112 protein-coding genes and 1 tRNA gene (2 of these 113 cut by a window edge) are annotated in these 115,343 nt (G+C 51.6%); 40 read left to right on the top strand and 73 right to left on the bottom strand.

The features are described 5' to 3' along the window. From AUQ43_RS11610 to AUQ43_RS11625, 4 genes are all read left to right on the top strand, one after another. Positions 1–626 carry the 3' portion of a LysR substrate-binding domain-containing protein gene (locus AUQ43_RS11610; protein WP_084272078.1) on the top strand. The gene continues 259 nt to the left of window position 1, outside the view, so 626 of the gene's 885 nt are visible here — the last part of the coding sequence; the start codon falls outside the window, past its left edge; its stop codon occupies positions 624–626. 94 nt (positions 627–720) lie between these two features. Continuing rightward, positions 721–1,674: an agmatinase gene (gene speB, locus AUQ43_RS11615; RefSeq protein WP_062956435.1), complete on the top strand. Its 954-nt coding sequence runs from the start codon at positions 721–723 to the stop codon at positions 1,672–1,674. A 108-nt stretch (positions 1,675–1,782) separates the two neighbouring features. Continuing rightward, positions 1,783–2,034 (top strand): antitoxin, encoded by a 252-nt coding sequence (locus tag AUQ43_RS11620; RefSeq protein WP_062956436.1) that lies wholly within the window; start codon positions 1,783–1,785, stop codon positions 2,032–2,034. Further along, positions 2,031–2,339: a type II toxin-antitoxin system RelE/ParE family toxin gene (locus AUQ43_RS11625; RefSeq protein WP_062956437.1), complete on the top strand. Its 309-nt coding sequence runs from the start codon at positions 2,031–2,033 to the stop codon at positions 2,337–2,339. Before AUQ43_RS11620 ends, AUQ43_RS11625 begins: the two co-directional genes overlap by 4 nt. Before the next feature lie 58 nt (positions 2,340–2,397). On the opposite strand, the gene hemF is transcribed toward AUQ43_RS11625, so the two are convergent. Then, a complete protein-coding gene (gene hemF, locus AUQ43_RS11630) occupies positions 2,398–3,276 on the bottom strand; it encodes an oxygen-dependent coproporphyrinogen oxidase (protein WP_062957265.1) in 879 nt (292 codons plus the stop codon). Between the two features lie 50 nt (positions 3,277–3,326). Next, the gene (locus AUQ43_RS11635) at positions 3,327–3,800 is read right to left on the bottom strand and encodes a tRNA (cytidine(34)-2'-O)-methyltransferase (RefSeq protein WP_062956438.1); all 474 of its coding nucleotides are present in this window, start codon (positions 3,798–3,800) and stop codon (positions 3,327–3,329) included. A gap of 392 nt (positions 3,801–4,192) precedes the next feature. Here AUQ43_RS11635 and petA point away from each other — a divergent pair, with 392 nt between their 5' ends. Genes petA through AUQ43_RS11650 form a run of 3 tightly spaced genes read left to right on the top strand, consistent with a single transcriptional unit; the run spans position 4,193 to position 6,793 of the window. Continuing rightward, the gene (petA, locus tag AUQ43_RS11640) at positions 4,193–4,744 is read left to right on the top strand and encodes a ubiquinol-cytochrome c reductase iron-sulfur subunit (RefSeq protein ID WP_062956439.1); all 552 of its coding nucleotides are present in this window, start codon (positions 4,193–4,195) and stop codon (positions 4,742–4,744) included. A gap of 11 nt (positions 4,745–4,755) precedes the next feature. Then, entirely contained in the window at positions 4,756–6,024 is a 1,269-nt protein-coding gene (locus AUQ43_RS11645; protein ID WP_062956440.1) for a cytochrome b N-terminal domain-containing protein, read from the top strand. Then, complete coding sequence (locus AUQ43_RS11650) at positions 6,017–6,793, top strand: cytochrome c1 (protein ID WP_062956441.1); 777 nt, start codon at positions 6,017–6,019, stop codon at positions 6,791–6,793. Before AUQ43_RS11645 ends, AUQ43_RS11650 begins: the two co-directional genes overlap by 8 nt. A gap of 83 nt (positions 6,794–6,876) precedes the next feature. Here the strand turns inward: AUQ43_RS11650 and AUQ43_RS11655 are convergent, their stop codons facing one another. Both AUQ43_RS11655 and AUQ43_RS11660 read right to left on the bottom strand, forming a co-directional pair. Then, complete coding sequence (locus AUQ43_RS11655; RefSeq protein WP_062956442.1) at positions 6,877–7,668, bottom strand: ABC transporter substrate-binding protein; 792 nt, start codon at positions 7,666–7,668, stop codon at positions 6,877–6,879. Positions 7,669–7,781: 113 nt separating this feature from the next. Next, positions 7,782–8,612: a class I SAM-dependent methyltransferase gene (locus tag AUQ43_RS11660; protein ID WP_232310663.1), complete on the bottom strand. Its 831-nt coding sequence runs from the start codon at positions 8,610–8,612 to the stop codon at positions 7,782–7,784. Between the two features lie 377 nt (positions 8,613–8,989). Here AUQ43_RS11660 and gloB point away from each other — a divergent pair, with 377 nt between their 5' ends. After that, entirely contained in the window at positions 8,990–9,760 is a 771-nt protein-coding gene (gloB, locus tag AUQ43_RS11665; protein WP_062956443.1) for a hydroxyacylglutathione hydrolase, read from the top strand. A 15-nt stretch (positions 9,761–9,775) separates the two neighbouring features. Here the strand turns inward: gloB and AUQ43_RS11670 are convergent, their stop codons facing one another. After that, a complete protein-coding gene (locus AUQ43_RS11670) occupies positions 9,776–11,023 on the bottom strand; it encodes an ROK family transcriptional regulator (protein ID WP_114129792.1) in 1,248 nt (415 codons plus the stop codon). A 226-nt stretch (positions 11,024–11,249) separates the two neighbouring features. On the opposite strand from AUQ43_RS11670, the gene AUQ43_RS11675 reads away from it, so the two are divergent. The 4 genes from AUQ43_RS11675 to AUQ43_RS11690 all read left to right on the top strand — a co-directional run bounded on the left by AUQ43_RS11675 (position 11,250) and on the right by AUQ43_RS11690 (position 14,991). Further along, positions 11,250–12,278 (top strand): sugar ABC transporter substrate-binding protein, encoded by a 1,029-nt coding sequence (locus tag AUQ43_RS11675; RefSeq protein ID WP_062956444.1) that lies wholly within the window; start codon positions 11,250–11,252, stop codon positions 12,276–12,278. Between the two features lie 176 nt (positions 12,279–12,454). Continuing rightward, positions 12,455–13,537 carry an ABC transporter permease gene (locus AUQ43_RS11680; protein WP_062956445.1) on the top strand — a complete coding sequence of 361 codons (1,083 nt, stop codon included), beginning with the start codon at positions 12,455–12,457 and terminating at the stop codon, positions 13,535–13,537. After that, positions 13,534–14,328: an ATP-binding cassette domain-containing protein gene (locus tag AUQ43_RS11685; RefSeq protein ID WP_062956446.1), complete on the top strand. Its 795-nt coding sequence runs from the start codon at positions 13,534–13,536 to the stop codon at positions 14,326–14,328. The genes AUQ43_RS11680 and AUQ43_RS11685 overlap by 4 nt, the downstream gene beginning before the upstream one ends. Before the next feature lie 33 nt (positions 14,329–14,361). Then, positions 14,362–14,991 carry a nucleoside triphosphate hydrolase gene (locus AUQ43_RS11690; RefSeq protein ID WP_062956447.1) on the top strand — a complete coding sequence of 210 codons (630 nt, stop codon included), beginning with the start codon at positions 14,362–14,364 and terminating at the stop codon, positions 14,989–14,991. Here AUQ43_RS11690 and AUQ43_RS11695 read toward each other — a convergent pair. Then, a complete protein-coding gene (locus AUQ43_RS11695) occupies positions 14,978–15,862 on the bottom strand; it encodes a LysR family transcriptional regulator (RefSeq protein ID WP_062956448.1) in 885 nt (294 codons plus the stop codon). The genes AUQ43_RS11690 and AUQ43_RS11695 overlap by 14 nt on opposite strands. A 114-nt stretch (positions 15,863–15,976) precedes the next feature. On the opposite strand from AUQ43_RS11695, the gene AUQ43_RS11700 reads away from it, so the two are divergent. Then, a complete protein-coding gene (locus AUQ43_RS11700; protein WP_062956449.1) occupies positions 15,977–16,570 on the top strand; it encodes a cysteine hydrolase family protein in 594 nt (197 codons plus the stop codon). 85 nt (positions 16,571–16,655) lie between these two features. Here the strand turns inward: AUQ43_RS11700 and AUQ43_RS11705 are convergent, their stop codons facing one another. From AUQ43_RS11705 to AUQ43_RS11720, 4 genes are all read right to left on the bottom strand, one after another. After that, positions 16,656–17,615: a GDP-L-fucose synthase gene (locus AUQ43_RS11705; RefSeq protein ID WP_084272081.1), complete on the bottom strand. Its 960-nt coding sequence runs from the start codon at positions 17,613–17,615 to the stop codon at positions 16,656–16,658. Positions 17,616–17,618: 3 nt separating this feature from the next. Beyond that, positions 17,619–19,055, bottom strand: coding sequence for a mannose-1-phosphate guanylyltransferase/mannose-6-phosphate isomerase (locus tag AUQ43_RS11710; protein ID WP_181838531.1), 1,437 nt, complete (start codon positions 19,053–19,055; stop codon positions 17,619–17,621). 261 nt (positions 19,056–19,316) lie between these two features. Next, a complete protein-coding gene (gene phbB / locus AUQ43_RS11715; RefSeq protein ID WP_062956451.1) occupies positions 19,317–20,039 on the bottom strand; it encodes an acetoacetyl-CoA reductase in 723 nt (240 codons plus the stop codon). A gap of 247 nt (positions 20,040–20,286) precedes the next feature. After that, a complete protein-coding gene (locus tag AUQ43_RS11720) occupies positions 20,287–21,459 on the bottom strand; it encodes an acetyl-CoA C-acetyltransferase (protein WP_062956452.1) in 1,173 nt (390 codons plus the stop codon). Positions 21,460–22,580: 1,121 nt separating this feature from the next. Between AUQ43_RS11720 and AUQ43_RS11730 the strand changes: the two genes are divergently transcribed. Both AUQ43_RS11730 and pseC read left to right on the top strand, forming a co-directional pair. Beyond that, positions 22,581–22,814 carry a hypothetical protein gene (locus tag AUQ43_RS11730; protein ID WP_062956454.1) on the top strand — a complete coding sequence of 78 codons (234 nt, stop codon included), beginning with the start codon at positions 22,581–22,583 and terminating at the stop codon, positions 22,812–22,814. Beyond that, positions 22,811–24,016 (top strand): UDP-4-amino-4,6-dideoxy-N-acetyl-beta-L-altrosamine transaminase, encoded by a 1,206-nt coding sequence (gene pseC / locus AUQ43_RS11735; protein WP_062956455.1) that lies wholly within the window; start codon positions 22,811–22,813, stop codon positions 24,014–24,016. Before AUQ43_RS11730 ends, pseC begins: the two co-directional genes overlap by 4 nt. Positions 24,017–24,028: 12 nt before the next feature. Here the strand turns inward: pseC and AUQ43_RS11740 are convergent, their stop codons facing one another. Further along, positions 24,029–24,877, bottom strand: coding sequence for a glycosyltransferase family A protein (locus tag AUQ43_RS11740; RefSeq protein ID WP_062956456.1), 849 nt, complete (start codon positions 24,875–24,877; stop codon positions 24,029–24,031). Between the two features lie 3 nt (positions 24,878–24,880). Continuing rightward, on the bottom strand, positions 24,881–25,651 hold the full coding sequence (locus AUQ43_RS11745; protein WP_181838530.1) for a trans-aconitate 2-methyltransferase: 771 nt from the start codon (positions 25,649–25,651) through the stop codon (positions 24,881–24,883). A gap of 327 nt (positions 25,652–25,978) precedes the next feature. Here AUQ43_RS11745 and AUQ43_RS11750 point away from each other — a divergent pair, with 327 nt between their 5' ends. Beyond that, complete coding sequence (locus AUQ43_RS11750) at positions 25,979–27,187, top strand: glycosyltransferase (RefSeq protein WP_147250434.1); 1,209 nt, start codon at positions 25,979–25,981, stop codon at positions 27,185–27,187. Then, positions 27,184–28,302, top strand: coding sequence for a non-hydrolyzing UDP-N-acetylglucosamine 2-epimerase (wecB, locus tag AUQ43_RS11755; protein ID WP_062956459.1), 1,119 nt, complete (start codon positions 27,184–27,186; stop codon positions 28,300–28,302). The genes AUQ43_RS11750 and wecB overlap by 4 nt, the downstream gene beginning before the upstream one ends. Here the strand turns inward: wecB and AUQ43_RS11760 are convergent. The 7 genes from AUQ43_RS11760 to AUQ43_RS11790 all read right to left on the bottom strand — a co-directional run bounded on the left by AUQ43_RS11760 (position 28,295) and on the right by AUQ43_RS11790 (position 36,244). Beyond that, positions 28,295–29,713 (bottom strand): lipopolysaccharide biosynthesis protein, encoded by a 1,419-nt coding sequence (locus AUQ43_RS11760; RefSeq protein ID WP_062956460.1) that lies wholly within the window; start codon positions 29,711–29,713, stop codon positions 28,295–28,297. The genes wecB and AUQ43_RS11760 overlap by 8 nt on opposite strands. A gap of 54 nt (positions 29,714–29,767) precedes the next feature. Beyond that, the gene (locus AUQ43_RS11765; protein WP_062956461.1) at positions 29,768–30,517 is read right to left on the bottom strand and encodes a class I SAM-dependent methyltransferase; all 750 of its coding nucleotides are present in this window, start codon (positions 30,515–30,517) and stop codon (positions 29,768–29,770) included. Next, positions 30,514–31,587, bottom strand: a complete 1,074-nt coding sequence (locus tag AUQ43_RS11770; RefSeq protein WP_062956462.1) for a GNAT family N-acetyltransferase — start codon at positions 31,585–31,587, stop codon at positions 30,514–30,516. The genes AUQ43_RS11765 and AUQ43_RS11770 overlap by 4 nt, the downstream gene beginning before the upstream one ends. After that, positions 31,588–32,910, bottom strand: a complete 1,323-nt coding sequence (locus AUQ43_RS11775) for an O-antigen ligase (protein WP_062956463.1) — start codon at positions 32,908–32,910, stop codon at positions 31,588–31,590. It abuts the gene before it with no gap. Next, the gene (locus AUQ43_RS11780) at positions 32,911–34,056 is read right to left on the bottom strand and encodes a glycosyltransferase (RefSeq protein ID WP_147250433.1); all 1,146 of its coding nucleotides are present in this window, start codon (positions 34,054–34,056) and stop codon (positions 32,911–32,913) included. It lies immediately after the preceding gene. A 74-nt stretch (positions 34,057–34,130) separates the two neighbouring features. Continuing rightward, positions 34,131–35,060, bottom strand: a complete 930-nt coding sequence (locus tag AUQ43_RS11785) for a polysaccharide deacetylase family protein (RefSeq protein WP_147250432.1) — start codon at positions 35,058–35,060, stop codon at positions 34,131–34,133. Between the two features lie 17 nt (positions 35,061–35,077). Then, the gene (locus tag AUQ43_RS11790; protein WP_062956466.1) at positions 35,078–36,244 is read right to left on the bottom strand and encodes a glycosyltransferase; all 1,167 of its coding nucleotides are present in this window, start codon (positions 36,242–36,244) and stop codon (positions 35,078–35,080) included. Positions 36,245–36,532: 288 nt separating this feature from the next. Between AUQ43_RS11790 and AUQ43_RS20625 the strand changes: the two genes are divergently transcribed. Further along, complete coding sequence (locus AUQ43_RS20625) at positions 36,533–37,408, top strand: trans-aconitate 2-methyltransferase (protein WP_062956467.1); 876 nt, start codon at positions 36,533–36,535, stop codon at positions 37,406–37,408. Continuing rightward, positions 37,408–38,187: a class I SAM-dependent methyltransferase gene (locus tag AUQ43_RS11800; RefSeq protein ID WP_062956468.1), complete on the top strand. Its 780-nt coding sequence runs from the start codon at positions 37,408–37,410 to the stop codon at positions 38,185–38,187. The genes AUQ43_RS20625 and AUQ43_RS11800 overlap by 1 nt, the downstream gene beginning before the upstream one ends. A gap of 121 nt (positions 38,188–38,308) precedes the next feature. Here AUQ43_RS11800 and AUQ43_RS11805 read toward each other — a convergent pair whose 3' ends face one another. From AUQ43_RS11805 to AUQ43_RS11820, 4 genes are all read right to left on the bottom strand, one after another. Continuing rightward, complete coding sequence (locus AUQ43_RS11805) at positions 38,309–38,749, bottom strand: DUF411 domain-containing protein (protein ID WP_062956469.1); 441 nt, start codon at positions 38,747–38,749, stop codon at positions 38,309–38,311. Between the two features lie 38 nt (positions 38,750–38,787). After that, on the bottom strand, positions 38,788–40,284 hold the full coding sequence (locus AUQ43_RS11810) for a multicopper oxidase family protein (RefSeq protein WP_062956470.1): 1,497 nt from the start codon (positions 40,282–40,284) through the stop codon (positions 38,788–38,790). Between the two features lie 92 nt (positions 40,285–40,376). Then, positions 40,377–40,718 carry a hypothetical protein gene (locus tag AUQ43_RS11815; RefSeq protein ID WP_114129791.1) on the bottom strand — a complete coding sequence of 114 codons (342 nt, stop codon included), beginning with the start codon at positions 40,716–40,718 and terminating at the stop codon, positions 40,377–40,379. A gap of 112 nt (positions 40,719–40,830) precedes the next feature. Continuing rightward, the gene (locus AUQ43_RS11820; protein ID WP_062956472.1) at positions 40,831–41,292 is read right to left on the bottom strand and encodes an Lrp/AsnC family transcriptional regulator; all 462 of its coding nucleotides are present in this window, start codon (positions 41,290–41,292) and stop codon (positions 40,831–40,833) included. A gap of 201 nt (positions 41,293–41,493) precedes the next feature. Between AUQ43_RS11820 and AUQ43_RS11825 the strand changes: the two genes are divergently transcribed. After that, positions 41,494–42,528: a nucleoside recognition domain-containing protein gene (locus tag AUQ43_RS11825; protein WP_232310665.1), complete on the top strand. Its 1,035-nt coding sequence runs from the start codon at positions 41,494–41,496 to the stop codon at positions 42,526–42,528. A gap of 10 nt (positions 42,529–42,538) precedes the next feature. Here the strand turns inward: AUQ43_RS11825 and AUQ43_RS11830 are convergent, their stop codons facing one another. Both AUQ43_RS11830 and AUQ43_RS11835 read right to left on the bottom strand, forming a co-directional pair. Further along, complete coding sequence (locus tag AUQ43_RS11830) at positions 42,539–43,726, bottom strand: alpha/beta fold hydrolase (RefSeq protein ID WP_232310666.1); 1,188 nt, start codon at positions 43,724–43,726, stop codon at positions 42,539–42,541. After that, complete coding sequence (locus tag AUQ43_RS11835) at positions 43,623–44,435, bottom strand: hypothetical protein (RefSeq protein ID WP_062956474.1); 813 nt, start codon at positions 44,433–44,435, stop codon at positions 43,623–43,625. The genes AUQ43_RS11830 and AUQ43_RS11835 overlap by 104 nt, the downstream gene beginning before the upstream one ends. A gap of 329 nt (positions 44,436–44,764) precedes the next feature. Here AUQ43_RS11835 and phaR point away from each other — a divergent pair, with 329 nt between their 5' ends. The 3 genes from phaR (at position 44,765) to AUQ43_RS11850 (ending at position 46,581) form a co-directional block, all read left to right on the top strand. Further along, on the top strand, positions 44,765–45,382 hold the full coding sequence (gene phaR, locus AUQ43_RS11840) for a polyhydroxyalkanoate synthesis repressor PhaR (protein ID WP_062956475.1): 618 nt from the start codon (positions 44,765–44,767) through the stop codon (positions 45,380–45,382). A 280-nt stretch (positions 45,383–45,662) separates the two neighbouring features. Further along, positions 45,663–46,019 carry a hypothetical protein gene (locus AUQ43_RS11845; protein ID WP_114129790.1) on the top strand — a complete coding sequence of 119 codons (357 nt, stop codon included), beginning with the start codon at positions 45,663–45,665 and terminating at the stop codon, positions 46,017–46,019. A gap of 166 nt (positions 46,020–46,185) precedes the next feature. Then, positions 46,186–46,581 carry a helix-turn-helix domain-containing protein gene (locus AUQ43_RS11850; RefSeq protein ID WP_062956477.1) on the top strand — a complete coding sequence of 132 codons (396 nt, stop codon included), beginning with the start codon at positions 46,186–46,188 and terminating at the stop codon, positions 46,579–46,581. A 145-nt stretch (positions 46,582–46,726) separates the two neighbouring features. Here AUQ43_RS11850 and proB read toward each other — a convergent pair whose 3' ends face one another. The 4 genes from proB to rplU form a co-directional block, all read right to left on the bottom strand. Next, complete coding sequence (proB, locus tag AUQ43_RS11855; RefSeq protein ID WP_062956478.1) at positions 46,727–47,851, bottom strand: glutamate 5-kinase; 1,125 nt, start codon at positions 47,849–47,851, stop codon at positions 46,727–46,729. Then, positions 47,848–48,885, bottom strand: a complete 1,038-nt coding sequence (gene obgE / locus AUQ43_RS11860) for a GTPase ObgE (RefSeq protein ID WP_062957269.1) — start codon at positions 48,883–48,885, stop codon at positions 47,848–47,850. The genes proB and obgE overlap by 4 nt, the downstream gene beginning before the upstream one ends. A gap of 166 nt (positions 48,886–49,051) precedes the next feature. Then, positions 49,052–49,312 (bottom strand): 50S ribosomal protein L27, encoded by a 261-nt coding sequence (rpmA, locus tag AUQ43_RS11865; protein ID WP_008889409.1) that lies wholly within the window; start codon positions 49,310–49,312, stop codon positions 49,052–49,054. A 35-nt stretch (positions 49,313–49,347) separates the two neighbouring features. Then, a complete protein-coding gene (gene rplU / locus AUQ43_RS11870; protein ID WP_062956479.1) occupies positions 49,348–49,659 on the bottom strand; it encodes a 50S ribosomal protein L21 in 312 nt (103 codons plus the stop codon). 328 nt (positions 49,660–49,987) lie between these two features. On the opposite strand from rplU, the gene AUQ43_RS11875 reads away from it, so the two are divergent. Beyond that, positions 49,988–50,077 (top strand) — tRNA-Ser (locus AUQ43_RS11875). A 176-nt stretch (positions 50,078–50,253) separates the two neighbouring features. On the opposite strand, the gene AUQ43_RS11880 is transcribed toward AUQ43_RS11875, so the two are convergent. The 20 genes from AUQ43_RS11880 to AUQ43_RS11975 form a co-directional block, all read right to left on the bottom strand. After that, positions 50,254–51,387, bottom strand: a complete 1,134-nt coding sequence (locus AUQ43_RS11880) for an N-acetyl sugar amidotransferase (protein WP_062956480.1) — start codon at positions 51,385–51,387, stop codon at positions 50,254–50,256. 8 nt (positions 51,388–51,395) lie between these two features. Beyond that, a complete protein-coding gene (locus tag AUQ43_RS11885) occupies positions 51,396–52,742 on the bottom strand; it encodes an N-acetyl sugar amidotransferase (RefSeq protein ID WP_084272084.1) in 1,347 nt (448 codons plus the stop codon). Beyond that, on the bottom strand, positions 52,739–53,584 hold the full coding sequence (locus AUQ43_RS11890) for a HisA/HisF-related TIM barrel protein (protein ID WP_062956481.1): 846 nt from the start codon (positions 53,582–53,584) through the stop codon (positions 52,739–52,741). The genes AUQ43_RS11885 and AUQ43_RS11890 overlap by 4 nt, the downstream gene beginning before the upstream one ends. After that, complete coding sequence (gene hisH, locus AUQ43_RS11895; RefSeq protein WP_062956482.1) at positions 53,584–54,231, bottom strand: imidazole glycerol phosphate synthase subunit HisH; 648 nt, start codon at positions 54,229–54,231, stop codon at positions 53,584–53,586. Before hisH ends, AUQ43_RS11890 begins: the two co-directional genes overlap by 1 nt. Before the next feature lie 26 nt (positions 54,232–54,257). Beyond that, complete coding sequence (gene gmd, locus AUQ43_RS11900) at positions 54,258–55,304, bottom strand: GDP-mannose 4,6-dehydratase (protein WP_062956483.1); 1,047 nt, start codon at positions 55,302–55,304, stop codon at positions 54,258–54,260. 156 nt (positions 55,305–55,460) lie between these two features. Next, the gene (locus AUQ43_RS11905; protein ID WP_062956484.1) at positions 55,461–56,552 is read right to left on the bottom strand and encodes a glycosyltransferase family 4 protein; all 1,092 of its coding nucleotides are present in this window, start codon (positions 56,550–56,552) and stop codon (positions 55,461–55,463) included. Between the two features lies 1 nt (position 56,553). Beyond that, positions 56,554–57,591 carry a glycosyltransferase gene (locus AUQ43_RS11910; protein ID WP_062956485.1) on the bottom strand — a complete coding sequence of 346 codons (1,038 nt, stop codon included), beginning with the start codon at positions 57,589–57,591 and terminating at the stop codon, positions 56,554–56,556. A gap of 107 nt (positions 57,592–57,698) precedes the next feature. Further along, positions 57,699–58,709, bottom strand: coding sequence for a glycosyltransferase family 9 protein (locus tag AUQ43_RS11915; protein ID WP_062956486.1), 1,011 nt, complete (start codon positions 58,707–58,709; stop codon positions 57,699–57,701). Positions 58,710–58,721: 12 nt separating this feature from the next. Continuing rightward, complete coding sequence (locus AUQ43_RS11920) at positions 58,722–59,861, bottom strand: glycosyltransferase family 4 protein (RefSeq protein ID WP_062956487.1); 1,140 nt, start codon at positions 59,859–59,861, stop codon at positions 58,722–58,724. After that, positions 59,858–60,859, bottom strand: a complete 1,002-nt coding sequence (locus AUQ43_RS11925) for an NAD-dependent epimerase/dehydratase family protein (RefSeq protein ID WP_062956488.1) — start codon at positions 60,857–60,859, stop codon at positions 59,858–59,860. The genes AUQ43_RS11920 and AUQ43_RS11925 overlap by 4 nt, the downstream gene beginning before the upstream one ends. Before the next feature lie 98 nt (positions 60,860–60,957). After that, the gene (gene pseB, locus AUQ43_RS11930) at positions 60,958–61,977 is read right to left on the bottom strand and encodes a UDP-N-acetylglucosamine 4,6-dehydratase (inverting) (RefSeq protein WP_062956489.1); all 1,020 of its coding nucleotides are present in this window, start codon (positions 61,975–61,977) and stop codon (positions 60,958–60,960) included. Positions 61,978–62,077: 100 nt separating this feature from the next. After that, on the bottom strand, positions 62,078–63,232 hold the full coding sequence (locus AUQ43_RS11935) for an NAD-dependent epimerase/dehydratase family protein (RefSeq protein ID WP_062956490.1): 1,155 nt from the start codon (positions 63,230–63,232) through the stop codon (positions 62,078–62,080). 42 nt (positions 63,233–63,274) lie between these two features. After that, positions 63,275–63,964 (bottom strand): cytidylyltransferase domain-containing protein, encoded by a 690-nt coding sequence (locus AUQ43_RS11940; RefSeq protein ID WP_198157169.1) that lies wholly within the window; start codon positions 63,962–63,964, stop codon positions 63,275–63,277. 24 nt (positions 63,965–63,988) lie between these two features. Beyond that, the gene (neuC, locus tag AUQ43_RS11945) at positions 63,989–65,137 is read right to left on the bottom strand and encodes a UDP-N-acetylglucosamine 2-epimerase (protein WP_062956492.1); all 1,149 of its coding nucleotides are present in this window, start codon (positions 65,135–65,137) and stop codon (positions 63,989–63,991) included. After that, on the bottom strand, positions 65,134–66,168 hold the full coding sequence (locus AUQ43_RS11950; protein WP_062956493.1) for an N-acetylneuraminate synthase family protein: 1,035 nt from the start codon (positions 66,166–66,168) through the stop codon (positions 65,134–65,136). The genes neuC and AUQ43_RS11950 overlap by 4 nt, the downstream gene beginning before the upstream one ends. Next, complete coding sequence (locus tag AUQ43_RS11955; RefSeq protein ID WP_181838527.1) at positions 66,161–67,921, bottom strand: ABC transporter ATP-binding protein; 1,761 nt, start codon at positions 67,919–67,921, stop codon at positions 66,161–66,163. The genes AUQ43_RS11950 and AUQ43_RS11955 overlap by 8 nt, the downstream gene beginning before the upstream one ends. A gap of 99 nt (positions 67,922–68,020) precedes the next feature. Further along, entirely contained in the window at positions 68,021–69,046 is a 1,026-nt protein-coding gene (locus AUQ43_RS11960) for a hypothetical protein (RefSeq protein WP_062956495.1), read from the bottom strand. Beyond that, on the bottom strand, positions 69,043–70,347 hold the full coding sequence (locus tag AUQ43_RS11965; protein WP_062956496.1) for a DegT/DnrJ/EryC1/StrS aminotransferase family protein: 1,305 nt from the start codon (positions 70,345–70,347) through the stop codon (positions 69,043–69,045). Before AUQ43_RS11965 ends, AUQ43_RS11960 begins: the two co-directional genes overlap by 4 nt. 47 nt (positions 70,348–70,394) lie before the next feature. Then, positions 70,395–71,363: a Gfo/Idh/MocA family protein gene (locus AUQ43_RS11970; RefSeq protein WP_181838526.1), complete on the bottom strand. Its 969-nt coding sequence runs from the start codon at positions 71,361–71,363 to the stop codon at positions 70,395–70,397. Then, positions 71,360–72,100 carry a cytidylyltransferase domain-containing protein gene (locus tag AUQ43_RS11975; RefSeq protein WP_062957270.1) on the bottom strand — a complete coding sequence of 247 codons (741 nt, stop codon included), beginning with the start codon at positions 72,098–72,100 and terminating at the stop codon, positions 71,360–71,362. The genes AUQ43_RS11970 and AUQ43_RS11975 overlap by 4 nt, the downstream gene beginning before the upstream one ends. A 131-nt stretch (positions 72,101–72,231) precedes the next feature. Between AUQ43_RS11975 and AUQ43_RS20685 the strand changes: the two genes are divergently transcribed. Further along, a complete protein-coding gene (locus AUQ43_RS20685; protein WP_062956498.1) occupies positions 72,232–72,690 on the top strand; it encodes a GNAT family N-acetyltransferase in 459 nt (152 codons plus the stop codon). A 23-nt stretch (positions 72,691–72,713) separates the two neighbouring features. Here AUQ43_RS20685 and AUQ43_RS11985 read toward each other — a convergent pair whose 3' ends face one another. The 10 genes from AUQ43_RS11985 to mntR form a co-directional block, all read right to left on the bottom strand. After that, positions 72,714–74,372 carry a hypothetical protein gene (locus tag AUQ43_RS11985; protein ID WP_114129789.1) on the bottom strand — a complete coding sequence of 553 codons (1,659 nt, stop codon included), beginning with the start codon at positions 74,370–74,372 and terminating at the stop codon, positions 72,714–72,716. Positions 74,373–74,382: 10 nt separating this feature from the next. Further along, positions 74,383–75,207 (bottom strand): class I SAM-dependent methyltransferase, encoded by an 825-nt coding sequence (locus AUQ43_RS11990; protein ID WP_062956500.1) that lies wholly within the window; start codon positions 75,205–75,207, stop codon positions 74,383–74,385. Between the two features lie 21 nt (positions 75,208–75,228). Then, positions 75,229–76,191: a hypothetical protein gene (locus AUQ43_RS11995; protein ID WP_062956501.1), complete on the bottom strand. Its 963-nt coding sequence runs from the start codon at positions 76,189–76,191 to the stop codon at positions 75,229–75,231. 46 nt (positions 76,192–76,237) lie between these two features. Beyond that, entirely contained in the window at positions 76,238–78,850 is a 2,613-nt protein-coding gene (locus AUQ43_RS20305) for an N-acetyl sugar amidotransferase (RefSeq protein WP_157088456.1), read from the bottom strand. Between the two features lie 168 nt (positions 78,851–79,018). After that, on the bottom strand, positions 79,019–79,843 hold the full coding sequence (locus AUQ43_RS12010) for a class I SAM-dependent methyltransferase (protein WP_062956502.1): 825 nt from the start codon (positions 79,841–79,843) through the stop codon (positions 79,019–79,021). Next, positions 79,840–80,565: a bifunctional 2-polyprenyl-6-hydroxyphenol methylase/3-demethylubiquinol 3-O-methyltransferase UbiG gene (locus AUQ43_RS12015; protein ID WP_062956503.1), complete on the bottom strand. Its 726-nt coding sequence runs from the start codon at positions 80,563–80,565 to the stop codon at positions 79,840–79,842. The genes AUQ43_RS12010 and AUQ43_RS12015 overlap by 4 nt, the downstream gene beginning before the upstream one ends. Positions 80,566–80,602: 37 nt before the next feature. Beyond that, positions 80,603–81,532, bottom strand: coding sequence for a polysaccharide deacetylase family protein (locus tag AUQ43_RS12020; protein WP_062956504.1), 930 nt, complete (start codon positions 81,530–81,532; stop codon positions 80,603–80,605). A gap of 28 nt (positions 81,533–81,560) precedes the next feature. Next, entirely contained in the window at positions 81,561–82,370 is an 810-nt protein-coding gene (locus AUQ43_RS12025) for a formyl transferase (RefSeq protein WP_062956505.1), read from the bottom strand. After that, entirely contained in the window at positions 82,370–83,815 is a 1,446-nt protein-coding gene (locus AUQ43_RS12030) for a hypothetical protein (RefSeq protein WP_114129788.1), read from the bottom strand. The genes AUQ43_RS12025 and AUQ43_RS12030 overlap by 1 nt, the downstream gene beginning before the upstream one ends. 4 nt (positions 83,816–83,819) lie before the next feature. Next, the gene (gene mntR / locus AUQ43_RS12035; RefSeq protein WP_062956507.1) at positions 83,820–84,251 is read right to left on the bottom strand and encodes a manganese-binding transcriptional regulator MntR; all 432 of its coding nucleotides are present in this window, start codon (positions 84,249–84,251) and stop codon (positions 83,820–83,822) included. Between the two features lie 141 nt (positions 84,252–84,392). Here mntR and AUQ43_RS12040 point away from each other — a divergent pair, with 141 nt between their 5' ends. The 5 genes from AUQ43_RS12040 (at position 84,393) to AUQ43_RS12060 (ending at position 89,362) form a co-directional block, all read left to right on the top strand. After that, positions 84,393–85,367, top strand: a complete 975-nt coding sequence (locus tag AUQ43_RS12040; protein WP_062956508.1) for a metal ABC transporter solute-binding protein, Zn/Mn family — start codon at positions 84,393–84,395, stop codon at positions 85,365–85,367. Positions 85,368–85,422: 55 nt separating this feature from the next. After that, positions 85,423–86,223 carry a metal ABC transporter ATP-binding protein gene (locus tag AUQ43_RS12045; RefSeq protein ID WP_062956509.1) on the top strand — a complete coding sequence of 267 codons (801 nt, stop codon included), beginning with the start codon at positions 85,423–85,425 and terminating at the stop codon, positions 86,221–86,223. Between the two features lie 5 nt (positions 86,224–86,228). Continuing rightward, positions 86,229–87,458: a metal ABC transporter permease gene (locus tag AUQ43_RS12050; protein ID WP_062956510.1), complete on the top strand. Its 1,230-nt coding sequence runs from the start codon at positions 86,229–86,231 to the stop codon at positions 87,456–87,458. Next, the gene (locus AUQ43_RS12055; protein ID WP_062956511.1) at positions 87,455–88,405 is read left to right on the top strand and encodes a metal ABC transporter permease; all 951 of its coding nucleotides are present in this window, start codon (positions 87,455–87,457) and stop codon (positions 88,403–88,405) included. Before AUQ43_RS12050 ends, AUQ43_RS12055 begins: the two co-directional genes overlap by 4 nt. 93 nt (positions 88,406–88,498) lie before the next feature. Next, the gene (locus tag AUQ43_RS12060) at positions 88,499–89,362 is read left to right on the top strand and encodes a hypothetical protein (RefSeq protein WP_062956512.1); all 864 of its coding nucleotides are present in this window, start codon (positions 88,499–88,501) and stop codon (positions 89,360–89,362) included. A gap of 12 nt (positions 89,363–89,374) precedes the next feature. On the opposite strand, the gene AUQ43_RS12065 is transcribed toward AUQ43_RS12060, so the two are convergent. Next, positions 89,375–90,442 (bottom strand): siderophore-interacting protein, encoded by a 1,068-nt coding sequence (locus tag AUQ43_RS12065; RefSeq protein ID WP_062956513.1) that lies wholly within the window; start codon positions 90,440–90,442, stop codon positions 89,375–89,377. 181 nt (positions 90,443–90,623) lie between these two features. Here AUQ43_RS12065 and AUQ43_RS12070 point away from each other — a divergent pair, with 181 nt between their 5' ends. The 4 genes from AUQ43_RS12070 (at position 90,624) to AUQ43_RS12085 (ending at position 95,200) form a co-directional block, all read left to right on the top strand. Further along, positions 90,624–91,475 (top strand): GNAT family N-acetyltransferase, encoded by an 852-nt coding sequence (locus tag AUQ43_RS12070; protein ID WP_062956514.1) that lies wholly within the window; start codon positions 90,624–90,626, stop codon positions 91,473–91,475. 469 nt (positions 91,476–91,944) lie between these two features. Next, on the top strand, positions 91,945–92,715 hold the full coding sequence (locus AUQ43_RS12075) for a motility protein A (RefSeq protein WP_062956515.1): 771 nt from the start codon (positions 91,945–91,947) through the stop codon (positions 92,713–92,715). 44 nt (positions 92,716–92,759) lie between these two features. Continuing rightward, positions 92,760–93,713 carry an OmpA family protein gene (locus AUQ43_RS12080; protein WP_084272089.1) on the top strand — a complete coding sequence of 318 codons (954 nt, stop codon included), beginning with the start codon at positions 92,760–92,762 and terminating at the stop codon, positions 93,711–93,713. A gap of 62 nt (positions 93,714–93,775) precedes the next feature. Then, on the top strand, positions 93,776–95,200 hold the full coding sequence (locus AUQ43_RS12085) for a pentapeptide repeat-containing protein (RefSeq protein WP_062956516.1): 1,425 nt from the start codon (positions 93,776–93,778) through the stop codon (positions 95,198–95,200). Here the strand turns inward: AUQ43_RS12085 and AUQ43_RS12090 are convergent. From AUQ43_RS12090 to AUQ43_RS12130, 9 genes are all read right to left on the bottom strand, one after another. Next, a complete protein-coding gene (locus AUQ43_RS12090) occupies positions 95,197–95,712 on the bottom strand; it encodes a GNAT family N-acetyltransferase (protein WP_062956517.1) in 516 nt (171 codons plus the stop codon). The genes AUQ43_RS12085 and AUQ43_RS12090 overlap by 4 nt on opposite strands. Positions 95,713–95,720: 8 nt before the next feature. After that, entirely contained in the window at positions 95,721–97,679 is a 1,959-nt protein-coding gene (mutL, locus tag AUQ43_RS12095) for a DNA mismatch repair endonuclease MutL (protein ID WP_062956518.1), read from the bottom strand. 119 nt (positions 97,680–97,798) lie between these two features. Beyond that, a complete protein-coding gene (locus AUQ43_RS12100) occupies positions 97,799–99,130 on the bottom strand; it encodes a pitrilysin family protein (protein WP_062956519.1) in 1,332 nt (443 codons plus the stop codon). A gap of 1 nt (position 99,131) precedes the next feature. After that, entirely contained in the window at positions 99,132–100,523 is a 1,392-nt protein-coding gene (locus AUQ43_RS12105) for a pitrilysin family protein (protein ID WP_232310668.1), read from the bottom strand. A 216-nt stretch (positions 100,524–100,739) separates the two neighbouring features. Next, positions 100,740–101,321 carry a DUF3035 domain-containing protein gene (locus AUQ43_RS12110; protein WP_062957273.1) on the bottom strand — a complete coding sequence of 194 codons (582 nt, stop codon included), beginning with the start codon at positions 101,319–101,321 and terminating at the stop codon, positions 100,740–100,742. Positions 101,322–101,374: 53 nt separating this feature from the next. Then, positions 101,375–101,845 (bottom strand): signal peptidase II, encoded by a 471-nt coding sequence (gene lspA, locus AUQ43_RS12115; RefSeq protein WP_062956521.1) that lies wholly within the window; start codon positions 101,843–101,845, stop codon positions 101,375–101,377. 66 nt (positions 101,846–101,911) lie between these two features. Beyond that, the gene (gene ileS, locus AUQ43_RS12120; RefSeq protein ID WP_062956522.1) at positions 101,912–104,749 is read right to left on the bottom strand and encodes an isoleucine--tRNA ligase; all 2,838 of its coding nucleotides are present in this window, start codon (positions 104,747–104,749) and stop codon (positions 101,912–101,914) included. A gap of 109 nt (positions 104,750–104,858) precedes the next feature. Then, positions 104,859–105,815 carry a bifunctional riboflavin kinase/FAD synthetase gene (locus tag AUQ43_RS12125; protein WP_062956523.1) on the bottom strand — a complete coding sequence of 319 codons (957 nt, stop codon included), beginning with the start codon at positions 105,813–105,815 and terminating at the stop codon, positions 104,859–104,861. Positions 105,816–105,943: 128 nt separating this feature from the next. Further along, positions 105,944–106,381, bottom strand: coding sequence for a MaoC family dehydratase (locus tag AUQ43_RS12130; RefSeq protein ID WP_062956524.1), 438 nt, complete (start codon positions 106,379–106,381; stop codon positions 105,944–105,946). A 296-nt stretch (positions 106,382–106,677) separates the two neighbouring features. Between AUQ43_RS12130 and AUQ43_RS12135 the strand changes: the two genes are divergently transcribed. After that, positions 106,678–107,469 carry a class I SAM-dependent methyltransferase gene (locus AUQ43_RS12135; RefSeq protein ID WP_062956525.1) on the top strand — a complete coding sequence of 264 codons (792 nt, stop codon included), beginning with the start codon at positions 106,678–106,680 and terminating at the stop codon, positions 107,467–107,469. Between the two features lie 15 nt (positions 107,470–107,484). Here AUQ43_RS12135 and AUQ43_RS12140 read toward each other — a convergent pair whose 3' ends face one another. Continuing rightward, positions 107,485–108,276 carry a sterol desaturase family protein gene (locus AUQ43_RS12140; RefSeq protein WP_062956526.1) on the bottom strand — a complete coding sequence of 264 codons (792 nt, stop codon included), beginning with the start codon at positions 108,274–108,276 and terminating at the stop codon, positions 107,485–107,487. A 178-nt stretch (positions 108,277–108,454) separates the two neighbouring features. Here AUQ43_RS12140 and AUQ43_RS12145 point away from each other — a divergent pair, with 178 nt between their 5' ends. From AUQ43_RS12145 to AUQ43_RS12160, 5 genes are all read left to right on the top strand, one after another. Next, a complete protein-coding gene (locus AUQ43_RS12145) occupies positions 108,455–109,483 on the top strand; it encodes a M23 family metallopeptidase (RefSeq protein WP_062956527.1) in 1,029 nt (342 codons plus the stop codon). Between the two features lie 195 nt (positions 109,484–109,678). Continuing rightward, the gene (locus AUQ43_RS12150) at positions 109,679–112,108 is read left to right on the top strand and encodes an EAL domain-containing protein (protein ID WP_062956528.1); all 2,430 of its coding nucleotides are present in this window, start codon (positions 109,679–109,681) and stop codon (positions 112,106–112,108) included. A gap of 218 nt (positions 112,109–112,326) precedes the next feature. Next, positions 112,327–112,449, top strand: a complete 123-nt coding sequence (locus AUQ43_RS20630) for a hypothetical protein (protein ID WP_255356118.1) — start codon at positions 112,327–112,329, stop codon at positions 112,447–112,449. 194 nt (positions 112,450–112,643) lie between these two features. Beyond that, on the top strand, positions 112,644–112,970 hold the full coding sequence (locus AUQ43_RS12155) for a hypothetical protein (protein WP_062956529.1): 327 nt from the start codon (positions 112,644–112,646) through the stop codon (positions 112,968–112,970). Positions 112,971–113,029: 59 nt separating this feature from the next. Beyond that, positions 113,030–113,893 (top strand): NUDIX hydrolase family protein, encoded by an 864-nt coding sequence (locus AUQ43_RS12160; protein ID WP_062956530.1) that lies wholly within the window; start codon positions 113,030–113,032, stop codon positions 113,891–113,893. Between the two features lie 92 nt (positions 113,894–113,985). Here the strand turns inward: AUQ43_RS12160 and AUQ43_RS12165 are convergent, their stop codons facing one another. From AUQ43_RS12165 to AUQ43_RS12175, 3 genes are all read right to left on the bottom strand, one after another. Further along, positions 113,986–114,468, bottom strand: coding sequence for a hypothetical protein (locus tag AUQ43_RS12165; RefSeq protein ID WP_062956531.1), 483 nt, complete (start codon positions 114,466–114,468; stop codon positions 113,986–113,988). Between the two features lie 102 nt (positions 114,469–114,570). Further along, positions 114,571–115,032 (bottom strand): hypothetical protein, encoded by a 462-nt coding sequence (locus AUQ43_RS12170; protein WP_062957274.1) that lies wholly within the window; start codon positions 115,030–115,032, stop codon positions 114,571–114,573. A 136-nt stretch (positions 115,033–115,168) separates the two neighbouring features. After that, positions 115,169–115,343, bottom strand: partial view of an NnrU family protein gene (locus AUQ43_RS12175; RefSeq protein ID WP_062956532.1) — the final stretch only. It continues 488 nt past the right edge of the window; only the last 175 of its 663 coding nucleotides appear in the window; its start codon lies off the right edge, out of view; the stop codon is at positions 115,169–115,171.

Consider the following 115,343-nt stretch of genomic DNA (forward strand, 5'->3'; position numbering starts at 1 on the left):
GCCGGTCTTCACAGGACCATGCGGTGCGGATCTTTACCGATTTCGGGTTTGCGGCCTTCTGGTTGATGCCGCGTGTGACCGATTTCCGTCGCCTGCACCCCGAAGCTGAAGTCCATATCATTGCATCGCAAGGCCTTGATGATGAACTTGGCCGCGAAACCGATGCTGCCATGTTATTCGGGGCAGCAGAAGATTTCCCCGAGACGGCACAGCTTCTGATCCCGGAGCGGGTGGTACCGGTCTGCACGCCGGGTTTTCTTGAACGGTTTGGCCCGTTTGATGATCCCGCGCAGTTTGCCCGTGCACCGCTACTGCACCTGGAAGTTACCGGCAAGTCACGCTGGCTGACATGGGAAAGCTGGCTTGCCGATCACGGGATTGACCGCAAACCGGCACAAGGCGATCTTGGTCTGAACACCTATGGCTTTGTCATTCAGGCCGCCCTTGCCGAACAGGGCGTCGCGCTGGGGTGGCGGGGGTTGATTGAGCATCACATCGACCAAGGGTCACTTGTCACGGTTGGCGCGGAAGTCAGCCGCCCGGATCGCGGATACTGGGTGGTACCCAGCCGGTCGGTCAGCGATACGACAATCACGTTGCTGGACTGGTTGACCAACGAGACCTGACACCTCTGAAATCTTGCATTGTTTTGCTGTAACCTTGGCGCAGTGTTCCCTAGAGTGGTGGTTCGCGTACACCACAATCGACAGGGGATTTTTCATGACAGAGCATGGCTATAACAGCGGGCGGTTGAACCTGCCCTTCGTTGGCATTTCGACCTTTTCCAAAAGCCCCTATGTCGAGAACTGGGATGCGATTGATGCCGATGTTGCGATCCTTGGCGCACCGTTTGATTTCGGCACCCAGTGGCGATCCGGTGCCCGGTTCGGGCCGCGCAGCATTCGCGAGGCATCGACACTTTTTGCCTTTGGCCATGCCGGGGCCTATGACCATGAAGATGACGTGACCTATCTTGAAGGGGTCCGGATGATCGATATTGGCGATGCCGATATCATTCATACCGACACGATCAACAGCCACGCCAATATCGAGTTTGGCGTGCGCAAGATTTTGGCCGCCGGTGCCCTGCCCGTGGTTCTGGGCGGCGATCATTCGATCAATATTCCCTGTATCAATGCCTTTTCCGATCAGGAACCGGTGCATGTGGTGCAATTTGACGCCCATCTGGATTTCGTCGATGAACGCCACGGCGTGCGCAACGGCCATGGCAACCCGATGCGCCGTGCGATTGAAAAGCCGTGGGTATCAGGCATGACCCAGCTTGGCATTCGCAATGTGTCGTCCACCGCCAAGGAAGGATACGACTATGCCCGCGAACAGGGATCGGACATCCTTTCCGTGCGCCAAGTTCGCAAGCTTGGTGTCGAAGGTGTTCTGGAACGTATTCCGGCCGGGAAACGATACTACCTGACGATTGATATTGACGGGTTTGATCCGTCCATTGCGCCTGGCACCGGCACGCCCAGCCACGGCGGGTTCCTGTATTATGACGTGCTGGAAATCATCGCCGGCCTTGCCAAGCGCGGTGATATCGTCGGCATTGATCTGGTGGAAGTCGCGCCGGATTACGATCACACCGGCACAACCGCCATTCTGGCCGCGCAAATATTGCTTAATACCATCGGGCGGATTTTTGCTGCGCGGGACAAATAAGGGCAGACACCGCTGGAAAAACGTCCGCTTGATGAACAGGATCAGGTCATAGCAACAACCCCACATATGTGGTAATGTGGGTTTGTACATTTTTTGGGAGATTGCCCTATGAGCCGCTTGACGATCGACATCACCGAGCAGCAGCACCAGAGCCTGAAGGCAACGGCGGCCTTGCAGGGCAAGACCATCAAGCAATACGCGCTTGAACGTTTATTCCCGGACGATGCCAATGCCGACAAGGCATGGATGGAGCTGAAAACCCTACTCGAAAATCGTATCCAGGATGGGGTTGCGGGGAACGTTTCGTCCAAAAATATCGACGAAATCCTTGAGGAAGAATTGAGCGAGAAGCCTGCGTGACGGGTTATGTCCTTAGCGCAGAGGCAGAAGCCGATCTGCGCGGGATCATTCGCTATACCAACAATGAATGGGGCCCAGCACAAGTGCGGCGCTATGTCGCCACGCTGGAAAAGGGTATTGATGATCTCGTCGCCGGACGTGGTTCATTCCATGACATGAGCGAACTTTTTCCGAACCTTCGGATGGCGCGCTGCGCGCAGCATTACGTCTTCTGTCTGCCACGCAAAAATGCGCCCGCATTGATCGTGGCGATTTTCCATGAGCGCATGGACCTTATGACGCGACTGGCTGACAGAATTCGATAGCGCGGTCGGGGCAAGCGGCACGAGATCCCCGCCTTCGCGGGGATGACGGTGTAAGGCGTTACGGCCAGTTGGCTTCGGGCGGAAGCGACATCAGGATGGCTTCGGTGTTGCCACCGGTCATCAGGCCAAAGCGCGTGCCACGGTCATGGAGCAGGTTGAACTCGACATAGCGGCCGCGCTTGATCAGTTGGGCGCGGCGTTCGTCATCGGTCCAGGATTTGTTGTAGTGGCGCTTGACCAGTTCCGGATAGATATCGCGGAAAGCACGCCCGACATCCTGGGTAAAGGCAAAGTCGGCTTCCCAGTCAGCATCCAGATAATCATAGAAAATGCCGCCAACCCCGCGCGGTTCGTTACGGTGGGGCAGCCAGAAATATTCATCGCACCATTTTTTGAACCGGTCGTAATAGTCATCGCCATGGGCATCGCAGGCAGATTTAAGCGCGCCATGGAAATCGGCGGTATCTTTTTCCTGCGGGAAGACCGGGGTCAGATCGGCACCACCGCCAAACCATGCCTTGGTGGTGACGATGTGCCGCGTGTTCATGTGCACGGCCGGAACATGGGGCGAGCATGGATGGGCGACCAGTGAAATGCCCGCGGCCCAGAAATTGGGGTTTTCATCGGCACCGGGGATTTCCTTGCGGAACTTTTCGGAAAATTCGCCATGCACGACCGAGATATTGACCCCGACCTTTTCAAACACCCGGCCCTTCATGACCGACATCTCGCCGCCGCCCTCATTCTCACCGCGTTCCCATACGGTGCGTTCAAAACGCCCCGGTGCACGATCGGAAAGCGGTCCTTCGTAGCTGTCCTCAAGCGCCTCGTAACTGGCGCAAATGTCATCACGCAATTGGCGGAACCAGTCCTGGGCGATCTGTTTGCGTTTGGCAACGACGGCATCGTCGACCTTGTGGTCGGTGCTCGTTTTCATTGCCTGTTTTGCAGCAATCTTTGCGTCCGTCATTGCGTCACTCACTTGGTTCATTCACTGGGCTTGGGAAAGCCATTGGTCTGTCGGAGCGCTTCGCCCAATGTCATTGCGGTTGCCATGGCGACATTCAGCGAGCGCATTTGCGGCTTCATGGGAATGACGACGCGGGCATCGACATAATCATGCACCTGATCGGGCACCCCTTTGCTTTCGGACCCCAGCATAAGGATATCATCGGCGCGAAATTCGAAATCGCAATAGGGTTCGGCCCCCTTGGTCGTCAGCAACACCAAACGTCCCGGCAGGGTTCCGTCTTCGCGGGCCTCGACAAAGGCGCGCCAGTTGGCATGGCGTATATAATCGGCCTTTTCAAGATAATCCATCCCCGCACGTTTGAGTGCCGCCGAGGTCAGCAAAAATCCGCACGGCTCGATGATATCGACCGGCAGGCCAAAGCAGGCGGCCATGCGCAGGATCGTGCCGGTATTTTGCGGAATGTCGGGTTCGAATAAACAAATTCTCATGGCGTCTTTTAGAATCGTTGGTGAACAAATGTCGAATCAGTTCGTCAGGGACATATAATTACCCGTTAACGCCCCTATTAGACTTTTTTGGAATATGAAGAACTAAACCGCCAAGTCCTTGGCGAACAAAAGCCGGGATACCCGCAATTACGCTATGTTTTACCGAATTGTGCAGCGCAAAACCCAATGATCTGGTTGAATGCAAACAATTTGCAACTCCAAGTTCTCCTTAACAAACTGAATTTTTGTTAGTATACGGACCGTCAAACAGGCCTAAGGGCTTTTAGCGGCAAGATTGTTTGATTTTCATCAATGGAAAGCAAACGGGTTTGCCCTAAGTCTTGGTTTGGCATTCCGCATGCCTGTTTTGGGGGCAGAAAGAGGGATTAATTATGTCGCAAACGGTGCATTCCTCCGGCGAACACCAGCCGGACGAGAACCGCAGGGATTTCCTGACCTTGGCGACCACAGCAGTTGGCGCCGTTGGCGTTGGTTGCGCGTTGTTGCCGTTCGTGGACAGCATGAACCCGTCCAAGGACGTTCTCGCACTTGCCTCGGTTGAGGTTAATTTGGCCAACATCCCCGTTGGTCAGGCAATTAAGGTCATGTGGCGAGGCAAACCTGTCTTCATCCGCCATCGTACCGAACGCGAAATCAATGAGGCCGAAGACGTCGCATTGAACGAACTCGTCGATCCACAGAGCGACGATGCACGCGTCGAAAAGAAAGAGTGGCTGATTGTCGTCGGCGTCTGCACCCATCTGGGCTGCATTCCGATGGGCACGGCCACAGGCGAAACCCGTGGGGATTATGATGGCTGGTACTGCCCATGCCATGGCTCGCACTATGATACGTCGGGCCGTATCCGCCGCGGCCCCGCGCCGTTGAACCTTGTCGTTCCGGAATATGAATTCCTGACCGACACGTCGGTCCGGATCGGGTAAGGAGCAGGTAGATGAGCGCACCTCAGTGGAACAACAAAGTGGTCAAGTGGGTTGACGACCGTCTTCCGGTCATCTCCATGCTGCACCACTCTGCATACGAATATCCGACACCGAAAAACCTGTCCTATATGTGGAACTTTGGTTCCCTGGCCGGGTTTGTTCTGGTGACGATGATTCTCTCCGGGATTTTCCTGGTGATGAACTACACCCCCCATACCGATATGGCCTTTGAGTCGGTCGAGCGCATCATGCGTGATGTGAACTACGGCTGGCTGATCCGCTATATCCATATGAACGGCGCTTCGATGTTCTTCATCGTTGTGTTCATTCACATTTTCCGTGGCCTGTATTACGGGTCATACAAAGCACCGCGCGAGATGCTGTGGTGGATCGGTATCCTGATCCTGCTTGCGATGATGGCAACCGCGTTCATGGGCTATGTCCTGCCGTGGGGCCAGATGTCCTTCTGGGGTGCGACGGTTATTACCAACCTGTTCTCTGCCTTCCCGATCATCGGTGATCCGCTGGTAACCTGGCTTTGGGGCGGTTTCTCGGTTGATAACCCGACACTGAACCGGTTCTTCTCGCTGCACTATCTGATGCCGTTCGTCATTCTGGGCCTTGTTGTCCTGCATGTCTGGGCACTGCATACCGTGCGTTCGAACAACCCGACCGGTGTTGAAATCAAAACGCCGCAAGACAGCATTCCGTTCCACCCGTACTACACGATCAAGGATCTGTACGGTCTGGGCGTATTCCTGATCTTCTTCTCGGCGTTTGTGTTCTTTGCACCGGATTATCTGGGTCACCCGGATAACTACATCCCGGCGAACCCGCTGGTCACCCCGCCGTACATCGTGCCGGAATGGTACTTCCTGCCGTTCTATGCGATCCTGCGGTCGATCGACTTCACCATCTTTGGCATCCCGGCGAAACTGCTTGGCGTGCTGGCGATGTTTGCCTCGATCGTGATCCTGTTCGTTATTCCGTGGCTTGATACCTCGAAGGTTCGCAGCTCGAAATTTCGTCCGGTCTACAAATGGTTCTTCTGGCTGTTTGTGATCGACACCTTCATCCTCGGCTATTGCGGGGCGAAGGCACCGGATGACTACTTCCTCGGTATTCCGGGTCTGAAAGTCATCGTGATGGGTCAGCTTTCGACGCTGTATTACTTCGCGCACTTCCTTGTGGTCATGCCATTGGTTGGAAAAATGGAACGAACCAAACCGCTTCCTGCAAGCATCAGCGAATCTGTTTTGAAGGAGGGTGCAAATGCGTAAGTTCGCACTGACCGCAATTGCTGCCGCCTTCGCGGTAACCGCATTCACTGGTGGTGCAGCCAAGGCTGCCGGCGACGCGCCGGTGCCCGAGGCACAGGATTGGAGCTGGCAGGGTCTGTTTGGCACCTATGACCGTGCACAGCTGCAGCGTGGCTTCCAGGTCTACAAGAACGTTTGTGCCGGCTGTCACAGCCTGCGTTTCATTGCCTTCCGTAACCTTGAAGGCATTGGATTCAACGAAGAGCAGATCAAGGCGATTGCGGCCGAGTATGACATCGAAGATGGTCCGAACGACGATGGTGACATGTTCACCCGTCCGGGCATCCCGGCTGATTACTTCCCGTCTCCGTTCCCGAACGAAAAGGCTGCGGCTGCTTCGAATGGCGGCGCCGTTCCGCCGGATCTTTCGTTGATGAACAAGGCACGTGTCAATGGCCCGGACTATGTGTTCGGCCTTCTGACCGGCTATGAGGAAGAAGCACCCGAGGGCTTCGACCTTGCAGACGGAAAGTACTACAACCACTACTTCCCGGGCCATCAGATCGCCATGGCTCCGCCGCTTTATGACGAAGCGGTCGAGTACACGGACGGCACGCCGATGACCCTGGAACAGCATGCACGTGATGTGACCGCGTTCCTGAACTGGACAGCACAGCCAGAGCTTGAAGCCCGCAAGGCGCTTGGCATGAAAGTGATCCTGTTCCTGATCGTGTTCACCGCAATGCTTTATGCGGTCAAACGCAAAATCTGGCGCGACGTCGAACACTAAGACGTCGCTTCAGACACAACGTTTAGACAGGCCACCTTCGGGTGGCCTGTTTTTTTGTGCCCGCAGATTAAATCGTCGGGCAATCAATAGGCAAAATAGGAAACGACCAGCCGGTCAATCTCGCCGCTATCGCGCATCTCACGCAGGACCTGATCAAGCGCGTCGGCAAACTGATCGCGATAGGGCCAGTTGCCATCCGGGTCCGGCCCGAATGCGACATAGCCGAATTCCTGACCAATGATCGCGACTTCGTTAAACAGGCGGGACGTTGCATTATCCACACCCAGTTCGCGCATCCCCGCCAGAATGGCCATCCGCTCATTGACATAACAATCAACGCGGCCTGCCATCAGGAAACGCAGATTACTGGCCGTGGTGTTGGCTTCTTCAAGCGTAATCCGGCCAGCCTCGACCATGTCAAAGAATGCCGGACCAGCCAGGCGGTAGCCGGCATTATTGGCAAAGCGTGCGCCTCTGAAATCTTCCGGGAAAAGGTGCAGCTCGTTGCTTTGGGCGTAATCCTTGCTGCAAATCACCACCACGGTTTCGCGCAGAATCGGGATGGAATAACGTTCGATCCAGTCCCGGTCCGCACGTTCATAGGGTGGGAAAAACCCCATGATCTTGCCGCTCTCGAGCAGATCCATCCCGCGGCGAAACGGCACGCTAACGATATCAAGCTGATAGGCTGGCAGATGTTCAAACGCCTCTTGCAGGATGCGGACATAAATGCCGTCAGCCACCGCACCATCCAGAAAGGCATAGGGTCTGTTGCTGTCTTCGGCATAGAGCGTGATGGTCCGCGGGACGTTGCTGTCCTGCACTGTTTGGGCCGTCGCCATATATGCCCCGGCCAGCGCATGGCCGACAAGCATGCTACCTGCAAATCTGACTGTATTTCGCAATGCGTTCCTGAAATTCATGGTTCTATTATTCAGACAAACCTGTGCTGCCTGTCAATTGCGATGGCGTAACACCATGTTTCAGATCAGTCGGTTTTCTTGACCGTCTGATGATCTGACGCCGTTTTGGACTTGGCCGCCTGCCCGTCATCAGCATCTTCGCAACACTCCCTGTGCTGCCGGTTGCCATCGGCCGGACGCAGTGGCGGGACCGTAACGGGGATATGGACAAGACGGCGTTTGCGTTGCGGCGTGCCGGAACTGGCGTAAAGCTGCTTTCCGGCCTCGACAATCGAGACACCGGCAAAGGCCTTGAACAGGCGCGAGCCGATATTTTCAAACATTTGCGACCACCGCAGCAGAAGCCGGATGTTGGTTGGCGGCATGAAAAGCGCACGGCTGTGCTGGACCGGCAGGAACATGTTTTCGCGCAGCAGGTTTTGCAGCTGCGACACGCTATGGGGATGGCCATAGCCAAAGGGCGTTTTTTCCGACCACGACCAGAGCGAGCTTCGGTTGGGTGTCACCACAACAATCCGGCCATTGGGCGTCAGTACGCGCCAGCATTCGCGCATCAGGCGACGCATCGAGTCCGTATGTTCGACCAGATGCACAACCAAAATGCGATCCACCGAACTATCAGACAGCGGCAACATGGTTTCTTCGGTCAGTGCCACACGGTTGTCTTCACCGGCAGGCCAATGAACGCAGCCCTGCTGGGCTGGCATGAAGGCCATGACGCGCTCCGCCTCGCCAATAAATGGGCGCAAGTACGGCGTGGCATAGCCAAAGCCCAGCACCCGCATACCGCGGACATCCGACCACATGACGCGCAAACGCCTGCGGATCAGGCGCCGTGCGGCCTGCCCGATGCTGCTGGCATAAAAACGGTGAAGATCAACGACATCCTGACGCATGCGATCAGCCTATCATCCCCGGTCCAGCACGGGAATGTTTTTGCGTGATTGTTTCAAGACACTAGGCTCAGGACCTATTAATTTGATTGGAATGGCAGACGTTGTATTTGTGAAATCCAAGGAAAGGCCCGCCGGGCGGGCTGGTATCCCGGCCTAGGGGTTTGACGCAGGAGTTTGCAAATATAACGTCTGTCCTTTGGAGTCACCGGGTTTGCACGGGCAACTTTGTTGCAAAGCCTTGAAAGATACATATCTTCCTGCGGTTTTGCTTCGCGTATCCGCACAAACCCGGTGAACCATTCAAACCAAATTAATAGGTCCTGAGCCTACATCCTGATAGTCTTGCCCAACAGATAAATTACATTTTGAGGTACGCCATGGCTGCGGGTGAAGTCATCGTCATTCCCTGTCTTTCAGACAATTACACCTATCTTGTGCGCTGCCACCGCAGCGAAGTCACCGCCATCATCGACCCGGGCGAAGCAGCCCCGGTGATTGCCGCACTTGAAGAGCGTGACTGGAACCTTGATCTGGTGATCAACACTCACCACCACCATGACCATATCGGCGGCAATGCCGAATTGATCGAGAAATACGGTGCCAAATTGCTCGGTCCGGCGGCGGAAACCGCACGTATTCCCGACATGGATGAAACCTGTGCCGAGGGTGATCAGGTTCTGATTGGCGACCTTGAGGGCAAGGTTTTCGATGTCCCGGGCCATACCAGCGGGCATATTGCGTTTTACTTCCCGGCAATCACAGCGCTGTTTTCAGGTGACAGCCTGTTTGCACTTGGCTGCGGGCGCCTGTTTGAAGGCACGCCGGAACAGATGTGGCATTCCTTGCAGAAATTCCGGGGCCTTCCGGCGAGCACGCAAGTCTATTGCGGTCATGAATATACCCAGGCCAACGCGAACTTCGCCAAAACGATTGAACCCAACAACCCGATTTTGACGGCACGCTGTCAGGATATTGACGGACTTCGTGTCCGCAACTTGCCGACCATTCCATCGCGCCTGGATGTGGAGCTTGCCACCAACCCGTTCCTGCGCGCCGATGACCCGTCCGTTGCCGAGGCAATTGGAATGAACGGCGAAAGCCCGGTTGCGATCTTTACCGAGATTCGCAAACGCAAAGATAATTTCTAGGAAGCTGATCGCAGATCAGGCCATCTGTTTGAACAACACGTTCTGATCAAGCAGATAGCGCGAAAACAGCGGCAGACTTGCCGCGCCTATGGCGCGTGCGGCACTGCCTACCTGTCCCTGTTCGATGCGCGGGCTTTCAATTCCCTGTAAATCAAGTTCTGAAATGGCAGCGCGCGTGGCCGCAACCACCCGATCACAGACATCGGCCGGGAAACCGCCATCAACGATAACCGCTTCGAAATCAATCACCGAACAAACCGATGTAATGGCAATCGCCAGACTGCGTGCGGTATGGGAAATCCAGATATCAAGGGTATCCCCCAGCCCGTGCCAGTAGTCCGGATCGCGCCACAGCATTGCCGGGTCACGACCTTCGCGGGTCAGCATTTCTTCAAGCACGAAGATAGATGCCTGATCGATCAGCTGGCTGGGGTGACCGCTGCGCGACGATACCGGCATGGAACCAAACGCGCCGGCATTGCCCGTACGTCCGGCGTAAAGCGCCTGATTAAGCACCACCCCACCGCCAATAAATGACCCGATAAAGAAATAGGCGAAGTCGGAATAGTTGGGACCAAGACCAAAGACCAGTTCCGCCCCGCAGGCCGCTGTCGCGTCATTTTGCTGAAAGACCGGGAATGGCACGATGGCGCCGATGGTTTCGACCAGATCAACCTCACGCCAGGCATTCATGTCTTCGACGGGCGCGCCGACTTCATCGACCCAGTTCCAAAGCTCAAACGGGGCGGCTATTCCGACCCCGGCGATGCGATCAATCTGATTGCGGGACAGACCGGAAATGATGTCATCGACCGATTCCCGGACAAACCGGCGAATACCATCAGGTGTCGGATACTTATAGGCTTCGCGTTTGGTTGCCCGTACTGACCCAACAAAATCCATCAGGATCAATTCAGCACTGCGTCGGCCGATTTTAAGACCAAAGGAATAGACCCCGTCGGGATTGAGCGCCATGGGTACTTTGGGCTTGCCAACCTTGCCACGCACCGGGGTGCCGCGCATCAAGAGGCCGTCTTTTTCAAGAGCACGCATGATCACGGAAACGGTCTGGGCAGAAAGGCCCGAAAGCCTTGCGATATCGGCCTTTGACAAACCGGCATTTCGACGCACAAGCGACAGCACAAGCCGTTCGTTATAGGCACGCACGCGAAGCTGATTTGCGCCCCCGCCAGGATGCAACGGACGCGTATTGCGATCATCCGCCCCGGTATCATCCGGGTTTGCAGAGATGCTGTCTGTCATTTGGTCCTCCCACTCAGACATTAGATAGCCTGATTACCGTTCACAGTGACAGGAATAATTAATAAATCAATCGGATTTATTAATTGACAGCCTCGCCCATTTGGTGTGTCGTAAGCGCCATGCAGGTTGAAGGCCCAACCCAAAAAACTGCGCCACGACCTGTTGGAAAACAATCAAATCAGGCCCAAATGGCCACATATTCAGGTTCAATCCTGGGAGGAAACAAATGAAGAAAGCACTTCTTGGCGCGGCCCTTGGTGCGCTTGCACTTGGTATTTCCGCTGAACCAAACACCGCAAAAGCCGATGAAATCGGCGCCTGCCTGATCACCAAAACCGACATCAACCCGTTCTTTGTCAAAATGAAGGAAGGGGCATCTGCCAAGGCCGAAGAACTTGGCATCGATCTTTCGACCTATGCCGGCAAGATTGACGGGGACCATGAAACGCAGGTTCAGGCCATCGAATCGTGCATTGCATCAGGTGCAAAGGGCATCCTTCTGACCGCGTCGGACACCAAGGCAATTGTACCGGTCGTGAAAAAGGCACGCGACGCTGGCTTGATCGTGATCGCACTCGACACGCCGCTTGAGCCGATTGATGCGGCCGATGCGACCTTTGCCACGGACAACTTCAAGGCCGGTGAGCTGATTGGTCAGTGGGCGGCCGCCAAGCTTGGCGACAAGGCATCCGACGCCAAAATCGCCATGCTTGACCTGGCACCGAGCGCGCCATCGGTTGATGTGCTGCGCGATCAGGGCTTCATGAAAGGATTCGGGATCGACATCAAGGACCCCAACAAGATCGGGGACGAGGATGACGACCGGATCGTTGGCCACGATGTGACCAACGGCAACGAGGAAGGCGGCCGCACCGCGATGGAAAACCTGATGCAGCGCGATCCTGACATCAATGTGGTTTACACCATCAACGAACCGGCAGCAGCTGGCGCCTATGAAGCACTTAAGTCGTTTGGCATGGAAGACGGCGTTCTGATCGTCTCGGTCGATGGCGGTTGCCCGGGTGTCGCCAACGTCAAGGACGGCGTGATTGGTGCGACCTCGCAGCAATATCCGTTGCTGATGGCATCCAAGGGCATCGAAGCGATCAAGGCATGGGCTGACAGCGGTGAAAAGCCGCAGAACAGCCAGGGCCTTAACTTCTATAACACGGGTGTGAACCTTGTGACCGATCAGCCGGTAGACGGTGTTCCGTCGATTGACGTTGCCGAAGGCATGGATCGCTGCTGGGGTTAATCCGGGGCTTATCCTGACCTGCTTCGAAGGAGGGCAGTATTATCCCCTGCCCTCCTTGTCCCACATTGCTTTACACTTGGTCTGTCACCCCGAACCAACCAGCCATCAGAGCCGGGCGGTGACAACAACCGGATCAGGAATACCTGATCCCGTTTTGACCAGGTCCGGAGGAAACGATGAGCGAGACATCAAAATCGTCGCGCCAGAAACAGGAATTCGAGCACGCGCTTGACTCCAGCGACAGCAATGTCGCCCAATTCGAACATAAACACCGCAGTCTGTTTGACAGTGTGCAGCACTTCCTGCACGGCAACCCGACGATGGTGCCGGTGATTGTTCTGATATTTTCGATCATCATTTTCGGCTTTGTCGCCGGCAGTAAATTCTTTTCACCGTTTAACCTGTCGCTGATCATGCAGCAGGTGTCGATCATCGGCATTCTGGCAGCGGCGCAAAGCCTTGTGATCCTGACCGCCGGGATTGACCTTTCGGTCGGGGCGATCATGGTTCTGATGTCGGTCATTATGGGGCAGCTTGCCGTGACCATCGGCATCCCGGCCCCGATTGCCATTGTGATCGGCTGCATTGGCGGGATCTGTGCCGGGGCGCTGAACGGGTTTTTGGTAACCCGGATCAAGTTACCGCCGTTTATCGTGACGCTGGGCACATGGAATATTTTCTTTGCGCTTAATCTTTGGCTTTCGGGCGCACAATCAATCCGCAGCCAGACGTTGGATGAAATCGCCCCGCTTTTGAAATTCTTTGGCGAAAGCATCGCGCTTGGCGGGGCCCGGATCACCTATGGGTCGATCCTGATGCTGGTGATCTTTGGGGTGCTTTGGTACATCCTTAATCATACCAGTTGGGGTCGGCATGTTTATGCCATTGGCGATGACAAGGAAGCTGCCGAGCTTTCGGGCATTCGCACCAACCGCACCCTGATCATGGTTTATTGCCTGGCCGGGCTGGTTTGCGCGATTGGCGCGTGGGCATCCATCGGACGTGTGGGTTCTGTTTCGCCACAGAGTTTCCAGGAAGCCAACCTGCAATCGATTACCGCTGTTGTCATCGGGGGCATTTCGCTGTTTGGCGGACGTGGATCGATCATTGGTCCGCTGATCGGGGCATTGATCGTTGGCGTGTTTAATTCCGGCCTCAGACTGGCAGGCGTGGATGTTCTCTGGCAGGTCTTTGCCATCGGCTGGCTGACCATTATTGCTGTCGCCATCGACCAGTGGATCAGAAAGGTGTCGTCATGAGCAACACTTCCCAATCTGTGCAACCTGTTCTTAAGGCACGCGGCATCGTCAAACGATATGGACGCGTCACCGCCCTGAACTATGCCGATTTTGATCTTTATCCTGGCGAGGTTCTTGCCGTGATCGGCGATAACGGTGCGGGCAAATCATCGCTGATCAAGGCGCTTTCGGGCGCTGTGACCATTGATGAAGGCAGTATCGAACTGGATGGCAAACCGATCCAGTTCACATCGCCAATGGAAGCTCGCGAAGCCGGAATTGAAACGGTGTATCAGAACCTTGCACTTTCGCCCGCACTGTCGATTGCCGATAACATGTTCATGGGTCGCGAGCTTCGCAAAAAGGGCGTCATGGGCAAGTATTTCGGGGCGCTGGACCATAAGGAAATGCAGCGTCTGGCGCGTGAGAAGCTTTCTGAGCTTGGCCTGATGACCATTCAGAACATCAATCAGGCGGTTGAAACCCTTTCGGGGGGGCAGCGTCAGGGCGTTGCGGTTGCCCGTGCGGCAGCATTCGGATCGCGCGTTGTGATCATGGATGAACCGACCGCCGCCCTTGGCGTCAAGGAAAGCCGTCGCGTGCTAGATCTGATTGCCGATGTGAAGGCGCGCGGCATGCCGATTGTGCTGATTTCGCACAACATGCCGCATGTCTTCGAAGTTGCCGATCGCATTCATGTGCATCGGCTGGGCAAACGTCTTTGCACCATCAAACCCGATGATTACAGCATGTCAGACGCGGTTGCCTTCATGACGGGGGCCAAAGAGCCCCCGGCAGAAGAAGCCGCATAAAATAACGTACCCGGATATGAGAAGCCCAGTTTCATGACACCTGATCTCGACGCGTTGGCAGACGCCATTCGCGCCAAGCACGCCGACAAGGGCCGCATTCTTGTTGCCATCGTCGGTGCACCAGCCTCGGGCAAGTCAACCTTGTCCGACCGGCTTTATCACCATCTGGGGGGTGATAAAGCCGGGGCTGCTGTGGTGCCGATGGACGGGTTTCATTTTGACAATGCCGTTCTGGAAGAACGCGATCTTCTGGAGCGCAAGGGTGCGCCAGAGACATTCGATGTCGGCGGGCTCAAACGCACACTTATCGCGCTTCGCGACACGCCAAACGAAGACGTTTACGTCCCGCTGTTTGACCGCACACTTGAAATATCGCGCGGCTCCGCCCGTGTGATCACACCAAACCACAAAATCATTCTTGTCGAAGGCAATTACCTGCTTCTTGATCAGACACCCTGGAACCAGCTGCATACGCTGTTTGATCTGTCGATCTATCTTGATGTACCCCAAGAAAAGCTTCGTGTGCGCCTGATGGAACGATGGCGCTCTTTTGGCTTTGATGATGAGGGCGCACGCACCAAGGCGGAACGAAACGACCTGCCCAATGCCGTAACCGTTGCACGGCTCAGCAAACTGGCCGACATCGTGGTTACAGGCGGCTGATAAATTCCCCATCCAGAAGAATATCCACCAGCCAGTCGGCAACGGCACGGACCGGCGGCAGGTGGCGTTTGTCCTGATGGGTCAGAAGCCAGACTTCGCGACCAACCGGATGATAGCCTTCAAGCAAGGTAAGGCCATCAATCCGCGCGCCCACGCACATCGGCAGGAGCGCACAACACGCATGGCCCGCCATCATTGATGCCATGATCGACCCACGATTGGCGTATCCGATTGTCTTGCGATCCGGGAAATGATCCGACAGCCATTTCTGTTCGGGCTTATCGGCAAAAAATTCATCAAGGTCGATCCATGGCAGTTTTGCCGGATCAAGGGCATCCGGCGGCAACCCGTCGGGGTTACAAAAGACGCCAAATTGCAGACACCCCAGACGTCGAATATGAAACGCACCGGTTTCGGGACGGGCAAGGCGGATGGCAATATCGGTTTCGCGTTGCGCAAGGCTAAGATTGCGGTTGGCGCCGATCAATTCCAGTGCAATGCCCGGATAGCGCCGATGCAAGGACGCCACATGCGGGGCAACACAATCTTGCAAGATTGCATCAACACCGGTCAGCCGGACAATGCCACTGATTTGCCTGGTATCGTTTTCCGCCTGCGGTTCCTGCGCCAAAAGCCCTGAGACGTTTTCCTGCATTTGCAAGGCAGTTTGCAGAAGGGCCTGTGCGCGGGCTGTCGGGCTAACAGCCCGGCCATCGCGATGAAGGACGCTATAGCCGACCCATTCCTCAAGGCGGGCAATGCGCCGTGCCACCGTGGTCTGATTGACACCCAGTTCACGGGCGGCGGCACTCATATTCCCGGCCTGGCAGACCAGTGCAAAGGTCCGCAATCCTTCCCAATCAAGGGGCATTTGACGCTCCAGATTTCTGCATAATTGCAGATATTAGCCGAATTAATGCCGATGGATAATGCAAATTCGCAGATCAATAATGAGGCATCAAAACGATAACCCAAGGATCCCGATATGACTGCGCAAACCATTTTTGATATCGCCGGTGCTGTTCTTCCGACCGGAACGCCCAAGAACGCCGCATTGATCGTGATTGATGCACAGGAAGAATACCGTGATGGCAAACTGAAGTTGTCCGGGCTCTCGCCGGCCCTTGCAAATATCCAGACGCTGCTTGCCCATTGGCGCGATCAGGGCGGCACGGTGATCCATGTACAGCACCATGCAGAGGGCCTGTTTGATCCAAGTGGTCCCTATGCTGCAATCATGCCTGAAGTTACCCCGCATCAGGGTGAGGCGATCCTGACCAAGTCCGTACCAAGTTCTTTTGGCGGCACCAAACTTGAAGAGTTGCTGAAACAAGGCGGTTTTGACCATGTCGTACTGACGGGTTTCATGACCCATCTGTGCGTATCGACCACCGCACGTGTCGCCAACGAAAAGGACTATCAGGTCACCGTCGTGGCAGACGCCACCGCAACCCGCGATTTGCCCGACACCCTCACCGGCAAAACCATTCTGGCAGCGGACCTGCATAACAACGAACTGGCGATGCTGGCCGACGCCTTTGCCAAGATTGTCACGATGAAAGAGATTCTCGCGGCATAACTAGCGCTGACCGATCACTAAAACAAGAAAGCGTCCTGCGATAGTCGAGGGACGCTTTCTTGGGTTTCTAGTATTATCAGCTTTGCTAAGCTTCACGGGTCTCGCCACTGAGAAAATCATCATAAGCTATCGCCAAGCCAGTTTGCAGATCAACTGATGGCCTCCAACCGGTTGCAAACAGACGCTCACTATCCATCAATTTACGCATGGTACCGTCCGGCTTGGAAGCATCAAACGCGATCTTTCCAGTAAAGCCAACAGTTTTTGCTATTTCTTTCGCCAATTCTTGGATAGTCACATCCGAGCCATATCCAACGTTGATGTGGCTGCACATTTCCTCGGTATTTGCCTTGTAAGTTGCATGATCCAAGTTCATGACGTGAATACTCGCTGCCGCCATATCATCGACAAACAGGAATTCGCGATAAGGCTTGCCACTTCCCCAGACTATGACTTCGCTGGCGCCCGAAACCTTTGCCTCGTGGAATCGGCGCAAGAGAGCCGGAATAACGTGACTGTTTTCCGGATGGTAGTTGTCACCTGGACCATAAAGGTTGGTCGGCATCACACTGCGATAGTCCCGACCATATTGCCTGTTAAAGGATTCACAGAGCTTGATGCCTGCGATCTTGGCTATCGCGTAGGGTTCATTGGTGCTTTCGAGCACACCGGTCAAAAGCGCGTCTTCTCGCATTGGCTGCGCCACAGCCCGCGGGTAAATGCAGCTTGACCCAAGGAAGAGAAGTTTTTGAACGTCGTTCTTATGTGCCGCTCCGATCACATTGGCTTCAATCAAGATATTCTTGTATATGAAGTCGGCGGGGAAAGTATTATTGGCATAAATGCCACCCACCTTGGCCGCTGCCAGATAAACCTCATCAACTTTGTTCTCAGAAAGAAAAAGGTCTACGGCAGCCTGCTTCTCAAGATCTAAGTCTTTACGCTCAGCGGTTACAACCTCGACGTCAACGTCTGATACCAACAGTCGTTCAATTGCGCTTCCGACCATGCCTTTATGGCCGGCGACAAAAATCCTTCTTTTCACCCCCTAATTCCCTTCTTTCTTCTCAGTTTCCCGTCCATACTGATCGTCAAAACGTACGATATCGTCTTCACCCAAGTATGTGCCCGACTGAACCTCTATAAGCTCAAGCGGGGTTTTTCCGGGATTCTCCATTCGGTGAACCGCACCTAGGGGAATATAGGTTGATTCGTTCTCGTGTAGCAGGAAGTTTTCATCTTCGCGCGTTACCAGTGCTGTTCCTTTAACAACGATCCAGTGCTCAGCGCGATGGTTATGTCTTTGTAAAGAGAGTCTTGCACCTGGCTTGACAGTAATGCGTTTGACCTGGAATCGGTCGCTATGATCAATGCTATCGTACGCGCCCCAAGGGCGTGCGACACGGCGATGCTCTTGTACTTCCGCGCGACCGGCTGCATCTAGCTCTGACACGACACCCTTTACTTTTTCTACTTGATCAAGCGCACTTACCATCAGGGCATCCGGAGTATCAATAATCGCCAAATCTTGCGTGCCGATTGTCACGACGAGACGACGGTCGGAGGCATGTACAAGGGTGTTCTTTGAATCAATCGAATGAATGTTTTCGGTGACACCGAGCTTGCCACAATTCTCTTGGTCAACTTCGCTCAGTGCAAACATCGCATCCCAACTGCCGACATCACTCCACACGCCCTTAAACGGAACTACAGCGATATTGTTCGCACGTTCCATCACCGCATAGTCGATGCTCTTATTCGTTGCATCGACGAATTCTGCTCCGGGCCGCCAGAATGCACCGTCCTGTTCAGCACTTGCAATTGAAGCAATACATTTGTCATAGATCGTCGGCTCAAAGGCCTGTATTGATTCAAGCAGCACAGACCGCTTGATCAGAAAAATACCCGAGTTCCAGAGGAACTTGCCTGAGGACAGGAATTTCAGAGCTGTATCGCAATCGGGTTTTTCGTGAAAGCGCACCGACTTTGCAGCATCACCACGAATTCCCTCACCTGTTTCAATATAGCCGTAAGCGGTACTTGGTCCACTTGGCTGAACGCCGAAGGTCACAATCCATCCGCCACTCGCGAGATCCAAAGCACCAATGACCATTGCGCGAAATTCGTTTGCGTTTGGAATAAAGTGATCGGCGGGGCAAAACAGAAGCAAGTCATCAGGACCTCCTTCAAAAGCTGCAGCCAAACCCATTGCAGGCGCGGTATCCCGCCCACAAGGTTCAAGGATTTGGATAAGGTCCTGCCCGGTCTTATCGGCAATCTCTTGAACAAAAAAACGGTAATCATTCCCGCTAACAGCCAGAACATCGCCAAGAGGGGACACTCTATCAAGAGTGAGTTCAAATAGGGACTTTCCGTCATACAGAGGAATGAACTGTTTGGGAAACGCCTTGCGTGAAAGCGGCCACAGCCTTGTCCCAGACCCGCCGCACATGATGACGGGCTTGATGGTTTTTTCTTCTCGCATGTCTAAGTTGCGCTTTCAGCTGACGCGTCTTTCAGAACCGACCCCGCTTATAGAACAGTTTGTATCACCCTTCCAAGATCTCAGTCACTTGTAAGGCAAACAAATCCCCTAAAACCTTCAGGCAACCTTACTCACCATTTACAGTATCAAAGAATAAAAGCATTTTTCGCTCTGTGGCGCGGCTTGGTCACCAACCTTATACTCGCGAAAAAACACCCCGCAAATTTTGCGGGGTGTTTTGGTTCGTGCGATCAGGCCGCATCACGACATATGCTGACCGCCATTAATCGACAGGCAGGAACCGGTGATGAAGCCGGAATTCGGGCCGCAGAGATAGAGGATCGCCTGCGCGATCTCGGCTGCTTCGCCCAAACGGCCGACCGGAATTTTGGAAATAATGCCTTCGAGTACCTTTTCCGGAACAGCCGCCACCATGTCGGTATTGATATAGCCCGGCGCGATGGTGTTGACCGTAATCCCCTTGCGCGCGACTTCCTGGGCGAGTGCCTTGGTAAAGCCGTGCACGCCTGCCTTGGCAGCAGAATAGTTGGTCTGGCCGAACTGACCTGCCTGCCCGTTAATCGAGGAAATATTCACAACCCGGCCAAATCCACGCGCGCGCATGCCTTCAAGAACCGGTTTGGTCATGTAAAACAGCGAGCTCAGATTGGTATCAATCACCGCGTTCCATTGCTCGGTCTCCATCTTGTGCATGAAGCCGTCGCGGGTAATGCCGGCATTGTTGATCAGAATATCGATTGGCCCGACTTCAACCTCGACCTTGGCGATGCCCGCAGCGCACGCATCAGCGTCGGCGACACTCCATTTATAGGTCGCAATACCGGTTTCATCGGTAAAGGCTTTCGCGGCCTCGTCATTGCCAGCATAGTTCGCAACCACGGTATAGCCCGCGTCCTTGAGTGACAGGCTGATGGCCTTGCCAATGCCGCGCGTTCCACCGGTTACCAGTGCTGTTTTTGTCATGGTCGCCTCCCTAAACTTCGTTCATCAAACGTGTCATTATCGCGATTTCCGTAGCTTGCCCTTCTACGACTAGCGTAATATTAGTCCATAAAAAGCGTTATATATGTAATTTTATTTCATCTCCATCATCGATTTTTGCAATGCCGCTTAGTCTTTCGTCGCACTGCAGCACAAGTTGCATCAATGCAAACGGGGCATCCCCGCCAAGAGGACGCCCCGCATGTTTTATTTTCCGGCAAAGGATCGCTTAGCGTTCAACGCAAAGCGCAACCCCCATGCCGCCGCCAATGCAGAGCGTCGCCAGACCTTTTTTGGCATCGCGTTTCTGCATTTCGTGCAGCAATGTGGTGAACACACGGGCGCCGGATGCGCCGATGGGATGGCCAAGTGCAATCGCACCGCCATTAACGTTGACCTTGTCGGTATCCCAGCCCATGTCGCGGTTGACTGCAATCGCCTGCGCGGCAAAGGCTTCGTTGGCTTCGATCAGGTCAAGGTCGGCTGCCGACCAGCCCGCCTTCTCAAGCGCCTTTTTCGACGCCGGGATCGGACCAGACCCCATGATCGCCGGATCGACACCGGCCGTTGCCCAGCTTTTGATGGTGGCAAGCGGGGTCAGGCCGCGCTTGGACGCCTCAGCCGCTGACATGACAATCAGGGCTGCAGCGCCATCATTGATGCCCGATGCGTTACCAGCGGTAACCGTACCTTCCTTATCGAACGCCGGGCGAAGCTTCGCCATGCCTTCGGGTGAGGCACCGTGACGCGGATATTCATCCGTATCAAAGACAATGTCGCCTTTGCGGTTGGGAATGGTCACCGCGGCAATTTCGTCATCGAAGCGGCCAGCCTTCTGGGCGGCTTCGGCCTTGTTCTGGGAGCTTGCGGCAAATGCGTCCTGCTCTTCGCGCGAGATGCCCCACTTGTTGGCAATGTTTTCTGCGGTATTGCCCATGTGATAGCCGTTAAACGCGCACCACAGACCATCCTTGATCATGCTGTCGATGAATTTGACATCGCCCATTTTGTGGCCCGCGCGCAAATGCGCCACATGGCCCGAAAGCGACATGTTTTCCTGACCGCCAGCAACAACGATATTGGCATCACCGGTCATGATCTGCTGGGCGGCAAGGGCGACTGTACGCAGACCCGAGCCACAAACCTGGTTGATGAGAAACGCGGTCGCGCGGTCAGAAATACCTGCGCCAATCGCGGCCTGGCGCGCCGGGTTCTGCCCCTGACCGCCTGTCAGGACCTGACCAAGGATCACTTCGTCAACAGCATCGCCTTCGACGCCTGCGCGTTCAAGTGCGGCCTTGATGGCAACAGCACCCAGATCGTGCGCCGGGGTATTGGCCAGCGTGCCACTGAATGCGCCGATTGGTGTCCGTGCGGCACCCACAATTACGACGTCGGTCATGAGATCCTCCGATTAATCCTGATTACGTTTCCAAAGATCGGGCAAAGATCGTTGCGGGCCTTGCTCAGATCCAGACATGATCTTATCGCACCGCAGCAGAATTCCAAGCACTGATCCCTACCACTTTCGGTCAGTCCACAACGATGATTTGCAAGCAATACCCAACTGAACTTTTCTTATCGACCAATATATAAAGAGTTTGCTTGAACAGCTTCAATCGCAAGCCTCGGTTAGAAATTTTTGGTATTTTCTCGAATTCTGGCCTACTGAAATGGTTCGACACCAAAGATAAGCTGGCATGGATTAACTACATAACTGTATCGCGGTTTCCTGATCATTTTTCAATCGGTCTACGGGTATTAGGAAACTCTTGTTAGAGATCTGATTCCGTCTCATAGCCATTGTTGAGCGGCTCAATTGTAGAGGGCGAGTTACTCTATGAAAAAATCCTTGCCTCTATCGACTCTAAGAACTCGACAATGGGGCATGTGAATCAGGACTGAATTAGGTGTTTCTTCTTGAGAGCTGGGCTCACTAGTCAGCAACAATGATTGAGGGATTTGCAGCAGACAATTCTACAGCAGCTATGTATATTGCCAGCCTGATCTAATCGGTGCAGCTAATGAGAGCCATCGGTAATCTGTATGCCTACAATTTCAATGGTTCACAATCACCATTCACCTTAATCCTTTTAATTGAGTCCAATCGAATTGTGTTTTCTTCGAAATTCGCTCTGTATGCAGTGTCGAACAAGAAACTGATTACCGAAAAACATTCTCAGTGCGCCTTCCACTTACATAGGCGCTCGAAAGCCATAACCGAGATCATTCTTAGCGATTTTTGCCAAACCGCTGAATTCAGGCGCTTGCATATCAAAACTTCAACGCGTCTCACTCAGGTCTGGAGAAAAATCTGGCGATAGTCGCGATCTGGAGACGTACTCACTCTGTTAGCTCATATGGTAGCGAAGAGTGGTGCTGTACTGAACGTCTTTGGAACCGATTATCCTAGATACAGTGGAACATCTGCTTGCAGATTATGTCTAGGTCGATGACCACGCAATTACACTTATTCTCCCTGATTATTATTTACCTAGTCTGGACCGAGGGAACTTTTAAGATATGAAAACAGGAGTCGAGAGAGGGTGTTCTGTCCTTGATGTTCTCAAACTGTCCCAGAATGTGACCAAGATCAATTTTCAGACTGAATGCGTTGCCCGTCGAATGGGAGATCTGGAAAAACCAGTCGCAAGCGCCTTTAAAACAAAACAGGCCTTGAACTGGACACCACAGTTTGATGATCTTAAATACACGATCATACGTGCGTGGGCTTTTATTGAAAGACAGTTTCAGTGACAGATAAATTCCTTCCTTACGGTCGCCAGTCAATCGATCAGACAGACATTGATGCTGTGATCGAAGTCCTCAAGTCAGATTTTCTTACGACTGGCCCAGCAGTTGACCTATTTGAGGACCTCCTTGCTGAAAAAACTCAATCTCAATTTGCTATCGCTTGCAACTCTGGCACTGCTGCACTTCACATGGCCGCTCATGCTGCTGGGCTACAGAAAGGCGACGCGGCAATCGTACCATCCGTTACCTTCCTTGCGTCTGCAAATGCGATGACTTTCACCGGCGCAGAGGTTGTTTTTGCAGATTGCAATCCTGAGACAGGCCTAATGAGCCCTGAACACTTAGAAGACGCGATTTCGCGTGCAAAAGAAACAAACCTGTCTCCTAAAGTGGTGGTACCGGTGCATCTCGCTGGTCAAATGTGTGACATTGAAGCAATCGCAAAAATAGCCCGACGCGAGGGGATGTTCGTCATTGAGGACGCCTGTCATGCAATTGGAACAACCTACGGTCCTGATTTTAGGTACACTGCAGGGGACTGCACATGGTCTGATATGACAGCCTTCTCTTTCCACCCGGTAAAAACAATTGCCATGGGCGAAGGTGGTGCGGTCACGACAAACAACCCACGTCTGGACGAGAAACTAAAACTCTTCCGAAACCATGGCATGAGCAGGAACACAGATACTTTTATTGCGTCAGAGCTCGGCAGGGATCGTTCTGGTGACTGGGGGCAATGGTACTACGAAATGGCAGAGCCAGGCTACAACTACCGCGCTTCAGACATTCAATGCGCCCTCGGCTACAGTCAGTTGAAAAGGCTGGATCAGTTTCGCGAACGCAGGCGGGATTTGCGGCAGGCTTATTATGCGATGGAGGATAACCTTCCAAGAGGTGTCAAGCTATCTCCAAAGATTTCAACTTGCCGGCCATGTCCGCATTTGATGATAGCCCTTTTCGAGAATGATTTTCTCGGAAAAGGGCGAAACCATATCATGACCCACTTAAAGGACATGGGTATTGGCACTCAAGTCCACTATATACCAGTGCACTTGCAGCCCTATTACCGCAAACTGCAACCTGAACTTGACCTTCCTGGCGCCGTTCATTTCTACAAAACGTGCCTATCTCTGCCACTTTATCAAGCCATGACCGAGGCAGACGTAAAAAAGGTTATTCAATGCTTGAAGGAAATTGGCAAATAAAGGCGAAAGAAGTTATTTCTTGAAGCGCGCTGAATGTGAGTGCGAAAACAATGCGGCTACAAGCACACGGAACAATGATTTCGGCAAAATTCTGTATAGAATCTCCCAACCGAAATAGAGATTAAGTGACCGGGTGGACTTGTAGGGCTTCCACTGCTTCCATGTGGATACAAGGTTGCTCCAAGAATAGAGTTCGGCGTGTTTCGCTCGGATAAACATCCAAAGGTCGACGTGCTTGCGCCTCGAAATACTTGCAAGCATGGCAGTCGACTGAACGCGATAATGGAACAGCGGCTTATTGATCACCGCCCCCTTGTATCCCATCTTGCCTAGACGAATGTTCCATTCCCAGTCTTCGTAACCTTGGCGCATGGCTTCATCATAACCACCAAGCTCCTGCCAAGTTTTTCTAGGTTGCAGCAAGCAATACGGTAACTGGTTCAGGAAAAGCTGCTCAAAGAAATTGTAGTTTTTCTTGAGAATTCCTGATGACTCTGCTTCTAGCGAAAGCCACGAAAACACGAAATCAACATCTTCTTCCGCCAATATCAGTTTCATACCAGTTTCAATGAAATCTGGCTCAAGCCAGTCGTCGCAGTCGAGGGGCAAAACATACTCCCCTTTGGCTTCTTGAAAACCACGGTTACGTGCACTTGGCAAACCCCTGTTTTCCTGCCTGATCAGGCGGATATCATCAGAAATTTCGTCAAGGAAACTTATAGTTTTCGAATTGTCCGAACCGTCGTCAATCACGATAATCTCTAACGGAGAGACCGTCTGCTTACGCGCAGAGTCAATTGCCTGAGCCAGAAACTCATGACCGTTATAGCATGGGATAATTACGGACACGGACGGCAACATAAATTAGTGCTCCTTGCGTACCATAGGGAGGCAAACAGCCCATATCTCACCCCAAGTGGTCCCTAAGCTTGCAATTTCAATATCTGCGTCAGACATCTCTTTTTCGAATTCATGAACCGTGTGTTCAATGAAATGAGTTCTGTCGTTGAAGTAAGTAATGCCGAGTTCCTTCCTCATAGGAACATGCCATTCACGTTCGAAAGCGGGTACCCGGATGAGAATCTGCGAAGGTGACAACACCTCAACTATACGACGAAGAAAGCCCTGCCTGTCTTCTATGTGTTCAAGAACATTGGAAAGAATGACAGTATCCGCAGTTTCTTCAGGCAAAACCTCAAATGCATCACCAAAAACGAAGTGGAGATTATCCGGATTTCGAGAAGCAACAGCTTGTTCGTAACGAGCTTCGTCCATCTCTACACCGATTACACGGCAGCCCGGCACATTCGCAGCAACCGATCGTGCGACGGCCCCGTATCCACAACCGATATCCACAACAACGCTGTTCGGGGAGATATTCTTAATAAAAAAGTCGTGATACATCATAAGGCGGTGTTTCGGGTGCTCACCCCCTTCATACGCCATAGCACGCTCCGAGAGCAGTCGCTCAAGATTGTCTTTAATTGCGTACAAACGTGGCAATGACTGCGCTGGAGCGCCAATTCTGGATTCCATCATCAACAGCCCGAAAACAATTCCGCCTCTAACTTTTCCGGGAATAATTCGATACAGCCACGAGAGCAGGCGAACAACCCAAAGCACAACTAAACGCATTATAAATATCCAAATATATCGCTGCTTCCAACACTGCGTAAACCCAGATTTCATCAGCAGAACTGATCAGCTTTACAGCAAAAGCGCTATCGCCTCGTCCGCCAGAAGCACGTGTAAATTTGTTGCGTGCCACATTGCAAACTTGCACGTCAAATCTACGCAAACAAGTCACTGTCGAGAAACAACAACCTCGCGCAGAGATAATATAGACCTCATGCAGGTCAGCTGCGCAAGGAACTTTTCCGGTCAATACGCTTGCTCAACGCCAACAAGTCGAGATACATAAACGAACTTATCTTTTGCTTGGAATGAAGTTGGCGGTATCCGTTGCCAAATACCTTAGTCGTCATTGTCGCAGGACGCGTTTCCGAATGGACGGTCAAAGGAGAAACGCCGCCAGGTTACTTTAACCCGGCGCGGGGCTTTTCACGGATTGTTGTTGTATCACTGGCTCCTGACTCGCCATCCGAGGAGGACCTGCAAAAGCTATGCGGTCTGGTCGAGTACGAATTTCGGTCTGTTGATCTGCTCTGCTTAAAGGGCTTTGCAAGAACTATGATGCTTCCTCCGCTTGTCCGGGCATTTGTTATCCGTAGGTTGAATGTTGCTTTTGCTGAGGACGAAAAAGTCTCGGTACGCGGTTACGGTGATACATTCGCAGGAATGGTGGCTTCGATCTTAGGCAAACACTATCAGTGCAAAAGCGTCGCCAGCATTCACACAACGCATACATATCAGCCGTCAGGTTCATCAAAAAGGGGCAAAGAGCTGTTGCTTAGTATACTTGAAAGCATGGCGAGACGATACACGCACTCGAAGATCGATTTCCTAGCACCTGTTTACAGTCCTGCTCTTGAGACAGTCCCTCTTAGATACCATTCCAAGACACACTTGATCCCGAATGCTGTTGCTGTCGCTAGCGAGGACGTAAAAGCCAATTATCAACAAGCAGAAAAGCTCTTTAGTCTTGTAACTGTTGGCAGACTGATCACAGGAAAATCGGTCTTACCTATCCTTGAAGCTGTTCAACAGACTCCATTTACCACGCTAACCATCATCGGAGATGGCCCAAATAGACGATTGATCGAGAACTGGATTAGATCTCAGAGGATGTCGCACCGCGTAAAACTCGTCCCTCGCATGGAAAACAAAGAGCTTGTTACAAAACTCAAAAACTTCGACGCGTTTGTCGGGTACACAGAGTTTGCCGAGATACCCAAGACTGTCATCGAAGCAGGTCTCGTAGGCCTACCCATTGTCCTCAACACTCCAAAATATCGCTTACCAAAAGAGTACGATGGTATCGCGATACATTGGGTAGACGGACAGCCACAGAGCTACGCCAAAGCTATAGGGAGTCTTATTGACACCCCATCTGATCGAGAACTGTCTGGAAGAGATACCCGGGAAAAATTCGAGATCCTGTTCGACCCGGACACCAGCAACAAGAGAATGTTTCAGTTATTGACAGCTGCAGAACTGGACATGCTCCCGAACCATCAAACGCACAATGACGGGAGCAATGGAGCTGCATGACGAAGATCGCTGTTATTCTAGGCACTCGCCCCGAAGTCATAAAACTCGCGCCGGTCGTACGTGCTTTGCGCGAACAGATTGGGGATGAGGAAGTCAAAGTCTATTCGACAGGTCAACATCGCGAACTATTTGTGCAAGCCTTGGATTGCCTGAGGATCAGAATAGATCATGACTTCAACTTAATGGCGAATGCCAAAACCTTTGACAACATGCAGGACAAGATTATTACGCTCCTGAAACAGGAGTTTGCAAAAGATCGCCCCGATATTGTTATAGTCCAAGGTGACACCATATCTGCGTTTTCCGGTGCCATGGCAGGCTTTCTCTGCAATGTGCATGTCGCGCATGTCGAAGCCGGCTTAAGAACCGGGGATCTTCAAAATCCCTGGCCGGAAGAGGGGCTCAGACAAATGATTGCACGCATTACATCCCTGCATCTGGCGCCGACGCCAAGGGCCTTTCAAAACCTGATCCAAGAAGGGTTACCTGAAGAGAACATTCATATTGTTGGCAATCCGGGCATCGATACACTTGTTTCCGTTCAAAAACTGCTGGACGGAAGTACTTCTGACGGGACAACAAAAAAGCGCCGTGAAAGCAAACTGGCTATTGTAACAATGCATCGACGGGAAGCGCTTGATGGGACACTTGATCTGTTTTGCCACCAGCTAAAAGCTGCAATCCAACAGAACAAGAATTGCACGTTCCTCTGGCCTGTACATCCTAATCCAGCTATCAGAGACGTAATCAGGAAAAATTTCGACGACAACTCACTCTTTGACAACCTGAAGATCATAGAACCGCTACCTTACAAAGCGATGATTGCCATGCTGGGCAATGCAGACCTTGTCATTAGTGACTCCGGCGGCATGCAGGAAGAAGCACCGTATTGTGGTGTACCCATTATCGTTGTTCGCGATACAACTGAACGCCCAGAAATCATGGAGCTTGAACTCGGATGCCTTGTCGGGTCCAGAGCAGAAAGTCTGTCCGTCAAAGTTGCAACGTATTTAAATACAGAGCTGAACGCAGACGCAATCTGCGAGTGGCAAAAAATTCAGGGACAAGGACAGGCTGCAGGAAGAATAGCCCAGATTATTGCAAGCTTCATTTAAAACGGAAACCCCGGATCATTGCCAGATACCCCACTCCATAGAAGACCGGGAACAAGACAATAGCCGAAACAATCTCCATCGCCATATTTTCCAGATAGAGAACACTCACAACCCACTCAACCGAAAAATAGGCAAGAACCGAAAAAGAGATAATAATTGCGATTCTGCAAGGTTTGAGAATCAGGCCTGACAACCCTTTACGTGCAGCAATTGCGACGAATACAGTCGCCAAAAACAACTTACCAAACAGAATACCAAGTGCAATTCCCAACATTCCGAACTCTGACGCAAGAATGACGGCAAGAGAAAAGCCAAGCAAAGCAGAGCTAACCGTTGCGACTAACAAGCTTTTCCCAGACGAAACGGATATAACAAAGTATTCCCAGCCGGTTGCCGCTTGATTGATTAACACCGCCAGACCGAGCACGAATACAATGGCTGACATTCCAGACGCGTGAGTATTGACAAGTAAGGAAATAGCAGGGTCCGCGATCAAGCATAGGCAGCCAAATACCGGTAGTGACAATTCAAGGAAAGTCATCGTCCGGCTTTGAACTGCTTCGCTGCAAAGTTCAATATTTCCACTCGATTTGTGGCGGATGATTTCTGGAAATAATAGCCACCAGAAAGGTGCTCCGAGCGCCACAATTGCTGAAAGAACCATCACGGCAGCGGTGTATTGCGCTACCATTTCAGCCCCCAGATATTGGCCAACAATTAGCCTACTGCCAAGGTTACCAGCCCATTCAGCCAGCCCAGCCAACATGAAAGGAATGCCTGAAAACAACACCATAAACTGTGGACGATCCCAGATTGCCCCAACTCTACGCCGCCCTCGTTGTAATTCATTCAGCAGGACAAAGATCACTACTGACAGTTTGACAAGGATTAGTGCTAAAAACGCCGACCAGATGGACAACCCTCCAGCAACCAGCAACGAAAAAAGCGCCGCCAAATGCAGGCATATTGCAGTCAACTGGATGGCAATTGAGTATCGCACCCATTTCTGCGCTCTGAAATACTCCTGAACTAGCGCCTCAACCGCGGTAGCCCAAGCCAGACCAGTCAAAAGCAGAACAAGTGAAACGGGTTCGGGGTCCCAGCTTAGGGATAGGAGTTTGCCAACATTTTCAGAGAACCCCCACAGAATTCCAGCAAGAAGCAGACAGAGGGCCGTCAACAAGCCAACAGCAAAGAGCAACAGACCCGGCGAGTTCGAAGGCTCCTTGCCAGCCGCCACCTTACGGATGACAGTAAAACCCAGCCCCGCCGAGACAATAGGTACGAAAGCGAAAGACAGGCTCTGTATCTGGGCGTAACTGCCGAAAACTGCAGCTCCCAACACCCACGAAAGAAGCGGGGTCACAATGAAGCTGTTGCCGCGTGCCGCCGCCTCTGCCAGAAATCTCATTCCTAGATCGCTGGTGCAGAAACGCCAAGTCTTTGTGACCAAATGTCCGCCCAACTAGTCGCCCTTTTTCCTCAAAACCAGATAATACCGGTTGGCCAGAAAGGGAACCTTCGAACTCCAACGTCCATCAAGGTCTGGATACCTTCCATGCGCATGAATTTTCTCCCGCAGATTTGTTCGTTTATCTACAAGGGGCAAATACAGTAGTTGACTCAATAGGCCGGTGGGAGTGTTTTCGATTATCTCACAACCAAGTGCACTCGCTAGCTTACGGCTACGACGGAGCGAGAGAGGGAAGATACCGGGAAAGCCGAGCTTTTTGTAAAAGCGCCTCCAGTATACCCAACCCAAGTTCCAGATGTTCCCGATATCCAGAATAATGATGCCCCCAGGCCGTACAATTCTGACAATTTCAGAAATTGCTGTTTTCTGGTCGGGCATCAGCAACAAGGTTGCGTAGCACCAGGCTGCATCAACACTACTATCGCTGATAGGAATTTCTTGTGCCTTCGCCACAACGGGAAAGGGTGACTTCGTATTGCGATCTTCCGAGAAACCGGCGCGTGTCTTCAGTTGCTGAAGCATACCTTCGCTGAGGTCAACACAGATGACCTCGCAAGAGAGTTTCCTTGCAGCATCTATCGCGTGGCGACCGTTCGCACCACCGATATCTGCCACCCGGCGCCCGGCTGGCACATGTTTTTCAATCAAATGCCATTTCAACCATTGCGGATACTCTTCCCCGATCTCGGTTTCATAGTTCGCCGCACAAGAGTTAAAATGCCTTTTCTCATTGGTGTTCAAGTCGCTGCTCCACTTTTGCGGCAATGGCGTAACATGCCAAGAGCCCCCTCCAAAAGAGGTCTGTGGGACACTGAACCTCGGTAATACGGAAACAGCTGGCCCCCGAACGATTTTTTGAAATCATTTAGTCCGCGTTGTTTGCCTGCAATGACGGCAGGAAATGCTTCGCCACACTCAAGATGTTCCATTCCCATGGCGCGAAGATGTTTAATCGCCGCCCACATCCCATAATCGTTTGCGCACAACCTCAAAGCATCATCACTACTGGCAACGGTCCAATAGAGCGCGCCCCCTTTATAAATCAAAAAGTTCTGTATTGTCAGCACCTTACCTTCTACGCGGACGACGCAGGTTTTACACAATCCCTGCTGAGCGACACTCTGGAAAATCGCGCTGAAATACTCTTTTCGGTGCGGCGAAATTCCATTTCTGCGGCATGTTTGAAGATGCAGTTCATAGTAGCTCTCAAGTATCTGCAAGTCCGGCGTGAAGATTTCCGCTACCAAGCCAGCACGTTCAGCCTTGTTGATCTGTTTTCGGCTTCTGTGTTCGAGCCCTCGCCATAATTCCCCGTCCCCTCCCTTGACATCAAGTTTGAGCATCCAACTCTGCGTGGACGCATCTTTCGCGCCCAAGAAACAAAGCGGGTTCGGAAAAGGCCGAGCTATTGTCCGTATTTCGGGGCTAAGTGGTGCGATTGAAAAATCTGTCCTTCGTAACCTGTTGGCCACCGCATATCCTTCAATTGTGTTTAAGATACACTCCTGAACTTTTTTTACTGACCGGCGAGGCAACTCAGGATCAAGAGCAGGAGCCCCTGTGCTCTCGAAGTGCCCTCCTACAAGGAAATGCATGAAGCTTGAGCGCACCAGAAATAGCGGAACAATGGCGACAATTTTTCCCCCGTTTGCAGGATCACAGACACAAAAACTGTAGTCTTCTGTTCGTGCCCAAGAAGTTCTTGCCGCCAAGAGAGTAGATCGATGCCAAGCCCAAGCAGCCGGAAAGCGATCGGCCGCCGCGTCCCAATTAGCCCTATCGCAGTCTTTACGGTGAACGATCTGAAACATTCAAACCTTCTTTTCCAATTCAACTCTTTGAAAAGAAGAGACAAGCCCGAGCAAGAAGAAAAACATTAAATGAATATAATGAAAACGAGAAATACTCAAATCAACTGACTGAGCAACGAAAAGAGCCATCAAAGCAGCAGAAACACATACCATAAGCTTATGAGTCTCGACATTAACATGGTCCATCCGACTCCCCGCAAAAACAAAATTTATCCACATAACCAAGAGCAGCGCTAACCCTACGACGCCAGTTTCAATAATTGCGTTCAAGAATACCGAATGCACAGCCATGTCTTCGGCATAATCGCCAAACGACAGTTCGGCGCCTACACCGAAGCCACCTCCGAAAATCCAATGTGTTAAGGCTGCTCTTGATGCCTCGAGAAGATACGTCCCTCTTGTGGTAGCAGTGAGCGCCTCTTGCTGAAAAACCCAAACCGGAAGAGGCGAGAACTGAAACATGCCGCTTTCCGTCAGCACGATCATACCTGGAATGGACAAAGCCCCAATCACCATAACTATAGCAACGAAACGGTAATCGACTGCTCGGCACAAAAACGAGTACAGGAAGCCCGATGTCAAAAAAAGCACCGCAGATCTCGAGCCAGAGAGTATTACCCCAGCAAACATGATTGCCAACAGAACTCCACTTCTGGGTTGAGCGTATTGCCTAATCCCCAGCAGCAACAAAACGCATGTCGCGGCCACCAGTCCCAATCCGTTCGGGTTCGGGAAAAAACCGGAGAACCTTTGCAGTTGAATAAGTTCTCCGTTAATATGAAAAAGTCTTTGACCAAGAGCTTGAGAGAACTCCATCCCAAACAAATAGACCGTCGCGTGTCTGCCACCCGAGGGTGTATTCCATAGATCCGCGATTAAGCCAACGAGAGCGTAAACAACACAAACTGCGGTAACCACGGCAAGCCCAATAACAAATCCTTTGGCTACCTTTTCCGGCTGAAGAACAAGAGCTGCAGCAAGATAAACCATGACTGCAGGGAAAATCGCCAAAATTGCTCTTTTGAGGGACAGTAAAGGATATTCCCCCCAGAACACTGAAGCAAAAGAGTAAATACACCAAAGTCCCAAAAGGACGGTCGCTCTATCTCGCAAAAGAGTTTTTATAGAAGAGACCTTCACCCTTGCCGCAAGGGTCAGGCCGAAAAATCCGACAACAAATACAATGAACTGTGACGCGCCCGAAAGCTCAACATACTGATAATCAATGCGAATGCGCATGAATGGTAGGAGAACAAGCGTCGCGGCCAGAACCCCGTACCAAAAATCAGGCACAGCGTACCTTTTCTCAAGAAAACCTCTCATTCACAGTAACTCATCAATCATTGCGCGAAACTTCGCTCCCACATTTTCAGACCGATATTCCTCAATCAGTCCAATAGCGCTCAAAGGGCGACCTCTCCTAAGTCCGATACTCCGTTTCAGGGCGGCAGTGACTGCATTTACGTCGTTGGGCTCAGCAACCAGCCCTCCAAGCTTATGCACAACATTGCTCACAACGCCTTCCCTGCAAAGCGCCAGAATAGGCTGACCACTACCGATGTAATCAACAAGTTTAGAAGGCAGATACATGCTCTTACCTCCCCCGGGGGCATCTACGAGCACCAACAGATCAGCTTCCTGCATCTTTGCCAAGGCTTCAATGTGGGGGACTTGTCCTTGATGTTTAACATGTTTCACAGATGTGCTCGGGAAGCGATGCGATAAACTCTCGTAAGCCTCATACCAAGGCCCATAAATCTCAAACGTTAGGCTTTGTCCTTGCTCTATCTTCAATTGGTCAATGGCCGAGAAAAGCACATCAGGTCTCCTGGTTCCGTAGAACGAGCCAAAGAGCCGCAGCGTAAAGCTTTCACGATCATTACTTTTCCCGGTTGCGACAGTTTCATAAAGTTCAGGATCGAAGGCATGCGGCAGAACCATAGCTTTTCTGTCCAAAGAAGATTGATGCCCGGTAAAATGGTTCTGCATTCTATCGGTAGGAAAAACCAAGCGATCAGCAACATCTAGAACTCTTTTTTCCCGCTGCTTGCTCCAGCTGGAGAAAAATGGAACAACTGCCTGATGGTCCGCGTTCGACCAAGGATCAGAGAAGCATGCAATCCAAGGGAGATCCGGATACAATTTTTTTAGCGAGAGGCCGACAAGATGGGAAGAGTGATACTGCGAGCGCGTCACAAGGCAGTCATAATTCCCTTGCGAGATCAGTTTGCATGCTTTCCGATAAATCGCAGGGTTGAATAGCATCCACCTATCTGGACGAAAGGGCAAACGAGGGAATTGACATATCTTTTTCAGGGTTTTCATTCCAGAAACCCGATAAACACTGCCGTTGATCCCCTCAGCGTAACTCCCCATACCACTATCAATTACTGTTGAAACTAATCCGTTCTCCAATGTGAGAACATCTACACGACAGTCTGGCAGACTACGCAGCAGCTTTGCGGTCACAAACCCTTCCGGGCTCGCAGTCGGAGGATAGCAGTAGCCAATAACAAGAATTCTAGGCGAACCACTCATTGCTATCACATTACATTCTTGGCTAAAGAGGAGACTTCCCTGTCATCCAACCCCAAAGAATGCCCAACTGACAATTTTGACAGTGCCTCAAGCACTTCTACTTCGTTCGCAATATCTGCGGGATCGAAATACAAGTTTAAAAGCACAGGCACGTTTTTCTCAAATAGTTGGACATATTGCCCAAGTTCGTCGACGAGTTTCTCCCTGCCAAGAGCATCTGGGGCAGACAGAAATCCCCAACTATCGATTAATTGAGTCGGTTTGCTCAAACAGCCATTCAAGGGAAGCTCGACCAAACCAGGAGCGACGGAATAAGCTCCACCATTAATCACTCCAAAAACCGGAGTCGTCGAACTAGACACACGGTAGCCCAAAGTACTCAAGTATCGATACAAGTTTTCTAACTGCTTCAGGCTGTTAAATTCGCCGAAATGCGGCGTTCTAAATACTTGCGGCTCTTCCCCTGTTAATTTAGTCAACAGCCTGTGGCCAAGCAAGATATCCTCTTTCCACACTTCGTCTGTCGCATCGCGATAGGTAAAGGTTGAAAATGGTTTTCCTGTCTTATCATCAACTTCAGCATGGCAACGATAGCCGTGATTGACGAATTTCGCGCCAAGATCAAGCAACTCACTGTAGTCGCCCCAGTTAGCGTCTAAAAGTTCGCCTGGCACAGCAAAAGCAGCAGTTATCCCATATTTATGCAAATATCTTTGCACATGAAGTGAGGCTTTGGCGTCCCTGCTCGTATCGCAATCAAATGAAAGCAACAGAGTTGGCGTTTTCAAACCAACTTGTTGCGCCCATTTGATGAGTGCTCTCTTGTAAGCACCGGGACACACCCGACACCTTATCTTGGTGAGTAGAACCTTATATTTGTTTATCATATAAATAGCGTGAACCGGTCCTGATACGCATAAAGCTTGATTTGCCACCTAGATTCCAAATTAACTCACTTATCAAGAGATTGATAAACCTGACAATAACCGCTTACTGACTGCATGATTGAAAACTCTTCTCTAGCTCGAACTTGAGCTGCACGTCCCATTTTGTCGGCATCATCACGATTATCTATCAGATAGGACATGGCAGTTGCGAGTTCATTGGCATTGTGGGGCGGAACAACCATACCGGTTACCCCATTTACAACTGCTTCGGGATTGCCTCCGACATCAGAAACGATCATTGGAATTCCGGCTGACATTCCCTCTAAAACGAAGTTTGAAAACCCTTCTTCATGAGACACCAACACCCCGATATCTGCGATAGCAAGATATCTGTCGATATTCGGCTGCTTCCCAACAAAATGCAATCGCGACCTGATAGAGTTCTCTTCCGCAAGTTGCTCCATTTCATGTTGTTTTCCTGCCCTGTTGTCACCAACAATTATCAGGCACCACTCAGAACTAAGTGAACTATTTTCTCCAAGAAGGCAGCAAGCCTTGATGAGGTCTACCCCGCCCTTGTAGGGTAACAAATTTGCCACAAAGAGGAACACAACCGTTTCTTTTCGTATTCCCAGTTCCTCTCTGACAGTTTGAACATCTGGACATATTGTTTTTGTGAGGTCAGGGACGCCGTTATAGACCAAACTCAGCTTTTCGCGCGGCACGAATTCGGTTTGGGTGAGTTCCCTGATAACGGCGTTAGAATTCGCTAGTATCAAAGACATCTTACCATGCAGAAATTGTTCAGTCTGACGAACCCATTTCGGATATTTGGCGAGGTAACGATTCAAACTCCTCCTACTCATTACTTTCTTTGAAGAATGCAGTAGGGAAATTGGCCCCAGAAGCAGGTATGCGGCAGGTAAGAAAAAATGAACAATGTTCGGATTTCGTGAAAATAAATAGTAAAGGAAAAACAGGCAGGTCCAAACCGTCGTAATCGGCTTAAACACTAGAGGAATGTGCCTCACCCATCCGCTGAACGGGGGAGTAACGACTCTGATTTTCTGTTCTCGCATTTTTGCAGCGAGTTCCCCTGGACGCTCGAAACAAAAAACCTCAATGTCGAAACCACATTCTGCAATAGCAGGTAAAGTTCGCAGCAAGTGCGTTTCGGTACCGCCACGCTCAAGTGACCGAATAATAATCGAAATTCTTGCAACACTAGCCATTCGGGCCAATCCGAAACACAATACCCATAGTTACATTTCCCGAGCAGCTAGGCCTATCTGGCAAATTTTGCTGCTTTCGCTCCTAAAACAAATGTCCTAAACCGGTTACAGCAACAGCCCAACCAAAACAGATGGACCGGTTTCGAGAAAACCGAACCAAGCTTACACATGAGGAAAAACTGATTTTACCGCAAGCTGGATTGCGCCAAGAAACTAACCGTCTGAACATCAATTGTCATCAGTGTATTAGTCTGGCAAATTCCACTAACTTTCTTTGACTCATACAGGATGACCGAGGTGGATTACCGAACTGAAATTAATGGAGATGGGATCCGAGGTTTCAAATCACGCCTTTTGTACCTCATTCAAAACTTCTGGCTAAATCTGCGGCCAGCAAAAAAATTGAAAGCAAATAGTTTTTCGACATCTTCACTGTTCAGATCACGGACTAACATACATACGTGGTCACCGGGGCGAGGCTTATCGGAACAGTTCATTACCCAGTGTCTATCAAAGCTCATTATCGATAAGGCATCTATAGAACCAAGCAACATTTCCATTCTTGATATCGGGTGCGGATCGGGAAGGTCAGTCCAGTTGTTCGAAAAAGCTGGCCTGACCGGGAAATGGCACGGAACCGATATTCATAACCGCTTTGCTGACCCCACTAGCGGCAAATTTGTTACATCATTCTCGCAAGGCGACATTCTCGCGTCGGAGTTTGAGCCCAAATTTGATCTAGTTTATACAAACTCGGCACTTGAGCACATCCCTTTCGATCCAGAATTCCCAAACAAAATACGTAAATGGCTCAAACCCGGAGGCAAACAAGTTCATATTGTCCCTGGTCCAACTTCTCTTTTCTTGTACTTATGGCACGGATGGCGCCAGTATAGCCTACGGCGAATTGAGGAAGCTTTCTGGAATAGCAAGGTTGAAGTGCTTCCGATTGGAGGTCTTTTCACCTCTCTCCTACATTTTTTCTTCATTACTTTTTGGGAAAACATCTTCAGGATTTCTATAAGAAAAAAATTCAGCAAGACATATAAATGGCTGTTATTTAAAGCAATAAAAGCTGATCGGTATGCACCGATTTTTCCAGTCTTTTATGTCGTGATTGCCTTAAACGACCCAGCACCGACAAAAAACAATAGAGTTTCATGATGAGAGCCGACTATTCAACCAAGTCTGATCCAAGCCTCACCGAAGAAGACCGCCTGGACAATCATTGGACAGAGAACTGGAAGAAAATTGACAATCAGCGACGCGCACAGTGGCGAATAAAGGTTCGACCCGAGTACAAGGTTGTGCGGAAGTATGCGCCAACCGCAAGCAAAGGTGTCCGGGTACTTGACGGTGGCTGTGGACTTGGTGAATGGTGTATTTTACTGAGAGATCTTGGTTATGAGCCATACGGCCTTGACCTCAGCACCCCTACTGTCCAAGCACTTCGTTCCGAATTCCCCGATATGCACTTTGTGCGCGAAGATATTCGAAAAACCTCGTTCGAAGACAATTTCTTCGATTTTTATATTTCGTGGGGAACATTTGAGCATTTTGAAAATGGTATGCAGGACTGTTTCCAGGAAGCTTATCGTGTCCTGAAACCCGGCGGGACACTTATTATTAGCGTTCCGTTTTACAATCACCGGCTGAAGGCGATTGACGCTAAGAACGGCGCACCGGCAAAGGACGAAGCTGTCAACGAGTTCTATCAGTGGCGCTTGGAGCCAGATGAACTGGCAAACGAGTTTAAAATCAACAACTTTGAAACCAAACACATCGAGCCAATCTACACCCGCGAGGGGCTGAACCGGCACATGCACCACGCATACGGGGTTCCTTACGGCAAGCTCAGCCGCCTCTCGGCGCTTGCATTGTCGCCGTTTGTAGACCCGCACAAATACGCACACATGCTGATAGGTGTCGCCACCAAGAAGTAACTCGCGCTTCGATAAGCCTTAAGACGTATTCTGAGCTACACTTGCAATGGCGACTTACACGTTTGCGCTAAGTCTGTTTAAGCCCGGCCCTACCATCAAGGAGCCGGGCTGTTTAATAGGCTTAGCGAACGTCGTAGATTTCGGCCGTTCGATCATGGATCTGATAGGTCTGGAACGGGGCATTCTTGACCCCGCCCATACCCGGCGATCCCATCGGCATGCCTGGCAGGGTATAGGCCTTGGCTTCGGGACGTTCGGCCAGAATGCGCTCAATGGTTTCAAAGGGAACATGACCGGAAATGGCATAGCCGTCGATCATGGTCAGATGGCAGCCCTGCATGTCTTCGGGGATTCCCGTCATGCGTGACATCTGAACGACCTGATCGCTTTCAACCACCTCGACCTCAACATCACGTCTGATCAGGTAATCCGCATAAACCGCACAGCAACCGCAATTCGGGTCCTTATAGACTGTTGCCTGCAAGGGGCCCGCGTGACTTTGGGTGTTCAGGCCAATTGTTATCAGCCCGACTGCGAACATAAATGCAAAGAAGCGTTTCATGGTTTTGATCCTGTTTCTTGTAATTTCAATTTTGCGCGTCAGGCGGTTCGGATGAAGCCTGACATGCCGCCGAATTTGTGTTCGAGAATGTGACAATGGAGCATCCAGTCACCGGGGTTATCGGCAACAAAGGCGATTTCGGCCTGCTCGGCCGGAGCGAGAAGAACCGTATCCTGCCATTCCTGATAGCGGGTCGGCTGCCCATCGCGTGACAGCACGCGGAAGGCATGACCATGCAGATGGATCGGGTGATACCAGGCCGTTGCGTTGGTCACAGTCACCACGCAACTCTCGCCGTTTCCGAGTGAGAAAAGCGGCCCCAACTCATCACGTTCCGGATCGCGGCCATTGACCATCCAGACACCGCCGCCGGTCATCATGCCCATCATGGACTGTGCCATGCTGCGCACTTCACCAAGGAAGCCGGCCTCGATCTTGCCGGTTTCAACCAGATGACGCAAAACACCACCGCCCATCATGCCACCGGTATAAAGCAACTGTTCACGGCGGGCATTTTGCAGATCGGGTTCCGGCAAGGGGTTGTCTGGCAAGGCCATGCTAGTCTGTGCGATATCACCGCGTACCGGATTCCCCTGCACGCGCAGGCGTGCCAACGGATTTTCCAACCCATCAAAAAAGCGGTCGATCACGGCAAAATCACCGCTGGCATCTGGCGGCACATCCAGAATGAAATCAGCCCGCATGCCCGGCGCAAACAAAAAGACCGGCGTGTCGGGCACGTGCGGTGTGACCGGATGCCCATCAAGTGCCACCAGATGCGGTGCCAAGCCAGCAAAGTCGATGGCAAACACCCGGGCATTGGCGGTGTTGATCAGACGCAACCGAATACGTTCGCCCGGACGCACCGCAATAGCGGGATTTGCCACACCATTGATGGTGACCAGTTCGCCCAGCCGCCCGGCGTGACCAACATCGTGCCCGCCATTAAAGGTCGGATCGATTTCGCCAGTTCCCCCCAGACGCCAGTCGTCAATCAACCAGACAAATTCCCGATCAACAGCAACAGGTTCGGCTTCCTCGACAATCAGGGCGCCATAAAGCCCGCGGGCGAGTTGGGTCGGTGAATTGATATGCGGGTGATACCAATAGGTCCCGGCATCGCGGGCATTAAAGCGATAATCAAATGTCTCGCCCGGGGCGACCGGCTTTTGGGTCAGGCCCGGCACACCATCCATGGCATTGGGAACACGCACCCCGTGCCAGTGAATGCTGCTGGCCTCAGACAGCTGATTGTCAAACCGAACATTAACGTCTTCGCCCTGTTTCACACGCAGCAAACCGCCGGGCACCGTGCCGTTATACGCCCAGACGGGGGTTTGCATCCCCCCACCGGGAAGAAGATTGACGCTGGTGGGGGCGGCGGTCACATGGTGGATCGCGTTGCTATTGGTTGCATGGGCCAAGCCCCGTCCGAAACCGGGGATAACACCAAGGGCCGCGGCAGCTGCACTGCCTGCCCCCAATGTTTGCAGAAATCCGCGCCGCGACGGACGCAAAATGGATTGGGTCTTCATAAGAATGACTTTCCTGACATATGGAGAATTCCCGGCATCAAAGCCGGGCGCATGGCGACGCGCGGGATGAAAAATCCCGCAGCCGCGTCTGGTCAGGAAAGAAGTCGGGGCGGGGCGATTTCGGGGCGCCGGGTGATGCCATTGGCAAGATGAGCCACCGGCAGGATATAAATCCCTGCGACCAAAAGGACCTTTGCAAGCGGTTCCTTGCGGGCAATCACGGCCGGGACAGCGCAGATGATGTCGCACGTATCGCTTACAGCGGGTGTGGCCGTGCAATCATCGCAGTCGGCCATCATCTGTTCCATGGCACCATCAGACATGCCCACAGCCGCCATCGGCATTGCCGAAGCCGGGCCGGACATATGCGCCATGCCCACAACCGAGGTCGCAAGCAAACACAACGTCATGAGGATATGAAACAGCTTCTTCATAGGCGGAAGGTATCCCGGTCCGATTGGCGCGTCCATGATCTTGATCATATCAAACTGTGGCAATCACATGACCATTGCCAAAACCCACGCGCACCAGGCCAGACCCGGAACCCTAAAATGAAGGACCATATTCGTCCTTGAGCGTTTCGGTGATGATGTAGGTGCGGTACCAGACGATATTGTCATCAGCATCAAAAAGCGTTTCGCAAAGGGCTGTGTATTCCACCATATCGCGCATTTGCAGGATCATGACACCGGTGACCTCGCCAGTGACAACATGGCACTGGCGCACGGCATCAAGTTCACGAACCTTGCGAATGAAATCCTGCCGGAACTGATTGCCATGGCGATGAAATTCGAGATTGATCACCGCCCCAAGCGGGCGTTCGACCATCGCCGGATCAATCACCGCGACGGTTTTGCGGATGACGCCCGACTGGCGCAATTTTGCCACGCGGCGCAAACAGGCAGATGGCGAAAGGCCAATCCGGTCAGCCAGCTCGGCATTGGGGATATCGGCGTTTTCCTGCAACTGGCGCAGGATTTTGGTATCGATCTGATCCAGCTCAGGCACTTTGCACAACTCCACAGCGTCAATAGGTCAATCAACGCTGCCATATTGCACGAAGACACACAAATACGCTGCACTAAATTTGAAAGGCCGTGGCATGATCGCGTTCCTCGACAGACTTGGGCCGCAACGATAAAGGTTGTGGTACGGGAATATTGGCACCTGCGCCCCACGCGATGTTGCCGACGAGAACGTGAAGCCTTTATGAAAAACCGCGACCGGCAACAGACCGGACGTGCCCGAACACCGAAGATGGATTGCCGCCCCATGCACCGCTATGCCTTTGATCTGATCAACCGTAGCCAGAAACTGTTCATCACCCTGATCAAGGTAATGTTGCCGGTGATGGTGATCGTCCGGATTGCCGAGGAATTCGGCGCGGTTGATCTGGTATCCGCGTGGCTGACACCCGTCATGGCATTGATCGGCCTGCCGCCAGAGGCCGGGTTGATCTGGGCGACCTGTATGCTGGTCAGCATGTATGGCGCGGTCGGGGCCTTTGTCGGGCTGGCGGCCCATCTTGATATGACAGCCGCACAACTCAGCGCGCTTTGTGCGATGATGCTGTTTGCCCACGGCCTGCCGGTTGAACAGGCGATTGTCAAACGGGCCGGGGCCAGTTTTTGGGCCACCACCGCCCTTCGCGTTGGCGCAGCGGTTGCCTATGGCGCGCTAGTAACATGGGTCAGTGACATGACCGGATGGTTGTCAGAGCCGGTTGATTTTTCCTGGATGGTCGGCAGCGACACGACAGCCGCCGCCAGCGGTCTGGCCGGATGGATCGACTGGTCAATCCAGATGGTCAAATCGCTTCTGGTGACCTTTGGCGTGATTGTCGGGTTGCTCGTGCTGCTTGATATCCTGGAAAAAACCGGGATCACGGCGCGCATCACACAGGCGATGATGCCAATGCTGCGCATTTCGGGCATCTCGCGCGATGTGGCACCGGTAACCACCATTGGCGTATTGCTTGGCATTACCTATGGCGGGGCGCTGATCATTGATGAGGCGCGCAAGAACAATTACCCCAAACGCACGCTTTTCCTGTCGCTGAGTTGGCTGTCGCTTTCGCATTCCCTGATCGAGGACACCGCGATCATGCTGGCGCTCGGTGCCGATATCTGGGTCGTGCTTGTCGGGCGGGTGATCCTGACTTTGATCATCATCGCCCTTCTGGCCCGACTGACGCTCCGCTGGGCGCCGGAGCGCGCGCAACTTGCAACCGAGAATGCGGAGTAAGGAAATCGGCTTAGCCTGACAACCAATCGACGACGGGCTTCCATGTAGATTTTTCTGCCCTTGATCCGACCATCATCCCAATATGACCGGCAGACGGGTGAAGTTCGGTACGGATATCTTCGGGGCAAGTTTCAAACAGGGCCTGTGCACTTTCGGGCGGGACGATGCGGTCATTTTCCGGGATCACGGCCAGCACCGGGCAGGACAAGTCCGCCGGGGTGATATCAATACCGTCAATCTGCCACTGGCCCTTGGCCGGGCGGTTTTCGACATACCAGCCGATCAGACAATCCACCGCGACCCGGCGCGGCAATGGCACGCCATCATTCAGCCAGTCTTCAAGGGCCACAAAATCGCGGGCCTTGGGGGAATCCATTGCCATGGCCTGAAAACGCCGGAACTTCTCGCCCATCATGAAGGGATCAAGGCTGGCAAACAGGCTTTGCAGCACATCGACCGGAAGCGTGTCATGGATCGCCAGCATCTGTGGCAATGACGGCGCAAAGGCAGCAGCAATGCGCGACTGGGTCGGACCGGCGGCCATGAAGTCCCACGGGGTTGCCAGCAGGACGAGCTTTGACACCTGTGCCGGATCGAGAAGCGTTGCGGCAAGGGCAAGAACCCCGCCCATACAATAACCGACCACCGGCACCGGCCCGCCATTTATGTCGGCCACGTCCTGAAGGATCGTTACCAACCGGCCCGCCACGTAATCATCGAGACCAAAATTGGCCTCTTCCATGCCGGGATAGCCCCACTCGACCAGAAGCGGGCGATAACCGCATTTGGCAAGATAACGCGCAAAGCTGCGCTTTTCATTGAGATCAAGGATATAGCCGCGATTGACAAGCGATGGCACCAGCAGGACCACCTCGCCACTTTCGGCCGACTTGTTCCCGGCGGTCGGAGCATAGTCATAAACCCGCGTCGAGCCTTCTTCCCATATGACCGGCAGGTCCTTGCGGTCCTGGTCGCGCGGGCGGCGATAGGGATGACGTTGATAGGCCCGCACGCCATCGTGGAACCCGGCATGGCGATCAAAGGCGACCCGGTCCAGTGCCTGCGCAACATCATCAGGGTGATAGGCTTCAAGCTCAGCCAGAAGACTTTCCGCCTGATCCTTCAGTTCCGGCTTCCAGGGCAGCAATTGTTTCAGAAAGATCGGCAATGCGGCGCGCGAGCTGAGCCAGCTCGTCATCTCGACTGCCATGTGCATCGGAAGCGGTCTTGGTCCCGCCCGCCTCTGGGTTTCGCGTTTTGGCGGAAGCGGCTTTTGTTTTGGCGGACTGATCATTCTTCCCCTGCCCCTTTGCAGCATTTTTTGCAGCATGTTTGGTTTTGGAAGTCTTTTTCGGCTTGGCGGTCGCGGATGTTTCCGCGCTGTCTTTGTCGGCGGCATTCCCGGCAGCACTGGCGGCACCCGCGCTCTCGGGTTCGGTTTTGGTGGGCTTTGGTTTTGGCGTCATGCCCGCCATTGCCGACATATCAGGCGCGAACGGCATACCGGCAAACGGAGATGCCGGCAGCTCGGCCGCGGCCTTGGCCATCTGATCCATCATCGCCTGCAGCGGGTTGGCAGCCGTCATGGCATCGCCCATCGGATTGCCAATCCCGGCGGCCGGGTGTTGACCCATCGCCATCTGACCGATCAGTTTGCCCCAGGCTTCAAACCCTTCGCCCATGCGGGTGGTGTCCGCACCAAGAGATGCATAAAGACGCCCGATGGCACTGGCGGCATGCGCGCCGTCTGCGGTTGCCGCGACCTGTTCACGCCACAGTTCAAGGAACTGGCGGGCAAGCTGGTCGAGCCGTTCGTCATCCGGGTCGGATGAAGCAGCGTCTGCTGTTTGTGATGGATCCGGTGCTTTCGTCGCACCGCTCTTTTCGCCGTTCTTCCTTTGGGCCATCGGCGACACCTTTATCGTTCCCTGATGCAAAGCATTTGTGTTGAGTATCACTATAGAATGTTGGCGCGCGCTGGAAAACGAATTCCCTTGCTGCACGGCAACAAACCGTATCCGGAGTTGTTTTTCGCACTGCACTTCGCGTTGAATACTGGACACATTGGAAAATTCGCGGCACTCTCACAGTCTTCTGAGCGAATGCAAAATCGAAAATGCTGCGCAACATCGTAAACGCAACAATGTGAATTGCCGGGGCGCAAAGCAGGTGGAACGACACCACCAGAAGGTTCGCCAGACAAACGTCCGGGAAACAGGGAAGCAGGAAAGACGCCATGACCACCAAGAAATCAGATGATCAGGACCGCATCGTTATCAAGAAATATGCGAACCGCCGCCTCTATAACACGGCGACCAGTTCCTATGTGACGCTTGATCACCTTTCGCAGATGGTCAAAGACAATACCGACTTTGTTGTCTATGACGCGAAATCGGGTGAAGACATCACCCGTCCGGTCCTTACCCAGATCATTGTCGAGGAAGAAAACAAGGGGCAGAACCTTCTGCCGATCAGCTTCCTGCGACAGTTAATCGGCTTCTATGGCGACAGCCTTCAGGGGCTGGTGCCGAGTTACCTTGAACAGGCCATGCGCGCCTTTGGCCATAATCAGGAACAGATGCGCGAATATATGCAGGGCACCATGCAGGGCATGTTCCCGTTCGGCCAGTTCGAGGAAATGAACAAACAGAATATCGCACTGTTTGAACAGACAATGAAAATGTTCTCGCCTTTCGCGCAGGATGAAAACGGCGAGCAGACTGGCGATGGCCCGAAAAAGCCGACAGCCCCGGCGGGTGCAAAATCAGATGCCTCGCTGGATGAGCTCAAAAGCCAGCTTGAAGCCATGCAGGCACAGCTCAACAATCTTGCCGGCGGCAAGTCCGACAAATAAGACATCCTGCCCGCATCCCGCGGCCATAAGACCCAAAAGGCGAAGCTGCACACCAGCGCTTCGCCTTTTTTCGTGCCTGCATCAAGGATGCGCAGATCCAGGCAAATGATGCCCCACCCTGTCGGCACCAATCCTGCATAAACTTTTCATTAACTTTTTCAGAACGCCCGGCACCGCCGCAAGGCGGCAATTTTTGCCGGGTGCATGTCGTGACCACAAACACAAATCCACGGAGTCCCGAAATACGCAGGCAACAATGACCCAATAGACCGATAAACATATGACCGCGATCACACCGATTTCCATGCTCCCGGCCCGCAGGACCGAAACTGCGAGCAGTGGAACCGATGGTCCTGCCGGGATCGGGATCGAGCAACTTGCGCGAATTTCGCCAGTGGAGAAAATTGCGCAGAATGGTGGCGCGTGGCTGCAACCCCATGATCTTGTGGGCAGTGCAGCATTCTGGACCCAGCTTTTGGGACAGGTCTTACCTCAGGAAAACCTTTTGCAACCGCCGGTCATTCAAGCAGCGCATGCCAGCTATGCACATCATCACAAACCAGACAGCGTAGAAACGAACGTCTTTTTTTCGCCTTCTGCACTAGACAAAGACAGCTCGATTGACCTATATAGCTAGCTTCTGGCGGAAAGCTGCAACGATTATCTGACCAATGTTCAGGTACATGTCACGAACTCGCAACGCTTTATCGGTGTCGCGACAACTGACAATTCGGGAAAAATTAACAAGCCCGACAGCATCCGAAGTGGGGATTAATAACTGGCGGTTGATAACGGATTATAAAATGACTGAGAACGCTCAAAACGAAGAACCGAAGCGCGCAAACCGCGCCACAGACACTGACCGTTATGTTGGTCAGCGCATCCGCGAACGTCGCATCATGCTGGGCCTTTCCCAGCAGCAGATGGCCGATCTGATTGGCGTCACCTACCAGCAGGCTCACAAATATGAGCGCGGCATTAACCGCATCTCTGCAGGTCGCCTTTACGAGATCTCCCAGGTTCTGGGCGTTCCGGTGAGCTATTTCTATGAAGGTCTGGAAGGCAATCAGGAAACCGAGCTTAATGCGCGTCAGCGCATGTGCCTTGAACTTGCGCGTAACTTCGCAAGCATCAAGCACGAGAAGCATCAGGAAGCACTGAGCCAGATGGCACGTGCCCTTGCCGACCAGGCTGCTTAAGTCCGTTTAACGGACCCTGGTGCCACCTCAAAAAAGGCTGCCTTTTGCATTGCGAAGGCGGCCTTTTTTATGACTGGTTCGCAGATGCAAAAAAAGGGACGCGAACGTCCCCTTTGTGCCAATTGAAATGATGCAAGATACGCCCCTAGGCGTCGACCAACACCAGATCATCGGAATGAATGATCGCGTTGCCCCGGGTAAAGCCAAGGGTGGCTTCGATGTCGGCCGATGCATGGCCCATCAGAAGCCGGGTTTCTTCCGCGCCATAGGATGTGATGCCACGCGCGATTTGTGCGCCATCGGGACCAAGCACCCGTACAGCATCGCCATGCTTGAAGCGCCCATCCACACCGGTTATGCCCGCCGCCAGAAGGTTCTTGCCTGCATGCATGGCCTTGGCCGCGCCAGCATCGACAACAATCGCGCCTGATGCCTTGAGCGAGGTCGCAATCCAGTGACGACGCGCAGCAAGGGGGCTCTCGCTGGGCAGGAAGACGGTATTGGGTGCGCCTTCAAGCTGCGCCTTGAGCGGATGATAAATAGTACCGCGCGCGATGATCATGCGACAGCCCGCCTTCATGGCGATTTCAGCCGCCTGAAGTTTCGTTACCATGCCGCCGGAGCTATACATGGTCGGCGCAACACCGGCCATATTGAAAATCTCTGGCGTCAGTTCGCGGACTTCTGGAACCAGATCTGCATCCGGGTTCTTGCGCGGATCGGCGGTATATAGCCCATCGATGTCGGATAGCAACACAAGCGTGTCGGCCGAAATCATATGCGCGACTTTTGCGCCAAGGCGGTCATTGTCGCCAAACCGGATTTCCTCGGTCGCGACGGTATCGTTTTCATTGATCAGCGGAATGGCACCGCGAGCGAGAAGCGCATTAAGCGTCCCGCGGGCATTCAGATACCGCCTGCGGCCTTCCATGTCCTCAAGCGTGACAAGCACCTGTGCCATGGTCAGGCCATTGCGCCCAAGCGCCTCCTGCCAGACTTGTGACAGGCTGATTTGCCCGGTCGCGGCGGCGGCCTGCTTATCAGCCAGACTGATCGTGCGGTGATCTAAGCCGAGCAAACGACGGCCAAGGGCTATGGCGCCACTTGAGACCACAATCACCTCGACCCCGCGTTCACGCAGAAGCGCGATATCATCGGCAAGCGCTTCGAGCCAGGCACGACGCAGCTTGCCGGTATTTTCATCAACCAGCAGGGCCGAGCCCACCTTGATGATCAGGCGCTTTGCATCCGCCAGGGCGTGGTTTGTCACGGCTGGAAGCCCTCTTCTTCGCGGCCTTCCATGGCGCGGCGTTCACGTTCGCCCTCAATATGGGCGCGGATTTCGCGATGGATTTCCTTCAAGCCATCATGGGTCGCACCCGAGACGATATAGACCTTTTTGCCGATACCCTTTTCAAGGATCTCGCGCTGTTCCTCGACCATTTCAGGCAGGAGTTGATCGGCCTTCGACAGCGCAACGATCTCTGGCTTTTCGACCAGCACCTCGGCATAGCCTTCGAGTTCCTCGCGCACGGTATTATAGGTCGCGACCGGATCTTCTTCGGCGCAATCGATCAGATGGACCAGAACTTCGCAGCGTTCGATATGGCCAAGGAAACGGGTGCCAATACCCTTGCCCTCGGACGCGCCTTCGATCAGGCCGGGGATGTCGGCCAGAACGAATTCATGATCATCGACATTCACCACGCCGAGCTGCGGATGCAGGGTCGTGAAAGGATAATCGGCGATTTTCGGACGCGCATGCGATGATGCGGCCAGGAAGGTCGACTTTCCGGCATTCGGCAGGCCAACAAGACCGGCATCAGCGATCAGCTTCAGGCGCAGCCAGACCCACATTTCCTCTGCCGGCCAGCCTTCTTCCGCACGACGCGGTGCCTGGTTGGTGGAGGACTTGAAATGGGTGTTGCCACGTCCGCCATCGCCGCCGCGACAGATCATATAAGTCTGGCCCGGTTCGATCATGTCAACGATCAGGGTTTCGCGATCTTCGGCCAATACCTGTGTTCCGACCGGGACCTTAATGGTGATGGATTTACCACCCCGACCGGTGCGGTTGCGGCCCATGCCATGCATGCCGACTTCGGCCTTGAAGTGCTGCTGATAACGGAAATCGATCAGGGTGTTGAGGTTTTCGACCGCCTCAAGAATGATGTCGCCGCCGCGACCGCCATCGCCACCGTCCGGTCCGCCATACTCGATATATTTTTCACGGCGGAAGCTGACCGAACCGGCACCGCCGCGGCCACTGCGCACATAAATCTTGGCTTCATCGAGAAACTTCATAACCGGTCCTTCGGGCGCACCCGCTTTTGCTTTGTATTGGTACCCCGGCGCGCGATCACCGCGCATCAACAGGGACTAAAATTCTATATCACATAAAACAAGGGAGGAATGATTGCTCATTCCTCCCTTAGAAATCTTGCTACGTATCGCGCAGCCGACGGGAGGCTTACGCCTCTGCCGGAACGACGGTAACGTAGGTACGACCCTTGAAGCCCGACTTGAACTGGACAGAACCGTTCACAGTCGCAAACAGGGTGTGGTCTTTGGCGAGGCCAACATTGTCACCGGCATGGAACTTGGTGCCACGCTGACGAACGAGGATGTTGCCTGCAACAACTGCCTGACCACCGAATTTTTTAACGCCGAGACGGCGACCTTCGGAGTCACGACCGTTGCGCGAACTACCACCAGCTTTCTTATGAGCCATGAAACTCTCCTAAAACTGCATCTTCACCTGATAAATCAGGCTTTGATGTCCTTGATGCGCAGAACAGTCAGGTTCTGGCGATGACCATTTTTGCGACGGTAGTTATGCCGGCGCTTTTTCTTGAAAACGATCACCTTGTCGCCCTTGGCCTGCTCGAGAACTTCTGCGGTAACAGAAGCACCTTTGACCAACGGAGCACCAACCTTCGGCGCACCGTCGCCAGCAACCATGAGAACTTCTTCAAGTTTCACGGTTTCACCAGCCTGGGCAGCGATCTTTTCGACTTTGATTACGTCGTTGGCGGCAACTTTATACTGTTTGCCACCAGTTTTGATGATTGCGTACATCTAAAAGTTCCTGAAAAACATTCTGGAAACACAAACGCGCGCTTCGGTGCCGCTGCTAACAGATACCGAACCGCTGCGAAGAACGGGTGAATTACCGCTTTTGGCCCGCAGAGTCAACTACAGAGTGACCTTTTACGCGCCCCCATCCCGCATGCCAAAGCCGCAGAATTGCAGACACAAACGCCCGTTTCAAAATTGGCCAATCCCCGCACCGGGAAAGCGCACACAAAAACACAGACATAAAGAGTCCAACAAATTTGAGATTTCCCTCTTGCAATCTGCCGCTCATCCCGGTAAACACCGGCTCGAACGCCAAGACCACACATGCGGAGAGGTGCCGGAGTGGTCGAACGGGGCGGTCTCGAAAACCGTTGTACTAGCAATAGTACCGTGGGTTCGAATCCCACCCTCTCCGCCATTACCCAGAAGTATCTCACCTACAAAAAAATCAAGTTTTTGGGGCTGCCTGCCACATCAGATTCGGAAGTTTAGTTCACTTCGCTTGCGAGAGAACTATGCTATCTTTCCGAGATTGTAGTGGATTTCTGCGAATGACTTACGCCCTGTTTTCAAAGGGAAATTGGGAACAAGTAACTAAAGAGCGTCTCTAAGTTTGGTTTTTAGCTCCCATTTGTTTCCCTGCAGTTTCCATATCTCGGGATTCCGCCAGCTCTCCGCGACCTCCCAAAACCGCGTGAGCGGAATATCAAGGAAATCACAAAAACGCTCAATATATTCTTCATGACACTGGCCATCAAACTTCTCGCAGAGCTCAATAGCCTCGGAACGAGTTAGCCTGCCAGCGCGAATATCGAGCGACGCTTGTTGCGCCGTCATACCAAAACCAAGTTTAAGGTACTTCAAATATTGGTTGACGATGACAAAATCCTCATCGAGCATAGAATGATTGTGAATAAAGCCAGTCCTTGCAGGGTCCGCATGACGTCCCTCACGAAGCTTCATGCCATGCTGCACAGCAAATTCTGCGTTATTGTGCTGGTCATAATCCTCAATGTAGTAACCAAGGTAGATTAGCTTTAGGTCGTTTTTGAGAATTCTGTCTTTTTCCGGAAAACGGAAAAAGTACATTTTATCTTCAGTATTGTACTCATCTAGAAACGGGGTAATGTCTCCACCACGCAGCGTGTTCATGGAAACAACGTTGATTGCGTTACCGTCTTTTGAGCCGCCTGCCCCGCTACCAAGAGTAATAAATGGGTTCTCACCTGCACACGCCAGAGGAATGTTTGTTTGTAAAGCTGTGCGCGGCAGACTGGCATACAAGGCAATCTCTGAAGGATTGGTCCAATTACCTAGCTTCAAAAATGAGTGTCGTATTGCCCTTCGATATACTTCTGGCGCAGGATTTACTGTCATCACATCAAACCCTTGCTCTACAAGGTTTGATAAATTTGCGGCCCCCAAATCTGTCTGCTGAATCGGCGGGTACACAAAACTGACGAGGAGTGGATTGAGGCCAATCTCTCGCGCAAAAAACGCAAGTCGGGTCGAGTCCTTGCCCCCACTCACACCTATGATTGAGTCGTAACCCAAAGGGGATCGCCGCTCATTTGCCCAAGCAACGATCTCATCCAACTCTTTCCTGCGCCTGTCCCATTCTGCCGCATCATATGACAATGCAAGGGAACAAGGTGTGCACAACCCTTCTTCATTGAACACCTGTCCTGGACGGGTATCAGGCTCTACACAACTCCTACAATATTTCATGAGAACAATTACTTGGTTCCGGTTAGGGTCAAATCTACGGGTTCGTGCTGCCCAAAGCTTGAGTCCGGCATTTGAGTGGATGCAACCGGCCGACTTGGACCTTTCCCGTCGACAAAACCTTTGCCGATTAAAACATAATTACAACGGCCTGAATCAGGCTTTTTGGGTTTAGTGATTCTGTAATCAGCCCATGGTTGGTCCGTCTCAAGACGATCAATATGCAAACCAGTATCACGGCGTCGTTTCAACATCCATTTGCCTTCAGTGTCTTTTTGCCAAACTCTTGGATCCCTGAACCGGTCGACATTGGTCCAGAGTTCCCTCTCTGTCATCCCGACCCACTCCGTAAAAGTTGAGATTTCCTTGTCAATCGCTGACGTTATCACATTCTGGTGCCTGTCGACGAATGCCTCCCCCTGTTCTCGCGTTAAACGGTGGAGTCTTATTTCTCGACAAGCATGATCCGTAACCTTCCCGTATCCCCATTTTCTAAACTTGATCAGGTCATGTAAGCCGGAATAATGAACACTATTGGGATCACTGTATGTATCAAACGTTCTATCTTGTCTGACCGTTTCGTATTGATATAGATCGATCATCAATTCGTTTTGTCGACGGCTATCCCAGCGCAGATAATTGTTCAGATAAATCCCACGAACACCAACGGCCTCCAATTCTTCATCTTCGGGATATCGGAATATGCCGGTGTTATACGCCTCAAACGATGGGGCCCCCTTGATCAAGTCTTCTATTTCCATTCCCATCAGGTCATGTTCTTTTCTATATTTGCGTGTCATCTCGACTTTCTGCAAATGAGAGAACATACCCACCTGATCAACGCCTTGGTGAGCCCCCCAAACAATCAATGGTATCTTGAACTGGATAGCCAACCGAACTGGCCATACAGTCTGTCCCGCCAAGACATGCCAATAGATGCTCCCGAGTTGTTTGATTGATTGCCGTGTTAGCGCCTGCACGGTCTTAGACGATACATTCATCCCCATCATGTCGCAGTCGAACGCCTGGCGCAGATAAGCCAGGTTCCGGATACCAGTCTCGGTATTGTAGTGACCATTATAAAACGCAAGGAGAGGCTTCAAACCCAGCACATTTTTGACAACATGCACCATAAAGTATGCATCTCGACCACCGTCTACTGGCACGATGCAATCATAACTCCGTCCAGATTTGGATTTGTAGCTTGATGTCAACGCCTTCAATTCATCAAAACGCGCATGCCAATCAATCAAATCCTTCTCTTCATGCACGCGACATCCGCTACAAATCCCCTCATCATCAATAACAATGTTGAGAGGATGCACTTCTGTATAGAGGCACCGGCGGCACTGTTTCATATTTTTTCTCGCTCCACATGAACAAACCCCAGATCGTCCAGCCAGCTCTCATCTCTTTTCATCAACCGGTCATCCTGCCCTATCTTCGACAGATCGTGATTGAACGGAAGGTCTTGCCGCATTCTGAAACCCTGACGATGTATCGCTTCCTTCAAGATTGCGACACTGTGTTCTGTGTGGTTGAGAATGTTGCCCGCTGCGATAGCTGCAACACTTGTGTCTTTTAAGCACTTCACGGCATGAGCACTGTGCCCAATTCCTCCCATCGCTATTACAGGCACAGTAACCGCACGGCTAACTTCTGCGAGCAAACCAATATCGTAGCCTGATTGGCTTCCGTCTTTCTTCATATTGTGTAACAGAAGTTCGCCTGCGCCGTTCTCACTCAAGAAAACAGCCCGTTCGACCGGGTCAATCGGCAAATCACCACACACTGTCGCAGTTCTGTCGTGATAATCGACACCCGCTACTACCGCTTGACGCCCATAATGCTCCGTGATGTTCTGCAGGAAGAGGATATCCCCTGAAGCTTCGGTTACAACCACCTTATCCACGCCAACCGCGAACACCCTGTGTACGTCAGAGATTTCTTGTAACCCGCCACCGTACGACATAGGAACAAATGCCTTGCTGGCAATGCTCTTGATCATCTCAATATCCGGGCCTCTCTTGCCGCGGTTCGGCGAGATATCCAAGAGACATATCTCGTCAATGCCCCACCGATTTAGGAATTCAGCACAAATCGCCGGATCACCAATTGGCAGGTATCTTCGAAAACCAAAGCTCTGAACAGCGACGCCGTTCAAGACCAAGATGCTTCCGATCAATCGCCGAATAGCCATTACTCAAGGCCTAACTGTTTCCGGCACAGGTTGCTGAAGTTTCTCAGCATAATCAGTCCGGTTCTCTGGCTTTTTTCTGGATGGGATTGCACACCAAAAATGTGCCCTTGCTGCACCACCGATGAAAACTCACCATGGTAGTTTGACGAAGCCGCTGTCACGCCAGGAAGAACCTCCATCTGGAATTCATGGTCAAAATAGGTCATATCCCCAGTTTCAATACGCTGAAATAATGGACACTTCGCATCCTTGATCTCTACTTCATTCCAACCCACATGAGGGCGTATGATACTTTTGTCCTCTCTACGGTCGGGCGCGACAAGTGTTATGTCTGCATCGATCCAGCCCAGCCCAGCTACACCACCGCTTTCCTCAGAACTGCGCCCCATCAGTTGCATACCAAGACAAATACCCATGAATGGAATTTTTCTTTCAAAAACAGCTTCTTCCATTGGATGGATCAAATCTTTACTTCGTAAGTTCTGCATTGCTTTGCCAAAACTTCCGACACCTGGAAGGAATACCCCAGAAAGACCAGTAAATTCTCTCTGTACACTCACAATTCGGCACTCCACATCAAGAAACCGAAAGGCGGAGATCACCGATCCAAGATTGCCCATACCGTAGTCTATTACACCAATGGTCATCTTTCTAAATCCACCACTTTAGCGGACTACTCCAACTCCAAGCCAACTGCCTTCAAGTCACTCTCCATCATTTCCTGAACAAGGTCTGGAAAGTTTGTCTCAGGCTGCCATCCCAACTGTTCGTTGGCTTTGGAGGGATCTCCTAACAGATAATCGACTTCTGTAGGTCGGAAATAGCGGGGATCGATCTCTATCAAAACTCTACCCGTTGAAATATCTCTTCCGACTTCTTGGAGTCCAGCGCCACTCCATTCTATTTCCACGTCAACAGTAGAAAAGGCGCGCTCCACAAACTCTCTAACTGTATGTGCTTCACCAGTGGCCAGCACGAAATCATCAGGAGTATGGTGATTCATGATCTTCCACATACCCTGAACATAATCTCTGGCGTGACCCCAGTCCCTTTTCGCTTCCAAGTTACCGAGAAAAAGCTTCTCCTGAAAGCCAGCCTTGATTGCAGCTACTGCACGAGTAATCTTTCGCGTGACGAATGTTTCACCACGCGTTGGCCCCTCATGATTAAACAATATGCCGTTGCTTGCGAAAATCCCGTAAGCTTCTCTGTAGTTCCTTGTAATCCAGTAAGCATATAGCTTTGCTGCAGCATAGGGACTTCTAGGTTGAAAAGGCGTTTGCTCATTCTGGGGCGCAGGGGCATCACCGTAGAGTTCGGATGTTGATGCCTGATAAAATCTGGTAGACTTTTCTAGTCCCAGTATCCTGATAGCCTCTAGAATACGAAGTGTGCCGATCGCATCGGCATTGGCAGTATACTCTGGGGTCTCAAAGCTCACCTGCACATGACTTTGGGCCGCAAGATTGTAAATTTCGTCCGGCTTAACGTCTTGGATGATACGTATCAAATTCGTTGAATCCACCATATCTCCATAGTGCATCTGGAACTTGATCTCTTTCTCGTGAAGGTCTTGATAGAGATGCTCAACGCGTTCAGCGTTAAAAGATGATGAACGACGGCGAACACCATGCACCAGATAACCTTTTCCCAGCAGAAACTCGGCTAAGTAGGCGCCATCTTGTCCAGTAATCCCAGTTATCAGTGCTGTGCGAGTCATACTTAAATTTTACTCCGGGTGTCGCCAATTCATTCAGGCAGTCTTAGACCGCTAAAGATACTTCTCACAAGAATTTTCTCCCGAAACATTGATCCAAATAAATCCCTTTCTGGAAACCAGCGAAGCATATGCTGAGCGAAACTGAATCATTTGTAGTCAATTTCTTGCAAGTTCTTCGAACACTTCGCGATGCCTGTTAATCCAATTATTAAGGTTAAAAGCCTCCACCGCACGAGCTCTGGCAGCCCGCCCACGGGCTTCGAGATCTTCGCAGATATCTAACATACCCCTCGCAATGTCTTCGACTTCCGGAATACAAACTTCTTCGAAAGACTGACGAACATCCACACCAATACCCGCAGTTGGGGTGACAAGTTCAGGAACCCCACCTGATTTGCTGTACAGAACGGGCAAACCGCAGGCCATCGCTTCGAGTACGGTGTTTGGGCAAGGATCATTGTGCTTGAGCATAACATAGACATCTGCAGACTGGTAAATTACAGGTGCGTCCTCCTGCGAATAGGCTCCAGTACAAATCACATAATCTTCAACGCCTAGTTCCTTGATTAAATCCGCCATCTGACGACGTGCATCTTCTGCAATCCACCCAGATATTTTCAGGATGCCATTCAACCCTTGCGACCGCGCCAATGCAAAACTTCTCAAGGTAATATCAAGTCGATAATAGAGATGGTTATCAATTTTTCCGGTTAGAAGAAAAACAATACTATTACAATTTTCTTTGAAATCTCTCGGGCGAAACCGGTTTATATCTACGGCATTGAACAGTATTTCTGTTCTACCATTTCTTTGTCCAAGATATTTTTCTGCACACAAAAAACAAAACTCGCTCTGGCAGAACACATAGTCAGCCGAATGCCAAGCATTTGCCATTTCGCGATTTTTTGCTTCCCAGTTCCCATCATACCACGCCCCATAGTACACACCATTCTGGTTAAGGATGATCGGAATTTTCTTGTACTTCAGAAATCTTAGGGCAATTTTTGACAGATACGGAGTATTTGAAAGTAAATACACGTGAGAAAAGCCCAGATATTCCTGCGGAAAGAATTGGATTAACCTCTTCACCTTGACAAGAGGTCCACCAATATTTCCCGGACGAGCTCCTCCATACCAAATAGCAAATTTTTTGGCTGGCCAGAGCATTCGGAGCAAAACCCCACAAGTTTGCACGGCCTTCCAAGAGGCTCGAAGAATTTTCTTCCTTACCGGATCAACCTTCGACATCTCACTTACCCCATAAGCCGAACAATCGCTTTATACCAGTTTGCCCTCTCGACAACCTCATTTGCATAAACTCGGCTTTCCGGGTTAGCAATTCCTCAAACAGCCCCAGCCATTCTTCACATGTTCTTTCCAGACTATTTGGATACCCCTGCGCTTGCTCTTTCCAGTAGTTATAGTCAGAAATAAAGGCGTCCAAACTTGCCTCAAATTCCTTCGGATGATTGTAGCCAAAACCGTAACCTGCCAAGTACTCTGGCATACAACCGCTCTCCAGATACATTATCGGAAGCCCACACTGTATGCCCTCGTTCTGATGGTTCCCGCCAGGTTCATTTACTGAACCTGTTACATATGCATGGTTGTTCTTAAGAGCTGAAGCAAGTTTTTCGCCGGATAGGGGCGGGATGTGTTTTGCATTCTGAAACTTGTAACCTTTTGGCAAATTGCCGATGTAAGAAAATTCAATCCTATCCGACCAGCGCTCTGTGCCCAGCATCTTGTCAATCTGGTCATAAACATCGAAGCCCTTCATCCAGTTCCCACCCCAGTGGTGAGTAACAAGCCTCAAAGGGCCTTTCCCATTCCAAGGCTGAAAACCGGATGAATTAAATATGTTTGAATCTGAGCCGTTCAAGATAACCCTTGAAGGCATTTTCTCAGAACCACCCCAAAGGTCGAGCATCTTAAGCCAAGAGCCAACAAAAACCGTGAAATCTGCGACCTCGTTACAGCTCTTTAGTTTGTTATTCATATCTCTGGTATTTTTGCGTTCATCACACTCATTGATGCGATGCACAATCAGGCATTCGGAGTTTACGCGATTTACGTATTTTTTTGCCTGTTTGTAACTGAACGGGATCGCCCGGTTTTTACGCCCATATCTAGGGTCGGTAATTAGAATGATGTCTATATCTCGATCCGTCAGATTATTTACAACGGAGTGACCACGCGTCTGTAATGCAGCTATCAGGCCCGCAAAAAAACCGTTCCCGCCTCCCCACGGACCAGAAACTACCTGATACCCAATACATACTTTCATTTACCGCTCACATTATGAATTTAGTGGGCCTTAAAATACGTCTATTTTCAGCTCACTGATGCTCGTCAAGTCGGTATCCTTTGCGCAAAGACATATCTTGGCCAGAATTAGCCCGCCTTAAGTTCTTCTAGCACCGAGAGATAGACCTCTTTGACTGTGATGGAGCGCATGCACAGATGTTCGTTATCGCACCACCCCGCATTACCACAGGGGGCACAACTCACCCTGTGACAAATTATTCTCTGTTGGTGAGGGTAACCAATGAACTCCGGCAGGGTTAAGCCCCCCCACAAGACTACTGATCTGCAGTTTACGGCAGCTGATAAATGCATCAAACCACCCTCGGTTCCAATAAACAACGTGGAACGATCCAATAAGCTCGCCGCTTCCCGGAAACTTGTTTTGTTCGTGAAGTCCCTGACACCGTCTAGGACTCCCCCCCGCCCCAATCCAGTCTGAATGAGTTCGAACTGCGGCAAATTATCGTTCAACGAGTAAACCAATTCTTGCCAGCGCTCAAAAGGCCAAGCCCTAAGCTCTCCAAACCAATCGCGGTTCGTATCTGGCTCAATGACAATAAATGGTTTGGTTATACCTTCGCTTGCCAGCAGACCATCGACGTAAGCTTCTTCCTCACTAGTAGGAAAAAATCGACATTTTGGTTCAGGAACATCAAACCCGAAATTCGCGGCAATGATAGATGAAGCTGTTCCGCCAGTTTTCCAGAAGGTACGTTGTTTCGTTTGCTTCTCAGCATAAGAATGGAGCCTCATATCAATATGAACATAAAGAGGTTGCTTCCCGTTCTTCCAGTCAGCAAGCGATTTACGGTAGACGTAATGCTCCCAACAACTCCTCAGTCGAGGCAATGAAATCATTTTCTCAAAAAGGCAGTCGATCAAGCGCTCAGGCCTGGACTTTGAGGAAATTTTCGGATGCGCGATTTCGCTATTCCCTAAGAACACTTGGTCCGTGCGATAATCATCCCCCCTTTTAAAGAGGGCGCCCGCAAGAAAATCTGTAAGCAAGGGAGTTTTGGCAATTACGGGTTTTTCACCGGATTGCTCAGCAATGGAATGAAGAACAGCTGTCCAAATTAAATTCCCCCCCAATCCCATAGCCTTCTCACCTCAAATCGTACTGTCATTTAAGATTTCGGCCGCGAGGTTGCATATATTCTGATCCATCCGCACCAAGCCAAAATGCTTCTCAGCTGTATCTCTGGCTGCCCGCCCCATAGATCGACGCAGCTCCGGATCGTCGAGCAGCGACAGAATAGCAGCGCGCAGCGCTTTGTGATCTTCAGGGGGAACAATCAGACAATTTTTACCCGAAACCAGATATTGTTTATCCCACAGGCCTTGAATACCTGAGATGACGGTTGCTTTTCCACAAGCCATCGCTTGCAGGGAAACACTGTACCCCGAAGGTTGAGCTACATCTCGAACTGGAACAACAACGACTTCTGCTTTCTGATAAAGCTCCCGGAGGACTTCATCAGAAATAGCTGAACCATGCAGCGATCCAGACAAGTGCTCAACGTTTGTTTGGGATGCTTTAATCGTTGGCTTCAGACGCGTCAGAAGCCTCAGCGGAATATCTGTTTGTACTGCCTCAAGCAGAGTTTCGTAATCACGCTTTGGATCCGACCCAACAGCAAATACTTCACCATCGCCTTCAGCTCCTCCTTCTTCGAACGAGGGTCGCCAGAAATCAAGATCAACACCAAACGGATACAAACTACACCTAGCAGGATCAAGACTATAGCGTTTTATTGCTTGCTTCTTGTCTTCCTCTCCAAAGAAGAAATAGTGATCGAGTCCCAACAGACCCTTTTGAATTTCGCGTTCCGCCCACCACTTAACGGATGGAGAAGCTTCATTCACAATGTCACTTAAACCGTGAAACCCACCGACCAGCGTAACTGATTTTGGAAGATATTTTCGGTACCGCCCAATTGATAGGCTCCCAGAGTCAGTGAGCGAAAACACAATATCCCCTGTCTGAAAGTCGTTTGAAAAGGCTCTGACCCGCTCCCGACTGAGACCAAAGTTTGTAAAGCGATTCCGCACCCTCTCGAACAAAAGAAACGCATTGGCAGCCAAGCCTAGAGGTTGCTTACGGAGGTCTACGTAATGCACCCCCCCAAATTTCTTCTCAAGAGCAAGGGCACCATAAAAGAAATCTGCTGGTGCCTTTTTCTGCTTGATATCAAGAAGTCTCTTTGTGCGGCCAGCTAACGGAAAGAGAAAACAAAGACGTCGTTTCATGATTTCCCTGCCACGTCTGAGGACTGGTCCTCTTTTGACATGGGGAATGTATCCTTATACCACCCAATCATTCGCCCAACTCCCTCTTCAAGAGGTATCTTCTGTTCGAAACCGGGCAGCAATGATAGCAAACGGCAGGGATCGGAACTTTTGATGAATCGACCTTCTGGCTTGGTTTCATCATACTCCAGCTCAGGTGTCACATTAGCTGCACGACAAATCATTTCAACGAGTTCGGTAACACTAACAGTTTCCGAAAATCCGATATTGACAGGTCCATCGCAGACATTCCCAGTCACCAGCTGCTTCATAATTCGCGCGCAATCCAAAGCATGCATATAATTCCGTCGCTGCTTTCCAGAGCCCCAAATCTCCACTTTTCCTGTGTTATCGAGTACTTTTTTAACAAGCATTGGAATTGCCTGGCTGTCAGTTCCCATCCAACGATAACGTTCACCATATATATTGAAAGGGCGCACAACCGTCATTTGCATCCCGGTTTCCCGGGCGTAAATTGCTGCTTTCTGCTCCAAGAACCGCTTTGCCCAACCATATCCCCAGTTGACAACTTCCGGTTCACCATCAAATAGGGCCAACTCTCCAACCGTATCAGGACCGTCATCCCTGTGCACACATGACGAGGACGTTATCAGCATGCGTTTGACACCGCGCACCCGCGCTGCTCGAAGAACATTGTTCGTGAGACGCTCATTATGCTCGAGCATATCCAAATGATGGCGAGATGAGTAGCCCACGCCATAGGCACGGCTTGCTAGGTGGTATACTGTATCAACGCCGGTAAAAACATCATCTGCAACATCAGGTTCCTCAAGATCGGCCTGAACTAGCTTGATACCTGACCTGACATTGTCGAGGTTTTCCTTTTTACCTTTGCTAAAATCGTCAATCACCACGACTTCATCTTCATCGTCAATCAAGAGTTCCGTTAAGTAAGAGCCAATCAAGCCAGCTCCCCCCGTAACGACTACTTTTTTCATTTATTACCCCTGATTTCTGATGGAGAAATCTTTATTTAAATGCGCTTTATGGAATTTATCCAGAAACAACCGAGACGAGAGGCCTAGATTATATGACCTTACTTCATCATCTCGTTCAAACCGTCTGCATCCAACCATTGGTCATTGTTATCGCTGGAATAAGAGAACTCTTCAGCCACAACCTTGAACTTTCCGGCATAGAACTCGCGTAATCCAGGGCTATCCTGGAACACTGGCAAGATCACATAACGATCTGCTGTCTCGAACGTATTTCTTGCATCATGAGAAGTAATCATCTCTTCATGCAATTTTTCGCCCGGACGGATCCCAATAACCTTAGTAGCTATACTTGGAGCCATTGCTTGCGCCAAGTCGACGATTTTCATACTTGGGATTTTTGGAATAAAAATCTCACCACCGCACATGTGCTCAAGTGAGGACAGCACGAAGTTCACTCCTTGCTCCAAAGTAATCCAGAAGCGCGTCATCTCTGGGTGAGTGATAGGAAGATGGTCGGCCTTCTCAGCAACAAGTTTTCTGAAGAAGGGAACAACGCTGCCACGCGAACCAACAACATTCCCATACCGGACTACTGCAAATTTGGTATCCAAAGCACCAGCCAAATTATTGGCAGCGACAAAAATCTTGTCCGAAGCGAGCTTGCTCGCACCATATAAGTTTGCGGGACTTGCAGCCTTGTCCGTCGACAACGCTATCACTTTCTGGACACCACAATCCATCGCAGCTTTAACAACGTTTTCTGCTCCGATTACATTGGTGTGGATACACTCGAACGGATTGTATTCAGCAACAGTAACGTGTTTCAACGCTGCGGCATGAATCACAATATCGACGTTGCGCATAGCCATACGCAGTCGTTCGACGTCACGAACATCTCCAATGAAATATCTTAAGCAGGGATGATCCGCCGGATCAAACACCTGCTGCATTTCATATTGCTTTAGTTCGTCTCTAGAAAAGATGATCAAGCGCTTGGGCTTATGAAGCCGGAGTATATTTTCCGTAAACTTCTGCCCAAAAGAACCAGTTCCACCAGTGATCAGAATCGTTTTCCCACTTAGATCAAGATCTTGGGGTGCGAAGTCATAATATTGCATATACGGATCACTTTTCTAGGCTTCTGCTCGCCACGGCAAGCACTACTGAAAATATAGCTTTAGCAGTGCTTGCCGTGCACACGACTTTATACTCTGGCTTTTAATTCTGCTTCCATTTTACACGGGGCTTGAAGACGTCATGGTCTACGTTTTCACGACGCTCAATCACTCTCGAAAGCATCGAGTCAACAACGTCGTCTTCAAGCAAATTCGGCTGCAATCCCAACTCGATCAAACCAGTATGAACCGCATTGTAATGATGGTTCTCTTGCTCAACGCGCGGGTTTTCCAGATGATCAACCTCACACGACAAGCCAGCTCGTTTAGCCGCAGCCTGCACCTTCTTGGCAAGGTCCGACACAGAGAACTGCTCGGTGAACTGATTGAAAATCCGGAACTCACCTGAGTCGGCAGGTGCATCGGCCGCAAGCGCGACACATGCGATGGTGTCCTTGATGTTCAAGAAACCACGGGTCTGGGTGCCATTTCCATAAACGGTTAGATTGTGGCCAACTGCTGCTTGCACCAGAAAACGGTTAAGTACAGTTCCAAAAATATCGTCATAGTGGAATGACGTGCACAGTGCAGGGTTCAATTCCGTTTCAGCAGTTTCGACGCCGTAAACAACGCCTTGGTTCAAGTCAGTCGCACGCATCCCCCAAATACGACATGCAAATTCCAAGTTGGCAGAGTCGTGTACTTTCGACAGGTGGTAAAAACTACCCGGCTTTTTCGGGTACAAAACACGGTCCTTACGACCTTTGTGCTCAATCTCGATCCAGCCTTCTTCGATATCGATGTTCGGTGTTCCGTACTCGCCCATAGTTCCAAGTTTTATAAGGTGCGCATCCGGAACATATTTCTGCATGGCGAACATCACATTTAGCGTCCCCACCACGTTGTTGTGCTGAGAATAGACAGCTGTTTCTCTGCTCTGCATAGAATAAGGCGCAGAGGGCTGTTCACCGTAATGAATAATGGCATCCGGTTTAAACTGTTCAAACACAGCATAAACAAAGCGATGATTGCAAAGGTCACCAATTTTTACTTCGATGCTTTTCCCTGAGACCTCTTTCCAGACTTTCACGCGACGATGAAGAGTCGAAACATCCCAGAGAGGCTCAATACCTTCTTCTAACTCCCACTGTCGTTTCGCGAAATTGTCGACGACACACACATCGTCGCCCCGCTGGGAAAAGTGCATGGCAGTAGGCCACCCAAGATAACCGTCACCACCAAGAATTAGAACACGCATATTAGAGACCTCTTAACAGCAGGAGAATCAAACAGAAAAAGCTCACACCCCATAGCGAAGACTAATTTGTTCCGCAAGGAAATAATCCAGTTCTTCGTCAATGGTAAACGCCTCAATGGCGTTGATATCAACGTAACCTATTGGCCTTGATATTAATGTCCTATTTTTGCGCCATGCCTCTGGAGATGTCACATAGACAGCATTCCCCAAGCGGCAAAGCTTCTCCATATCCTGACGACGAGTATGTCTGACCTTCGGATCATCCAACAAACGCTCCAAATCATTTCTGTCAGTCTTGATAAAAATATTTTCGGGCTTTCGCTCCAAGGGACAAACAGAAATCACGCTCTCATAGCCACCCTGCCGGTAATGCGAGTAGGCATCACGTATTATTTTCCCGGTACGAAAGGGAGTTGTGGGATCGGTAAACACCAAGGTGGAAAACGTTTTCCCGAAATAACGCTCAGCCCCATTCAAGGCATGATCAATTACTGGAACAATGTCAGCGTGATCATCAGACAAGATGTCAGGCCGTAATCCCGGAACAACAACATTTTCATTTTCGCTGATCTCCTTGATTTCTGGATCATCAGTGGAAACATAAATGTTGTCGACTACATTGCTGTCTTTACACGCATTGATCGCCCTGACAATCAATGGAACACCACCTATTGGTAGCTTGTTTTTGCTTGGCACCCCTTTTGAGCCACCACGTGCTGGAATGATCGCCAAAGTGTGCAATACGAAAACCTCGAATCAATAAGTGATAGTCTTATGTAGTGCCGGACTAAGGGCACAAAGGACTTCAGCGATTTTCTCGCCAGAATGCCCGTCGCCATATAGGTCATTTGGTTCGAAGAACCCATGTTTGATCTGGCTTTGAGCAGCTTCAATGATTGCGCCCTTTTCCATCGGAACGTCACAGACGTTTTGCCCTTTCAAACGACTATGCTGCCGCGAACCGATATTTACTGCCGGAACCCCCAGCCATGCTGCCTCGCGCACACCGCTTGATGAGTTACCGATGAGACATGCTGAATTTCGCAACAGAGATGCATAAAGCTTGAGAGGAAGTCCCCCTACTGCAACGGCATCGGCAATATTTTCTAGCAACAATCTTGACCAAGCCTGCTCAAAGTGCTGGGCTCCCGCATCATCATTCGGACGCACCCACACAGAAGGCAGCTTCAACTCTAAAACAGCATCTATCAAGATGTCGTATTGAGAGGAAGCAGATTCATACTCGGTGACAACAGGGTGATGGGACACAACGACATAGGGCTCGCTAAGGCTCGGACAAGCACCAAGCCCTCTCCCCTCTAAATAAGCTCTAACCGCATCCAAATCAGCAAAACCGTTTAAGCGTAAAAGATCCAAGCTGGGCGTACCGCAAATATGTATTGAATTTTCTGGCTCGCCCATCTTGATCAACCGTGCCGCAGCATCACGGTTCGCCGGGAAATGATAATGCGCAAGCTTGGAAACAGCATGACGAATGCGTTCATCAATCGAGCCTGAAATCTCTCCACCTTCGAGATGTGCAATGAGAACATTCTGACAAACGGCAGCCTGCGCAAACGCTAAAACTTCATACCGATCAGCAATCAAGAAAACTACATCAGGACGATGCACTTCAAGCACTTCGGCAGTTAACTCCGTAGCGCGCGCGGCAGAACGCGAAATATCCAAGGGCGTTTTACTGCCAGTAATGTAATCCAGTTCGGCGATGATTTCAAAACCTGTAGCACGAATTTCCTCAATTGTTTGACCATACTCAGGATCAAGTAACGCGCCGCCGACAGCGAGCTGCACTTTGACATCTTTGCGATGTTCCAATGCAGTAAGGATTGAACTGACCTTTCCGAAATTTCCTCGTGTCGTCAGGAAGAAACATAACTTTTTCATGAGTTGATGCTCTCCGTCAACATATCGTCTGCCAATTGGGTATCTGCTTGAACTTCACGGCGCAAAGTTCTACCAATTAAAGACTCTAACTTGGCCGCCGGTATCCCATTTCCTGGGCGTTTGGCAGTAAGGTCGCCATCGGAGAGCACATGCCCTGCGGACAAATCTCGCGCTACAACAACTGACTTCAACGCCCAGTCCATACCAGCGACCTCACAAGAAGCAGGTTTCTTTTCGCGGAGACCAATCATCTTTTCCATACGCCTGACATCGCTTACTAGCTGGGCAAGATCCTCTGGGCCTGCTGAAACTCTCCAATCCTGAGCATTTGGGACATCACGCAAAATAGTAATGTGCTTCTCTATAACTTTTGCGCCTCGCGCTACGGCGCCCAGCACGGCTAAACCATCAACGGTATGGTCGGAATAGCCGACTGGACCCGCGAAAATATCCTTCATGCTTTCCATCGCCGCCAAATTTACATCATCGGCTGGTGTTGGATAACTCGTAACACAATGGAGAAGCGCAAGCTGGTCAACATCTGCTTGCGCCATCAATTTCACAAGCTGTAGAACTTCTTCATTGGAATACATACCCGTCGACACAATCATCGGCTTTCCAAATTCGGCAAGCTTGCGCAGAAACCAAGGATTCCCCTTTTCACCGGATCCCACCTTGATTGCAGGCAAATCCAGCTCGGCGATCCAGCTTAATCTGGATGTGTCATGCGCTGTTGCCATGAATGACATGCCGCGACTTTCAGCTCGCTCTTTTAGTTCAAGCGCCTGATCAAGTGTCAAATTTCTGGGCCGCAGCCTGTCTTTCCAATCAGCCGCATCATTGGAAATAAGTTCGTCAACGTCAAAAATCTGGGTTTTGAAGACGTCTGCTTTGCTTTCCGCAGCCAAATCAACCAGATCTCTTGCTAAACTCATGTCGCCGAAATGAGCAACTCCAGCCTCGGCTATGAATAAACATGGATTATCTTCACCGACCTGACGTTCGCCTATACGAAAACTTTTTCTAAACATTAACTTCTCGTTTCGGGCGCTGATCTCTCAAGAGTTCAACAAACGCCCCTTCTTTATTTACAAGCTGCTTCCAAGTTCCGCGTTCACAAACAGAACCGTCACGCATCACAAATATTTCAGACGCGTTCTCAAGCAGAGCGCACTGATGTGTAATGAACAAAACGATTATGTCGCTGGACAGTTCTTCAAAGAGCTGCCCCATCTTTTGCGCCATATCATTATCGAGGCCGCTCGTTGCTTCATCCAAAACCAACAACTTTGGCTTCTTATAAAGGGCCCTGGCAATCGCAATTCTTTGTTTTTGCCCACCAGAAAACCTCCCGCCGAGGTCCCCAGACAGGGTATCAATGCCCTGTGGCAGAGTCTGTAAAAACTCAGCCAAACCGGCCCTTTGCAGACACTCTTCAACCCAAGCCCGATCCAAGTCGGTTTCTCCAAAACCCACGTTCTCCGCCAAAGTACCGTCGATAAGAAACGGTTGTTGCGGCACATAAGAAATCCCTGATCGGTACTCAATAAGTCCAAACTCGCAAACCGGAACACCGTCAAGCGAGACAGACTTCAAACTGTCAATCCGCATTCCCATAATTAGATCGACTAACGACGTTTTCCCCGAACCCGATACACCGACCAAGCCATAGAATGCACCCTGCCTTAATTTGATCGATATTCCGGTCAATTTGCTACCGCTATCACTACCAATATACATTTCATTCAGTTCTACTGCCAATTCGTTCCAATTAGTATTTTCGCTTGGCACGATCTTTGTGGAAGATAATTTCGATGTTATCTGGTGTTCCTGCAAGTCCCTTTCGAGCTTTTCCAACCCTTGCAGGAACGGAAAAACTTGCCAAAACTTGCCAAAATTAACAGAAAGCCTGTTTGCGACAGGCAATACTCGTGAAGCGACAACCCCTAAAACTGCAATATTACTTGCTATATCCGGGAGGGTAAAATTGTTCATAAACATTATAAGAACAATGCATAGAAGACTAAATTGACTTAGAAAGGTAATAAATTGAGGCGGAATTTTACCCCACATATTCTGATACAAATGAATATTGCTTGCTCGCTGAACTGAAAAGTCAATTCTTTGCTCAAACCACTTCGGGTTCAACGCGAACCGAATATCCTTGTAACCTCTTAACAGTTCTCCGTATCCAATCTGGATCTCGTTGGCTGCCAGCCTTGCTTGCTCCGCATATCGCGCCAAACGTGGACGTGAAATCAGCGTCAGCACAAGGACCATAAGCGCAATGGCAAAGAAGTAAATCAGCCCTTCCAACGGCAACGAATAGACTAGAATACCTGTCATAACCAAGATCAGAGAGATGTCCGCAAACACCGTAAGACTGAACATGACAAAGTCCCGCGCCCACATCGAGATGTCTTGCTGACAAATACGAACAACTTCCCCCGAATTGTTACTTGAATTCCAGGACGAGTCAGCGTTTTGCATCATCGCAACGAGATGGCGAGACATACGTTGCCAACGCCCTATTCCAAACTTAAGAATGAGCCAAGCTTGCGTCGCATTGAGGATAAAGGCGCACGCGATTAAAGCAATTGGCACACAAACAAATATCAAGACGCGTTCTTGCGGATTGAAATGGGCGAGCAAATCTTGCGCAAAGGCTGGCAAGAAGTCTATCTCTCCACCGGACATTACGAACTTAAAAAATGGTGCTATCGAGGAAATTGCGAGCATATCTACAAAACTAACACCGCACAAAAATACGATCAGAACAGACATCAGGTGTCTCTCACGTTCTGTCATAAGTGAACGGCCCAATTTCCAGCAGCTGGCTATAGAGTTCTTCATTTAATTGAAATACTTAAATTGAAAATAGCTTTAGATGCTAATGACATGACACCCTCTAAGCCTTGCTTCTGCAATGAAACCGCCAGGCAAACCGATGATATAGTCAGCAGAGAGCATTGCATCTTTTGCACTACCAAAATCACTAACAGAAATTAACACTCCAAACTCTTTCTCTAACATATAGCTGTATTTACCAGCATTTTCGCGCGGATGCGGTCGTATTATCAGATGAGGATTCTTTATCTGATCTGTCACACCCAATTCATCCATCTTCCCTTCGCCTATTAGTCGAGCCAACCTTTCGGCAGTCAAAACTTCGTCAAACTCGACATTCCGACCTTTCCCCCGAAGTTCCCTGCCTACAAGAGAAGGATATAAAATTACAGTCGCATCTTTGCCTACTGCCCAAGCCTCCCGACAATCCATACTACGACTGTCATCTGTATCCAAAGTTGCTTCATGCAACTGGTCAAAAAACACGACCCGTTGTGTTTTAAAAACCTCGTGTGCTGACGCACTACGCGATTCCGTGCTAGTTGGTACGATCAATAGATGCGGTATGAAATCCTCACCTTTGATATCTTTGAGCCGGATATTGATGTTGAAATTCACATCTGCCAAACAAATGATTGGGACGTTGTTCGCTCGCGCTTGCGCCCACAAAGCACGAACCCGAACTGCGTCAACGTCATCAAGCCCGGTTATCAAAAGCTCCGGACGAATTCTGTCGACAACGTTCTTTGCGAATTCGATTTCTGCTTCAAGAGACTTTTCATTACCAACTTGATCAATTTCGATCCGACTTTTCTCAAAGCATTTAGAACTTCCTTCGTTAAATGCCCAAACAGAACTCTGCCAAATCAACACATGGAACTTGGCAAGCTGCATAGGTGGCAGAGAATGATTTTTCAATACCCCGTCCAATCTTCCACGCAAGTCGGGAAAATTGTTGCTGGTATATATCTTTAGGAAAGCAACAAGCGTATTTGCGGCACCAGGGTCCCGACTTGCAAGCAAAACTGGGAGCTGATCGTCCGGGCGCTCATAGACCGTCATTTGACCAGATCTTTGATATTTTCGGCAACTTTCAAAAATGCACTCGCCACGTCATCCAAGTCGTTCTCAGACATACCGGGGCGCATGAGCTCATGTGTAATGACTGTCGAGTAATGCGCCTCCTCACAATTTGGACAACTTTGATCCAGATAAGTAGTCTCTGCCTGTTCTGAGGCGCCCTGAATAACAGGATGCATTTTGGATCTATAAAATGATTGTTTGTATAAGGGCCTCACATAACCAGCCCCGATTAGAACACCTTCATGCATCCTTAGCTCAGAAGGTGTCAATTCCGCCTTTACCGCAGCGACATATTGCTCCCTATCAACTCCTGCGACTTTCTGATCAAACTTCAACGGATGTAGGTAGTAGCAATGTGTATCCCCTTCTCGGACTTCTGGCATCGTTAGGAAAGGAATGTCGCGCAATTTTTTTTCAAGAAAGTGTACGTTCTCTATTCTCTCTTCAATCAGCGCCGGCAACCGATCAAGTAGAGACAAAGTGATGGCCGCTTCAATTTCTCCCAACCGAAAGTTATAGCCAACAATGCCACTTAACTTTTCATCGATATGAGTTGGCATTCGATCTACCACAGCCTCACTGTGGTTCCTAACCAGCCGCAAACGTTGTGCCAATTCGTCTGAGTTAGTAACCACAACACCACCTTCTCCACAGTGGATATGCTTGTGATAGTTAAGACTAAAGACCCCCATGTGCCCGATCGAACCAACTTTTCGACCGTTGCATTCTCCCAACGGAGCCTGCGCACAATCTTCAATGACCGTTAACTTATGTTTTTGGGCCAACGACATAATGGCATCCATGTCAGCTGAACCGCCAAATATGTGTACAACGATGATGCCCTTGGTCTTAGCATTAATCAGACGCTCCAACGCAGTTGGACACAAACACCAGCTATCGGGGTCAATATCGCAAAACACGGGTGTAGCACCATTGACGACAGGGGCTACAGCAGATGCCGACATTGTATAGGGGGAAACGATAACTTCATCATCTGGACCAAAACCAGCTGCGGCGCAAGCAGCATACAAACCACTGGTGGCAGAGTTCATTGATACGCTGTGCGCGACGTCAAACATCTGCGCCCATTTTTCCTCAAGCAGTCGAACTTTAGGCCCACCAAGAAAATCCTCATGCCAGGTTCCCAGGTATCTGGATAAAACGCCGGATTCCATGACAGCCGTTGCCGCATCAATTTCCTTTTGCCCGATTACATTATAACCAGGGAAAGGTTCTGTTCTGACGGGCTCACCACCGAAAATCGCAAGCTCTTTTGCCATCTGTGCCTCACGTCTGTACTGCGTTGCATTCTAAAACGATCATAAGTCTATTCTTTGAATGAAGAGAAAGTTTTATCTAGTTCAAATGCGACTTTTTCCTGTTCAACGCACCATGTCCCATCTCGAACCAAGAAGGCTCCTTTCTCGAAGACATCCCTCCAGTTCTGCCAAGCTGCTGGCAATGCCCGAAATGGATCCAAATTCTCAGATTGGATATCTTCTGGGTAAGCAAAGCCCGTATAAACGGTATGGCTTGATGCAAATCTACGACGAATACGACGCCCACCATCTTCCAGACGTACGATGGCATTCTCAAAAAATAGTTCGAGTTCGAAGAAGTTATAATCGACCTTATCAAGTTCTTTTAAACTTACATTTGCTTGGGGCTCACTGAGCAATCTGACAGAAAAATCACCCCGGCTGTTCATCTGATTCGGAGTAGCTTGTACTTCTCCAAAAAAGTCTGCAAGCAGAACTATCATGTGCGGACCATTATGACTAATTCCCTTAACAAACCAGCCATTTGCTGACGTCAAACGCCCATATACGCCATCTGCAATCTCTTTTTTTAGAGCCAACAGGCCTTGGTCCCAAAGGCGGAAATAGTTAACCCCAACTTGAACTTTATTTCTGTTAGCCAACTTAAGAAGTCTAGAACTAATCTCATAATTGGAGGTAAAGGGCTTCTCACAGAAGATACCACTGACACCATTTTTTAAGCAAAAATCGACATGTTCCTCGTGCAGTTCTGTAGGAGAGGAAATAACTGCCAAATCGAGCTTTGGTATTTCTACATTTAAGTCATGAACGCTACGAACCTCGACAGCTTCAGGGAAATTCTCTTTTACCCGTCTTGTTTTGCTCTCATCAGGATCAACGCAAAGGACCACTTGGAAACCACCAATATTTAACAATGCGCCCAAGTGAGTCAAAGCGCCGTCAACCTCTCGCGCATTTGTTTTTGCGTCATAGCCCGCAGCTATTGCCCCGCATCCTATCAGCGCTACCCGGATCAATATTGAACCCACTTGTGCTGGATTTTATCATTCAACGCCCTCAGATCCGGCCGCGAGGCAACAAGTTGAAGAATGTCTTTCAACTCGAAATTTGGGTTGTTCGGGTAGAGATCTTCGTAAACTGCGGTCACCAACTTATAGTCATCCTCGGTATCAACGGTGAGCCGGAGATTTGGATCGAATAGTTCTGCAGATGCTTCAATCCATTCCAAACTGTATAGTTCTGGATGCCTGTAGATGAATAGGCTAACGTGCTCCCGTTCTTCCAAATCGTTGGTCCTAGCGAAAGCATCTGCCAGAACGCGCGTAGAAAAAACCTGTACATCCATCCCAATCGGGAAACAACGCTTATAGATGTTCGAACAATAGTCAGCCCCAGAAATACGATATTTTTCAAATACTTTGTCGCATATTCCGGGATCAATCAAAGGGCAATCACCTGTGGTTTCTATGATATGCTCAACATCGTAATACTTTGCGGCACCGAGAACACGGGACATTACGTCTTCTTCACTTCCGCGAAAGCATAGTATGCCAAGTCGACTGGCTTCTGCAGCAAGAACGTCATCCGTTGCATTTTCGGTAGTACAGAGGATGATTTCATTAGCGCATTGAATTCTTCGTAAGCGTTCTACCATCAACTCAAGCAGTGTTCGTCCCATGACAGGTTTTAAGACCTTGCCGGGCAGACGGGTCGATGTCATCCTTGCCTGGATCGTAATTGCTGTATGAACCATTATGTTTCTCTTTATCTGTCCAGTCATAAAAACTTTAGCTTCAAACGCCTAAGACAAACAGGTCTTCGATTAGAATGTCCCAGCATTATGCGCCTCCCGCCACGCCATCGGTTACTATTCGTCCAGCAGAGATGTCTGATGTCTCAGAGACATGGGTCCGTTGGCTAAATGACCCCAAGGTCACCCAGTATTCCAAACAAAGGCTTAAGACGCACACATTAGACAGCCAGAGCGCTTTCCTTTCGCAGCGCCTTTTAGACGAATCCCGCGTTGTCTATCTCGCCTTTCTGTACGGAACGCATATTGGTACCGGAGAAATTCTTTATATCCGGAACTCCGATGAGGGCGCATGTGCGGAAGTCAGCTACATGATCGGAGAGAGGTGTTGCTGGGGCAAAGGCATAGGGCGCCAACTCGTAAACCTTCTGTGTAAGGAAGCTTTCAAGAATAAAAATATCAGGAAAGTCCAGGCTGGCGCTCATCGCGAAAATATCGGCTCGCACAAAGTCCTTCTATCTAACGGATTCAAAATATCAAAAGAGAGAAATTCCGACACATACTTCATTTTGGACAGGGAAGACTTTATTTAATCAAGCACCACTTGTTTAGCCGCCTACGATGTATACTGGGTCGCATTTAGCATTTTCCAAGCATGGTAGTGCGGGTATTTACTATGAACCCATTGACGGATCTCTCTTGCTTCGGCTTCTAGAGCCTCCACTTGCGTCTCTAGTATTACAGCCAATTTTTCGTAGTTTTCCAACCCGTGAGCATCGTCTGGGAGCAAAAATTCTTTTTGCCACAGCGGCCGTCCCCAAAAGACCCCCCCAAATATTTTTGCACGCTTTGTAGCAGAAGCTATATCGAATTCTCTCCACCAATCAGTACCTAGTTTGGCGAGAAAATCTTCGCGACTTTGGCTGGAAACAACAAACTGCCAATCGTGATACCACCCTCGATCAGCAACTAAAACTGGCACACCAAGCATTGATGCTTCAACACCAATCGTTCCATGGTACGTAACAATCCCATCGACTGATTCGATCATGGATTTACCACTCCACGTCTCATGCGCAATGCCCGTGTTCTCCAGGTCAATTTCCCCTAGAATATCCGAAAGTGTTACCCCTCCATACCACGCGTCGCACGGATGTGCTTTGAATATCCAGTTAAACTCGGGATGTGCTTTTGCTTGCTTCACAACCTCCATTATCCAATCATGGAAGTCCCTGAAATGGCTCATACCATAGGTATGCGGGTAATCGAACCAGTTTGATGCATATATTCCTACAATCGGCTTTTGACCATCCCAACCAAAAGTCTGACAAATCTCCCGACGATCAACTTTCTTGGTACGCTCAGAATACGCGAACGCAGCGCCAATATCATCGGTTTCACCGGAAAAGCGTTTTTCCAAATAGGCTTCCCCGATTTTTGATAAGTACTGTTGTCGCTGTTCATCAACGCTGTCCATATCTTCCCGGCTGGGACGATCACCATAATCAAAGACATCTACCGAATTACTTACGTCCCAAAGGCGCATGGTGTTAAAATCACTATCCGCCACGATAACGCGGACTCCCCTTTGTAGGGCTTGCCAAACAAAACTAATGCAAATAGTGTCCGGATGACTAGACAAGACAAACTCGGGTTCGTAAACATCAAAAGCCTTCTTCGCCCCAACCAGGTACCCAACATAATCGTGAATGTGGGCACCAATGTTCGGGTGCGAGATATCAACAAACGCTGCTGTCTGTTTCTTCAGAAGGTAATCGTAAAACATTCTTGCCGGGATATCGTAAGGGAGATCGACGTTTAAAACTGGAACACCACTTTTCAGTTGCTGAAGAATTGATTGGGTCCAGTAGCTCACTTCGCGAATATCGGCATTTTTCAACAAATCATACGAACACTGCAGTCCCAAGTTAGCGGCAGAATCCTTTTGTACTTCCTGTTGATAGTCAGCTAAAAGGAGTACTTCGTTTGATCCATCCCAGCCCATTGCTTTTCTCACAAGAGCATAACGAACCCAAAAAAGAGGGTTGGCAAAACTGCCGTCGACAAACACAATAGATTCCCTCCCGGGCATCCTACCTGCCACGGTGTCGCTGGAAATCGGGGCGCTCAAAAAGCCCCGTATCCCCTCGAAAAACCGACGCCTTAACTCAGCATATTCTCGAAGGTGTCGTCGTTCATTTCTAAATGTCGAAAAACGGCTAATTTTGCGCTTTAGATATGCGACAAATTCGCCGCATGCAGAGCCTGCACTCATTTTATACTCATCACAAATAAAACGGGTCGGCTTTTGTGGCTCCTTTTGGAGGCTTTACGCACCCGATCAAATGATCTGTCTCTACATTACCAAGGGAGTTGGCAATATCTCGGCTATGCCAGAAGTATATCTCGGCGCCAAGATCATGGAGCATTTTATGCAAGTCTTTGCCGGAATGATAACTCTCTGGCCATAAGTCCGTCGCCTGCGGGTCATATGTTCCATTAAAGACGAATCTTCCACCTGGTTTAAGAACACGCAATGCTTCGGACAACGCCTGTTTGGTGTCCGAAGCATATGAGAGTACATTCGCCATAACCACACAGTCGTATTGTTCGTCTTCAATGGAGAGGTTTTCCATATTCATCGGCAATATTTTCTGATGTGTTGAATACAGATCTACTCCTGTAATGTTTTTCCACGAGAAACCCTGTGTCCAAGCTATAAGAAGTTCATGAACCGTGCGGCTGCCAATCGACAACAATTTCTCGTCGCGCAACTCTCGGACTGGGAGTGCAATTACTGCGTATGCCCTCTCACTCAATCGGTTTGTTAGAACCTGCTTTGTACTGGTTGTGGTAGCGTTGTGGTCAAAAACTTTTTTGAAATGTTCCGTTTTGCCTAGATCATCTGCTGGTTTCTCTGCTGCAATCTCCTTTACTCTCGCCAATTGGCGCATTTGCATAACGAAACTGACGCGATCGAAAATAAACGGTAACCGAACAAACTCTCTAACGACGTTGGCCGGCCTGTGCATCAAGCCCTTAGCGACGAAAAAGCGATACACATAGTACACCCAAGTGCCTCGCAGGAACCCTTTAACAGTGTTGATCAAAATCGCATTCCCATAAAATTCCTAAAAAACCAAAGCAGGATCATGCGGATACCCGGTATCTCTTACTACACCCTCCTTGGCATATCGCTCCCAATCGATAGGACGGTCAGCGGGATAGAACTGAAAAACGATTGCTGTTCTGGTAAAGCCGGGAGCCGGGTATCCTCCGGCATGCTGAAGATTGTTCAAAAATGGCACAACAAGACCAGGCTTTGGTGAGCGGGGTTGAACCACATATTTTTTCAGGGAACTCTCAGCTTTGGACTTTACGGTCCGGGAAATATATTCTCGTCCAAGCTGACCTTCTGGACGCGCTCCCAAATGTCCGATAGCGTTGCGCAAACCTCTTCGAGCATCTTTCCAGACTTCGACGGATTTTTCCCAAGGCAAAAGTTCAATACCGCCGCTCTCAGGGCCCATCTCGTGCAAATAAAACAGCATGTTGACACAGCTCCCCGGACCAGAGTCACTGTGCCACCCTTGCGATCCTTGGCGTTGTCCAAGGTTAGTCGATTGGTACAATACAGCTTGCCAGACCTTGAAATCACAGCCGAAGTAACAAGTCAGAAAGTCTGTCATAACATTTGAAAACAATTCTTCTATTTCAGGAAACTCAACCCAGAAGTTTCCCGAAAAGTTCTTATTGCCAGAACCTCCACTTTTTTCGACCCAGATATCTGACGCACCTTGAATCTTGCCCCATATCTTATTTGCAAGATTTTGAGTTTGTTCAGTTTGTAAAGAGGTAAAGCCGTTGACTTTGAAGTCATCAACCTTGTCTCTAATGTGGTTGGAGACCTCAATATCTTGCCCATACGCCCGCTGGCACTGCTCCCAATAGGCGCTGTATTGAGATGCGTTGCGCCATCCAATTGTCGTCCGGTGTTTATCCACAGAACGAAAATCGAGGAAGTCATTTATCCCTGCACGCCACCATGCGGGCTTCCCAAGGTGGGATAGGCTAAAACTATCGTTCAATTCCATAACACAACTATCCCTTATGGAGCCAAGAGCAAAACTACTTGTCCCCCTATCTTAGAGCTTCAACAACGTTTGCCTCTGCCGGCACCATATTCAACGACCGCAAACTTTGCAAAAACCTGATCAAACCGATGTCTCGATATTTTCTTGCGACAATTTGAGCACCGAACGGCATTCCACGACTATCAGCAAAAACCGGTAAGTTCACTGCCGGCATATGGGTCAATGTCCACATCAACCCTGGATCTCTATTTTCCACTTCTCCGCGTTGTGGAGCTGCTCCCGCCGTCGATAAACAGATCAGAGCGTCATAATTGGCCATAAAGCCATCCATCTCATCAATCATTCTGGTCTGCTCTGCCAAGGCCCCTTTATATTGAGCAGGTGTAACTTCCAGACCTTTCTCAATCAAACGGTACATGGTCTCTGACATTTGATCTTTAGAGTCGAACTCAGATTGGAAGTAATAGGCTAGACATTTGTTATATAGAGTTTCATGAACTTCATGACTCTTGTTCATCATCACCGGCAATGAAACGTCCTCTACCACTAGATCGTTGCTCGTCGATTTCAGCTCCTCGACCCAATCAGTGATCGCAGCCTTGGCATAAGGCTCCGCAAAATCCCATGTATGGGTTTTAACAAAACCAATCTTCCACGGACCATCTGGATTGATTTTTTGCTTTGCGGGATTTTCAAGAATGCTGTTAATAAAAGGATAGTCTTCGCCATGCACTCGTAATGCGTTGAAAGTGCGCTCCATATCTTCCATATGCCTCACAAAGAAGCCAATGGTGTCAAGGGTGTCGGTTGTCTTTAAAACACCAGTTCGCGGCATGACACCGTAAGATGGCTTCATTCCGTACACGCCACAAAAGCTGGCAGGCCTGATAATCGAAGCAGCCGTTTGCGATCCCAAAGCAATCGGGACCATGCCCGTCGCTACCGCAGCAGCAGACCCACTTGAAGAAGTCCCTGGGGTCAACTTTGAGTCATGCGGGTTTAGGGTTTCGTTAAGCTCGTGAACAGCGAACTCGGCCGTTACCGTTTTCCCTGCCACACATGCTCCACTTCTCTTAAGGTTGAATACCATTCGAGAATCGTTGCCGGGGGTGAAGTCTTTCCATTGCGGGCTTCCCATTTCTGTTGGGAAATCAATCGTGTTAAAAATATCCTTTACACCAACCGGTATCCCTTCAAGCAGCCGCATCGGTTGCCCAGAAACCAAATGAACCTCGCTCGCTCGAGCTGCAGAGTACATCTTGGCTTCGTCAAACCCTACCCACGCCTGTACAGCATGGTTTACGTTCCCAATTCTTTCAGCAAAGGCCTTTGCTACATCCGTGGGCGTCACAAGACCTTCTCGGAACGCTTCATGGATATGCCTGACACTCCAGTCCCAGATGGGTTTCCGTTCATCTCCCCCACTTGAGCCTTCTGTAAAAGATCCCGCGAAAACTTCATCTTCAAAAATTGGTGGAGCTTTGGGAGATAACTTCTCGAGAATCTGCTGCGGGAAAGGCTTCAGTACCTCTTTGTTCGGAGAAGTCTTTTCGGTGATTGGTATATTCTGTTCTTTCAACTGAGGCAGGCGGTGTTTTTCCATGATCTCATAGAATTCCTCCTCAGAGTACCCTGTTATCTGGAGGTAATAATCGAGAGCTTCTGGACGTTGCGTATCGTGTTTTCGAACCAGATCAAAACCTTCTTCCCGTGTGAGCAACCCATTTCGGACGTCAACGCTTGAATGGAATGAAGATCGCCCCCAACCACGCTTCAAATAACAGGTGAAATCGTGAACGCCAGGCATGATGCACTCTGCACTCTTATAACCCTTATATGCGTTTTCCACTTCGGTTTCGCGCCAACCATAGGTGTCGCGAAGGAACTCAGTCTGTCGCTCATCATCCCAAAAAATGTAATCGCCCAAATGCATAATTTTGATTTTTGCGTTATCGAAATCTTCATCATTGGGCAATTGGTACATGTGCAGGTCTTTAGGCGTAATGTACTCACAGACCATCTCATCCGGAGTTTTCTTTGCCGAAAACTCCGTAAAATAGTCTTTGCTGTAGCACGGCTTAACCGAAGTGAAGTAATCCCCTCGCTGCGTAACTTCGGCAACAGACTCACCATAAATTATCAGGGGAATATTGAAGTTCATGGCAATATGTATTGGAAACGCCCCAACGCCAGAATGGCACTGCCAACATGCATCACCAATCATCGGAAGCGACCGTTTGGCCAAACGACCAAGCAAATCTCTGTTTGGGGTGAACTGGATATGATCGACATTAAATGCCTCAAGACAGTTCATTAGGTTGTAGTAGCCGGTCTCGCTTAACCAATTATGATTATAGGTTACAGTCAAGGGCTTAACGCCCAATACGTTAACCAAAACGTGGAGCTGAAACATACTGTCTTTGCCACCACTAATTGGAACGATACAATCATAGTTTGTACCAGAAGCTTGCTTTACTTCCTTCATCAAACCTTCGAGGGCCCTCCAGCGTTCAGCCCAATCAATATGCATTTTTTGTTCGGATGACCGGCAGATCCGGCACATACCCATACCATCATCCTGATACCCTTCCTCTGTCTCAGGCATGCAGCAACGCGTGCAGTATTTCATATCGAAGAGAGGTTTGCCGCTAGCATTCATCGCATTGCTCCAGTAAAGGCAGGAAGTTTGATAATCGATGGGTGTTAAGTTAGAAAATCAACAGTGTCAAGCACACCCCAAAAGCGTTGAATCGTTCAATTGCCTTACTCACAATGAGCTTAAATAAGATCAATTCAAATCTGACGGGAGAATAGAAGAAATGGCTGATTAAAGCCGCATCTCATCGAACAAACTATTCCCATTTTCGGGCTTCATTGTTCCGATCAAATGGTCAGCTTCATTATGTCCCGCCCTATTGCGATAGTTGCGGGTAGTCCAATAGTAGATTCTCATATCAAGTTCTTCAAGGAGAGCTCGGGCATCAGAACCACTGAAGGATGCCCCCGGCCAATCCTGAGCAGCGTCGGGTTCGTACATGACGTTGAATACCAATCGCCCACCTGGGCGCAAAACTCTCACTGCCTCTCTGATCGCACTCGGCACATCCCAAGTATCAGAAATTGCGTTTGCTATCACAACACAATCGAAAGAATTGTCCGCAAACGCCAACTCTTCCATATTCATGACCCGTATTTTGGGATGGGTTGAAAAAAGATCAACTGCTTGGATATTCTTCCAAGAGAAACCAAATGACCATGCAAGCAAAAGTTCGTGAGCAGATCGAACGCCAATTGACAACAGCTTCTCGCTCTTCGTTTCTCTGAAGGGCAGAATTGCAACGGCGTAATGGCGCTCAGCCTTTCTGTTCGCAAGGACTCGCGTACCTTTGACTTTGGCTACATTTATATCGAGCAACTTCTGGAAGTGAGCCTCTTGACCTCGTGGATCAAAATTGACAACACCCTCAAGCGCCCGAATACGAGAATAATATCGCATCTGAATCAAGAAACTCAAACGATCATAGATCGCAGGAATTCTAATAAATTCCCTGACTGGCATTACGGGTTTATGCAGAATTCCTTTTATCCGCATAAAGCGGTAAGCGTGAATTACAAAAGTGTCCTCAATGATTTTTTTTATCCAAGTCTTCATTCCACCCCCGAAAGATTGACTAATCCTTCAACAACACCCGTCACCAAGCATTGAGAATGTTCTCCTGGAGCACATTTTTCAATAAATACGCCTGATGAGTAAATACTATCGATATTGTTTGGAATTTTCGTATTTTTATTCTTTTTTGTCTCATATCCAAAGAATTCAATAGTTTTGATATTTTCAAAACTACACAAATCCGAAATGAATCTCTCGATTGAAAATATACAGAAAAACAGGGGGTTTTCTTTACTCCCCGCTCGTGACTTCTCAATATCAATTACATGCTCGCTGATATCTGCAAATTTCACGTCAAACAAAACGTACTTCCTACTTGCAGAGAGCATCATATTCAACAGGCCCTCAAAGTTCGGGTCATGCTGAAACACGCCAGTAGCGTTTACGATATCGAACTCCTCATTAAAGTCAAAATCCGACGCGTTCCCGAAGAAGAATTCGTTCTCCGGGTAGTTTTCTCGCGCAAGATGGATATTTTTTTCACTAATATCTATTCCGGAATAGTCACCTGAAAACCCTAAAGATTTAAGCAGTTCAAGAAAGCGGCCAGTTGCACAGCCTACATCCAAAACTCTTTCCAATCTCGACGCTATGGGCCTAAGAAACTTCTTCTCCGTCTCAAAAAAATCCGCTGGCGACTTTTGCGCAAAGATATTTACACATTCGTCTTCATTCCAGCGCGCATAAATGTCACGCGTGCTCATTTCGCCCCCCCCTGAACAGAAAGCATCAAATCTATAATCAATACGGTAAGCAATTTGTATCGATTCTCGGTAGCCTCATTGAAGAAACAGATGTCGATCCGATGTCCCCATGATCAACGGTGAGCCCCAAGACCGCCCCTTCCTGTTGTGCAATATCGCAAATCTGATCACTGTGACCGCCAAATGGGTAGCACATTACCCAGTTCTGTACGCTTTGCCCAAGTTTGCTAAGCCATTCGACCCCAGATCGGATCTCTTCTCGCACTTCTGAATGTGATAACTCGGTCAACCAAGGATGACTGTTGGTATGGTTTCCTATAACCATCCCGTGGCCAACCATTTCCTCAATCTGCGTTTCTGACATGTAGAGCTGTTCGGCGAAACCACGTTCGTCGTCAGTAACAAATCTTTTAAAGAAGTCTTTCGCTAGCTCGTATGCAAATGGTCGCGGTAGTCCTCGCTGCAGCATTCGCTTTATGTAAAACGTTTCAGCAGAGTCCCAACGCCCACCCTTAGACCAGATCTCCCAGTACTCCTCCGGCGATTTCAAACCTACTTCGCTTTGGGATTCCAGGATAGCCATATCCATTTTTTCCCGAAGAACCCCATGATCTTTAACAGCCGCCAACAAGAACTGTATTCTGTTAACGGAGAGCAAAGAAAAATCACGAGACGAACATACAACTGGGAAAAATATTCCTGAAAGGTCATTTTCTACAAGAACAGGCAATACGTTGATATAATGGTCCAAATAACCATCATCAAAGCTAAGGATCACACTATTATTCATGTCCTTTGGTTCACCATTGACGATCGCATCAATCGCTTCATGAATTGATATTATATTGAATCTTTTCTTTAAATATAAAACTTGATTATTAAATTCATTTAAAGTCCGCACTGGTAAATTTGGGAACATTACGTCGCTGCGATCTCGAACATAATGATACATTACGATCTGCAACATCCACTCCTACAATAGAAAAATTCACTCCTTATGGAATGTATCGAACTTTTTCTTTACGACTATTTTGAACGTTCAGGTATTCTGAGATCTTTTTATCGTCCCATCTAGACAAGCAGTCTAACAACTTCTCTGCAGTGAAGTCTTTATTGTAGTAAGTACGCCCGACATTCAGGTCCTGCTCAAAGACTTTCTCAGTTCCAGCTTCGATTTCCGACAATGCCTGCACCTGAAGCTTTACACCCGTTATGATTGACTTAACACTACCATCATGAATCTGATCCCCCTCGACGAAATCGACCAACCCTTGATGCAATATCGGACCGGAATCAATACCCTCGTCTAGATGGAAAACCGTAACACCCACATATTCCGGCTCATTGTTGAAAAATGGCCAAAATGATGTTGCCACACCTCTGTAGTAGGGGGATAAGCCCAAATGGATATTAACGAAGTGAGGCGTCATATCCAGCAAGTCACGCTTCACCAGACTGGTCCCGAACACAGCAAAAGCATCGGGCCTCAGACCTGCGATTAAATCTATCACCTCCGGTCGATTCAATCTATCCGGGTCAATCTGAAAGAATGGAACACCTTCGGGTATAGAAAAATCACCACCCCCCATAGGGAGCAGATACTCCTGCTCTTTTTGCTCGAACTCCCGCAAATAACTTGCAATAACATCAGCTCCAGAAAGAGTACCTAGTTTTGCCCTCTCTGCGAGATTGCGCTTTGGCTGCTTCCCCTCTGAAAAGATACCAACAACTTCATGTTTTTTGCATATTTGGTTCACCATATATTTGTGACGAACCTTGTTACTTGTCAGAATAATTACTCGCATCAAGCCCTCTTTCCGGAAGTAAGTTCATCAGCCAACGACAATAATCGCTCTCCGTAGGTCGCCCCATCTTGGCAAACGAAATATTCGCCGAGTGCGCCAAGCGATTTCTTTACATTGTCGTCTTTTGAATCTTCAAGAACCTGGCAACAGGCATCCACCAGCTTCGTTGTTGTAGTGCATCGCCCGACACCAGGCCCTGAAAACTCTGAAAAATGTCGTTGCCGCGCCGTGGCCTCGTAAACTCTGCGGATCTCTTCATCAACGTTTTCAGAGGTCATCAAGACCTGAACTGGTTTTTTGCAAAGAACCGCTTCCAGAAGGATTGTTGACAATGGCGACACGACACCGGAAACCAATTCCAAGAGCTTTCTTGTTGGCTCATAAGGGGCCATATCAAAGCTATCATCAGGTTCTTTACTAATACGCCTGTAATAAGCCTCCATATGGGGGTCCATTGTGACATTTTCGAACCCGCACTCAAAGAAGTCTGGCTCATTTTCCATCAAACCACTTCGCCAAGGATGCGGTCTGTAGACAACATGACAACGCGGGATATCCCCACGAGTTATAGCGTCATCAATAATCTTAAGATGCCTAGTTTCCTCAACGCTTTTGCTTGTTCCGCCGTAAAGCAAAATTGGGAGACCTGCCGGAACCCCAAACAGCTGACGGAGCTCGCAATCATTTTCGACGACTGGCTTTCTGTATATTTGAAACTGGGCAGCACCAAAAACAAGCACACGCCCCTCTGGAACTCGCATATACTCCATGGCATGCCGTTTCGTTTGTTCTCCCCACACAACCAATCGGTCTGCTGGGCCGGTTGCTGAAGATTTCTGAGAAGGATTATCCCAAGAATTCATTAAACACACATAAGGTATTTTTAGCCTCTTGCAGATAGGCCCTAGCTCATTGATAAAATATCCAGTCAATATTGAAGGATGAATTACAATATCTGCCTTCTCTTCCTCCACAAAACTTAGAAGATCTTTGTGCACCCCCATATATCTTTTGTAAAGGAATGCAAAAACTCCAAAAATAATAGGCAGGGAAAGAAAAGCGTGTTTTCTGACCAATGATGCCGGTCGCATGCTCTTGAAAAGCTCAAGCCTATCCACGTAGTAATCCGTACCACGCAAATTGTGTAAAACCGTCGGACAAAACAGATGATCCCACATACCCATGCGGTATCGGCTTACCTGAAATCTACACCAACTCTTTAAGCCCAACTTTTCAAGATCGAAATTAATGCCGAGCTTCTTCGAACTATCATCGGTGTGGAATACGTATTTTACGTCATATTTTTCTTCCAACTCATTAAATGCACCAGACAAAATAAAGTGCCGAATAAGCATATCAAAATCGAGAAAAACCAAAGCCTTCTTTTTCATATCAACCACAAACCAAGAGAAACACAAAATATTTGAACCAAAAAATTGGTTCACACAACTATTCCCATAATAAAAGACAAGAAAAAACTGCCAACGTCTCCTCACTCACATGATGCTCAATCCCCTCGGCATCGAACTCCGCTATTTCGGGGTCCACCCCGATAGAGACCAAGAAGTTATAGACGATCTGGTGGCGTTCGCGACATTTTTTGGCAAGCGTTTCGCCTTTTTCTGTCAGGAAGATCGAGCGATATGGGCGGGAGGTGACATAGCCGTCGCGTTCCAGGCGCTTGATGGTGTTATTGACTGTTGCCGCTGTCACGCCAAAACGTTCTGCCAGCGCGACGGAGCGCGCCTCACCTTCTTCGGCAATCAGGTCGCCGATCATTTCGACATAATCTTCGGTCACTTCGCGGGCATGCGCATCACGCAGGCGCGCGAAAACTTCGGCCTTGTTATGACGCGGATTAAGCGGCGTGTCTTCGCCCATTGATCTCTCCACTGCAGACTTCCGGAACCTTCATAACAAGTAAGCTCGCAAATAGCAATTTAGCCTTGACTAACTTTGAAAGTCCGCACATAAATAGGGGACATTCACCAGAGTAATTCCAATTTGCTGTCGGAAGCCCTGATGCAGATCTTTTCCCCACTTCGTCCAGTCATCAGCTACCTTGCCCTGCTTGCGGCAATTGTATTTGCGAGCACGGCGACATCACATGCTAAACCGCTTAATGTGGTTGCAACGACATCCATGATTGCCGATGCCGCCCGCCAGATTGCTGGTGATCGCGCCGAGGTCAAGGCGCTGATGGGGCCGGGTGTCGATCCGCATTCCTATCGTCAAACCCGAAGCGATATCGCCGCCATGGCGCGCGCCGACCTTGTTCTTTGGCATGGCCTGTATCTGGAAGCACAGCTTGAAGAATTCTTCTTTGATCTTGGCAAACGCCGCAATGTCGTTGCGGTTGGCGAAGCTGTGGCGCGCGACAAGCTTTTGAGCCATGCTGATTATGATGGCCGGTTTGACCCGCATGTCTGGATGGACCCGAAACTTTGGGAAACCGTTGTCTATGCCGTGCGTGATGCGCTGATTGCGACTGATCCCGATGGTGCGGCGACCTACACCGCCAATGCCAAAGCACACGTTGCCGAGATCAAAAAACTGACCGCCTACATGGCGTCCGTCACCGCCACCGTGCCGGAGAAAAGCCGGGTTCTGTTGACCGCGCACGATGCATTTAGCTATTTCGGACGCGGATATGATTTCGAGGTGCTGGGCATTCAGGGCATATCAACCGAGTCTGAAGCCGGTCTGCGCCGGGTCGAGGAGCTGGTTGATACCATTGTCGAGCGCGAGATTTCAGCAGTGTTTGTTGAAAGCTCTGTCCCGGAGCGCAATGTCCGTGCCCTGATTGAAGGGGCTGCGGCCCGTGGCCAGGACGTGGCGATTGGTGGTACGCTGTATTCCGATGCCATGGGTGAGCCGGGAACCTATGAAGGCACCTATATCGGCATGATCGATCACAATGCCACATTGATCACGCGTGCCCTTGGCGGGGATGCACCCGAAGGCGGTTTTCAGGGCAAACTTGCCGCCGGGTCCTGATCCCCGACAAGCATAACGTAGAGCCGACAACGCAAAGCGAAACAGGACACGAACCATGAGCAACGCCAAACTGGTTGCAGAATCGGGCAAGATACTGGACGTCGCGGCAAAGGATGCGCCGCTGACCGTGCGTGGCCTGACGGTGTCCTATGGCAACAAGCCAGCCGTATTTTCCGTTGATGCATCAATCCCGGCGGGCTCCATGACAGCCATCATCGGCCCGAATGGTGCCGGCAAATCGACCTTCCTGAAAGGCGCGCTTGGTGTTGTGCCGCGTCTTTCAGGCGAAGTGCGTATTTTTGGCAAACTGTTTGAAGATGCGCGTGACCGGGTTGCCTATGTTCCGCAGCGCGCCAGTGTCGATTGGGATTTCCCGGCGCGCGTCATCGATGTTGTCCTTATGGGGCTTTACGGATCGGTCGGGCTGTTTCGTCTGTGGCGGGCCCGCCATCGTGAACAGGCGATGGACTGCCTGAAGCGCGTTGGCATGGTCGATTTCGCGGACCGCCAGATCGGGCAGCTTTCCGGCGGCCAGCAGCAACGTGTTTTCCTGGCCCGCGCCCTGGCCCAGAATGCAGAGTTCTATTTGCTGGACGAACCATTTGCCGGTGTCGATGCCGCGACCGAACGCGCCATTGTTTCGGTCTTAAAAGAGCTTAAGGCCGAAGGCCGTACGGTGGTCTGCGTACATCATGATCTATCGACCGTTGCAGAGTATTTTGATCGGGTTCTTCTGATCAATGTGCGGCGCATTGCCGAAGGCCCGGTCAAAACGACCTTTACGGCCGAGAACCTTCAGGAAACCTATGGCGGGCGTCTTGCCACGACCCACATTGATGAATTGCATCTGGCCTGAGCGACATGGGGTTTTTTGATTATTTCATAAGCGCCCTTTTCCTGCAGGCTGGCTATAACAGCGCGCTTGTTGCAATCGGTGCGGGCTTGCTTGGCCTTTCGGCCGGCAGTGCGGGCGCGTTCATTTTTCTGCGCAAGCGCGCCCTTGTTTCCGATGCGATCAGCCACGCCACCCTGCCCGGCGTCGGGCTTGCCTTTATCATCATGGTGGCCTTTGGCAGTGATGGGCGCTGGTTGCCGGGACTTATTCTGGGATCGGCGGTTTCATCGGCCATCGGGCTTTTGATGGTCGAATGGATCACACGCAAAACCCGCCTGACAGAGGACGCGGCCATTGGCGCGGTTCTGTCGGTGTTTTTCGGGTTTGGCATCGTGCTTTTGACTGTCATCCAGACCATGTCATCAGGCCGTCAGGCGGGGCTTGAGAACTTCCTGCTGGGCTCAACAGCTGGCATGCTGATTTCAGAAGCCACCACCATTGCCGTTGCCGGGGCGCTGGCCGCCGCGTTTGTTTTCCTGCTTAGGCGCCCGATGACCCTAGTGGCGTTTGATCCGGAATATGCCGCAACGACTGGTGTCAATGTGCGTAATATCGATCTTGCCATGATGGGCCTTGCCCTGATTGTCACGGTCATTGGCCTAAAGATCGTCGGTCTGATCCTGATTGTTGCCCTTTTGATCATTCCGCCGGTTGCCGCACGCTTCTGGACCAATCAGGTCGGCAAAATGATTGGCATTGCGGCGGTCATCGGTGGTCTTTCTGGCTATATCGGTGCGGTATTGTCCGCCGCCGAAGCATCGCTTCCGACCGGTCCGATCATTGTTCTGGTTGCCTTTGGTTTCTTTTTGATTTCCGCCCTGTTTTCGCCATTGCGCGGCGGGTTGGCATCAGCCCTGCGGCATCAGCGTTTTCAGCGCCGTGTCCATCGTCGGCAGGGATTGCTTTCGCTTGCACGGCGTGAACCGATTTATGATGGTCTGACCATTCGTATCCTGCGCCGTGCCGGGATGATCCGCGCAGACGGGGTTGCCACCGCACGCGGACGGATTGCCGCAGAAAAGGCCGCCCGTGATGAAGCGCGCTGGGCAATGGCGCGCCGGATGTTGTCCGACGATTCAGCTATTGAACGCTATGACGGACTGACCCCGATTGAACGGATGATGACCCCGGACCAGATTGCCGAAATTGACCGCATGATCCAGAACGCACAAGCCGCGAAAGGAGCCAAAGCATGATCAATGACCTGATCACAGCCCTTGGCGCGGAGTTTGTGCAGCTGAGCCTGACGCCGATTGTGATTGGCACACTGGCTGCCATTGCCTGTGCATTGCCCGGTAATTTCCTGTTGCTGCGCCGTCAGGCCCTGATTGGTGATGCGATCAGCCACGTCGTGCTGCCCGGTATTGTTGCCGCCTTTCTGGTGACGGGCACAATTACCGCCGTACCGATGATGATCGGTGCCGGCGCGGCCGCCATTATCGCGGTAATCATGATCGAAATCGTCAAACGGCTGGGCCGGGTGGAGCCGGGCGCGGCCATGGGCCTGGTTTTCACCACCCTGTTTGCCGCCGGCGTTCTGTTTCTTGAAATCACAGATACCAGTTCGGTCCATATTGATGTGCAGCACGCGCTTTTGGGCAATCTTGAAAGTCTGATCTGGTTTGACGCAAACGGTTGGGGATCGCTTCTTGATCCCGCAGCACTGGCCACACTGCCCCCCCAATTGCCGCGTCTGGCCGTTGTTCTTGTTGCGATTACACTGTTCATTTTCCTGTTCTGGAAAGAATTGAAAATATCGACCTTTGATGCGGCCTTTGCCGGTGCGGTTGGCATTCGCACCCGTACACTTGGTTTTGCGCTGGTGGTGGCAACAGCCGTTGCAGCCGTCGCAGCCTTCGATGCGGTCGGATCGATTATTGTGATTGCGATGTTTGTCTGCCCACCAGCCAGTGCGCGACTGATGACCAACCAACTGGCTCGACAGGTTGGCTGGTCAGTTATCTTTGCAACCATTTCGGCCGTTCTGGGTTACGTATTTGCAGGCTATGGTCCGGGCTGGTTTGGGTCACCCTATGCGGTCAGTGCCGCGGGCATGATTGCCACGGTATCAGGTGTGATCCTGCTCCTTGCTTGCCTGTTTGGTCCGCAACGCAAACGCACCGGCCAACAGGCCGAAACCTGATTGTTTCATCTGGCAGGCCTGACCAAGCACATGCATAGTGATGCGATGAATGGTCTCGTGCGAAATAGCCTTCAAGGGATATGTCTAATCGGCATGCTGGTTCTGGCCAGTGCGACGACAAGCCATGCCCAAACAGAACAACTGGAAGCAGAACTCCATCAATTCGGTGACATCGAACTCATAACGTTTGAAGGACGCGAGGACTTCCTGAGGAAGATCGACACGGCACTCGGACTTGGCAATATCAAGGACCCGAATCAGACATTTGCCAGGCTGCCGCGATCCCCGTTCACCGTGACCGGGCGTCAAAATGGTCAAGCGTTGACGACCTGCCGGATTTTTGTCCCAGCCAGGCTTACCCCCGAAAACAACAGCGAAATTTTTGCCGAACTGATGCGCAACTGGTTTGGCACAAGCCTTAACTATGCCAGCGACACCGGCCTTACCTATCGCTGGCTGATCTTTCATGAAGCACGTCATTGCCAGCCCGATCATTTCGGCGGTGACGCGCTTAAGGATAATCGCGACGAACACGAAGCCGACCTGTTTGCATTCAACAAACTGGCAAATGCGCAAAACCGCGATCAGCTTGCCATCGATATCACGGCGTTTCGCATGATCACATCTGCCCTGATTGCCCGGCCAAGCCATATGACAGGCTTGTCGCTCAAGCGTGCCATTGAAGCAAGGACACCACTTGATGCCAGCGTGGAAATGGCCGCCTTTCAAACGGTACGCGCGATGATAAACCGGCGGGCAAAATCAATTGCCACAGCCATCAATCCCACCAACCGGGAACTGATTCGTGCCATTACCGAGTTGCGGAAAGAAGCCGGGCAGGAAACGGGCAGATCAAGTGATCCGCTAACTGTCGAAATCCTGATCGCGCTCGATGACGCCATTGCGCATTTTGCGCCAGCCCTGCATCGGTCCGTCGCCAATGTCAGGGCAAATTGACCGAAACCAGACTTAGCGCCCCGCCTTGCGCCAGAATGTCATGGCAAGACACTTGTCGCGATCAAGACCCAGCTCCTTGCGCCAATAATTATGGATGGGCTTGTAATCGGACTGCTCCACTCCGGCCCAGCAATACACACTCTGACCCGCGTCGGGCAGATCGACAGATCGAATGGCATCTTGCAGCAGGCTACGTTCCACCACCTTCGCGTCATCGCGAAAAAGCCATGTAACCTGTATCTGACTTTCTGTTTTTACCGAAATGACGTCGGATTGGCTGCCGACCTCGATGAAGGCGTGGCCCGATACATGATCCGGCATTTCGGCCAGATAGCGCCCGATGGCCGGCAAAGCGGTTTCGTCCCCCGCCAACAGCATCCAGTCGGCGTCGGGCAAGGCGGTTCCAAGTGGCCCTGTCATGGCAACCACATCACCGGGACTGGCATGCATGGCAAAAGCCGAACCCGGGCCGTTATCGCCATGCATGACGAAATCGACATCAACCCAGCCGGCCCCGGCGTCGATTGCGCGGATCGTATAAACGCGCTGTTCGACGGTGTTTTCATCACTGGGCCAGACGGGCATGCCATTGTCCGCCAGGGTCGGCCATTGCGGATTTTCCTGCCCACGTGGCGGGATCAGCAACCGCACATGGATGGCTTCGCTGTCATATGCCTCAAGCTCACTGCCATGAAGGCGCAAGCGCCGCATATGCGGCGAAAGGTCGGTGATCTCGCCCACGGTCAGTTCGCAGAAATTGGGCAACTTTCCATTGCCTTTGCCCGCCCCCTGCCAGCGGCAATCAAGATCGGCGTCTGGCATGGCCTGTTGCAGGATGGAAATAATCGCAGACTTCATCTGCATCACATCCACTTCACTCTTGGCTGCAATTTCAACCTCAAGCGCAGTTTCTGTACAGCTCAGTTGGATCTGGCCGACAGAAACTGAAATCCGTGTCCGATCACCCTGACAGGAAACCTCGAAATCATGTTCCCGATAGAATGCGGCAGCCTGATTGATCAGGGCCGCAGAGTTTGGCAACGCAATGCGCGTTTTGGCGGTCAGTAGCGATGTGGACATGATTTCCCGGATAAATGGGCGAACAGGATTGGCCCATTGTTAATAGTAACAATGATAGGCATTCTCAATAAAAATTATCATTGATTTTGCCGGCCCGTGATAGATGTTTGTCACCTATGCTTGCCCCGCCCCCGCGCGGTAAGCCCGACATTTATTGATTACCGGAAGTCTGAAAAAAGCGATGCCTGACAAGATCCGCCGTCTTAAATCATTCGAGTTTCCCGTTGCCGTTGACTGGGCTGCCAAAGAAGGCTGGAACCCCGGCATTCATGATGCAGAGGTGTTTTTCAACACCGATACCGAAGGGTTCTGGGGCGCGTTTGACAAGCAGGGACTGGCGGCTGTTATATCAGCGGTTCAGTACAGTTCGGACTTCGGGTTTGTCGGCTTTTACATCTGCCGCCCGGACCGTCGCGGATCGGGTCTTGGCTATCGGTTGTGGCAAACGGTGCTTGAAGACAGCGTTCTGAAGACCGTTGGCCTTGATGGTGTGGTCGATCAGCAGGACAATTATCGCAAATCCGGTTTTGAGTTTGCCCATCGCAACATCCGGTTCGGCGGCGTGGTAGAGACCGATGTCGACATCCCTGATGATCTGATCACGCTTGAAATTAATGACATCGCCATTGTCGATGCATTCGAACAGACCTGTAACCTGTTTCCGGAAAGCCGCCTGAACTTCCTGCGCGGCTGGATCGGGAACGCCAAGCACACTGCCCTCGCCCTCAAGGGCCCGATGGGTATTCGTGGTTATGGCGTTATTCGACCATGTCTTGAGGGCCACAAGATCGGCCCGCTATTCGCACAGGATACCAAAGATGCCAAAATTCTGTTTGGTGCCCTTTTGCAAAGTCGTTCTGATCAAGGCAGCAAGGTCTATCTTGATGTACCCGAACCCAATCAGGCTGCCGTCGACCTGGCCAAGATGCACGGCATGGTGCAGGAATTTGAAACTGCACGGATGTATAAGGGCCCGGCACCCGAACTGGATCTCGATAATATCTTCGGGATTTCATCGTTTGAGCTGGGTTAATTTGCCGCACAAGCCACTCAAATATCAGAATATGTCAGGATTCCAGTCCTGTTCTTGAGCGTAGCCAACGTGTAAAAGCAAACAGTGCAAACCTAGGAAAGACAACCTGTTATTCTTAGGGTGGGGTTGAGAACCATACGAAAGTCTGGCAACAAACATTTAACCCTAAATGCATGGCAAAGGGGGAACCAACGCCATAATTTTGCAATTCGGGGCGCTGCGTGCGTGACACTTTTTATGTTTGCGCACAGGAAGTTGCCCCAAGCGTATGGAAAACCGGTAACGCAAACCCAATTTCAGGAGTGTAGTCCGCGTTTGATTTCCATCTGGTAGCATTCCATGCAGTCCGTTTTTTGTCCGCATGGCTGTCAGACAACCGATTAGTTATGACCCGCCACGTGTCGCCCGCCGTCATGCGTTAAGGACACGTTTGAGGAATTTGTTTTAAGGCCGGATACCAAAAACCGATATGGATATAGCGACACTTATTGGAATTATCGCCGGGATGGGCGTTATTTTTGGCGCCATCTTGATGGGCGGCAGCCTTGATTCGTTTGTCGATGCTCCATCAGTCATGGTGGTTTTTGGCGGAACAGCCGCGGCAACCCTGATCAAATTCCCGATGCGCGATGTCATCAAGTCGCTCAAGATCGGTGTTGGTATTGCATTCAAGAACCCCAAGGAAGATCCGCTTTCCATCTATGAGAAGGCGATTGAGCTTGCAGGACTGGTCCGTAAGAACGGCCTTCTTGGTCTTGAGAATGTCGAGATCGACAATGAAATCATGGCCCGTGGCATCCGCATGTGTGTGGACGGTCACAGTGGCGAAGTGATCCGAAGCTCTATTTCAAGCGAGGTGGAAAAATCCATCCAGAATGACGAGCTTGGCGAATTGATGTTTCGCGGCATTGGCGACACCGCGCCAGCCTTTGGCATGATCGGCACCCTGGTTGGCCTTGTACAGATGCTGGCCAACCTTTCAGACCCGGACGCCATTGGCCCGGCGATGGCGATCGCCATGCTGACAACGTTTTATGGTGCGGTTCTGGCAAACCTCATCGCACTGCCGATTGCCGACAAGCTTGCGCTTAAGGTTGACCGGCTCAAAAACACCAAACAGCTGATCATTGAATCGGTCGTGCAGATTCAAGCCAGCCAGAGCCCGATGGTCATGAAGGAAATCCTTGGCCCCTACCTTCCGGGCGGCGTTCCGGCCGACGAAGACGGCGGCGGAGAATGATCTTGATGGTCGCGAGCAAACAGGCAACAGGCTGGGCATAAGCCATGGCAAAGAAACCCGCAGCAGGCGCACCGGCTTGGATGGCGACATTCGCCGATCTGATGTCGTTGCTGCTTGTCCTGTTTGTGCTTTTGCTGACCTTCGCCGAGATGGATGTCATCCGCTATAAACAGATTGCCGGGTCGGTTAAAGCTGCGTTCGGGTTCTCGCAACAGGACCAGCTGGCAGGCGTGATCGAACTTGATGGTTCGATTGTTGGCAAATCGCTTAAGGCACCGACGCCAGATACGCCGCGCGTGGTGTCGGAAATTCCCCCCGTCGATCCGCCAAAGGTTGAGAACCAGAACAAGGACAGCAAGGAAGAAAAGGCCGAGGCGCTTGAGGAAACCCTGAGCTCCGTTCTGGACAATATGGGCCTTCAGGATCAAGTCGGACTTGAACGCATTGATGGCGAAGTTGTAATGCGGTTCCCCAACGAACTGGCCTTTCCGTCCGGCTCTTCAGGCATGACGCAGGAATTCGCCGCCATTCTTAATCGCGTCGCCCCCGTGATCAACCAGACCGAGGGCGAAATTCAGGTCGCCGGGCATACCGACAATGTTCCGGTATCGGCTTCGTCACCCTATATATCAAACTGGGACTTGTCGGCAGCACGTGCGACGTCTGTTCTGCATTTCCTGATTGATCAGAACGGCACCGATCCGGGCCGCATGGTAATCCAGGGATACGGCGACAGCCGCCCGCTTGATACCAACGACACCCCGGAAGGCCGCGCAACGAACCGTCGGGTCGAAATCACCATTGAAATGGTCGACACCAACTACGAGGCGGGTGCGAACGGCGCGGCAAATGACGGACAAGGCCCGGCACCGACAGAAGGCGAAGTTGGCACAGGAAATGGTAATGGCAGCGGTGATGGCGCAGTTAGTGGTGATAGTCAAAGCACCAATCCGGCACCGGAAAGACGCCGTACATTTAGCATTCCTGATGGTCTCTGAGGGCGATCCGTCCATAGAACTGTTTGGCAAAAACCTGCCGCGAGAAGGGGGCATCGCGCATCATGGTCAGCCATGACAACAAGAAAAAGACGATCCTGTATGCGGACTACAGCGAACGCAATATCAGTGCTGCGCGTGCTGCTGTGGAACCGCTTGGCTTTGGCAAGTTTGTTGATTGTGACGACCGTGAACGCACGGTCGAGCTGGTCCTGGAACTCAAACCTGACATCGTGTTGATCGGTCTTTATCTTGATGGCATTCGGGGTATCTCAACCATTCGTGCCATTCGCGATGCCGCAACCAGTGACAATCCATACGGACGCACTGTGCCGATTTTGTTGGGGGCACCGAAACTTGACCGGCGCGGCATGCGTGATGCCGTCGATGCCGGGATAGAAGGCGTTTTCCGCCAGCCTGTCGATCCCCAGCGTCTGACAAAGATCATTGAAGCCGTTCTGAAAAAGCCCAGACGCTTTGTGTTTGAAGAAAACTATTTCGGTCCGGCCCGCCCGCAGGACATTGCAAAAACCAACGAACCGGCGCCAACGGCAAAAGAACCCGATAAACCCGCTAAACCCGATACTACCAAAAAACCAGCAGCCCCCGCCGCCGAGCTATCCAACAGCAAGGACGTACCGGAAAAGTCAGAAAAGGGCACTGCTGGCCCGGCAACACGCACAAGATTGCCAAAGTCATCTCCTTCATCCCCGTCATCCCCTGCGGTTGGAACGACGACAAACCTTGATATCGCCGCATCGCGGCCACGCCTAAATGGCGCGGGACAGACGTTTGATGACGGCGAGCTTGTCGGTGTGCCAACGGCGCGCGACAAACGCACAGGCGCGCAGAATTTGGAAGCCCTGCAATCAGCGAAAGAGGCCCTGCCCACCGCGACCCCGCAGAGCGAAAACAAACCTTCAGAAGCGCCCACACAGGAAGTTGACGCCGAAGACACGATTGCCGAGCAAGATGAAGAGCTTGTCGAAATTGATCTGCATGCGGCCCTGATCAGTCACAAGCTGTGGGTCGATACCGGTGGGCGTGAAGGAACGGTCATGTCAATCGAACATGCCGATCTGCGCGAGGCGGAGCTTGAAGGCATTGATCTTAGTCGCTGTGGCTTGCCCTATGCCAGTTTTCAGCGCGCCAACTGCAAAGATGCAGTTCTGCGCCGTTGCAACCTGATTGCCGCCGACTTCGTTGAAAGCAATCTTGATAACGCCAATCTGGCTGCAAGCCGCCTTTCCGGGGCACGCTTTAACAAGGCGATGATGCACAACACTGTGTTTCTGGGGTCTGATCTGTCAAACGCCAACTTTCGCGGGTTAAGACTGCCCAACTGCGATCTGAGCGGTACCAATCTTGCGGGCGCCGATTTCCGTGATGCGGACCTGAGCGGTACACGGGGCCTGTTTGCCGAACAGATCCAGCGCGCCCGTGTGAATGCCAATACCCGCCTGCCCCGTGGCCTTAAACTGCGTGATTAATCAAGGTCGCAAACCATATGCAGGCTCGGAAAGGTGAAATCCGGTGCAAAGGGTGCTGCGAAATCGCCAATGGCCCGAAAACCCCGCGATTCATAGAACCGTCTGGCCGAAAGTGTGGAATAGCATTCAAACCGTGTGACATTCTCGGACGCCTTGGCATCGCGCACGCACCGATCAAACAGCATACTGGCGATACCCCCGCGGGCATATGCCGGATCGACCGCGAAATGCCGAACATGGGCCAGCCCCGATTGAACATCACCGTCCTTGCTGCCCGGTCGCACTGCCGTCCAGCCCCCGGCTCCAACGACGTAGCCGGTTTCGGCCCTCGCCAGATAATAGGTCCCTGACGCCAGAAGATCCGGGTTGGCCTTTGCCAGAAAGGTCATCCCGCGCTCAAGGATTTCGGGCGCATAGTCATCGACCAGAAGCACCGAATAGGAGCGCGCAAACAAGGCGCTTACTGCGGGTGCATCGTCGGGGGTGGCAATATGAAGCGTGATACCAGCCATCTGCTTTCCTACCTGCGCCCGAACATCTTTTCGATGTCATTTAGTTTCAGTTCGACATAGGTCGGCCGGCCATGGTTGCACTGCCCGGAATGCGGGGTGGCTTCCATCTGGCGCAACAGCGCATTCATTTCATCGGCATTAAGCTTGCGGCCAGATCGCACCGATCCATGGCATGCCATGGTGGCGCAGACATACATCAACCGATCTTTCAGTGCCATGCCCTGCCCCAGTTCGGCAATTTCATCGGCCATGTCACGCACAAGTGCGCTGACATCAACCTTGCCCAGCATGGCGGGCACTTCACGGACCACAATCGCGCCGGGGCCAAACGGCTCGATCACCAGACCAAGCTCGGAGAATTCCTCGGCCCGCTCCGCAATGCGATCTGCGGATGCCTCGTCAAGTTCGACGACTTCGGGCAGCAAGAGCCCTTGTCGCTTTACACCGCTTTCGGCCAGATCGGCCTTCATGCGCTCATAGACAATGCGTTCATGTGCGGCATGCTGATCAACAATCACCAGCCCGTCACGTGTCTGGGCGATGATGTAATTGGCATGCACCTGTCCGCGCGCCGCCCCCAGGGGATGATCCACAAACTTGCCTTCATCGGCGATGTTATCAATGCGCGCCGACGGTGCGGCGGCGTCATATCCGCCAGACAGGGCTGCTGCCGCGGCCGCAGCAAAGCCGCCCTCGCCACCTGCGATGTTAGCGCTACCATTCCCGCCGAACTCGCGCCCGCGATCAAACAGGCCGCCATAGTTTCCGGGGGTTTCCACCGGGGCCTGGGCGGCATAGTCACGTTCAATGGCTGCGTGGCCCGGCACGCTGGGCTGATACTGGCCGATGTTAAACCCGCCACCACTTCCGGTGCGCGCACCACCGCCATAAGGAAGTGAGGGTCCCTCACCTTCGCGGCGCACAGCGCCCAGGGCCATGTCGGCCACCGTGGTTGAGGCGCGATGCCCGGCCCCGGCCAGCGCATGTTTCAGCGCACCGACAATCAATCCGCGCACCAGTCCGGGATCGCGGAAGCGGACCTCGGTCTTGCCGGGATGGACGTTGACGTCGACATCGCGCGGGGTCAGTTCAAAGAACAGGGCCAGCAACGGATGACGATCACGTGCCAGAAAATCCTGATAGGCCCCGCGCACCGCCCCTTGCAGCAGCCGGTCCTTGACCGGGCGGCCATTGACGAACATGAACTGCATCTGGGCATTGCCACGGTTGAGTGTTGGCACCCCGGCATAGCCGGTCAAGCGGATGCCTTCACGCTCTGCCTCGATCTGAAGGGCATTGTCCTGAAACTCGCGCCCCATGACAGCACCCAGCCGTTTAAGACGCGCATCAAACAAATCACCTTCGCAGGCCGGGTAATTCAGGATTGTCTTGTTGTTATCACCACTGAGCGTAAAGCCAACATCCGGACGCGCCATGGCCAGGCGGTCCATGATCTCGCGCGCATACATCTGTTCGGTTCGCGCCGTTTTCAGGAACTTCAGACGTGCTGGCGTAGCATAGAAAAGATCACGGACCTCGACCCGCGTGCCATAGGGATGGGCGGCCGGTTCCGGTTCGCCCTTGGCCCCGCCTTCAACCACCAGCGTCCATGCATTTTCAGAGCCGCGCACACGGCTGGTCAAACGCATCCGTGACACTGACCCGATGGATGGCAAGGCTTCCCCGCGAAAGCCCATGAAGCCGATATTGAACAGGTCATCATCGGGCAGCTTGGATGTGGCGTGGCGTTCGACGGCCAGTCCAAGTTCCTCGGGCGTCATGCCCTTGCCGTCATCGGTAACGGACAGCAACGTGCGCCCGCCATCGCGCAGATTGACATCCACCTTGGTCGCCCCGGCATCCAGCGCGTTTTCCACCAGTTCCTTAAGCGCAGCCGCAGGACGTTCGACCACCTCACCGGCGGCAATCTGGTTGATCAGGTTCTGTGGCAGGACGCGCAGGGTCATAAAGGCGGTGCTCGTGATGTTCGGATGGATATTGTTGTTTGAAATGAACCTACCAAAGCACAAAGCGCGGCGAAATCCCTTTCACCGCGCTTTGCAACTTTTCCGATGTGGTTCTGCGATCAGAAGACCAGATCACCTTCCGGCTTGCCAACCACGGTGACCGTGACACTGGCCGGGTCCATCAGATCGGCGGCGACACGGTTGACGTCATCAAGGGTCACGGCATTGACCATGTCATTGCGACGATCAAGGAAGTCCATGCCAAGCTCTTCCTTTTGCATGCCGACCAGCATGCCCGACAGGTTGCCAAGGCTGGTGAAGCGCAGTGGGAAGGCCCCCGTCAGGTAGGCCTTGGCATTTTCAAGCTCTTCCGGGTCAATGCCATCCTGCTTCATCTTGGTCCATTCGGTGCTGATCAGCGACAGGCTTTGCCCGATCGCGTCATTGCGCGTCGCAACCCCGCCCATCATCAGGTCGGCATGGTCCAGATTGGCAAGGTAGCTATAAACGCCATAGGCCAGACCGCGCTTTTCACGAACTTCCTCTGTCAGGCGCGATGAGAAGCCGCCACCGCCAAGAATGTAATTCATCACATAGGCGGCATAAAAATCCGGGTGCTTGCGCGCAATACCTTTCTGGCCCCAGATCGCCTGACTTTGCGGGATGTCCTGTTCGACCACCTCGATGGTGCCAAAAGTCGGCTCCACATCGGCGACTTTTGGCAGATCGCTGTGATCGGGCAGCGCACCAAAGGCTTCATCAAGCAGGGGGCCGAGTTCTTCGGCCGTGATGTCGCCCGCAACCCCGACGATCAGGTTGTCCTTGGCAAAGGCCCGGCGCACAAAGCCACGGAAATCATTGGCATTGAGCCCCGCCACCGTTTCAAGCGTGCCTGACGGTGGGCGTCCATAAGGATGATCACCAAAGATAGAGGCGAAGAATGTCCGGCTTGCGATATCACGCGGATTGTTTTCCGCCTGTTTAAGGCCCGAGACAATCTGGGCACGGATACGTTCGACCGCCTCGTCATCAAAACGGGGTTCGGACAAAGCCAGCCGCAAAAGATCAATCGCGGTTTCGCGTTCACGCGTCAGCGTGGTGAGGGAACCTGAAAAGTCATCACGCCCGGCATCGAACGACAGGCTGATAGACCGGTTTTCCATCTCGCTGCGGAAGGTCTGGCTATCCATTTCGCCGGCACCTTCGTCAATCAGGCCAGAAACCATGTTGGCCAGACCAAGCTTGCCTTCCGGATCGGTAGATGCCCCGGCACCGGTAAAGGCGATATCCATGGTCATTAGCGGGTTCATGTGATCTTCGATCAGCCAGGCGCGAATGCCGCCGTCCGAAATCACTTCCTGTACCTCGACCGCCCTGGCCTGTTGCGCAAAGCCAACGCCCAGTATCGCGGCAAAGGCAACACCGGCAATCTGTTTAAACAGCTTGTTCATATCAGTGCACTCCTTCGCCAGACGTGATTGGCAGCGCGGCACCGCCACGCGTGACCGGACCACCTTCGGGCGGCATCAGCCAGCCGGTGACAGATCTCTTGTCATCGAACACCCGTTTGGCAGCGTCATTGACCTGATCGACGGTCACGGCCGAAATCCGGTCCGGCCAGCTTTCGACCTGATCGACACTTAAACCAACCGCAAGCGACTGCCCCAGAACACGCGCACCAGCCGAAAGCGAATCACGGGCAAAGACCGCACTATCAAGAAGCTTTTGCTTGGCGCGGTCGAGTTCATCCTGCGTCACGCCATCGGCAACGACCTTGTCGATTTCGGCCTCGATCGCCTGTTCAAGGTCGGCAAGTTCAACATCGCCGCGCGGAACGCCATAAACCCCGAATGTCGCCAGATCGACCGCGACCGGGTTATAGAAAGTACCAACACTTGATGCGAGTTGCTGATCAACGACGAGCGACTTGAAGAAGCGGCTGGTGGTGCCAGAGCCGATAATTTCGCTGAGCACATCAAGCGGCGCGGCATCGGCCGCATCGGTATTATAGGATGGTGCCAGGTAATAGCGTGACCAGGATGCCTGACCAACCTGCGGGTCGCGCATGGTAACCTTGCGCGGGGCGTGCTGAACCGGCTCCTGAACCCGGTTGCGCGTCATGTCCTTGCCGCGCGGGATGACGCCATAATATTTTTCGGCCATCGGCAGCAATTCATCCATCGTGATGTCGCCTGCAACAACCAGAATGGCATTATTGGGCGCATACCAGTTTTGATAAAATTCAAGCGCATCCTCGGTGGTGAGTTGTTCCATCTCGTGGCGCCAGCCAATGATCGAACGGCCATAAGGATGGGCCATGTAAAGGGATGCACGCATCTGTTCGCCCAGAAGCGCCCCCGGGCTGGTATCAAGCCTGGACCGGCGTTCTTCGATGATCACATCACGTTCGGGCAGAACCACATCATCTGACAGTTTCAGATTGGCCATGCGGTCGGCTTCCATTTCCATGACCAGATCAAGGCGGTCACGGGCGATGTTCTGGAAATATCCGGTATAGTCCCAGCTGGTAAAGGCGTTGTCATTGCCGCCATTGCGCGCAACGATTTTCGAAAAGTCGCCGGGCGCAATATCGTCGGTTCCCTTGAACATCAGATGTTCAAGAAAATGGGCAATGCCCGATACACCCTGCGGTTCGTCGGCCGAACCGACCTTGTACCAGACCATGTGGGTAACAACCGGTGCGCGGTGGTTTTCCACCAGCACGACCTGCATCCCGTTATCCAGCGTGGCAGTTTGCGGATTGAACACCGCAGCATATGAAAAAGCGGGGGCAAAAAAGACCGTAATCGCGGCCAGCGCAATCGCAAGTATCGGCGTGCGCATCTTTGATCGGAAAGTTCCAGAAAATCTCATTGTGGCGTCCCATTCCAATTCAGGCATGGTTGTGCAAACCAGATGTTTGAATGCCGCTACGTTAGATGGCAGCTTCCAACAGGCATTTCTTAAGAACCGAATATGACAGAACAAGGGCGCGAAACCATCGCGCCCTTGTCTGAATGCATCAAATTGTCGTGTGGTCGCAGGACCATCTGGCACAGCTTAGAAGATGTCTTCCAGCCAGCCTTTCTGTTTGCGTTCGATTACAGGTGTGCCGGCACCACCGGAAACATTGTCACCAAGCGCCTGCTGATCGCGGATACGCTTGGCCTCTGCGGACGGATCAACCACGGATCCGAATTCCGGCTTGTCCTGCCAGAACAGAAGGTTATCGACAACACCTTCGCTTTCGGAAATGAAGATCGAGGTTTCACGATCAACCGTGTTGCGGATTTCCGGATCGGCATATTGCGCACCAGATGCCGACAGAAGGGCAACCTGACCTTTGCTGCGTGTACCTTCGGTAATGTCACGCTTTACCGCATTGGGATCATCGCCAACCAGAATGCGACGTGCCTGATCGGTGGTCGAACCGGTTTGCGGGCGCGGTGCCCCCGGATCGGGTACGCGGAGCGTAAAATCAGGCGGCAAGCTGAGCGGGGCGCGCGAGACAACGGCAAACTCGTCCGGGGACTGTTTGTTCAGGCCAAAGGTTTCGCGGGTTGATTCACAACCGGAAACACCAAGCGCAAGTCCGCCCAGCAGTGCAATTCTGAAAATATTGGTCGTCAGTTTCCGGGCCATTTGTGCCTCATTACCACTCCGACACCGGGCCATGATCGCCCGGCGAAAATTCATCAGGTAGATTTTTTACCGCCAAAAAGGGAATCGATCAACAGTAGCGCGGCACCAACCGTGATTGCACTATCGGCAATATTGAAGACCGGCCAGTGATATCCTGCGACATGCAGATCAATAAAGTCGGTCACGGCACCATGGCGCAGGCGATCCACCAGATTGCCAACCGCCCCGCCAATGATCATCGCCAGTGCAAAGCGCAGCATGGAATCACGCGTCCGCCACATCCAGACACCAAAGCCAATCGTGATGGCAGCGGTAACCAAGATCATGACCCAAGGCGCCTGCCCCTGAAACAGGCCAAACGAAACGCCCGGGTTCCAGGCCAGAACAAAGTTCATGAACGGCGTGACTTCGATCACGCGAAACGGGTTTGAAAGACCATCAATGGCCAGCGCCTTGGTCCATTGGTCGACACCAAAGACGATTGCAATGACGATCAGACCAAACACAAAGGCACGATGTTTCATCAACACTCTTTCCGACTTGCCGGGAAAGCGCCCTGCAAGGTCGCAGGGCGTCCCCAGACGCCAACCTTATTCGGCGGCGATTCCCATTTCATCGACGGCATCCGCACAGCGGTTGCAAACGGTTTTATGCTCGGCATGGCTGCCGACTTCCGGCAGGGTCTGCCAGCAACGTTCACATTTCGCACCTTCTGCCAGCGCCGGAACAACGCCAACACCCGCGACATCATCAAGGGTATAGGCCCCATCCGGTGCATCGCCCGTGATCAGTTCGATGTCAGATGTAATGGCGATTTCGGCAAGATTAAGGCCATCAAGCGCTTCGACATATTCCGCGGCCGCATAAACCTTCGGTGCGGCATCAAGGCTTGCGCCAATGCGTTTTTCCGCACGTTCAAGTTCAAGCGCGCCGGTCACAACCCGGCGAAGCTTGCGGATTTTCGCCCACTTTTCAGCCAGCGCATCATCTTTCCAGCCATCTGAAACCGTATTGAAGGTTTCGGAATGAACGGAACTGTCCGCACCGTAACGTGCACGCCATGCTTCATCAGCGGTAAAGCACAGAACCGGTGCCAACCAGCGCACAAGGCAATCAAACACGCGATCCATGACCGTACGTGCCGCACGGCGGCGCAGGCTGCTTGGCGCGTCGCAATAAAGCGCGTCCTTGCGGATATCAAGGTAGAACGCCGACATGTCGAGCGCGCAGAAGTTATGCAGTTCGATAAACATGCTGTGGAAGTCGTAGTCTGCGGTTGTCTTGCGCACCATGTCATCAAGGTGGCTCAGACGGTGCAGGACCCAGCGTTCAAGTTCCGGCAGTTCGTTATCGGCGACTTTTTCTTCTTCGCTAAACTCGGCAAGGTTGCCAAGCAGGAAGCGCAGCGTGTTTCGCAGACGACGATAGATGTCGGAATGGCGCTGGATGATCTCGTGACTGATGCGCAGGTCATCATGGTAATCCGAGCTGACAACCCACAGACGCAGGATATCGGCACCAAGTTTGTTGATCACATCGTTCGGCGCAATGACGTTGCCAAGCGACTTGGACATCTTGCGGCCTTCGCCATCAAGAACGAAGCCATGGGTCAGAACAGCTTCATACGGTGCACGGCCACGGGTTCCGCAAGACTCAAGCAACGAGCTGTGGAACCAGCCGCGATGCTGGTCCGATCCTTCGAGGTAAAGATCCGCCGGCCATTTCAGGTCCTGACGTTCTTCAAGCACAAAGGCATGGGTCGAACCGGAATCGAACCAGACGTCAAGGACATCGGTGACCTGTTCGAAATCTTCGGCGTTGTATTTGTCGCCAAGGAAGTACTGCGCGTCACGGGTGAACCAGGCATCTGCGCCTTCTTCGCAGAAGGCTTCGTAGACGCGATCAAGAACTTCCTGATCACGCAGCGGCTGACGGGTGCTTTTTTCGATAAACACCGTGATCGGCACGCCCCATGCGCGCTGACGCGAAACGCACCAGTCCGGACGATTGGCGATCATGGAATGCAGACGGTTGCGGCCTGCTTCCGGCACAAAGCGGGTGTTATCAATCGCGTTCAGCGCCTTTTCACGCAGGTCGTTGTCCTGCATGGAAATGAACCACTGCGGCGTGGTGCGATAGATCACCGGTGCCTTGGACCGCCACGAACACGGATAGGAGTGCTTGAGACGGCCACGCGACAGCAGCGCGCCAACTTCGATCAGCTTGGCGATGACTGCTTCGTTCGCACCGGCTTCCTTGCCGTTTTCATCATAGATGCGTTCGCCGGCAAACAGCGGCACGGTCTGATAATAAGCCCCGTCGCCATCGACCATTTCCGGCACTTCCAGACCATATTTCAGACCGGTCTGGTAATCGTCCGGGCCATGCGTCGGTGCGGTATGGACAAAGCCAGTACCGGTATCAGTCGTGACGTAATCGGCTGCCAGAAGCGGCACATCAAAGTCATAACCCTGACCGCGGAACGGATGGGCAGCAACTGTGCCTTCAAGCTCGGAACCCTTGAAGGTGCCGACAACCTTGTGGCCGGTGACGCGACCGTTTTTGCACAGGTCGTCAAGAAGGTCGGTACAGACCGCCATCTTCTCGCCAACCGTGGCCCATGCTTCTTCGGCAGTTTCGGTGACTTCGATCACGGAATATTCGATGTCGTCGCCATACGAAATCGCGCGGTTGCCCGGAATGGTCCAAGGGGTCGTGGTCCAGATGACGATGGTGGCGTCCTTTAGGACATCAACCTTGGTCTCGGTGACCGGGAAGCGGACATGGATCGTTTTGGATGTATGGTCGTGATATTCGACTTCGGCCTCGGCCAAGGCGGTCTTTTCAACCACCGACCACATGACCGGTTTGGAGCCCATATAGAGCGAACCGTTCATCAGGAATTTGCCCAGTTCGCGGGCAATCGATGCCTCTGCCTTGTAATCCATGGTGATATAGGGATTGTCCCAGTCACCCATCACGCCAAGGCGTTTGAATTCTTCACGCTGTACATCAAGCCACTTCTGGGCGAACTCGCGGCATTCCTTGCGGAATTCGGCAATCGGAACATCGTCCTTGTTCTTGCCCTTGGCACGGTACTGTTCTTCGATCTTCCATTCGATCGGAAGGCCGTGGCAGTCCCAACCCGGAACGTAAACCGCGTTCTTTCCCAGCATCTGCTGCGAACGGGTGATGACGTCTTTAAGGATTTTGTTCAGTGCGTGACCAATATGCAGATGGCCATTTGCGTAGGGCGGGCCATCATGGAGGACAAACATTTCACGATCAGCCGAAATACCGCGAATTTTGCCGTAGAGGTCCTCGTTTTTCCACTGCTCGAGCAGGGTGGGCTCCATCTTTGGCAAACCCGCCCGCATCGGGAAATCGGTCTTGGGCAGGATAACGGTCTTCTTGTATTCGACACTCATCGTGACGGTCCTGTCGTCTTGAACAAATTAAAAGGGCGAACCCCCGGAGATCTCGCGAAAAGCTGATCTTGCGAAAAGCGCGCGGATCATAGCGGGTTCGTCAACAAATTCAAATCTTGCCGAGAATATCCTTGGCAGCGATCACATCTGCCGCGATCTGGGCTTTCAGGGCGTCAAGCCCATCGAACTTCTGTTCCCCGCGGATAAAGCCGTGCAGGCGCACGCGCACCCGGCGGCCATAGATGTCCTGATCAAAGTCAAAAAGGTGCGCTTCGAGGCCAGCATCGTCATCGCCGCCAAAGCTTGGCCGCACGCCAATGTTGGCGACTCCGGGCACCCAGCGTTCCACGGTGCTGTCATCCGCCTCGGAAATCAGGCCAAGCTCGACGGCATAAACACCGAACTTCGGACGCAGATGATTGCCCAGTGGCACATTGGCTGTCGGGAACCCGATGGTGCGGCCACGCGCATCACCATGCGCGACAACGCCACCAATTTCCCAAGGTCGGCCCAGCAGATGCTTGGCATCTTCCGGGCGTCCTTCGCGCAGGGCCTGACGGATTGCGGTCGAGGAATAGACAATGCCGTTGTCATGGGTCACAGCCTTTACCGCCGTCACGCCAAATCCCGATTTTTCGCCAATAGCGCGGAGCAATTCGACATCGCCTGCACGGCCCTTGCCAAAGCAGAAATCCCAACCGACCACAACATGCTTGGCGCCAAGTCCCGTCACCAGAACCCGTTCGATGAACTCCTGGGCGGTCATGGCAGCGAAATCACGGTTGAATTCGACTTCATAGAACAGATCGATATCAATGCTGCCAGCCGCGGTTTCACGATCCTCGGCCGAGGTCAGGCGGAAAGGCGGATCATCGGCACGAAACAGCATGCGCGGATGCGGCTCAAAGGTCAGGATCGCAAGCGGCGCACCGAGGTCGCGGGCAATTGCACGGGCCTGATCCAGAAGCGACTGATGCCCCAGATGCAGTCCGTCAAAATTGCCGATCGCCACTACGGCGCCGCGCGCATCATCGGTGAGGTTCTCAAAAGATCGAAAAACGCGCATTCGCGCCGGTCTCTCTTTGCTGCGGTCCATGTCTACCGATCACATATCGGCAAATCCAGCAGGCAGCTATATAGGGCGCAGGCCCAAAGCGTAAAGACTTTTCCAACAAAAAACGCAGCTTTCCAGCCCTAGCCGCGCGAAGGGACCATCACCGTTGCTTCGCCCGAGATCACACAGCGGTCCCCGACATAGCAATTGGTTTCCAGAATTGCGCGTTTCTTCCCGGCCATGATTTCGCGCACAGTAACGCGGGCGGTTACCGTATCGCCGATCCGGACCGGTGCCTTGAATTGCAGGTTCTGGGACAGATAAATTGTACCCGGCCCCGGCAGGCGGGTGCCAAGGACAGTGGAAATGAACCCGGCCGAGAGCATGCCGTGCGCAATGCGGCCTTCGAACATGGTGGTTTCAGCATAATCCTGATTAAGGTGCACCGGGTTTGTGTCACCGGTAATCCCGGCAAACATGACAATATCGGTTTCCGTTACCGTCTTGCCATAGCTTGCTGTCAGGCCAATCTCCAGATCTTCGAGATACAAACCCTGAAGTCCGTCACGTTCGTTCATTTCCTTGGAACCCCTTGCCTGTTGCGCGCACTCATATTGCAGATGCCGCGCTTATGATTATTTTGCAATGCAATATTTGTAATTTTATTGCGCATTTTTCGAAATGAGCAATGCCTATTTCGTCGAATGGCCTATTGGCAGGCGCTTGAAATTGTCAGAAACGGGGACATATCAGGGCTTACTCACCTATGATATCAATGATCTAGGGTCCAAACTTATTCACATGACCGGGACGACTATGTGAATAAGTTTGGACCCTGATCCCTATAAAAACAAACCTTTGGGAAACGCCCCTGATGAACAACACAATTGCAGACGACTATGAAATTGCCATGGGTCGATGGAGCCGCCGCCTGTCGCGCAGCTTTCTGGACTTTGTTGCCGCACCGTCTTGCGGTTCGTTGGTTGACGTCGGATGTGGCACGGGCAGTCTGACCCTGGCTGCGGCCAACCGTTATCCGGATGCGCGGGTTGTCGGCATTGACCTGATCCCTGATTACCTGACGGACGCCTTGCGTGAGGAAGCAGCAAATATCGAACTGAAAACCGGAGATGCATTGTCATTGCCGTTCGAGAACAACAGTTTCGATACGGCCTTCTCGCAGCTGTTGGTCAATGATCTCGAAGAGCCGGCAAAGGCGGTTTCCGAGATGGTACGCGTCACGAAACCAAACGGCAAAATCGCCGCGTCCGTTTGGGACCGTGCGGGCGGATTGACATTCATCCGCCTGTTTCTGGATGCCGCAGCCATTCTGGCCGGGGTTGAGGGCGAAAAATTGCGCGAAGAAGTTTTCGACGTCCCCTATCAGGACGAAGATGATCTTTATGATCTGTGGTCGGATGCGGGATTGGGCGAAATTGATACTACAACCCTGGCCGTGCGCATGGATTTCATTGATTTTGATGATTACTGGCAGTCGCTAATGGGGGCACACAGCCTGATCCGCAATTTCTTTAACCGGCAATATGCCGACACGGCCTACGAAATTCAGCAGGCCACGCGTCTGGCCTATCTCGGTGGGAAAACAGACGGCCGGCGATCCCTGGTGGCTTCTGCCATGGCAGTGCGCGGTGTCGTACCAGCGTAATCAGCGCCGCCGGGATCAGCGACGACCAAAAGGCATCCAAAGAACACCCAGCAAACTCTGGCTGTCCTTGTCGCGGAATTCCTTGAGGCCAATCTGCATGTCGTGATCATTGACCTTGGTATGGTCAATATAGCTGACAAACAGCCGATCCCAGACCGAGAGGATATTGCCGTAGTTGCTGTTGGTTTCGCGCATCACACTGGAATGGTGAACCCGATGCATGTCGGGTGTCACGATCAACAGCCTGAGGCTGCGATCAAGGCTTTTGGGCAGATGCACATTGCCGTGATTAAACAGGGCAAAGCCGCTGAGCATGCTTTCGTAAATCACGACCGCCCACGGATCGGCACCGATCAGCAACACAAAGAACGACTTGTAAAGCGCCGATACAACGATCTCGAACGGATGAAAACGCACAGCCGTTGAAACATCGAATTCAGTATCGCAGTGATGCACACGATGAAACCGCCAGAATATCGGCACGATATGTGTCAGACGGTGCTGCCAGTAAACCGCACAATCCAGAACGACAATTGTGACCAGCCCCGCCAGAACACCCGGCAGACCGACAAGGTTATTCAACCCCAGACCATTTGACTGCGCCCAGATCGCGGTTGCAATCATCGCAGCCCCAATGGTGAAGCGTGCCAGAGCAGCACTGAGCAACAAAAGACCAAAATTGGTCAGCCAGCGCAGCGGGCGACGCACGGCTTCCTTGGGGCGATAGGGTGCCACGGCCTCCCACAAGGCCATCACCGCCAGAATGGCGGCAAAGATACCCAGCCGAAATAATCCGCTCTGATCCATTTCATCCTGCCTTGCGTGATGAGATCGTGTTCATAGTTGCCATCTTGAAGTGATAGCGGATAACGCAACATACAAACAATATCTTGCAGGTCGCAGCGCCATCACCTTTATGTTAGAAAAAGGCGATTCACGCTAAATAGCCTGCGTGCAGTGACCAAAATTCAATACAGGGGGCCTTATGCCAGAACGATCAGGATCTTTTCGGACACTCTTTCTTTCGGTGTTCGCGACCCTGTCCTTTGGCAGCATCGCCCTTGCAGATGGACCGCCGTTTGATCTGCCGGTCGATTGTGCCGACAATACGTGCGACATCGTGCATTACGTGGACCACGATCCGGGCCCGCAAATTCGTGATTATGCTTGCGGGACCACGACCTATGATGGTCATCGCGGCACGGACTTCGCCATTCCTGACGAGGCCACGATGCTTGAAGGTGTGTCTGTGCGCGCCATTGCCGATGGCACTGTCAGGGCGCTTCGCGAAGGGGTCGAGGATATTGATTCCGGGCGTATATCCCCAAACAGTCTCGAGGGCATCGAATGCGGGAATGGCATCCTGATTGATCACGATGACGGCTGGCAAAGCCAGTATTGCCATCTGCGCCGCAACTGGGTTGCCGTGAAGCAAGGCGACCGTGTCAGCCGGGGTCAGGTGATCGGACGGATCGGACTTTCTGGCCAGGCAACCTTCCCGCACCTGCATTTCAACCTGCGCAAGGATGGCAATCTTGTTGATCCGTTCAGCGGCACGAACATGGGTGCAAGCAACCCGAATGATTGCAGGGTTGAGAATGCTGCACTCTGGACGCCCGAAGCACGTGCACAGCTGGGCTATAACGAAATCTCGCTTTATGGGCATGGATTTTCGATGGCGCGCCCGACGGCATCCGATCTCAAGCGCGGCTATGGCAAGGACAAGGAACTGCCAAGCACCAGCCCCGGCCTTTATTTCTGGGCCTATCTTATCGGGGCCAATGACGGCGACGTCATCCGTATGAGCATGCAAACGCCAGACGGAAAAGGTGGGCACCGGGATTTCGTAATTGATTTGCCCAATGATGCAGGCCCCCGTGCAAAATGGTTCTTTATCAATATGGACCGGCCGGGAAGCCGCTGGCCGGCGGGAACGTATCATGGTGAGGTCACCTTTACCCGCGGTGACAATCCCCCCCGCCTGATTGGTCAAAGCGACGTCGTCATCCGCTAGGCGGTGTCCGATCATCGGCCAAGCCCGTGCCATCGTCGCCAGCACCCACTTAGCGGACCAGTCAGACTGACCAGTCGGACGAACGCCGAAAAATCCGTTTTAGGTTGCCTCACCTGTGTCGGCCGATTTAAAATTACAACAGCAAATAGCAATAGTTATTGAAACTATTGAATAAATCACAGAATCGGCACGTGCATGTACAGGATATATGACTGTCTGGCCAACCAGCACGATATCGTTCTGGTCATAATTGCCCTCCTGATTGGACTGGCTGGCATCCATACGGCGTTCAACATGTATGCGCGTGCCTGTATCGGGCGCCTTCGTCAGAAAATCGCATGGCTGTTTTTAACCGGTGTCGTCACCGGGGGGAGCATCTGGGCGACGCATTTCATTGCGATGCTGTCTTATGACCCGGTTGTACCTGTCGGCTATGAACCGGTCCTGACCGCCGTTTCACTCTTGATCGCGATTGCGGCAACGACCGCCGGTTTTGCCATTGCATCGGTCATTGGGCCAAATCTTTTGCTTTCGCGCATTGTTGGCGGGCTTGTTGTCGGTCTTGGCATTTCAGCCATGCACTTTACCGGCATGTCGGCAATCCGTGTCCCGGGCGTCATCAGCTGGCACATGGATATCGTGATTGGCGCGATCTTGATGGGGGCCGTGTTCGGGATGATTTCCCTTTGGCTTGCGCGATCAGCACAAACCGAACGCCAAAAGCTGCTGGGCAAGGTCAACCTGACCATTGCCGTTGCCACCATGCATTTCAGCGCAATGGGCGCACTGGTGATCACGCCTGATCCGACCGTGCCGGTGCCGACCCAGCTTATATCGCAGGACTACCTTGCTATTGGCGTTGCAGTTGTCGCGATTTTGCTAATTGCCATCGGCTTTGTCACAGCGCTTGTTGATCGACAGTTGCGTGATCATGTCCGCAATCGCATGCGCATTTTGGGCGATTCAGCAATCGAAGCACTTGTATTGACCCAGAATGGGCGTGTGATTGATGCCAATGACAGCTTCCTGAAACTTGTTGATGTGACCCGCGCCGAAATCCTTGATCAGGATTTTCTGGCCGAATGGCTTGCGGATACCCCGCCTGCTTTTCAGTCCGGCGAGATCAGCTATATCGAAACCAACCTGTCATGGTCGCATAGCACCGAAATACCGGTCGAAGTTGTTCGCCGCGAAATTCCTGCAGATGAAATATCCGACGCCACGGTAATATTTGGCTTGCGCGATCTGCGCGAACGGTATGCCGCCGAACACCACATACGGTTCCTGGCGGAACATGATTCCCTGACAACACTTTTGAACCGGACAACATTCAACGACCATCTGAGCGAAGCGCTTGCAGAATCGGACGAAACCTGGACGCCTGTAACGGTGATGTGTATCGATTTCGATCACTTCAAGGAACTGAATGACAGCTTTGGCCATATTGCCGGTGATCATGCCCTGCGTGAACTGGGTGAGCGCCTGTCGAAACTGTTTAGCGACGATGTCGTGATCGCACGCGTTGGCGGAGACGAGTTTGTCGCCTTGCTGCATCATCAGACGCGCTCGGACATGGATGGGGTTATTGCGCGGTCACGTGAAGTTGCGCAACAGATCCTTGATTGCGTTGCGATACCGGTCTTTATCAACGCCGAACACCGGGCAAAACTGTCATCAAGTATCGGGATCGCGCATTATCCATCGGATGGGGACGACGCCGAAAGCATCCTTTTCCACGCTGATCTTGCGATGTATCGCGTCAAGCAATCAGGTGGCAATGACATGGTGTTCTATTCGCCGGAGATGGATGAAGAATACCGTTTCAAGCGCCAGCTTTCATCGAACCTTCGCAAAGCAATGGATAGCGGCCAGCTGGAACTATATTACCAGCCGCAATGCGACACGGATGGCAAAGTCATTAATTCATTCGAAGCGCTGCTGCGTTGGACAGATCCGGAAATGGGTTCGATCCCACCGGGCCGCTTCATCCCGATTGCCGAGGAAACTGGCCTGATCGTGCAGCTGGGCGAATGGGTTCTCAGAACGGCGTGCCAGGAAGCGGCAAGCTGGAAGAACCCGCTTGGCATCGGGGTCAACATGTCGGCCGTGCAATTGCAAAAGCATGAATTGCCTGAACTGGTTGCCGAAATACTGGCTGAAACGGGGCTCGATCCGAAACGCCTTGAACTGGAAGTCACAGAAACAGCACTTATTCACAACCCGGCACGGTCAATGAAGATACTGTCCGATATCAAGAAACTTGGCGTGCGTATCGCCATGGACGATTTCGGGACGGGTTATTCATCGCTGGCCACCTTGCAGAATTTCCCTGTAGACCGCATCAAGATTGATCAATCCTTTATCAAGAAACTGATCAGTAACGACCAGGCCATTGCGATTGTCCGCGCTGTCATTAACCTTGGCCATGATCTTCACCTTGATGTCATTGCCGAGGGCGTTGAAACAGACGAGCAGGTTAGTTTCCTGACCGATCATCATTGCAGCTCGGTGCAAGGCTACAAGTACGGCCATCCCAAACCGATCAAGGATTACTGGCACGTCGTAAACCACACGGAAACCCCGACAAAACCAGCGAATCGAGGCCCCGGCTTTGAAACTGTCTGAGGACCAGACTACCCAGCCTTGCGCAAGGTAACGGTTTTATCTGGAACGAATGGAATTTGTGACAAAACACGCATCAAAAACGTTACCTTTTCCATGAGGTTGAAAGTTTTTTGACGTTTTTTGACTCTGGACCCTTGTAACTCGCCCTTTTGCCTGCCTATATTTGACGTGTGCCGAGCCCGGCACATTGACACTACCTGTCATAAGACGGAGTAAACATGATGAATAAGCGTAAAGCCGTTGCAATCGCCATTGCCCGTGAACAGCAGATCGCCCGTTCGATGGAAATCCTGTTCGCCGGTACCATTCTGGCCGTCATCGCATCGCTTCTGGTTATCTGATCCAGTTTCCGCTTTCATCATCTGCATGACCTTTCAAACCTTCCGGCTTTGAAAAGACCCTGTTTTAAATAGCTTCATGACGCATCACAGCATCTTCTCGGTCATTATTGCGCGAATTATCAGCCCGGTTGTCTAAGGACACCGGGACGTATCTGTTCGCCTTTTTGATGCACTGAATTTCTGTGAGCATTGTCATGACCGATCATGCATTTGCTGCGTCCACACAGGACGCACATACCCCAAAATCCGTTTACTGTTTTTCTGTCCACGCCGCGGCCGAACCTGATGTCATGCCGCGCGTTCTTGAACTGTTTGCCAAGCGCAACCTTGTTCCCGCCAGCTGGCACTCAACCGTCGCTGATGGGCTGCGCGGCTATGAAGAGCTTCAGATCGACATTCAGGTCCAGCAACTTGAAACCAAAGTGGCCGAGCACATCGCGCGCTGCCTGCGTCAGATCATCCATGTGAATACAGTTCTAACCTCGGAAAAAGGCTATTCAAACTCTGCGCTTAGCGCGTAGGCTGTGTCGGTGCGCGGCGCTGCAACATCTGGCAGCGCCCTTGCCGACAGGAGTTCGACTTGGCCTATCTTGATCATATCCATGCGTGCAACAACGCCAATCTGTCGCGCTATGCCCGTTTCAGGATTGACGGCCTTCCGGTCGGGGCGATCCGATCCGACTTTGCCACTGCGCTCACGGGGCTCGACGGGAACTTTATCCGTGACGAGAATGGCGAGTACGGGTTTGCCCCGCATATCAAGACCATTGATGCACGTAACCAGACCCTGATCGAAGCGACCAGCACCCTGTGTCAGCAAGGCGTGATCAAGCAGTTGCACGGCGAAAAGTTTGATATTCGCAATCATCTGGCCGATGACCCGCTTTGTCAGCTTGACCGGTTTGCCATGCCCTATTTTGGTTGCCGGTCGTGGGGCGTCCATATGAACGGCTTTGTGCGCAAGGCAGATGGCATTCACATGTGGATTGCCAAGCGTGCCATGGACAAGCCGACCTATCCCGGCATGCTTGATAACATGGTCGCTGGCGGCCAGCCGACCGGGCTTGGCTTTCGTGAAAACATGATCAAGGAATGCGCCGAAGAAGCCGGTATTCCGACTAGCCTTGCCGAAAAGATCGTTGCGATCGGCACGGTGTCCTATCTGTATGAAACCGACGAAGGGTTGAAACCCGATGTGATGGTCAATTTCGATCTGGAATTGCCAGAAGACTTCGTGCCGCATTGTGCCGATGGCGAAGTCGCACAGTTTGATCTGCTTCCGATCGCCGAGGTCGCCGAGATCGTCCGCACCGGGTTTGACTTCAAGTTCAACTGCGCGCTGGTGGTCATTGACTTCCTGATACGTCAGGGTCAGCTAACCGCCGATAACGAGCCGTCCTATTGCGATCTCGTCACAGGGCTTCACCGCAGCCTCGCCCCATAAACCAGGCGTTTGAAAGCCCACGATCAAGACAACGGCACCGATCCGGCCCAGGGGTGAGGGTGGTGCCATCTGTCAGGCGCATGTCAGTCTGGTTACTGCCTTGGGGTGTTTGGTCCGCCCATCAATGCGCCAACGGCCATGACGGTCAGTTTGGCGCGCAAGTCCGGGTCAAGCTTATCAAGATCACTTTGCTTGCTGCGCAATGCCTTTACCGCCTCGGCAATCAGCTCCTGACGGCGTTCATCCTCGGGCGTTGCGATCTTGCTTTTCTTTTTGCCAAGTTTGGCGTCAGCAGCATTCAGCGCCTTCATGATTTCGGTATGCGGCGCTTCGGCCTGTTCGGTCAGCGTTTCGGCAAGCGCAAGCGCACGCGCCTCTTCGACTGACATGCCTTCGTCCTGATGGGCAAGGGCGCGGTCTTCTATGCGCCGTGCCTGACGCGCCTGAGCTGCTGTTTGCTCAGCCGTCGCACTGTCACGCACATGCAGGGATTGCGCATCGTTATAAGCTTGAATCGCGTCCCGGCCCTTTTTGCCGACAAAGACGCGCATCAGCGTTTCCTTGAGCAATCCCATCCATTCATCCTTGGTTTAGCAGCCTGAATTGACGCACAACTATTATGCGCCAAAAGAGTTTCGAAAACATTGCCCCGCTGGATTGCGGATTTTATCAATGTTCTAAATATGCTGAGCCACCCGGCCTTCTTCAACTGCCAAAATATAATCGATCAGGGCCTCGCAATCGCTTGTTTGCAGATGTTCAAGATCACAAACAAAATCAACGTTGCTTGCCGCCGGGTCGTCTGAATGGCCAACGATGCCAACCTTGACGTATTCACCGTCCAGCGCATCAAGACCTGCAATCAGATCAGCAACACTCACCCGGTCCTCTGCCGTCAGGGATGTTCTGATCAGAACCAGCATATCGGCATCGCAATCAATGACCTGCCTTACGATGGATTGTGCATCCGAGTGACCGGGTGCGACATCAACGTCAAACCCGCCATCGGCAAACAGGGTCGCGACCTGCTTGTGATGCTTTTCTTCGACCGAGGATGCAGTCGCCAACAGAAGGCGCGGATGGCGACCTTCCATTTCTGCGAATTTGGCCAGATTGCTCGCAAGTTGAGGAGACGTCATGTTACCTCGCTTGAAACTGCCCTTTGCCATCCAACACAGCAAACCGGGCCAACGCAGCTCTGCTACGTTCACGCCCTAGTATCTCTTTCAATTCCTTGACTGACAAGCCTTGCAATCAGACCCGTTCAACCCAGTCCTACCAACCTGCCATGTCAAGCGGATTAACGCCAATCACATGACCATGCCCAAACAGGATCAGAAGGTAACTCACAGTCCCGGCAAGCACATCACGCCACCCGATCGCACCGTGAAACAATGCGGACGGATCAAAGCGACGGGTCGCGCCAAGCCAAACAGCCTGTTGTTCAGGT

This window comes from Thalassospira sp. MCCC 1A01148, assembly GCF_001613795.1.
Lineage (GTDB): Bacteria > Pseudomonadota > Alphaproteobacteria > Rhodospirillales > Thalassospiraceae > Thalassospira.

Coding starts and splice junctions, on each gene's coding strand:
- AUQ43_RS12110 (WP_062957273.1), bottom strand. CDS start 101,321: ATGGCCCGGAAACTGACGACCAATATTTTCAGAATTGCACTGCTGGGC.
- AUQ43_RS12145 (WP_062956527.1), top strand. CDS start 108,455: ATGCCAGAACGATCAGGATCTTTTCGGACACTCTTTCTTTCGGTGTTC.
- AUQ43_RS11700 (WP_062956449.1), top strand. CDS start 15,977: ATGACTGCGCAAACCATTTTTGATATCGCCGGTGCTGTTCTTCCGACC.
- AUQ43_RS11720 (WP_062956452.1), bottom strand. CDS start 21,459: ATGACCGACGTCGTAATTGTGGGTGCCGCACGGACACCAATCGGCGCA.
- AUQ43_RS12075 (WP_062956515.1), top strand. CDS start 91,945: ATGGATATAGCGACACTTATTGGAATTATCGCCGGGATGGGCGTTATT.
- AUQ43_RS11885 (WP_084272084.1), bottom strand. CDS start 52,742: ATGAAACAGTGCCGCCGGTGCCTCTATACAGAAGTGCATCCTCTCAAC.
- AUQ43_RS11635 (WP_062956438.1), bottom strand. CDS start 3,800: ATGAGAATTTGTTTATTCGAACCCGACATTCCGCAAAATACCGGCACG.
- AUQ43_RS11745 (WP_181838530.1), bottom strand. CDS start 25,651: ATGCGTTTAGTTGTGCTTTGGGTTGTTCGCCTGCTCTCGTGGCTGTAT.
- AUQ43_RS12130 (WP_062956524.1), bottom strand. CDS start 106,381: ATGAACGAACGTGACGGACTTCAGGGTTTGTATCTCGAAGATCTGGAG.
- AUQ43_RS12090 (WP_062956517.1), bottom strand. CDS start 95,712: ATGGCTGGTATCACGCTTCATATTGCCACCCCCGACGATGCACCCGCA.
- AUQ43_RS12080 (WP_084272089.1), top strand. CDS start 92,760: ATGGCAAAGAAACCCGCAGCAGGCGCACCGGCTTGGATGGCGACATTC.
- AUQ43_RS11985 (WP_114129789.1), bottom strand. CDS start 74,372: ATGAGTGCAGGCTCTGCATGCGGCGAATTTGTCGCATATCTAAAGCGC.
- mntR (WP_062956507.1), bottom strand. CDS start 84,251: ATGGGCGAAGACACGCCGCTTAATCCGCGTCATAACAAGGCCGAAGTT.
- AUQ43_RS12140 (WP_062956526.1), bottom strand. CDS start 108,276: ATGGATCAGAGCGGATTATTTCGGCTGGGTATCTTTGCCGCCATTCTG.
- AUQ43_RS12065 (WP_062956513.1), bottom strand. CDS start 90,442: ATGTCCACATCGCTACTGACCGCCAAAACGCGCATTGCGTTGCCAAAC.
- AUQ43_RS12165 (WP_062956531.1), bottom strand. CDS start 114,468: ATGGGATTGCTCAAGGAAACGCTGATGCGCGTCTTTGTCGGCAAAAAG.
- AUQ43_RS20630 (WP_255356118.1), top strand. CDS start 112,327: ATGATGAATAAGCGTAAAGCCGTTGCAATCGCCATTGCCCGTGAACAG.
- AUQ43_RS11685 (WP_062956446.1), top strand. CDS start 13,534: ATGAGCAACACTTCCCAATCTGTGCAACCTGTTCTTAAGGCACGCGGC.
- AUQ43_RS12060 (WP_062956512.1), top strand. CDS start 88,499: ATGCTGGTTCTGGCCAGTGCGACGACAAGCCATGCCCAAACAGAACAA.
- AUQ43_RS11740 (WP_062956456.1), bottom strand. CDS start 24,877: ATGTTGCCGTCCGTGTCCGTAATTATCCCATGCTATAACGGTCATGAG.
- AUQ43_RS11730 (WP_062956454.1), top strand. CDS start 22,581: ATGAAAACAGGAGTCGAGAGAGGGTGTTCTGTCCTTGATGTTCTCAAA.
- rplU (WP_062956479.1), bottom strand. CDS start 49,659: ATGTACGCAATCATCAAAACTGGTGGCAAACAGTATAAAGTTGCCGCC.
- AUQ43_RS11760 (WP_062956460.1), bottom strand. CDS start 29,713: ATGAGATTTCTGGCAGAGGCGGCGGCACGCGGCAACAGCTTCATTGTG.
- gloB (WP_062956443.1), top strand. CDS start 8,990: ATGGCTGCGGGTGAAGTCATCGTCATTCCCTGTCTTTCAGACAATTAC.
- phbB (WP_062956451.1), bottom strand. CDS start 20,039: ATGACAAAAACAGCACTGGTAACCGGTGGAACGCGCGGCATTGGCAAG.
- AUQ43_RS12040 (WP_062956508.1), top strand. CDS start 84,393: ATGCAGATCTTTTCCCCACTTCGTCCAGTCATCAGCTACCTTGCCCTG.
- obgE (WP_062957269.1), bottom strand. CDS start 48,885: ATGAAGTTTCTCGATGAAGCCAAGATTTATGTGCGCAGTGGCCGCGGC.
- AUQ43_RS11805 (WP_062956469.1), bottom strand. CDS start 38,749: ATGAAACGCTTCTTTGCATTTATGTTCGCAGTCGGGCTGATAACAATT.
- AUQ43_RS11890 (WP_062956481.1), bottom strand. CDS start 53,584: ATGGCTATTCGGCGATTGATCGGAAGCATCTTGGTCTTGAACGGCGTC.
- AUQ43_RS11850 (WP_062956477.1), top strand. CDS start 46,186: ATGACTGAGAACGCTCAAAACGAAGAACCGAAGCGCGCAAACCGCGCC.
- AUQ43_RS11690 (WP_062956447.1), top strand. CDS start 14,362: ATGACACCTGATCTCGACGCGTTGGCAGACGCCATTCGCGCCAAGCAC.
- AUQ43_RS11995 (WP_062956501.1), bottom strand. CDS start 76,191: ATGGAATTGAACGATAGTTTTAGCCTATCCCACCTTGGGAAGCCCGCA.
- AUQ43_RS12085 (WP_062956516.1), top strand. CDS start 93,776: ATGGTCAGCCATGACAACAAGAAAAAGACGATCCTGTATGCGGACTAC.
- mutL (WP_062956518.1), bottom strand. CDS start 97,679: ATGACCCTGCGCGTCCTGCCACAGAACCTGATCAACCAGATTGCCGCC.
- AUQ43_RS12125 (WP_062956523.1), bottom strand. CDS start 105,815: ATGCGCGTTTTTCGATCTTTTGAGAACCTCACCGATGATGCGCGCGGC.
- AUQ43_RS11950 (WP_062956493.1), bottom strand. CDS start 66,168: ATGTTTAGAAAAAGTTTTCGTATAGGCGAACGTCAGGTCGGTGAAGAT.
- neuC (WP_062956492.1), bottom strand. CDS start 65,137: ATGAAAAAGTTATGTTTCTTCCTGACGACACGAGGAAATTTCGGAAAG.
- speB (WP_062956435.1), top strand. CDS start 721: ATGACAGAGCATGGCTATAACAGCGGGCGGTTGAACCTGCCCTTCGTT.
- AUQ43_RS11910 (WP_062956485.1), bottom strand. CDS start 57,591: ATGAAAGTATGTATTGGGTATCAGGTAGTTTCTGGTCCGTGGGGAGGC.
- AUQ43_RS11920 (WP_062956487.1), bottom strand. CDS start 59,861: ATGAAACGACGTCTTTGTTTTCTCTTTCCGTTAGCTGGCCGCACAAAG.
- AUQ43_RS12055 (WP_062956511.1), top strand. CDS start 87,455: ATGATCAATGACCTGATCACAGCCCTTGGCGCGGAGTTTGTGCAGCTG.
- AUQ43_RS12135 (WP_062956525.1), top strand. CDS start 106,678: ATGAACAACACAATTGCAGACGACTATGAAATTGCCATGGGTCGATGG.
- AUQ43_RS11770 (WP_062956462.1), bottom strand. CDS start 31,587: ATGTTTCAGATCGTTCACCGTAAAGACTGCGATAGGGCTAATTGGGAC.
- AUQ43_RS11775 (WP_062956463.1), bottom strand. CDS start 32,910: ATGAGAGGTTTTCTTGAGAAAAGGTACGCTGTGCCTGATTTTTGGTAC.
- AUQ43_RS12015 (WP_062956503.1), bottom strand. CDS start 80,565: ATGAGCACGCGTGACATTTATGCGCGCTGGAATGAAGACGAATGTGTA.
- AUQ43_RS11660 (WP_232310663.1), bottom strand. CDS start 8,612: ATGCGTCAGGATGTCGTTGATCTTCACCGTTTTTATGCCAGCAGCATC.
- AUQ43_RS12020 (WP_062956504.1), bottom strand. CDS start 81,532: ATGTTGCAGATCGTAATGTATCATTATGTTCGAGATCGCAGCGACGTA.
- AUQ43_RS11965 (WP_062956496.1), bottom strand. CDS start 70,347: ATGGCAAAAGAGCTTGCGATTTTCGGTGGTGAGCCCGTCAGAACAGAA.
- AUQ43_RS11645 (WP_062956440.1), top strand. CDS start 4,756: ATGAGCGCACCTCAGTGGAACAACAAAGTGGTCAAGTGGGTTGACGAC.
- AUQ43_RS11800 (WP_062956468.1), top strand. CDS start 37,408: ATGAGAGCCGACTATTCAACCAAGTCTGATCCAAGCCTCACCGAAGAA.
- petA (WP_062956439.1), top strand. CDS start 4,193: ATGTCGCAAACGGTGCATTCCTCCGGCGAACACCAGCCGGACGAGAAC.
- AUQ43_RS11675 (WP_062956444.1), top strand. CDS start 11,250: ATGAAGAAAGCACTTCTTGGCGCGGCCCTTGGTGCGCTTGCACTTGGT.
- AUQ43_RS11825 (WP_232310665.1), top strand. CDS start 41,494: ATGAAAAACCGCGACCGGCAACAGACCGGACGTGCCCGAACACCGAAG.
- AUQ43_RS11620 (WP_062956436.1), top strand. CDS start 1,783: ATGAGCCGCTTGACGATCGACATCACCGAGCAGCAGCACCAGAGCCTG.
- rpmA (WP_008889409.1), bottom strand. CDS start 49,312: ATGGCTCATAAGAAAGCTGGTGGTAGTTCGCGCAACGGTCGTGACTCC.
- AUQ43_RS11935 (WP_062956490.1), bottom strand. CDS start 63,232: ATGCGTGTTCTAATTCTTGGTGGTGACGGTTATCTTGGGTGGCCTACT.
- AUQ43_RS11925 (WP_062956488.1), bottom strand. CDS start 60,859: ATGAAAAAAGTAGTCGTTACGGGGGGAGCTGGCTTGATTGGCTCTTAC.
- gmd (WP_062956483.1), bottom strand. CDS start 55,304: ATGACTCGCACAGCACTGATAACTGGGATTACTGGACAAGATGGCGCC.
- AUQ43_RS12155 (WP_062956529.1), top strand. CDS start 112,644: ATGACCGATCATGCATTTGCTGCGTCCACACAGGACGCACATACCCCA.
- AUQ43_RS11880 (WP_062956480.1), bottom strand. CDS start 51,387: ATGAAATATTGTAGGAGTTGTGTAGAGCCTGATACCCGTCCAGGACAG.
- AUQ43_RS20625 (WP_062956467.1), top strand. CDS start 36,533: ATGACCGAGGTGGATTACCGAACTGAAATTAATGGAGATGGGATCCGA.
- AUQ43_RS12105 (WP_232310668.1), bottom strand. CDS start 100,523: ATGCGCACGCCGATACTTGCGATTGCGCTGGCCGCGATTACGGTCTTT.
- pseB (WP_062956489.1), bottom strand. CDS start 61,977: ATGCAATATTATGACTTCGCACCCCAAGATCTTGATCTAAGTGGGAAA.
- ileS (WP_062956522.1), bottom strand. CDS start 104,749: ATGAGTGTCGAATACAAGAAGACCGTTATCCTGCCCAAGACCGATTTC.
- AUQ43_RS11960 (WP_062956495.1), bottom strand. CDS start 69,046: ATGACGGTCTATGAGCGCCCGGACGATCAGCTCCCAGTTTTGCTTGCA.
- AUQ43_RS11680 (WP_062956445.1), top strand. CDS start 12,455: ATGAGCGAGACATCAAAATCGTCGCGCCAGAAACAGGAATTCGAGCAC.
- AUQ43_RS11975 (WP_062957270.1), bottom strand. CDS start 72,100: ATGGTTCATACAGCAATTACGATCCAGGCAAGGATGACATCGACCCGT.
- AUQ43_RS12050 (WP_062956510.1), top strand. CDS start 86,229: ATGGGGTTTTTTGATTATTTCATAAGCGCCCTTTTCCTGCAGGCTGGC.
- AUQ43_RS12045 (WP_062956509.1), top strand. CDS start 85,423: ATGAGCAACGCCAAACTGGTTGCAGAATCGGGCAAGATACTGGACGTC.
- AUQ43_RS11670 (WP_114129792.1), bottom strand. CDS start 11,023: ATGACAGACAGCATCTCTGCAAACCCGGATGATACCGGGGCGGATGAT.
- AUQ43_RS12100 (WP_062956519.1), bottom strand. CDS start 99,130: ATGAACAAGCTGTTTAAACAGATTGCCGGTGTTGCCTTTGCCGCGATA.
- lspA (WP_062956521.1), bottom strand. CDS start 101,845: ATGAAACATCGTGCCTTTGTGTTTGGTCTGATCGTCATTGCAATCGTC.
- AUQ43_RS11955 (WP_181838527.1), bottom strand. CDS start 67,921: ATGTCTGTTCTGATCGTATTTTTGTGCGGTGTTAGTTTTGTAGATATG.
- wecB (WP_062956459.1), top strand. CDS start 27,184: ATGACGAAGATCGCTGTTATTCTAGGCACTCGCCCCGAAGTCATAAAA.
- AUQ43_RS12170 (WP_062957274.1), bottom strand. CDS start 115,032: ATGACGTCTCCTCAACTTGCGAGCAATCTGGCCAAATTCGCAGAAATG.
- AUQ43_RS20685 (WP_062956498.1), top strand. CDS start 72,232: ATGTCTGATGTCTCAGAGACATGGGTCCGTTGGCTAAATGACCCCAAG.
- AUQ43_RS12070 (WP_062956514.1), top strand. CDS start 90,624: ATGCCTGACAAGATCCGCCGTCTTAAATCATTCGAGTTTCCCGTTGCC.
- hemF (WP_062957265.1), bottom strand. CDS start 3,276: ATGAAAACGAGCACCGACCACAAGGTCGACGATGCCGTCGTTGCCAAA.
- hisH (WP_062956482.1), bottom strand. CDS start 54,231: ATGACCATTGGTGTAATAGACTACGGTATGGGCAATCTTGGATCGGTG.
- AUQ43_RS11815 (WP_114129791.1), bottom strand. CDS start 40,718: ATGAAGAAGCTGTTTCATATCCTCATGACGTTGTGTTTGCTTGCGACC.
- AUQ43_RS11790 (WP_062956466.1), bottom strand. CDS start 36,244: ATGGCTAGTGTTGCAAGAATTTCGATTATTATTCGGTCACTTGAGCGT.
- AUQ43_RS11655 (WP_062956442.1), bottom strand. CDS start 7,668: ATGCTTGTCGGCCATGCGCTGGCCGGGGCATATATGGCGACGGCCCAA.
- AUQ43_RS11905 (WP_062956484.1), bottom strand. CDS start 56,552: ATGTCGAAGGTTGATCCGGTAAGGAAGAAAATTCTTCGAGCCTCTTGG.
- AUQ43_RS11810 (WP_062956470.1), bottom strand. CDS start 40,284: ATGAAGACCCAATCCATTTTGCGTCCGTCGCGGCGCGGATTTCTGCAA.
- AUQ43_RS20305 (WP_157088456.1), bottom strand. CDS start 78,850: ATGAATGCTAGCGGCAAACCTCTCTTCGATATGAAATACTGCACGCGT.
- AUQ43_RS12150 (WP_062956528.1), top strand. CDS start 109,679: ATGTACAGGATATATGACTGTCTGGCCAACCAGCACGATATCGTTCTG.
- AUQ43_RS12010 (WP_062956502.1), bottom strand. CDS start 79,843: ATGAAGACTTGGATAAAAAAAATCATTGAGGACACTTTTGTAATTCAC.
- AUQ43_RS11830 (WP_232310666.1), bottom strand. CDS start 43,726: ATGACGAGCTGGCTCAGCTCGCGCGCCGCATTGCCGATCTTTCTGAAA.
- AUQ43_RS11835 (WP_062956474.1), bottom strand. CDS start 44,435: ATGGCCCAAAGGAAGAACGGCGAAAAGAGCGGTGCGACGAAAGCACCG.
- AUQ43_RS11650 (WP_062956441.1), top strand. CDS start 6,017: ATGCGTAAGTTCGCACTGACCGCAATTGCTGCCGCCTTCGCGGTAACC.
- AUQ43_RS12025 (WP_062956505.1), bottom strand. CDS start 82,370: ATGCGAGTAATTATTCTGACAAGTAACAAGGTTCGTCACAAATATATG.
- AUQ43_RS11845 (WP_114129790.1), top strand. CDS start 45,663: ATGACCGCGATCACACCGATTTCCATGCTCCCGGCCCGCAGGACCGAA.
- AUQ43_RS11695 (WP_062956448.1), bottom strand. CDS start 15,862: ATGCCCCTTGATTGGGAAGGATTGCGGACCTTTGCACTGGTCTGCCAG.
- phaR (WP_062956475.1), top strand. CDS start 44,765: ATGACCACCAAGAAATCAGATGATCAGGACCGCATCGTTATCAAGAAA.
- AUQ43_RS11710 (WP_181838531.1), bottom strand. CDS start 19,055: ATGCGAGAAGAAAAAACCATCAAGCCCGTCATCATGTGCGGCGGGTCT.
- AUQ43_RS11915 (WP_062956486.1), bottom strand. CDS start 58,709: ATGGGATTGGGGGGGAATTTAATTTGGACAGCTGTTCTTCATTCCATT.